The organism is Streptomyces sp. cf386 (assembly GCF_900103585.1).
Classification (GTDB): domain Bacteria; phylum Actinomycetota; class Actinomycetes; order Streptomycetales; family Streptomycetaceae; genus Streptomyces.
In genome coordinates this window covers 414,937-526,220 of sequence record NZ_FNHV01000002.1, presented here as the reverse complement: position 1 = coordinate 526,220, position 111,284 = coordinate 414,937, and the positions used below count along the sequence as shown (strand labels likewise).

The following is a 111,284-nucleotide window of genomic DNA, read 5'->3' as shown; positions in this document are numbered from 1 at the left end:
CCATCATCCGGACCATCCGCAGCCACCTACAACCCCAAGCACCGACCTCCTGGTCGGCGTGCAACTTCGACTTCACCCGCGCCACTTTCGACGGCGGGTACCTACAGGGAAGTCTTTTTCAAGGCACGGTCTCCTTCGGTGGCGCGGAGTTCAGCGGCCGCAGCTTCTACTTCGGCGGCGCGGATTTCAGCGCTGGCAGAGTCTACTTCAGCGGAGGCAGAGTCGACTTCCGCGGCGCGAAGTTCAGTGGAGCCAGCGTCGACTTCACCGGCGCGAAGTTCAGCAGAGGCAGCGTCTACTTCGGCGGCGCGAAGTTCAGCAGAGGCAGCGTCGACTTCACCGGCGCGAAGTTCAGCGGCGGCACGGTTACCTTCATCGACGCGGAGTTCAGCGGAGGCACGGTTACCTTCATTGGCGCGAAGTTCAGCAGAGGCAGCGTCGACTTCACCGGCGCGAAGTTCAGCGGCGGCAGCGTTGCCTTCGTCCGCGCGGAGTTCAGCGGCGGCACGGTTACCTTCATCGACGCGGTGTACAGCGGCGGCACGGTCGACTTCGAGGACGTGACAGGCGCCCCACAGAACTGGGGACCTTTCCCGCCAACTGACTCGGGAGGGTGACGCCAAAAGTGGAAGAAGGCTAGGAAGCCCTCGAAGGCCAGGCATCCACCCGCAGGCTTCACCGCACGTCACCGAAGAGGAAGCCCCCACCGACGCCACCGCGTGTGCCCAGGACTAGGACGGTACAGGGACGCCGGGCCCTGTACCCATTTCCGCAGTCGGCTCACGATGGTCGTGGTGTCACGTCTGGTTCCGCCCCAGCTACCGGCCGGTTAGTTGTCCCATGGTGTCCGAGCTGGGATGCCAGGGCCGAATAAGCCAGCAGGATCGGTGACAGCGTTCTTACGCTGGAGCACGTCCAGCGTCGCCGCCGACGTCGGCCGAACGCCAGAAGGATCGTCGTACGACCTCGCTCGCTCCCGTCCGGCGGGCAACGACTTCCATCCGCGTCCCGCAGGGCGGGCACCGGTGGCCACTGGGGGTTTTCGCCAGCCCCCAGGCCCCCGCTGCGGTCGGCATCCCCCAGCGCGGACCCGTATCGCCGTGGCAAGGCCCGGCACGCGCCGGGGGACACCGCCCTCGTGGGCTCGGCGGGGTCGGGCCAGAATCTCCGCTATGTCAGAGACCTTCTGGACCGCCGTCGGCTCGATCGGCACTGCGCTTGCCCTCGGCTTCGTTGGGTGGCAGGCGTACCTCACACGTGCCGCGCTCAGGGTCAGTCAGCTGATGACCGCCGACGCGATCCGCAGCCGCCTCGACTCCCAGGCCCCGGGCGTCACCCTCAAGCTCAGCGCCCCGCCCTGGGAACCGCTGGCGTGGACCAGCACGGGGATGCCCTGCAACAACTGGCCGCCGTCGCAGACGTGGCACTTCCCAGCAGAGCAGGAGGGCGCCAACCGGCTCGTGCTTCAGCAGGTCCTGGTGCTGGAGAACCTCAGCGACCGGCGGGTGGAAGTCCGGTGCGAGGGCGACCTGGTCGTGGTCGGCGAGGAGAACAGGCCCTCGGCCGCCGGGGTGTTCCTCCTGGAGCCGGGCGACAGGAGCGCGGCCATCTACCTCCAGCGTGACTTCACCATCAAGCAGTTGGCGGGGAACTTCGCCGCGAAACAGGCCGGCGCGGAACTCCCCCACCAGGTGCTCGGCAGCGTCACCGTGGAGGACGACCGGGACAACGGCAGCACCGACCGGTGGGACCTGGTGCTGACCGGCTGCCCGGTCGAGCCGGTCCCCGACCGCGAGGGCCTGTGGAGGGTCGCGCCGTGGCACCTCACCGAAGGCTCGGGACTGCGGACCCTGGACTACAACCTGCTGCCGCCGCGTCAGCGCATCCACTGGGTCTCGCGCGCCAGGGGGGTTCAGCTCCCGGCTCCGGGCGCCTCGTAGCAGTACCGCCTCAAACGGCACCAGGAGACGCGTAGGTGATACCGACGTCCCCGGCGGACGTCGCGGCGAGGGCCACGACCTTCCAGATCGCCCCGGGGACACCAGCCCGGGGGCCGTCCCACGTGTCGTTGAGGAGATCCACGGTCAACGCCACAGCCGTGCCGTCCGGCCCCTTCGCCGAGAACTTGACCTCCTCCGCTGCCCACGGGTCCCCGTGGGCAGAAGCGAACTTCACCAGGGCGTAGTACGCCGCGAAGTCCTCCCCGCCCCGGGTGAGGGTGAGGGTGCCCGGCCGAAGATCGAGGCCGACGTGGACCTTGGTGTCATCCTGTACGACGACGGGTTCGCCTGTGGCGCTCAGCTCCACGCTGCTCTCCAAGGGGTTGAAGGTCGGAGTTCAGCTGCTCAGCATGGCAGCTGACTGCCCATCGACAAGCGCGTCCAAGAACCGATCGGTTCCCGAACGCTGCTCGTACGACTCTCACAGTGCTGCTGGGGGCGTCCAGGAAGGGTGTCCAGCAGCACCAATGAGGTCGGCCGGGGCTCGACGTTCGGCGTCCGGGAGGGTGCGATCAACCTGGCCGCGGATCGCACCTGCCCAATGCGCGGGGTCTCCTACCGAGTGGGCGGGTCCGGCTGAGAGGGCGGCGCCGACGTCGGCAAAAGCGTCGACGGGGCCATCGGCTGCGGCATGGCGGCGGATGGGTCCTTGTCCATGAGGAGCAGGAACACGGTCACCACGGTGAGGCCGACCACTATGGCCGCACCCAGCTTCTGGTCTCGGTAGGCCGCATAGACCGCGGCTCCACCGAGCGCGAGGCCGACGATGAGCGTAAGCATCATCGGGCACCGCCGAAGGAGGGGGTGGCAGAGGGCATCGTGCGGGGGAAGGGACGAAATGGGGTCCCCCTGTGTGACTTCAGGGCGCTCAGACCCTTAGTCTCGGTTCCAGCGCTGATGGCTTCGGTCCAATCTTGATGTCGGCTTCTGGCAGGAGCACGAGTCGGGTGGCGGGCTGTCGGACTACGTGAGCGGCCCCCCGTTGGCGCGGGGGGTCGCTGTTTTTGCCTCCTGGTGTCGAGGGCGGGCATCGGACTACGTGGCGACCTACAACGTCCCGTTGGCGCGGGTGGTGATGCTCGGCAACCGGGGCCGGGGTCGATCTCGGCCCGGATGTCCTTGTTTCACCGTGCTGTTGGTCAGAGCAAAAGAGTACGCAGTGGGGGTAGAGCTGTTGTAACGCCACCGGTACCTACAGGCGTTGTGACAACCCGTCAGGCTTGAGCGGGGGGAACACTTTTCCGGCGTTTGTGTAGCGTGGTTGTTGTGCTCCGTCCCGAGTGCCGCCTGTCGGCATTCGCGCAGCTCAGAGCTGTGTCGGCCGTTCGCTGAGATGACAGCTCGGGCGGTGTCGCACCTTCCAGGGCGTGACGCAAGTCACTACACGATGGGCGTGTGGCCGTGTCGGCCCTGAGGGGAGAACTCCTCTTCTGCGTCGACCACGTTCGCGGCCCTGTTGGCTGACGAACCTTCACCTTTGCAGGTGGGAGGCCATCTCTGGGCCTACTCAAGGGCGCGCCGCTTGGTATCGGCCCCGACGAGCTTGGACACCTTGAGGAAGAACATCATCGACGTCGGTGCGGGTGGCCGTGCCGCTTCGTGATGGCTGGCAACAACTTCGCGAGGAGCTCGTGGAACTTGCTGTTCTCGACGAGGGTGGGCGCACCGAGCTCGCGTGCTACCGCTTCCGCAAGGTCGGCGGTCGGTCGGTGGAGTTAGCGAGCATCCGGCGGATGGTCTCCGGGTGCCAGCGGTCCCCGCGCTTAGGTCGGATGCCCTCGGCGTCCAGAACGGCGGCAATCTCGCGATATGACAGCTCGTCCTCGTCGCGGAGCTGGCGCGCACGCGCTCGGCCGGCCTGCTCCATTTCTTCCGGGGTCAGTTCCTTCTTGTGGGCCTGCCAGCCGTACGGCGGGGCCCCGTACGCGTACTCGCCTTTCTCGCCCTTGATGCGGCGGCCGCGGCGGAGCTTCGCCACTGTCATCCCCCGGTCCAATTGTGCGAAGACGCCCAATCATCTGGCGCATGGCGGTGCGCATCGGGTCCTCAGGGTCGTCCGGGACGATCTCGCCCTGGTCGGCCATGAAGGCGCGGCCACCGTGCTTCCAGGTCTGCGCGAGCGCGGCCTCCTGCACGACGAGTTCGCGCGCGAGCCGATCGAGGTTCGGCGCGACGATCCCGTTCACCTTCTTGTCCTCGATCCAGGAGAGGGCGGTGGCCAGCTCGGGCCGCTCGTCGCCGGCGACCGTGCCGGAGACCGCCTTCTCGACAAACACCTTCACGAGGCGGTGGCCGTGCTCGCGCGTCCAGCGGCGCACGATGCGCTCCTGGTCCTCCAGCCCGAACCCGTCCAGCTGACTGCCCGTCGAAACTCGGATGTAGCCCGCCAACCGCACCGTGATCGCCTCCAACGCGCTGACCTGCACTGTCACAGTAATGGGCATAACTGTGACACCGGACAGACCCTACTGGGCCCTCAGCGGTGACGCTGAGGGCGCGTCAAGCGTTGCGGGAGGTAGTTCCTCGTCGGCGCGGCGCCGGCTCCGAGGGCCGCCGCGGGGTTCGGCCTCGGGGAACAACGGAACCGCGGATCGCGGTAGCCCCGGTTCCGGGTCTTCTCACAAAGGTCAACGGGACGTCGGGTCGCCGTTGAGGTAGGCGCGGGCTGCCACGACGAACGGCGGGATCGTAGCCACTACCTGCTCGTACGACTCGTCCAGCACGCGTCTTTGCTCCTGCCTCTCCTCAGGTGTCGTGTCGCTGTTGTTCACCATGGTCTGGGCGGCCCGCTCAAAGTCCTCGGCGCGCTGCTCGATGGCCTCGGCAAGCGGCACCAGATGCTCGGGGCCCTCCAATGAGACCAGGGCTACCGCATGATGCATCGGTTCAAGGTTCCCCTGGAGCCGGAAGCGCGCGATCTGGGGCTGCTGCTCGGCCAGGCGCCGTTGCTCCGCTTCAGCCAAGTTCGGCATTACCCCAGCAGCCAAGGTCGCCACCACCCCAGAGAGCAGTGGTTCCGCAGAGATCATTGATTCCCTCCACGCATCGTTTCTCCTCGTCGTGCGGAGGTAGGTTCGTGCCTCGGTGAGCAGGGCGGCGTATGCCTCCCGCTGAGCCGTGCGGCGGATGGAGTCCACCGGCGCCCGGAGAGCAGCCCGGGCCTGAGCTCGACCTGCGAAATAGGCCGCGCCGGCGGTGGCGAGAACGGCGGGAGTGGCTACGAGAGCGGCAACGACTTCAGCTTCCATCTTGCGATCGTGACCTCTCCCACATACCCGTGGGGGCTGCCTGCGAGTTATACGCTCTCTGGACTAGTGGAGCAGCAGCGATCGCCGTATTGAGGGTGTCGCCGAGGTGAGCCCAGGGGGTTATCCGGAGTCGAGGACCGGGCGCCGCCGGCAGGCCTCGCTCCCAGCAGGGATGTCGGCGCTGCAGGCAACCGCCGGCTGCGCCGAGATCGTCCTTCGGGTATGCCCCAGCCGAGCCCCGCGCCGCCCCCGGATCCGCCCAGCTGGCTGCTCTGCGGCCATGGGACCACTCCCGAGGACCCGGTCGGCTGCCTCGGTATCCACGTCCCCGGCCACACCGCCTGCCTCGCCCACCTGACCGGCCCCGACCGCGACGCCTACCTGGCCAGCCTGACCCCCGGCACCGACATCGACCACCGCGGCACCCCCTTCACTCCATCCCTCCTTGCCGCCCTGCTCCACGCACTCCATGACCCCGCAACCGGTCACCCCCGCCTCGGCGACGCCGAGTTCGGGTCGGCGACCTTCGAGGGCGACACCGGGTTCAATTCGGCCGCCTTCGAGGGCAACGCCGAGTTCCTGTCAGCGACCTTCAAGGGCTACGCCGACTTCGGGTCGGCGACCTTCAAAGGCGACGCCGAGTTCGGGTCGGCGACCTTCGAGCGCGACACCGGGTTCAATTCGGCCGCCTTCGAGGGCAACGCCAACTTCGTGGAAGCGACCTTCAAGGCCAACGCCGAGCTCCTGTACGCGACCTTCAAGGGCAACGCCAACTTCCAGTCGGCGACCTTCGAGGGCAAAGCCGCGTTCCTGTCGGCCACTTTCGAGGGCTACGAAGCCAGGTTCAACTCGGCCACCTTCAAGGGAAGCGCCTTGTTCAGCCGGGCGGCCTTCGAGCTCTACGCCTGGTTCGAGTCGGCGACCTTCGAGGGCACCGCCGACTTCGGGGCGTCGACCTTCCAGGGCGACGCCTCGTTCCTGTCGGCGGCCTTCAAGGACCTCGCCAGGTTGGGCGCGGCCACTTTCGAGGGCAGGGCCGTGTTCGATTCGGCCACATTCGAGCGTTACGCCGAGTTCGACTGGGCGAGCTTTGAGGGCGACGCCGACTTCGAGTCGGCGACCTTCACGGGCTACGCCACGTTCGAGGCGACCTTCAAGGCGGACGCCGGGTTCGAGTCGGCGACCTTCGAGCGCGACGCCGGGTTCGGGTCAGCGACCTTCGAGCACGATGCCAGGTTTGTGGAGGCGACCTTCAAGCGCAAGGCCGAGTTCGCATCGGCGACCTTCGAGGGTACCGCCGACTTCGTGGCGGCGACCTTCGAGGGCTTGGCCAGGTTCGAGTCGGCGACCTTCAAGGGCGACGCCAGGTTCGGGGCGGCGACCTTCGAGGCTAAGGCCGTGTTCGGGCAGGCGGCCTTCGAATGTGACGCCTGGTTCGTAGAGGCAGCCTTCAGGGGCGACTCCGAGTTCGAGTCGACGGCCTTCAAGAGCTTGGCCAGGTTCGAGTCGGCGACCTTCGAGCGCAGCGCCGGATTCGACTCGGCGACCTTCGAGGGCGACGCCGACTTCGGCGCGGTGACCTTCGAGAGGGCGTTGAGTCTCGGTCCGTTGGTGTGTGCGGAGCGGGTCATGTTGTCCGGGGCGGTGTTCCGCGGCCCGGTAACCCTCTCGTTCGCCGCGCGCCACTTGGAGTGCCGGCGGACTCGCTGGTCGTCGACAGCTGAGGTGCGGCTGCGCTACACCACGGTGGACTTCGCCCACGCGGTCTTCGAATATCCCCTCACGATCGCTGCGGAGCGGGACCCGTTCGTGCTCCCCCGTGGCGGGCCGCTGGCCGAAGAGCCGTTCGTCGACGTGTCCGACACCGGCGTGCGGGTGGCCTCGTTACGCGGGGTGGACGCCGCGCACCTGGTCCTCGCCGACGTCGACCTGTCGGGATGCCTGTTCGCCGGGACGGTGCACCTGGACCAGGTGCGTCTGGAGGGCTCCTGCTCCTTCGACACGGTCCCAATAGGTACGCACTGGCGGGCCGGGCACCCCGTGCGGTTCACCCGTCGTCGCACGCTCGCCGAAGAGCACCACTGGCGGGCCCGACAACCGGCCGCGGTCCCGGGCTGGACTGCGACCGCATCCGGCGCCGGACACGTGGGGCCGACACATTTGGCGCCGGTGTACCGGGCGCTGCGCAAGGCCTTCGAGGACGGCAAGAACGAGCCGGGCGCGGCGGACTTCTACTACGGCGAGATGGAGATGCGCCGGCACGACCGCACCGGCACCGGCCGCGTCGAACGCGGCCTGCTGCACGGGTACTGGATGCTGTCCGGCTACGGCCTGCGCGCCTCCCGGGCGCTAGGCTGGCTTGCCGCGGCCATGCTCGTCACCATCGTGCTGCTGATGGGCTTCGGACTGCCCAACAACGCCCCGAAGCAGGAAGCGACCGGCACCGTACCGCCGGGCGGCGGGAGCGTGACCTTCGAGATAGGCAAGGACGAACCGCACAACCCCGCCGGGCACCGGTTCACCGGCGAGCGCTTCGAGAAGGCACTGAACGTCACGCTCAACTCGGTGGTCTTCCGCTCCGCCGACCAGGACCTGACCACCGCCGGTACCTACATCGAGATGGCCTCCCGTCTGGCCGAACCCGTTCTTCTCGGACTGGCAGTCCTGGCCATCCGTAACCGCGTCAAACGCTGACCAGCCGCCACCCGGCATCGAGGAATAGCGTGAGCCGGCCCGCCCTGTACGCCCAGGGCGAGTCGCTCCTTGTGGTTGATGCGCGGCAGACGACGACGTCCGCCCCACCTCCTCAGGAAGGACCGGACCATGGCCGAGTCCCGGATCGTGACGGCCGAGCAGGCATGGACCTTCTTTGGCAGCGTGGCCGCGGACGGGATGCACACCGAGGCGGAGCGCTTGGCACGAGTCCTGCAGGAGCGGTTCGAGGAGGCAGAGCGGCGACCGAAGTACCACCGGATGCCCGGCGAGGCACCATAGGGTCACGTCACCCGTGAGGAGAGCGGCCCCACTTGCTAGCCGTGTTTCTAGCCGTGAACCACAGACGAAACCTGCACTCACAGACGCTCCAGGTGCCATCATGAAGACGAAAGATGCAGGTAGGAGCCACTGGCTACAGGCTCTGTTGCCCTCCTAAAGCGGGTGTCGCAGGTTCGAATCCTGCCGGGGGCACAGAGAAACACCTGGTCAGAGGCCCTTTCGTCCGTCGGACGGGAGGGCCTTGGGGCTCGTGGCACACATGCGCTGCGCGCGGATGATGGTGATCTGCCGCGGACACCCGGTCCTGAGACACAGGTAGCAGAAGCGCAACGCACCTATCCCGCGGCCATGGGAGCGGAGTGCAGGTCACGTACCAACTGCGGGGTGAGCAGTTCGCCGGCGCGGTCGGCGAGGGAGGCCATTTCATAGCCGGCCAGGCCGACGTCGCACCCCTCGGCGGCAAGGACGCCAAGGCGCCGCACATGCCGCTGGATGACCTCCTCGACGGCGAGTTCGGAGCGCATTCCGCGCAGCGTCGTGTCCACACGCTTGCACGTAGCGGCGAGCGGCGAGCGGCGAGCTGAAGCTTTCCTCACCACCCAACAGGCCGTTCGCCAGGCTGCGTTCGGGTTGCAGCTGGTGTAGCAGCTCCTGGACCCGCAGGCTGAGGCCGACCTCGGCACGGGGCGTCCGGGCGTCTCCGAGGGCCTCGGCGCGGCCGTACACGGCCAGAACGGCTACCGTCAGCGGCAAGCTGATCGGGACCGTGATGACCACCGCCACACGGCCTCTGATGGTGCACCAGCCAGGGAGCGGCCTGGGGCCGGGAGCTATTCCGCCACTGTGGCGGCGCCCTGGGTCAGTGTCATGGCGAGCGTCGTGCAGGCGTTGTCACGTAGAGGCCGTGCCGCTACTTGAGCTCGTCGGCGGTGAAGTAGCCGTCCGTGACAAGGGTGTCGTAATTGGTCTTGTCGACGCTCGTGGGCTGCAGCAGGACTGCGGGCACGGCCTTGACGCCGTTCTTGTAACTCGTGGAGTCGTCTACCCACGGCACCCTGTCGTTGAGTAGGTCGTCGACCATGGTTGTGGCGGCCTCGGCGAGCCGACGGACGTCCTTGTAGACGGTCTGCGACTGCTGACCCGCGACGATCGACTTCACCGACGCCAGTTCGGCGTCCTGACCGGTGATGACCGGGAGGGGCTTGATGTCGGAGCCGTAGCCGCCCGACTTCAGCGCGGACAGGACGCCCCTGGAGATGCCGTCGTACGGCGACAGGACCGCGTCGATCCTCTCACTGCGGTACCACTTGGTGAGGATGCCGCTCATGCGTTTTTGCGCGGTGGGCCCGTCCCAGCGCGGGGTGGTGATCTGCTTGAGCTCGGTCTCGCCGGACGGGACGACCAACTGCTTGCTGTCCAGGAACGGCTGCAGGTGCGTCATCGAACCGTCGAAGAAGTATTTGGTGTTGTTGTCGTCGGGCGAGCCGGCGAACAACTCGATGTTGAACGGGCCTTTGCCGTCCTCCAGGCCGAGCTTTCTGATGATGTAGCTGGCCTGGATCAGACCGACCATCTCGTTGTCGAAGGAAACGTAGTAGTCGACGTTCCTGGTGCCGAGGATGAGCCGGTCGTAGGAGATCACCGGAATGTCCGCGTCGGCGGCCTGTTGCAGCACGCCGTTCAGCGACTTGTTGTCGATGGCCGCGATGATCAGTGCGTCGACGCCCTGCTGGACGAGTTTCTCGATCTGTGAGACCTGGGCTTTCGGGTCGTCGTCGCCGTAGACCAGCTTGGTCTTGTACCCCTGGGCCTTGAGGCCCTCGACGACGCTCTTGCCGTCGGTGAGCCAGCGCTCGGAGGACCGGGTCGGCATGGCGATGCCGACGGTACTGCCCTCGGACCTGTCTTCTGAGCCGCCCTCGCTGCCCTTCCCGCAGGCGGACAGGGTGAGGGCGAGGGAGGCGCCTCCGGCGAGGACGGTTCTTCGATTGAACATGGTGATTGTTCCTTGTTCTTCTCGTCGGTGCGGGGATGACGGCGTATCAGACGTCGAGGGGGAAGCGGGGAGTGGGCCGGCAGTCGGCAGGCAGGTCGAGAAGGAGTGGGACGCGCGGCAGCCACTCCCGGGCGGTGTCGAGGGTCAGGTTTCGCAGATGGGTGCCGCACAGACAGATCCCCGGGCGCCTGGACACACCGAACTTCAGACAGGGCCGTGCCCCGTGGCGGATCAGCTCGGCGCCCTCGTGGATCCGCACATGGCCGCCGAGGTCGTCAGGGTCAGGTCGGCCCGGCACGTTGTTCGAGTCGGTGCCGCGTTCCGACCAAATGCGTGCTGATTCCGGCAATGCACAAGGCACTCGCCTTTCGACGTTCGAAATATAGTCACACGTTCGAAATGCTGGCGCGACGTTAAGGGGAGGCGGGTGAGGCGTCAACAGTGCGAACTGGAACGGTTACAGAAGGTGCGGCTACTGGACCACGTGAGCGAGACGGAGGTCCGTGCGGCAGAACCAACCGCGGCGATCGTGGACCCGGAGTCGTGGGGACAGCGGTGAACATCCCGCGCTCGGCATCCCGTCAAGGCGGCGAGAAGAAGGCAGGCAGCCACAAGCGGCACCTGGTGCGCACCACCTCGGCCTGGCCCTGGCCGCAGCAGTGACCGCCGCGGACGTCCACCACCGCGACGCGGCAGGCGCTCTTGCTGGAACGGCTACGACGGGAACACCGGGCCGTTCATAGCCGCCTGGTCTTCCGCATTTCGACCTACGACGGGGCGCGGTCCTCCGAACGGATGTGGCACACATGAGGCCAGGAAACCCCGTGAACGCGCGAGAACTACGGAGGGGTGTTTTCCCAGGCCGGACGCCATGCGATGGACGTTTCCGCAGGTCACAGCCCTCTCCCGGGAAAACTCCTAAAGCGGGTGTCGCAGGTTCGAATCCTGCCGGGGGCACCAGGCATTGCGCCGCTGACCTGAGGGTTTCCTCTCCAGGGAGGCGCTCTGTTCGGCCTCGGACTCCTCGTCCGGGGCCGTTTGCGTGAGCGGACGGGTCGCCGGGCTCCTATTTTTCTCCCGACGGATCAGCACCGTCCGCCACGGACTCATCCGCCTTGTCGGGCTCGGGCGCCGCTGCGGTGGCCCTGTTCTTGGAGGTGGCGCGGACGCGCGGTACGAGCCGGGCCGCGGCCTCGGCGATCGGTCGCCGGGTCCGCTTCGGGAAGCAGGCTCGTGTACGTGTCTGCCGTGCTGGTGATCGAGGAGTGGCCGAGCATCTCCTGGTGGTCTGTCAGGTCGGGCGCCGCCGCGTGGGCCAGTGTCGCGGCACCGCGACGCAGGTCGTGGAGCCGGACGACGGAGACGCGCCGTTCGCGCGCCTGGCGAAGGACCGCGGCTTCCCCGCCGGCGACCAGTTTCGAGACCCGATCGCTGCCCCGTCCGCCGTCGCCGCGTCGGCTCGGCCGGACGGTCGGCCCGGCACCGTGGCACCACCGAACGGCCGTACGCGCGGCGGCACTTGGGTCCGCCGCCATGGCCGGGCTCTTCAGCGGTCCGGGCGCCGAGTGGAGCGCCACATGGAGCGGGCCGCCAGGTAGAGCAGATCGGCGATGAGGAGTAGTACGCCGACGGACAACAGATAGAGCATGCTGTCGACGGCCGCGCCGATGGCTACCAGAGCGATTCCGGCGATGAGCAGGGTCAGGAAGAGGACCATGACGGGATGCCTCCCGGGAAGGAACCGCGCGGGATCTGCGTGGCCTCTCGAGTACGGCGGGACACGCTGTGACCGTGCTCGGGTGTCGCGCCGGCCGACGAGTGGCACGTGACGGCCCCGGCACACCGGCCGCTACCAGTAGTGGCGGCGTCCGCCGACAGCGTGCCCCACCGATCCCAGGGTCCACAGGATGATGCCAACGACAACCAGGATGATCCCGATGGTCCCCAGGAAGGAGAAGCCGGCGACGAGGACGCTACGAGGCGGTCAGGAATCCAGGACGCCTCACAGCCGGTACCCCCATAAGACTTCGGCCCACGCGATCCTAGGCGGCGCGTTGGGCGCGGTGGCGGACTTCCCGGATTCGGACCTCCGACGGGAGGCGGTCCAGGCCGGCCGAGTTTCGTGCATGTGCGAGCGTTTCCCGGCTCAGTCGCCCCAGGGTCCATGCTGGATCCGCGTGAGGCTCCAGCAACAGCCGTACGCGTGCGGTGGGAGCGGTACTTCGGCCCGTCAGCCGTACATGAGCCCGCGAGACCCCGTCGAGGGCCTGCGCCTCTTCCTCGATCACGTCCTCCAGCGTGCGGCCGTCGAGTCGGGCCGCCGCGCCGTCTTCGCTGTCGACGAGGACCCCGCCCAGGCGGTGTCTGCGCTGTGCAAGGAGCCACCACAACAGCAGGGCCAGCAGCACGGCGAGCACCGCGATGACGGTCGGCCACCACCAGCCTTCATCCCGCCACCGGGTGCGCCCCTCGGTGCCCAGCACCACATCGTTCGGTCCACGGAAGGGCCACCAGCCCGGCATGCCGAATCCCCAGTGGCGTTGCAGATCCAGCCCGCCCAGCAGCACGCCGCCGCCCAGGGCGAACAGTCCGAGGCCGAGAAGCCCCAGCAGCACCCGGTTCACCGTCTTGAGCATCGGGATCACCTCAGCCCTTCGGGCGCCGGACGTGCACGGTCAGCGTGGGTGGCCGGGCGAGACGCAAGGACGTCACGGCTTCGCCCAGCGTGGCGTCCAGGTCCGTGCGGACGTCCTCGAGATCGCGGAAATGTGCCCGTGCCCGGGCTTTGACCTTCCGGCGGCCGACAGCGACCTGTGCCGACTGGACTCCGGGCACCTGCATGGCCCGGTCGCGTAGGACCAGGGCTGCCGCGCGGCGGTCGAGCCCGGCGCGGACCTCCTCTGTCCCGGGGATGTCGGTGGGCTGCCGCATGGTCAGCAGCCTGCGCAGTCCCGGCGTCACCGCCAGCAGGAAAAGCCACAGGCCGAGGGCCATCGCCACTGCGGCCCCGACGATCATCCAGATGTCGTCCAGTGGCCGTGTGGCCAGTTCCTCGGCGAGCCGCCGCCGCCAGCGCATCGCAGACCGGCCGGCCCGCACCGAGACCACGTCGTACAGGAGCAATCCAACGGCCGCGGCGGACAGCAGGGCCACCAAGGCCGCGGGAATCCGCCGGGCAGACCAGAAGCGGCGCGCCGACCGCCCCGGTTCATCCCTCGCCGCCGTCGCGCCCGCGGCCGCCTCCGGGGTGCCATCGGCGGACGGAGCCGCCTGTCCGGACTCGGAGGGAAGGTCGCTGTCACTGGTCGGCTGCCGCCAGGTGTTCGCGCTCATCTCACCCTCTCCCGGTCCGTGTGCCGCGTGTGCACCGAGTGCAGCCTCTCGACCGACACCACGAGGTCGGACACCTCCATGCCGGTCCATGTCCTGAGCCGTTCGGTAACCTCCCGGCGCACGGCGGCGCACTGCGCCCCGATGTCGGACGGATAGCCGAGCTCGACGGTGATGCGCATCCGCGCCTCGAAGAGCAACGCCTGCCGTCCGGCGGCAGATTCGTCGTCTCGTCCTGCGGTATTCCGCTCCGGCGCCCGCTGCACAGATGTGGTCACGCGTGGCGTCCGGCGGCCGGGTGGTACGTGGCCGGCCGACTCGGTGAAGCGGCTCAGCGCGTCGCGCGCCACCTGGGAAGCGATCTTCGCTACGACCCGGTCGGCGACGGTGATCGCGCCGCGCTCCCCGCGGGGGATGCCCGGACGCCGATCTGCCTCACCGGTCACTGCCGCCAGTCTCCCCGAGCCCGTCGCCGGTCATCGCGGATCCGATCCTGTCGGTCTCGGCGGCGGACGAAGTCGCCCGGTTCGAGATCACCTTCCATGATCCGCCCGAGCACGAGACCGACGAAGCCCAGCACCAGCACCAGCAGGAAAGCCCAGAAGTCACCGAAATACGCGGCGAAACCCAGCGCCATTCCGGCCATCAAGCCCACCATGGCCCTGCTCATCACGCGCTCCTTCACTCAAGCGGGCTGCTCCGCCCCGGCTACTGGATCCGCTGCCGCTCTTCCCCTTCGTCCCCTTCGTCCTCCTCGTCGGGCAGCTTCACGTCACTGACCATGATGTTGACTTCCACGACTTCCCGACCTGCCATCCGCTCCACCGCGGAGATCACGTTCTCCCGCACCGCACCGGCGACGTCCGTGATCGAGACGCCGTAGTCGACGACGATCTCCAGATCGATGGCCGCCTGCAGGTCCCCGACCTCGACACTGACGCCGCGTGTGACGGACTTGCCACTACCGGCGCCAGGCATCCGCTCCCGCATGGATCCCATCGAGCGTGCGAATCCGCTGCCCAGGGCATGGACGCCGAGCACGTCCCGTGCCGCCATTCCGGCGATCTTCTCCACCACCACATCGGCGATGGTCGTCCGGCCACGAGAACCGGGCGCACCGCCATGCTTTACACCGGTGTTCTCAGTCATCAGGGCGTTACTCCCTTCGAGAGCCCGTATAGCCCGTATAGCCCGTATTGCACCTTCTATGCTGATTATTTCGCATTAGCACGTTTTATTCTAAATGTCGACGGTCAGGCCGGGTGGTCCAACGAGTGGCCCGAGCACTCCTGCTCGGAGCACTCGCGGACACTCCGGGTGCAGTGCGGCAGGAAGAGAACCGCGGCCATGGAAGAAGGGGGTGAGAGGCCGGTGAAAACCGAAGCATGGACGCAGGCAGTACGGCACCAGCTCGGCCTGGGCCGGCTGCTCCCGCTCGGCGGGCCCGACGACGGGACATGGATCACCGAGCAAGCGGCCGTCCGGGCTCTCGGGCGTGCTGCCGCTGAGATTCCCGGTGTGTGGCTGGACTCTCTGCGCATCGGGCCGGCACCGTTCGAGCCCGTGTCCGAGCCGGCCGTCCGTCCACCGGTCAGCGCGCTACCGCCTGGCCCGCTCAGGATCGAGGCCGCCTTCACGGCATCCCTCGAGCAGCCAGTGCCCGAGACCGCCGACCAGTTGCGGAGCACACTGCTCTACGCGGCCGCCGACCGGCTCGGCCTGGCCGCCGTGACAGCTGACCTACGCGTCACGGATCTCCATGAGGGCCCGGAGACAGGCATGAAGTCGCGGACCGCAGCGAGGGCCATGGGGTCGGAGCCGGAAGCAGCGGCCGCGCGAAGCTCTCCCCCGGTGACCGGAACGGGAACCATGCAGGGGCGCGTCGGGGAGCTCGCGGATGTCGCGACGGGTGTTCCGGGCGTCGCCCGCCTCACCGCGGTGCTGGGAGGCCGCCCGGTCAAGATGGAGGACGATGACGATCCACCGGGCCGACGCATCGAGGTCCACCTCGCGGTCGCCCCCGGACACCATCCGTTGGAAGTCGCCCGCGCCGTCCGGGACGCCGTAGCCGAGGCAGCCATCACTGACGCCGCGGGCCTGGTCACCGTCGCCGTCCTCATCACAGAAACCGCGGCCTAGCCAGCCAGGCATCAACGGCAGGTCGACGCATTCGGCCATCACCGTGCTGAGCGGACCCGCTTCACCGGCCGGGTTCGGTTCTGCCATGAAAGCGCACGGAGCCGAAAGCCCTGTCCTGTAACGGTGTGAGTCCTGTCTGGCAGGGCACCCGCAATGCAGATGCGCTTCCCGCAGCGGAGTAAGCGCATGCCCACGCGCGGCCCGGTCTCAGCGGCTCCCAATGCGGCGCCGAGCCATCTGCCTCCTTCGGAGAGAGTTTCACCATCACATGAGCAGAAAAACTATGATCCGTCCCCCGCCCTCGGAGACATCAGGCAGTGACTTCGCCCGATTGTCGAGAAAGATCGCTGACGCCGGCCTGCTGGGACGCCGTCCCGGCTACTACGCACTGCGGATCACAGTGGTGGCCGGGCTCTACGTCAGTGGGTGGGTCGCCGTCGCGCTCGTCGGCGACAGTTGGTGGACACTGGCGGTCGCCGCCTTCCTGGCGGTTGTCTTCGGCCAGGTCGCCCTCCTCGCCCATGACGCGGCCCACCGTCAGGTGTTCCGGCGACGCCGGGCCAGCGAGGTGTCCGGACGGATCGCCGGTGCCGGCATCGGGATGGGCTACGGGTGGTGGCACGACAAACACACCCGCCACCACGCCAACCCCAACCATGAGGAACTCGACCCCGACCTCGACCCCGACCTGCTGGTCTGGTCCCAGGATCAGGCCCGGGCCGCCAAGGGTCTGCCCCGCCTGATCGGCCGCTGGCAGGCGTTCCTGTTCTTTCCGCTCCTCACGCTGGAGGGCTTCAACCTGCACGTGTCGAGCGTGAAGGCGCTGGCCAATCGCTCACTCAAGCACCGAACGCTCGACGGCGCCCTGCTGTTCGCGCACTTCGCGGCCTACCTGGCCGTCCTGCTCTGGCTGCTGCCGCCCGGCATGGCGATCGCCTTCCTCGCGGTCCACCAGTGCCTGTTCGGCGTCTACCTCGGCTCCCTCTTCGCGCCCAACCACAAGGGCATGCCGATCCTGACAGGCGAAGACCGCCCGGACTTCCTCCGCCGCCAAGTGCTCACCTCACGCAACGTGCGCGGCGGCAGGTTCACCGACATCGCGCTGGGCGGGCTGAACCATCAGATCGAACACCACCTGTTTCCCAGCATGCCCAGCCCCAACCTGCCCAAGGCCCGAACCATCGTGCGGCGCCACTGCCAGGACCTGGGTCTGGACTACGTGGAGACCGGGCTGATCACCTCCTACCGGCTGGCCCTCGCAAGTCTCCACCAGGCCGGAGCACCACTCCGGCATGCCCGCGTCCCTGCCTAGAGACGTGCCGCAGCCATCGGCGGCAGTCATGCGGTCACGGACGGCACACAGCGGTTCAGGAGCGTCCGGCGTTTCCGCAGTCCGCGGCCCCACACTAGGAAGACTCGCGAAGCACCGGACAACAGCGAGGCCGGCCATGATCGTTTCACGGACCGTCAGGAACCAGGCGCAGACGATGAAGGGCAGGATCACGGAAGAGCTCGGCCGGGTCACCCGCAACAGGCGACTGCAGCGCCGGGGCAGGATCGACCGGGCCTCCGGAAGCCTGAAACAGGCTGTCGAGAAGGCCAAGGACGCCTTCAGGCGGGACGGAAGCAGCCCTCGATGATGTACGACCAGACACGTGCCCAGCAGCCCGCGGGCCAGACTCAGGGCCCCGCCGAGCGCCGTACTCCAGGCCCGGAGCCACTGCTCCCGGCGGCCGAAAGGGACAAGATCCTCCTGCGCCTCCGGCACGCACTCAACACCTTCGCCGACACGCCGCGCGAGGCACTGGAAGAGGCCGAGAGCGCCTACGACGAAGCCACCGCCCAGCTCGTGAACGCCCTCGCGGAACAGGGGCGTGTCCTGCGCGCCGACTGGCAGGACCGGGACCCGGGAACGCAGTCCGAGGAACTCCGGCTGGCGATGAGGCAGTACCGGGAGATCATCCAGCGACTGCTCCACATCTAGGCAGCCACTACTCCGCGCCGGGGCGGAACGCGGAGTAGTGTGGACAGTACCGAGAGCATTTCGCACACCGGCTTCCACGCCGGGTCGTCCTCGGCGAAAGATGAAACCCGGGCCGCCGTAGAGGCGGCCCGGAGACGGGTCCGCATCATGTCGGCGACCTTGCACCCCACCATGCCGCACCCCGAGCCCGTCGCAGCCCCGGCCGCGCGTCTCGCCCTGAAGACCGACGGCACCTCCCGTGGACTCCTGGACGGTGCCTGGTGGCCCCGCTCCCGGGATCTGCTGAGCGAACTGCCGGCACTGACCGACGTGTTGGACCCCTTGTGGGGCCGCATCACCCGCATCGCCGTCAACCCGGAGCACTGGCCGGTCATCCCCCGCAAGGTTCCCGTGAACGGCCACATCGTCAAGGTCGGCTGGTTCACCCCGGAAATCGACCCGCACAAGCTGCTGTTGCTCTCCTACGGCACCGGACGCTGGGACCTGCTGATCATCCCGCCCGAGACCGGCGCGGAGTCGGCGGCCCGTCTGATGGCTGCCGCGTCCGACTACGACGGCCCGCCACTGACCGCGAGCGCGCTCATCGCCGCGGACGAGGCCCGGCACGGCGTCTCCGCGACCGACAAGCCACGGGACCCGGACGAGGCGTGGGAGTACGAGGGCGGCGCCTTCGCGGTGTCCGCGGCCGTTCCGGAACAACCCGGTCCGCCCGGTCGGGCCAGCCGCCTGATCATCGGTGCGTGAGGAGCCCGCCATGAACGCCTTCCTGACAGTCATCGCCTTCGTGGTTCTCATCGCAGCGGCGGCATACGTGATCCACCGGCTCAACATCCAGCACGCCGACAGAATCGCCGTGCACCGGTACAGCGCCCCCCGGCCCGGCCGCCGCGGCCACGGCACACCGCAGCCCCCGGTGGGACCCGACCGGTCCGAGTCGCCAACCACCGGAGAACGGCGGGACCACCCCGACGGGGGCCGCGGCCGCTTCTCAACGCGCCGCCGCAGCCGTACGACTCACCCCAGGTGACCAGACGGTTTCCGTCACCGGGCCATCGGCTGTGCGAGGAGCGGCCGAGCCCCATGAACCGAGGTGTCATGACCCTTCCGCAGCTGAACCTCTACCGGCGCGACCGGGGCAGGCGAGCACTGATCACCCTGGCCGGTGAGACCGGCCTCAAGCCCGCGCGCCGTTGGTGCGCGTGTCCGCGATGACAGCCGAACCCGGGCTGGGACAGTCACCCAAGCCGGGGGCCGGCGAGCCCTCAGCCATGACTCCGGCGCGGTTGCATCGGCTGAACCGTTGGCTGGTGGAGGGCCTGCATGAGGATCTGGTGGCTCTGTATGTGGAGTCCCGCGCATCGGCGACGGATGATCCATACCGCCGTCCCGGCCGCCAGAACTTCCTGAACCGCCTCACCGTGGACATGCGCCGACCGGGATTCGCCATGGTGACCGCCGAGACGGACAGCCTGATGGGATGCGCCTTCGGATTCCCGGTGGGCGGCGACGGCTCCTGGTGGCTCGGTTTCGACGGAGCATTGCCGCGCAGCATCGAGCAACTCACCGTGTCCGGCAACGTCTTAGCGTTCGCCGACATTCTGATCCGGCCGCACTCGCAGGACCGGGAACTCGCCCGTCGCGTGCAGGAGCGGCTGCTGACCGACCATCAGGCATCGCTCGGCGCCACCCTGGTAGACCGGGCCGATCGCCGGGCCCTCGTTGCGCTCCGCTCCTGGGGGTGGCTGGACATCGGAGAGCTTCGCAGGCCGGCGGGCGCCACCACGTTCCGCGCACGGGTACTGCCCCTCGGGGAACACACCGCGGCGAGGCTGAAGGGCCTTGTCACGATGCCTGGAGGCGGTGGCCCCAGTGGGGCCTGACAGGCGGTCGACCCGCATTCGGATGCTGGTGGCCGAGCAGGCGGTCCGACGAGGTGCCCGGGTGAGTGTGGTGGACGTGTGCACCGCGGCCGTGGCGGCGCTGCCGGTTGGCGGGGCGGGGCTGTCGGCGATGTCCAAGGCCGCGGCGAGCCATCCGTTGTGCAGCACCGACGACATCAGCGAGCAACTGGAAGAACTCCAGCTCACGCTGGGCGAGGGGCCCTGCGTGGATGCCTTTGCACGCGGCTCGGCCGTCCTGACACCCGATCTGCTCACCACCGGACTTCAGGACCACTGGGCCGTGTTCGCCGATGCGGCCCTGGAAGCCGGAGCCCGCGCGGTGTTCTCGCTCCCTCTGCAGAAGGGAGCGATCAGCCCGGGGGTTCTGGACCTGTACGCCAGCATTCCGACCGTACTGGAAACGGAGGAACTGGCCGACGCACTGGCGTTCGCCGATCTCGCGACGCTGCTCCTGCTCGACACAAGGATCGACGAGACGGGCGCGCCGGCCGGCGGGCCGATGCCGGACCGCGGTTACGAGGACCTGAGCGCATACCGAGCGGAGATCGACCAGGCCAGCGGGATGCTCACGGTTCAGCTCGGAGTCGGCATCGAAGAAGCCTTCGTCCGGCTCCGCGCCCACGCCTATGCGCAGGGACGCCGGCTCGCGGATGTGGCCGCCGACGTGGTGGCCCGACGGCTTCGTTTCTCCCCTCACGCGGAGCCGGACCAGGCCGAGGAGGAATCCTGACGTATGGGTCCCGGCCGAGGAACGTACCGTACTTCCCGCCCCTTCGGGCAGGGTCTAGTCTCAATCGAGGGTGCCCACGATGGATCAACAGCTTCTGGCCAAGACCTTCGTCGAGCTGGCCGACAATCTGGTCGCCGACTTCGACATCATCGATTTCCTGCGCCTACTGACCGACCGCTGCGTCGGCATGCTCGACGCGAGCGCCGCTGGGGTGCTGCTCGCCGACCGGGACGGCAAACTCCGTGTCATGGCCGCCTCCGACGAACGGGTGCGGCTGCTGGAGCTCTTCCAGCTCCAGAACGACGAAGGCCCCTGCCTTGAGTGCTTCCGCACCGGCGTACCGGTGATCGTCCCCGACCTCGGCACGGTGACCACCCGCTGGCCGCGCTTCGCGGCGGCGGCCCAGCGCAGCGGGTTCGGGGCGGTCCAGGCCCTGCCCATGCGGTTGCGGGACGAGATCGTCGGCGCCTTGAACCTCTTCCGCACCGCCCCCGGCCCCTTCGACCCGGCCGGCACACCCGTCGCTCAGGCCCTGGCCGACGTCGCCACCATCAGCCTGCTGCAACAACGCACCGCTGAGCGCAGCACGGTGCTCAACGAACAACTGCAGACGGCGCTGAACAGCCGGGTCCTGATCGAACAGGCCAAGGGGAAACTCGCCGAACGCCAGGGCATCGACATGGAGCAGGCGTTCACCGCGCTGCGCGGTTACGCCCGCGCCCACAACCGGCGCCTGGCCGATGTGGCCCGCGCCCTCATCGACAGCACGGAGCCCCTCGCCGGTCTGGGGTCCTGACCCACGGGGTTGCCGGGGCCTTTACTGCTCTGCACCGTCTGTTCGACTCCTGTACGCGTCGCGGTACGTGCACACCCCAAGGTGGCCACGGAAGTGCCGTTTCGAGGGACTCGCCCACGATGACGGAGGCGCCAGGCGAGCCGCATGGCCGGCGGCGCCCAGAAGGCGCACCACCTCCTGCCGCAGCGCGGTCATCTCCGGTCCGCCGCATGGAGACGCCTCAGCGCTCGGCGCAGCTCCCGCTGTATCGGTTCGGGGAGCGTCCGGTCCCGCGTCGTGGCGACCAGAGCCGCAGCCACGTCACGGAGCTTGACGTTGCAGTGCTGCGACACGTCCACCAGCAGGTCCCAGGCCCTGTCGCTGGGACACCGGGCCAGGGCCATCACCATGCCGCGGGCCTGGTCGATTACCGCATGGCTGGCCAGCGCCCGCCCCAACTGCTCATTTCTGACGCGTAGTTCGACCACCTCGGCCAGCAACGCCGCGTCCTCCGCCGAAGAAGCAGTTCTCAACAACCGCTGTTCTTCACTGAGCGTGGTCACCTGGTGCATGGTCCTCACCTCACAGGGCTGTCATCCAGTCCATAGATCGTCAGCGACGCGCCAGTTGCCGTTCGCCGGCCGCACCAGGCTCGTAGGGCAGTCCGTAGTGCTTGAAGACCGCTTCCTCCTGCTCGGCGGGCAGCACATCGTCGGTGCCGATCGAAGGGGCCTGCTTCACCAGCGTTCTGACATAACCGACCCTGAGATAACCCGGTCCGGCGATCGCGTCCGCAAGCGGGACGAAGACAAGACGATGCCGGGTGGGCAGTCCGGTCCGTACCGTGGCCATGGCCGGCTCATCGGTGGTGGTGTCCACATAGACCGCCTCCAGGACACCGATCTTGCGCGACTCGGTGTCGACGACATCGCGGTTGCGCCACTCTCGGACGTCGGCTGCGTGAATCATGACCTCTCCTCACCTGGATGACGAGCCTGTGCGGTTGTGAGTCGCACCCGTGGTTGTCCGGGTGAGATCGCCGCCTCATCTCTCGACTGTCTCGACGCGTCGGGCCTGGCTGTAGCCGTACCGGAACCCGTGGCTACCCGGCCACTTCATGGGTCACCCGCGGCGTTCGCGGTCCCGACGGTCCTCCCGCCGCCAACGCGCCCGGTTCTGACGGCTGTAGCGACGGTCCCAGCGTTCCTGGCGATTCCGGCGTTCCTGGTAGTCCCGGTAGTCCCCGAGATCGGAACTGCCGCTACGGCTCCGGCCTCCGCCGCGATCGCGGCCGCGGTGGGTGGCGGCGTAGACGAGCACAGCCGCGGCCACCCACCAGATGGGATCGAGGAAACCGAAGCCGAACAGGACCGCGATGAGGATGAGGAGCAGGACGAGCACGGTGGGCCTCCCCGGGAGCGTGATACCGCATCCATACCGGGGACTGGGGCCTCACCCACAGCGTAGCCCTGTCCAGAGGTTGTGGATACCGTGCGACGTGAGCGAGGCCCGCGCGGCACAGATGGCTGCTTGACGCCTGTCGGGGAACCGCTGCGAGGGCTAGCGTGCGACATGCCGCCCCTGCCCCCGGCAGCGTCGCACCGCCAGCGCGCTCCCCAGGGGGGGGCGCACCCTGCGCATCGGTGCCGGAACCCGCCGCGTCACGAGCGAGGCCGTTCCCGTACGCGCTCATCGTCACGCGATCCCGGTCGCGCCCCAATGCGCCCCGAGCGGGCACCGATCTGGTGGCCGCCGCGTCGCACGCATCCCACACCAGGCGGTACACATGTACGCGCTGATCGTTCCCGCTTCGACCCCCTTCGTCCTGCTCGCCACCGTGATGGCCCTGTCCTGGTGGGAGGACCACATCCTGCCGACGCCGCCGACCGAGCCGGCCGAAGCACCCGCCGAGGCTCAGTTCACCCCGGCGGCTCCTGCCCGGCTCCCACAACTCCCCCATGTCGACTCTTCGTTGACAAGGGAGGTTGCCGGGCGTTGACTGGCAGCACGGCGTAGGGCAATGCCACTCCGGATTATTCGGCCGCAGCATTGCACCTTCCCGCTTCGCCCGGACCCCGCGGAATCAAGGAAATCCCCGCGTTCTGGAGGCCCGGCAATGTTCTGGATTCTTCTCCTTCTGGTGACCCTGGTGGTCCTGGCGGTCCTCTGGATCGTCGGCTTCGCCGTACGCGGACACAGCGGTGGCCGGCGCCGGTACAGCCGCAGCCGCAGGTAGTCCATCCACGCCCATCCCCCGCGGACACGACCGCCTGTACGGCGATCACGCGCGGGAGCCCATCCAGCGGACACGCGGAGGACAGTCATGAGCATCGGACAGGCGATCAAGCACAAGACACAGGAATTCAAGGGCCGGATCACCGAACGCATCGGCCGGACCAGCCGCAATCGGCGACTGCAGCGCGAAGGCAGGACCGATCGGGTGTCCGGAAGCCTGAAGCAGGCCGGCGACAAGGCCAAGGACGCTTTCAGGCGCTGACCACGAACGCCCCGGGTGGCGCCCGCGTGGCGCGGACACCACCCGGCCGTCCTCAACGCTCAGGACATGAACGAGTGCAGGGCGGTGGTGGATTGAAGCGGTGCTTCGGGCCGGAGTACGCCCGTGCCGTCGCCCGCCACGAGGGTGATGTCCGGACAGCCGAACAGGAACTCGGTGAGCGCGTTCAAGCAGCACGGTTCCCTCCCGGAGCAGTTCGAGAACCGGATCGCCGCCCTGTCCGTCCACCACGCCGACTACGTCCAGGGCTTTGGAAGCCTGCACGCGGCAGCCCCATGAGGAGGAACCAGAGCTGGGCAGCTTTGACGAACTCACGGCCCAGACGAAATGACCAGTTGCAGGGCCGCATCTCACTTACGCCGTTTCAGAGCGTGCGCCATGCGTGGGAGTTCCTCGTACAGCAGTCGGCCGACCAGTGCACCGCCGAAGACGACGACACCCACGCCGACCAGCCAGGACTGGATGACCAGGACGGTTCCGACGGGGCCGTAGGTGACGGCGTTGGATCCGATCAACGGCGAGAAGACGAGCCGGGAGAAGATCCTCAGGCCGAGCAGCCCGATCGCGGTGGCCACGGCGCCGGGCAGCAGGGCGTGCCAGCGGATCCTCCCGCCGAGCAGCAGGCGCTGGGACCACCACAGGAACAGCACGGCGCTCAGCGAGGCCACGGCCCCACCGGCCAGGGGTTCGCGGCGCAGCGTGGTGGTGCCGAAGACGAAGAGGTATCCGGTGAGGATGCCGAGCCACACCACATGCCGCCATCTGGCCCACCAGCGGGCCGGGGGCAGGTCCCAGACCTTCTCGTAGCCGGTCTGCACCGCCGCCCCGAAGGTCAGACCGAACACGGCAAGGGCGGCGAGACCGAAAGCGGTCGTGGTCCGCAGTGCCTGGCCGGGCGGGATGAACAACTGCTCGACCTGCCGCCTGGATGCCCTCGACACGCCGAGCCCCTCCCCCAGCCACTGCGCGAACCCCCGCCCGTGCTCGGGATCGGCAGAGGAGACAATGATCAGCAGCGGCACCAGCGTGAGAAACCCCAGCGCGGCAAAGCCCAGCGAACGCGACCACAGCTCGATGTCCCTGCTCCGCCGCCATCCGCGCCCGACTGGCGAACGACTGATCACATGGCGCAGTTGCCCGAACCAAGACGAACGGTCCACGGCACCGGAAGGCTTCATCGGCATGCCTGTCGACTACCACGGTCGATACGGTCACCGCGCGAGGGCGCGACGCAGAGATTATCGACGTCACCGTCACCACCGATGGGGATCCCTGCCCCCTGTCACCGGGTGTGGACCTGACGGCGTACCGGATCATTCAGGAAGCCCTCACCAACGCCACCAAACACACAGCCGGCCACGCGGCCCACATCCGGCTCACCTACTTCGGCTCCCGGCTGCTCATCAACGTCACCAACGACGGCAACGCCACCGTGCCGGCGGTCCCGGGCGGCGGCTACGGCCTGATGGGCATGCGCGAACGCGCCCACTCCGTCGGCGGCGAACTGCGGGCCGGCCCCGCCCCCAAGGCGGCTTCGAAGTCACCACCGCACTGCCGCTCCACACCCACGCTCAGGACGAACTCCTGGCACAACCGCAAAAGGCCATGCCGTGACCATCCGCGTCCTGCTCGCCGACGACCAGGCCCTGCTGCGAGGCACGTTCCGGCTCCTGATCGACTCCTGCGCAGACATGCAAGTGGTGGGCGAGGCCACCAACGGCCAGGAAGCGGTGGAACTCGTCCAGACCCACCACCCCGACGTCGTCCTCATGGATATCCGCATGCCCGGCACCGACGGCCTCGCCGCCACTACAACCATCTGCGACGACCCCGACCTGGCCGGCACCCGCATCCTCATCCTCATCATGTTCGAGACCTACGAGTACGTGGCCAAGGCGCTGCGCGCAGGCGCAAGCGGCTTCCTCGGCAAGTACGTCACCACCGATGCCCTCCTGGCCGGCATCCGCACCGTCGCATCCGGCGAGGCACTCCTGTCACCCGGAGCCACCCGCGCCTTCATCACCCGCTTCCTCACCACACCCGGGGCACAAGACACCCTCCTGGCGCCACCGGAACGCCTGCAGGACCTGACGCCCCGCGAACGTGAGGTGACGGCCTTGGCAGCCGAGGGCAAGTCCAACGCCGAGACACTCTTCCTCAGCGTGCTGACCGTCCGCACGCACATCCAGCGAGCCATCACCAAGCTCGGCGCCCGCGACCGCGCCCAACTCGTGGTCATCGCTTACCAGACGGGACTCGTCCAGCCGACCCCTCCCGCGTGATCCCGAGAACAGGGGACGCTTCCTCCCTCTGCCGACGGCGCACGGGCAGAACGGGTTCAGCACACATGAGGCCGGGAAACCCCGTGAACCCACGAGGACTACAGAGGGGTGCTTTCCCAGGCCAGACACACCATGGTCGACATTTCTGCAGGTCACAGCCCCGCCCAGGGAAAACTCCTAAAGCGGGTGTCGCAGGTTCGAATCCTGCCGGGGGCACAACGCGTTACCGTTCTGACCTGGGATTTCTACCCGGGGAGGGCTTCTAATCGGCCTCGGACTCCTCGTCCGGGGCCGTTTGCGTGAGCGGACGGGGAGTTGATCTCCCGAATGTCTCCCAACGGATCAGCACCGTTCGGCACGGACTCCGCGTCGGCCTTCTCCGCGTCGGCGGGCTCTGGCTCCTCTGTGGGAGCGGTGTTCTCTGAGGTGGCGCGGGCGCGCGATACAAGCCTGGCTGCGGCCTCGGCGATGGCGAGGTCGGCCTCGGGGAACAGGCTCGTGTACGTGTCGGCCGCGATGGTGATCGAGGAGTGGCCGAGCATCTCCTGGATGTCCTTCAGGTCGGCCCCGGCCGCGTGGGCGAGGGTCGCCGCGCCGTGGCGGAGGTCGTGGAGCGGGACCGGGTGGGAGGCCGATCTCCTCGTACAGCTCGATGAACCGCCGCGTGACGTTGGCGGGATGGAGCATCTCGCCGTTCTCCTGGGTGAAGACGCGCCCCGTCTCCGCCCAGGCGCTCCCCCGCTCCTCGCGGTCCTTGTCCTGCTGGGCGCGGTGCCGCTTGCTCACGGAGACGATCAGATATGGGGCGTTCTGCAACCAGAAGGCATCGCCGCCCCGTCGAATCCCATACTGCGCAGCCGATCAGACTCAGCGCACCCACCGTCACCAGCGCCGGTTCCGGGACCGCAGGCCCCGACCGGAGGCGACGCCCGTCGTCGGGGCGCGTGCCCGGGATCACGTCATGGGCATGAATTCGGGCAGGGTGAGGGCAGAAGGGCCGGTCGTCCCACCGCTGAGGGCATGGCGCTGAGATTGCGCAGCATGTCGTTGCGCTGCTCCAAGGCTCGGGCCGTGGTGGGGAAGAGTGGGCGTTCGGCGGCTCCGACGACATCGAGGACGGGCTGTGCCTGTGCTCGCTCCACCACAAGCTCTTCGACAAGGGCGTCCTCGGTGTGGGAGACGGTCACCGGATCCTGGTCTCGCAGCGCTTCGTCGGCCACAGCCCCGCGGCCCGCGAGCACGTCATAGCCCTCGCGGGCCGCCCGCTCGTCGGTCCGCAGCCCGGCACACGCCCTGTGGCGTCCGCCCACCGCGACTGGCATGCCCGTCAGGTGTTCCACGGCGAGCCGCGCCCCGCTGCGACTGCTTGAAACCGTCTGCCGGCCAAACCGTCTGCCGGCCCGCCCAAGGCATCAAGGTCGTGCCCCGGCTACGCGGGACGGGAGATGCGTACACACCTTCGATTCGATCACCCGATGGTGAGTTGTTCCTCGCTTCCCGTCGGGGGGACGCGACGCTGTGAGCGGTGGCGTGTGACCGCTCCACCTCAGTTGACCGGTTGGTGTGGGTAGGGGGACGGCGTGACTCAAGGGGCCGGGCGTGGCGGGGATGCGGCCGAGCAGGCGGTGCTGTTGGTGGCGGGCCTTGCCGACCTGGCGGTGAGCGCTCTCGGTTCGGCCACCGGCACCGTGCGGGGGTTGCTGCGTCGCTCGGACGTGGCCGAGCTGGCGGCTGACGCGGAGCGGGATGTGAAGGCTCGCGGGCAGCTTGCGCTGGACCGGTACGCGGCGGTGCCGCCTGCCCATCTGGAGGTCCTCGCCCGGAAGGTCCTGGAGCGGCGGGCTGCCGACTGTGGATGACCGGTATGAGGCGGCCGTGTTCAAGTCCCGCGTCGATGAGGTGCTGAGCCGGTTCGTGGCGCACGAGGCGGATCAACTGCTGGCGATCGACGCTGACTTGGGCCCGGTGGCCGAGCAGGTCGAGGTTGCCGTGGCGCATGGCAAGCGGCTGAGGGCGGCGTTCTGCTACTGGGGCTGGCGGGCCGCCGGTCAGCCTGACAGCGACGCTCTGGTGCGGGCGGCGGCTTCCATGGAACTGGTACACGCCGCCGCGGTCGTGCACGACGACATCATCGACGACAGCCCTTTGCGGCACGGCCGGCCCACCGCACATGTCGCCCTGCGAGCCGCGCTGCGTCGTCGCCCCCGTGCCACGACCGCGGCCAGGTCGCTGGCGATGCTGGTGGGGGATCTGCTGATGTCCCTGGCCGGTCAGCTGTTCGCCACCAGTGGCTTGCCCGCGGCCTACCTGGCCCGAGCCCGTCCCCTGTGGGCGGCCTTGGCCCGGGAGCTGATCGCGGGTGAGTGCCTGGAGCTGCTGCGCACGGGTGCGGAGCCGGACACGGCGGAGTCGCTGAAGGTGATCCGGTACAAGACCGCGAAGTACACCGTCGAGCAGCCCTTACTGATCGGCGGTGCGCTGGCCGGCGCGGGGCAGCGGCTGCGGGAGGGCTACTCCTGCTACGGGCTGCCGCTGGGCGAGGCGTTCCAGCTGCGTGACGATCTGCTCGGTCTGTTCGGGGATCCGGCGCTGACCGGCAAGACCAACATGGACGACCTGCGCGCACACCGGCCCACCACCCTGCTGGCGGAGACCTGGCGATTGGCCGACGAGGCCGAGCGGGAGCAGCTGCGCACGCTGCTGGGCCGGCGCGATCTGGGGGAGGACGGCCTGGAAGCCGTACGCGCGGTGATGAGCCGGCTGAAGGCACCCGACCGGATCGAGCAGATGATCGGTGCACGGGTTGAGGAAGCCACCCGCGCTCTGGACGACATGGATATCCCGGCACATGCCTCACGGGCCCTGACCGGCCTGGCGCTTTCCGCAGCCGTACGCCGGCACTGACTTCGGCGGAGGGCACCCTGCACGGAGCGCGCCGCCCGGTGCGCGCCGCCCGGTGCGCCCCGCCCGGGGCCTGTTCGGCCCGGGGCCTGTTCGGCCCGCATGTTCCGCTCGAGACAAGGAGCTTGTGATGACCTACACCGATGCGTCGATGGACGCGCTGCGGCTGAGCGGTGACGAACTCGCCGACGCGACGGTGGCCACCCTCTTCGAGCGCGGGGAGGTGGGAAAGTTCAACACTCTGATGCGCTACGTGTCGACCGCCGGCGCACCGCTGCCCGACGGTCTTCCCGAGGTGGCGCGGGAATACCTGCAGGCCACCAGCGCGCCACCGGCGTGGGTCGACTGGGGTGAGATGGAGAAGGCCAGGCTGTTCTTCATCGACAACAACGTGCACATCTCGACAGCGCTGTCCTTTGCCTCCATGCCCGCCTGCTACGTGGTCCCGCACGTGGCGAAGCTGCTGTCGGCGACACACTCGCTGAAGTACCCCTCCAAGCGGATGGCGGAGACCGGGCAGTTCACCGTCTACCTCATGCAACCTGGGGCGTTCGAGGCAGGCAGCAGCTTCATTCCCGCCGCCCAGAAAGTCCGCCTGCTGCACGCTTCCATCCGTCACCACCTCAAGCAGGAAAACCGCTGGGACGTCGACAGACTGGGGGTGCCGATCTGTCAGGAGGACATGATCGGCGGTCAGATGTTGTTCTCGATGCTTGTGCTGGACTCCCTGCACCGGCTGAACATCCACATGAGCGTCGACGGGGCGGAGGCTTACTTCTACGCCTGGCGGGTGGTCGGCGCCATGCTCGGCGTCGACCAGAGCCAGGCGCCCAAGGACCTGGAGTCCGCCCGCCAGTTCCTGGATCTGTACATGACCCGGCACATGGGGCCGAGCGAGGAAGGCGCCCATCTCACCCGGCAACTGATCGATCTGTACGAGGAAGTCGTCCCGGGCACCTTGTTCGACCCGATCGTCTCCGCCCTGATCCGCCACCTCATCGGCGACACCTGCGCCGACTGGCTGGACGTCCCGCGCACCGCCTGGGACACCGTCGTCAAGGCCGTCCCGCCCCTGCTCGGCGTCCTGGAGACCATCGAGGACCGCTTCCCCCTCGGTGCCTGGGCCCTGGACCGCCTCGGTCACCTCACCACGATCTTCGAACTGTCCTCGCTCACCCGCGGCCGCGTCATGCACTACGCGATTCCGGAGCAGCTGAAAAGGGACTACGGCGTCTCCTCCACCGTTCCCCGCACCCGCCGCTGGACCCCGCCCGCCCCCACCGTCGGTCCGACCTGACCGCCGGGCGGGCGCGCCCTGCCCCCGACACCGAACCGGTGCTGCACGCCCTGCGCGAGCGTGGACTGCCCCTCGCCGTAGTCAGCGACTTCGCCGGGGAGGGAAATCTGTCGAGCCCGCCCCTGTGGTGGCTCTACCCTTCCCGCATGGCGCATGGAAAGACCTCGTACGTTTGCCTGCCCTGCCGGGCCTCGTACAAGCAGCCCTACCCCGGCTACCACGACCACGACCGGGTCTGTCCACGCTGCGCCGAACCGTTGATCCACGTCGGCTCCGCCTTCGCGGCACCCAAGAGGCGGGACACCGCCGCCTGGCGCACTCTCTCCGTGCTGCTGCACGCTGGTGTGCGCTTCCACAAGAGCTGCTGCGGCGGCCCCGGCTACCGCCCACGCACCCTCAGCGAGGTGCGCGAGCGGATGGCCTACGCCCGGGCCACCGGAGAACCGTTCGCTCAGGCGTTGGTCCGCCGCGACCTGCCCTAGCAGCCCGAAAGCAGGACGAACACCCGGTAAGCGGGCCGGCGTTCGATGTCCTGTCAGACCGAAGGGGAGCGCGCAAGGCGTCTCGAGCGGCCCCCCTGTGCGAGGTTGGTCTGGCTCCTGATCAGCTCGGGTTCACCTCACGGGTGGTACGGCGTGTGGGTGATGGAGGAGATCTTGAGGTAGCGGGCGCCGTCCGCGGTGGCCCAAGTGGAGGCGTCCGGGTTGCCAGGCCAGTCGCCGCCGACCGCGATGTTGGCAATGAAGCGCAGGCCCGTCCCGGCCGGGGCCCTGTACCAGGTGGTGCCCGTGATGGCGCCGTCCACGGCGAAGTCGATGTGGTCCGGGAACCAGCTGAACGAGTACGTGTGGTACGAGTCTGTCCAGCCGGAGGAGTTCGTCTTCGAGAACTGCTGCTGGACGTTGTTGATGTCGTGGGACGTCTGGTAGACGACACCCGGGTTCTGTCCCACGATCTCAGCGGCGTCGAACTCGGGCAGCCACGGATTCAGGTACGCCGCCCATACCGCCGGCAACAGTCCCCGTCCGTGGGGCATGTTCGCGGTGAAGCTGTATGTGCCGTACCCGTACAGCGCCGTCGACTCCACGCGGCCCGAGTGGTAGACCCCGCCCCCGGCGTTGTACGCCTTGATCACCAGAGTGTTGCCCTCGTACCAGACACAGTCCGGCCGGTACGTCTGCAGCTCGTTATTGGCGGTCCACCTTGCGTTGATCTTGTTCCAGGAGTTGACGGTCACTGGGGTACCCCAGGATGCGGCCCGTGCGGTCTGCGCACCCAGCATCAGCGCGGGGGGTACGGCCAGTGCGGCACCGAGTATGCCTCTGCGGCTCGGCCTGCGAGGTGGGGGGGTCATCGCGGCTCCATTGCTTGGATGAACGAGGGGTGGTGGGAGCGATCCCGCGCTCCCACTTGTCGCCGGACTGTAGGAGTCCGTTCAATCTTTGACAAGATCTCGCGCGCGGATCAGTGCATGTCTTTGGCAGTTGAACGAGCGGCGCGTGAGCGGGCAGCACCGAGCACCACCCCGGCCACACTCGAGAAGAGCTCTTCGAAACATTCGAAGAGCTGAACTTGGAAATTTGATCTCGAAATCGCGCGCGGCGACGAACATGCCGATCCGCTCCGTCGATCAGGGCCCTGGCCAGGCTTGACGCCTTCCGAGAAAGCTACCCACTGAATCGAATGTTTCGATATCAATGCCGAAACTATTGACAGTTGGCAGGGCCATATCAAAACTGTCCGCCATTGGCAGAGTTCCACCACGGGTCGACGCGGGCTGGCACGAACCACCCGTCGACACAAGTTGCCCAGCCCCCGTCAGCCTTTTGCGAGGACGAGGAGGAAGCACGCTCATGAACGACGGACCCGCACACCCGACGCGCCGCAGCGTCTGCACCCTGCTGCTGGCCACGGGAGCCACGTTGGCCCTGCCCGGCACCGCCGAGGCGGCCACGGTCATCACCACGAACCAGACCGGAACCAACAACGGGTACTACTACTCGTTCTGGACGGACAGCCAGGGCACGGTCTCCATGACCCTGAACTCCGGCGGCAACTACAGCACCTCGTGGAGGAACACCGGGAACTTCGTCGCCGGCAAGGGCTGGAGCAACGGCTCACGCCGGACCGTGACCTACTCCGGCAGCTTCACCCCGTCCGGCAACGGCTACCTGACCCTCTACGGGTGGACGTCCAACCCGCTCGTCGAGTACTACATCGTCGACAACTGGGGCACCTACCGGCCCACGGGAACGTACAAGGGCACTGTCACCAGTGACGGCGGCACGTACGACATCTACCAGACCACGCGCTACAACGCCCCGTCCGTCGAAGGCATCCGCACGTTCAACCAGTACTGGAGCGTCCGGCAGTCGAGGCGGACCGGCGGCAGCATCACCACCGGCAACCACTTCGACGCCTGGGCCCGCGCCGGAATGCGTCTGGGGAGCTTCAACTACTACATGATCCTCGCCACCGAGGGATACCAGAGCAGCGGGAGCTCCAACATCACGGTGCACTAGAGCAGTTCGGAGAGGGGGCGTCCCGGAGCAGCCGTCGCGCGGCGACCGTGACGACGAACGTGCCGTCCTCCGTGGGGATCTGGTCCCACGCCGGCTCCCTGCCCCCTCTCCGTCCGGAACATCGGCGCCGGTTGTCCCAGTCCCAGGCGCCGACTCCCGAATCCCTGAGACTGGAGGACCGCTCCTCATGAAAGCCACATCGCGTCTCTCGCTACTCGTCGTCGCCGCGCTCGCTGCCGCCGGCACCCTCACCGTCGACACGGCCGCCCCGGCGCAGGCCGCCGCCTGCAACGGGTACGTCGGGCTCACCTTCGACGACGGCCCGTCCAGCAACACCCCGGCCCTGCTCAACGCGCTCACCCAGAACGGGCTGCGGGCCACGATGTTCAACCAGGGCCAGTACGCCGCCACCTACCCGGCCCAGGTCAGGGCGCAGGTCAATGCCGGCATGTGGGTCGGCAACCACAGCTACACCCACCCGCATCTGACCCAGCAGAGCCAGGCGACGATCGACTCGGAGATCTCCCGGACCCAGCAGGCCATCGCGGCCGCGGGCGGCGGTACGCCGAAGTTGTTCCGGCCGCCGTACGGCGAGACCAACTCGACGGTGAAGGCCGTCGCGACCAAGTACGGCCTGACCGAGATCATCTGGAACGTCGACTCGCAGGACTGGAACGGCGCGAGCACCGACGCGATCGTGGCAGCGGCCGGCCGGCTCACCAGCGGCCAGGTCTTCCTCATGCACGACTGGTCCGCCAACTCCCGCGCAGCCATCCCCCGCATCGCGCAGGGGCTGGCAAGCCGCAGCCTGTGCGCCGGCATGATCTCCCCGCAAACCGGCCGCGCCGTGGCTCCGACAACACCATCGGCGGCGGGAGCGGCACGATGAACCCCAGCGTCCGGATACAGACCGCAAGGCCGAACGGCAACGGCAACGGCAACGGCAAGCGGACCTCGCCAACCGTCTCCCGCAGCACACGCTGACCCCCAGCCCCGGAAAAACCGCAAGAACCGCAAGAACCGCGCCAGGCGGCTGCTCAGTCCCGCGCCGTCCCGGCCAGGGACAGGTCCCAGTACGCTGCGTACCGGCCGACGCGCCGCAGCAACTCCTCGTGGCTGCCCTGTTCGACCACCCGCCCGGCGTCCAGGAAGGCGACGCGGTCGGCCCGGCGCACGGTCCCCATGCGGTGCGCCACCATCACCACGGTCCGGCCCGCCAAAAGCTCCTCGATGCCGGCGTGCACGGCCGCCTCGTTCACCGGGTCCAGGGCCGAAGTGACCTCGTCGAGCAGCACGATCGGCGCGTCCTTCAGCAACGCGCGGGCGATCGAGACGCGCTGCCGCTCGCCGCCCGACAGCAGCGCCCCGCCCTCGCCCACGCCCGCCGACCAGCCGCCGGGCATCCGCTCGATCACCTCGTCGAGACGGGACGCGGCGGCCGCGGCCCGTACCTCGGCGTCGGTGGCGTCCGGGCGGCCGAGGCGTACGTTCTCCTCGATCGTGCCGTCGAACAGGTAGACGTCCTGGAAGACGATGGCGATCCGCGACATCAGCGCCGCGGTGTCCATCTCCCGTACGTCCACGCCGCCGATCCGCACCGCGCCCGCGTCGACGTCGTAGAAGCGGGCGAGCAGGTGCAGCAGCGTCGTCTTGCCCGCGCCCGACGGCCCGACGACGGCGAGCCGCCGGCCCTCGGGGACGGACAGCGTCACTTCGTCGGCGACCGCGCGGTCGCCGTGCCGGAAGGTGACCGCGTCGAACACGACGTCGTGACCGGCCGGTTCGCGCGGCGCGCGAGGCTCCGGCAGCGGCTTGGTGTTGAGGACGTCGTCGAGGCGGGTGAGTTCGGCGCGGGCGGCGCGGATGCCACCACTCATTTCGGCGAGGGACAGCAGCGGGTCGGCGCATCGGGCAGCCAGCACCAGGACTGCGAGCACCTCGGCCGTGCCGATGTCCCCGCCGAGGGCGAGGTACGCACCGAGTGCGAGCAGCGCGGTGAACACCGTCTGCACGGTGACCGCAAGGCCCAGCACACCTGGCAGCGCCGAAAGGGTGGAGCGACGCGAGGCGCGGCTCAGTTCCTTCAGGGAGTCGTCCAGCAAACCGAATCGCTCGCCGGTGCGGCCGCCGGCGCGCAGCACCGGCTGGGCCTGGAGGTACTCGATGACGCGGCCGGTGGCCTCGCGCTCGCGTGCCACGCGCTGCGTGTCGGTAGCCGTCGTCGCGCGGGCCGTGCGCAGCTGGACCGCGACTACCAACGGCACAGCGGCCAGGCCGGCAAGCCCCAGCTGCCAGTTGAAGGCAAGCATCACGGCGAGGATCGTCAGCGGCGTCACACAGGCGGAGATGAACGGCGCCAGCAGGTGCGCGATCACGCTCATCGCCTGCACCACGCCCTGGCCGGCGAGGACGGACACCTCGCCGGTGCGGCCGGGCTGATACCAGCCGATGGGCAACCGGGCGAGGTGTTCGCCGAGGCGCTCGTACATGCCGTGCAGCATCGTCGTACCCACACGGAAACCGGAGCGGTCGCTGACGTACCGCAGCCCCGCATAGACCGCGACCGCCGCGCCGAAGGCGGCAAGCCAAGGCCGGGCGCCCTCGGGTGTGCTGCCGAAGAGCGCGCGCAGCACGGGCATCAGCAGGGCGTACGACAGTCCCTCGGCGAGGGCGGTCGCCGTCATCAGGGCAACGGTGCGGCGCACCGGCCCGGTGTACTCGTGGCCGAGCACACGCAGCAGTGTGCTGATCATCGGGCCTCTTTCCCTTCCATGACGCCGGCTTCCATGGCACCGGCGTGGATCTTCCAGAACTCGGCGAACGCGCCGTTCCGCGCGAGGAGTTCCGCGGCCGTGCCCCGCTCCACGATGTCGCCGTCGCGCAGCATCACGACGGTGTCGGCGTCGGCGATCGTCTCCAGGCGGTGGGCGATGACCAGCGTCGTCCGCTTCTCCCGGGTCTGCGCCAGCGCCTCACGCACCGCCCGCTCGGTCTGCGGGTCGGCGAAGGCGGTGGCTTCGTCGAGGACCAGGACGGGGGTCTCCGCGAGCAGGGCACGGGCGATCGAGACGCGCTGCGCCTCGCCGCCGGAGAGGCGGGCGTCCTCGCCGATCACCGAGTCGTAGCCGCGGGGCAGTTCGAGGATGCGGTCGTGGATGCTCGCCCGGCGGGCAGCGCGGACAACGGCGTCGCGGTCGGCGTGCGGGACGGCGAGGGCGATGTTGTCCGCGACCGAGGCGCGCAGCAGCCGGACGTCCTGGAAGACGAAGGACACCCGCCGGTACAGCTCCTGGCTGCCCACCTCACGCAGATCGACGCCGCCGAGGAGCACGGAGCCGTGCGTCGGGTCGTAGAACCGCGGCAGCAGCTGCACCAGCGTGGACTTGCCGCTGCCGGACGGCCCGACCACGGCCGTGATCGTCCCCGGCTCCAGCACCAGGTCGATCCCGTGCAGTACCTCGCGCCCGGCCTCGGCACCCTCGTACCCGAAGCGGACGTCCCGCATCTCCACCCGGTGTCCCTCAGGCGCCACCGGCCGTACGGGCTCGGGCAGCGACGGCTCGGCGAGTACGTCCCGGATGCGGCCGACGGCGCGCCGCGCGGCCTGCAGGTCGTCGAAGCCGTGCCCGAGCGCGGCCACGGGCGCGGTCAGCCCGAGGCCGAGAAGCAGGAAGGGCAGCAGGTCCGCCGGGGCGAGCCCGCCCCCGGTGATCCGGTACGCGCCGCCGACCAGCACCGCCAGCAGCACGAACGGCGGCGACAGCGCCACCTGCATCCCGGCGGCGACCCCGGCAAGACCCCGCACCATCCGGTAGAAGCTCCGGGTGAAGTCGCCCACCGCGGTACGGAACTTGCCGTGCGCCCGCTCCGACCCGCCGAACGCCTTCACCACCGCGATGCCCTGCACGAACTCGACCACCGACGCCGAGATCCGCCCCATCGCGGCGTCGAACTCCTTCTGCTCGCGCAGCCGCGCGGGGGTCATCATCAGCGGCACCAGCGCGACCGCCAGCAGCACGGGGATCAGCGTGACCAGCGTCAGCCGCCAGTCCACGGTGAGGAGGTAGCCGAGCGAGACGAGCGGCACCACGAAGGCGGAGACCAGCTCGCCCGGCGTGTGCGCGATGAGCGGGTGCACGGCGCTGACGTCCTCACCCACCAGCTTCGCCAGCTCCCCGGTGCGCCGCCGCGCCAGCCGGCCGATCGGCACCCGCCCGAGCCGCGCGGCGAGTTGCCGGCGCAGCGACAGTTGCACCCGGGTGTCGAGGAGGTGTCCGACGCCGGACGAGGCGGCCGTGAACAGCAGCCGTACGAGCAGTCCTGCCACGCCCGCGAGCACGACGTTGCGCACGTGCCCGTCGTCGGCCGGCCCCGGCGCCAGCAGCGTACGGCCGAGCTCGACGACCGCGAGGAGCGGCGCCAGTCCGGCGACAGCGCCGATGAGCTGCAGCACGACGACGACGGCTAAGCCGCCCGCGTACGGGCGCAACAGACGGTCCACCCCCGGTGGTGGAGGCGCGGTGGTTCCGGTGGAAGTCATGCGCTCACCTTCGCCGCGTCCGCGGCCCGCTGGATTGAAGAAATGTTCCGTCGGGGCGGGCCCGTAGCATGGACGCATGTCAACTGCCGTGCGCCAGCGCGTCGTTGCCCCCGTGTGGCAGGTCACGCGCCCGGCCCGGCCCGGCCGCGTACCCGGCGTCGTCCTGGCGGGGATGCGCGACCGCGGCCCGGCTCCGGTCGACCACCGGCTCGATCCGCACCCCGTGCTGACGCTGGCGCTGGCCTGCGGTGAGGGGGCGCTCGGCATCGACGAGTCGACGGGGCGGCGGCACCGCGGCAGCCTTGTCACCGGGCTCGGGTTCGGCGTCGGCGGTGCGGCGCGGGTGCGGGCCGCGAACGTCGAGTGGATGCAGGTGCGCGTGTCCCCCGCCATCGCGCGCGCCGTGCTGAGCGTGGGCCCTGCTGAGCTGGAGAGCTCCGTGGTGACCCTGGACGACCTGTGGGGAGAGCGGCGGGCGGCCCGGCTGCGCGAGCAGCTGGCGGCGACCGCCTCGTGGGAGGAACGCTTCGCGCTCGTCGAAGCCGTCCTCGCCCGGCTGAGCGCCGCGGGGCCCGCCATCGAGCCGGAGCTGGCCTGGGCCTGGGACCGTATCGTCGCCGAGCACGGCCAGGTGCGGGTCGAGGAACTGGCCGACGAGCTGGGCTGGAGCCGCAAGCGCCTGTGGTCCCGCTTCCACGCGCGGCTCGGCCTGCCGCCCAAGCGCGCCGTGAAGCTCGTCCGCTTCGACTGGGCCGCCACCCGCCTGGCCGGGGGCCAGGAGGCGGCCAGGGTGGCGGCCGACTGCGGCTACGCCGACCAGTCGCATCTGCACCGGGACGTCATGGCGTTCACCGGTGTGACCCCCGCAACCGTGGCCGGCCAGTCGCTCATCGCGACGGCCGACATGGCGTGGGTGGACCACGTGCCGCGCCTCTCGGCACGATGGGGCAATGCCCCAGCCTCCCGTTTCGACGGGCCGCACCGGCCACCGCCGCCAACCGGCGGAGGCACCCGAGGCGAACGAGTTCCCGGGCAGAGTACGGATGTACGGTCCCGTCACCGGCGCCGGCAGCCCGCTCGCGCCGCCGATGCGGGCGACTCCGGCTGACGGCGGCTTCGTGGGACGGTGCGATCCGGGCATCGCGCACGAGCGACCACCCGGCTACGGCCACGGCGGCGTCAGCGTCAGCGTCAGCGTCAGCGTCAGCGTCAGCGCCATGCTCCTCGACGAACTTGCCGTCCCTCAATCACACAAGGGGAGACACCGCCCCTACGTGGAAACAGCGCGCCCTTCTCTCCACGCGTGAGCGACGCGTGAGCGGACGGTGGAGCACGAGCCTCCAGAAGCGGGACCAGCGATCACACCGGGTGGTGCTGACCTGCAAGGACAGCACCACCCGGCATGACCCCACACCTTTGATCATGAATTGCGTCCCACTCCTAAAGCGGGTGTCGCAGGTTCGAATCCTGCCGGGGGCACAGTCTCTGACCAGCGCGTTTACCTCTCTCGGGTAGGCGCGCTGTTCGTCGTGGCCGTGGCATTGGTGCGGGTGTATGCCGGGCGTGACCTCTCACGAAGAAGGTTCTGTATCAACCGAGGCCTGCGCCGGCGCCACGTGACGGTGGAAGCGGCCCCGCCGCGCGAACTCGCTCCCTGGGACGTGATCGCGAAGGATCTCGCGGACGCCGTCAAGGACGGCACAACGCTGCCCGGCGAGGGCGTCCCCACCGTCGGCGCCATCGCCCCGGCTCAAGAACGACGGTCTCATCGCCGCCCTGGCAGTCGGGGCACGGTGGCTCGACGCAAACCCCCCGCCGGCGGGCTCGGTGCCGGCAGGCGGGGGGGCTGGCCGTGGATCGCTCCTCAGTGGTCGACGCGGCGGGCAATGGGCTCAGCGTGCGAACGGGCCGCCCAGCCGCGCATACGGCAGCTTCAGGGTCGTCACGGAGTACGTCTTGGAGCCCGTCGTCGTGATGCCAGACGTGGAGCCCTTGAGCTGGTGGACGAGGCCCCAGCGGTCCTCGTACCCCAGCTGCTCGTTGGTGTCGATCATCAGGTCGGCGCGGCCGTCGCGGGTGTAGTCGGTGAGCTTGAGGTAGGCGCCGAACTGGTCCTCGGTCTCGGGGGTGCCCGCGATGCCGGAGGTGTCCTGGGTGTAGGACTTGGCGCCGGTGCCGGTCAGGCCGCCCGCGCGGCCGAGCAGGACGGTGACCGAGCCGGCGTTGCGCTTGGTGCCGAGGTCCTCGCCGCGGGCGCCGATGGCGAGGTCCGCGTAGCCGTCGCCGTTGACGTCGCCGGCGGCGATGGCGGAGCCGAAGTAGTCCTCGTTCTCCGCGGAGCCGGGCACTCCGGTGGTGTTCTGACTGAACTTCACCGGCTTGCGGGCCGTGTTGGGGCCGCCGGAGCCGCCGTACTGGACGGTGACGTAGCCGCGCTCGCCGTCGCCCGTCTCGTAGCCGCGGCCGATGGCGAGGTCACCGTAGCCGTCCTTGTCGAAGTCGCCGATGGCGAGGATGTCGCCGCCCTGGTGGCCGCCGTCGTCCGGCACCAGCACCTCGCCCGCACGCTGGGTGAAGGTGCTGCCGCCGCGGTGGAAGTAGGCCCGCAGGTTGATGTCGTTGTCTCCCTGGAGATCCGACCCGAGTATGTACAGATCGGTCGCGGCGTCGGCGGTGACCCGGCCGGCGACCAGGTTGGGGGCGTGCAGATAGCCGTAGCCACCGCCCAGGGAATCCCAGCCGCTCTTTCCGCCGGTGCGTGTGAAGGGGCCCTTCAGGAGGACCACGCCCGCCCGGCTGTTGCTGGTCACGGCGAGGTCCGGGTCGCCGTCGCCGTCGAAGTCGCCGGAGACGACGTCCTCGCCGAAGTGGTCGCCCTGGTTCTCGTACTCCTGCGGGACCGGCGAGTTGAAGCCCGTGCCCGAGCCGAGGCCGCCCGCGCCGCCCCAGACGACGGTCAGCCCGCCCCGGGACTGGATGGTGCCGGCGTTCTCGCCGGGCGAGGAAACGACCAGGTCGGCGTAGCCGTCGCGGTCGAGGTCGGCGGTGGTGGCGGCGGCGCCCCACCAGTCGCCCTCCTCCACCGCGCCGGGGATGCCGGGCGAGTCCTGGTGGATGGTCTGGACGCGGGTGCCGGGGCCGGTCGACGTGCCGTAGACGACGGTGACCCGGCCGTCCTTGCCGTGCGAGCCGCCGAGCATGACGAAGTCGCGGTAGCCGTCACCGTTGAAGTCGTCGGACAGCTTGGCGGGGGCCGCCGACGCCGCGGGGGCCGTCAGGAGCGGTGTGCAGACCGCTGCCGCGAGGGCCACGGCAGCGGCGAGGGCGGTACGTCTGGCGCGCATGGGTCTCCGTTGTCGAGATCGCGCTGTGAGCGACCTGTTGATCTGATCGACTGCGCTCTACGACGTACCCGGCGGTCGAATGGTTGTACGTACGCTCACCCGCGGTTTCAGCCCCAGATGTCGTACTGCTGGAAACCGGTGCCGACCGAGACCCGGGGGGCAAAGATCTCGGTGGTCGCCTTCCCGGTGCCCTTGTAGAGGTAGAGCGTGCCGCCGGGGGTGCGGGCCAGGAAGTCGGCCTTGCCGTCGCCGCTGATGTCGCCGACCGCGTCGAAGGCGTTGTAGCCGGTCCAGGCGCTGCGCACCTTGATCCGGGAGGAGAAGGCCTCGGAGCCTGCCTTGCCGGTGCCCTTGTACAGGTACAGGTCGCCGGTGCCGGACTGGCGGGCGAGCAGGTCGGCCTTGCCGTCACCGGTGAGGTCGCCGTGGCCGCGCACGGAGTTGTACTGGTTCCAGCCGGTGCGGACCGAGTAGCGGGAGCCGAAGGTGCCGTTGCCCTTGCCCGGGTAGATCCACAGTATCCCGCCGGAGTCCACCGACAGGATGTCGGGCAGGTAGTCGCCGGTGACGTCGCCCGGCGCGATGATCCGGGTGCGGGTCTTCCAGCCGGTGGAGATCCTCGTGTCGGTCCAGGAGCCGTCCGTACGGGCGCTGTTGAGCACGAAGTGCGCCCAGTACACGTCGCCGGTGGAGCTGACCCGGTAGATCAGGTCCTGGTAGCCGTCCCGGTTGAGGTCCGTCTGGAGGACCAGGTTGGCGCCGCTCCAGTTGCCCCAGGAGGTGCGGGCGCCGAAGGAGCTGCCGTCTGAGTCCTTCTCGTAGCCGGTCTTCGTGGAGGAGTTCCGGACGAAGATGTCGGCCTTGCCGTCGGCCTTGCTGTTGAAGGTGCTCAGGTTCGTGTCGTCGATCTGGGGATAGGCGGAACCGACGTACGCACTCACCTTGGTGAAGACGCTGTAGTAGTCCTTCGCCACGCAGTCGTTGTAGTAGCCCCAGGAGGCCACGCCGACGATCCTGCCGCCCGCCACGAGCGGGCCGCCGAAGTCGCCGTCGCACATCGCGCTGGTACCGGTGTCGCTCCCGCTCTGCGTGCCCGCGCAGACCATGCGCCCCGCGACGAAGGCCGAGTCGTAGACGCCGGAGCAGGTGCTGTCGGACTGCAGGGTCAGCGTGGCCGTCCGCAGCGTCTGGGAGATGTCCTGGCCGGTGGAGCTGGTACGGCCCCAGCCGTAGACCTTGGCCTGGGTGCCGGCGGCGTACGAGCCGGTGTCGCCGGAGGTGACCATGCGGATCGGCGTGGCCTTGACCGGGACGGACAGGGTGAGCATGCCGAGGTCGTTCTCGTTCTTCCCCGCCTCCTTGTCCACCGGGTCGTACCCCGGTTGCCACCACTGGCGCAGCACGGCCGTGGCCTGCCCGCCGTGCAGTTCCGTGGTGCCGGTGGAGTCAGTGGTGGGCAGTTGGTCGGTACCCGTGACGACGGCGCCGTGGGCCTGCCAGTTGTAGTCCCTGTTGTCGTTCCTGAGGCAGCGGGCGGCGGTCAGGATCTTCGTCGGCGCCACGACCGCGCCGCCGCAGAGGAAGTCCACGTCGTCGCCGGTGTCGGTGGTGTTCTTGTCGTCGTGGTACCAGAGCTGGGCCATCCACGGGGCCGTGCTGATCGCGGTCTCGCCGCCACCGATGATCATCGGTTCGACGCTCGACGTGTTCGTGCCGGAGTTCAGCGAAGACTTGTTGGTCGTCCGACCCGCGGTGTCGTCGCCGGCGAGGGCGCCCGCGATGCGCTTCTCCAGGGTGGCGAGCGAGGGCGAGCCGATGGCCGGCTTGACCGTCGGGGTCGGCACGGCGGTGGCCGCACCGGCGGAGGAGGTCATCAACGCGGCGGCGACGGCCGCGGCGACACCGGCGGCGACGACGGGCAGGGCGATGCGTCTCCGACGTCTGTGACGGCCGCCGGACGGTGTCGTGGTCAAGGGAGTCCCCCAGAAGAAATATGAGACAGGAGGGACGCGTGGTGCGTCCCTCCCTCTCAGCGCCGGAAAGCCGACCTCCGTCACCGATCGCCACGGTCCGCCTCGGCGAGGTACACGCCTTGGCCGTGACCAGGCCCGTGTCCTTCAACCGGGCCGGCGCGGTATCGAACAGGACATCGGCACGGCCGGCCTCGGCCGGCCGCTCGCGGAAGTCGGGCAGCCGAACGGCCCTGAACTGTCGCAGTACGCCCGGCGCTTGTGGTCGGGGGACAGTCAGGTGTACCCGACCTGCATGCACCAGTAGGACAACCACAGGAGCTGATTCCGCGTGCGCGTTCGAGTGATGACGAAGCGAATGGCCGTCGTGGCGACAGCGGCCGCAGCTCTCGCCGCCGACTCACTGGCCACGGCCCCCACCGCCTCCGCCGATGACCACAACAACACCCGCGACGACGACCGGGTCCACCCCCGCCCGGCGGCCCAACTGGAGGCGGTGCCGATGCCAATCCCGGTCGGATGAACGTTTCTCCCAGGCGAGACGGCCTGCAGCCAACTCTTCCGCAGGTCACAGCCCGCCCAGAGAGAACTCGTCGTGAGACGAACTCGGCGACGCTGCACGGGAGTTTCGCCGGCGCCATGCGTCAGCGGCGAAGAGCCTGGGCCGCCTCGCGCTCATGGCGCGGCCACACGGGTGGTTCTGCGCGGAGCGCCTACGCCCGCCTTCGGCTTCGTGACGCCTTGGCCGTACAGGGGACTTGGGCCGGCAGGGGGCCGACTCCCTTGTTCGTTGGTCAGACGATCCGGCGTGCCGTCAAGCAGATTTCAGACATTTGCGCATTAACCTCTCGTCACCTTATGACGTGGCGGATTCGCGTACGCGTCCGCTTCAACGCTCGGAGAAGACATGCGCAAGTCTCGCAAGACCGCTGTCGTGGCCGTCCTCATCAGCGCCATCGGCTTCCTCGGCACCGGCACCGGCACCGCCTACGCCGACGGGCATGGGCGCGATCACGGACAGAAGCACTCACAGAAGCACTCGCAGAAGCACGGGCACAAGCACAAGAAGGGAGAGAAGGAGCAGAGCAAGGAGAGCCAGACGCTCCTGATCAACCAGAGCACCAGTTGCTCGACGACCGAAGAGAACGTCGACGTGATGGGCCAGTCCGGGGTCGAGAACGGCCGGGAGGGCAACCGGGACAACGGCGAAGGCTCGCCGGGCTCGCAGACCACCAACCTCGGGTCGAGCCAGGGCTGCAACAACACCGTCGTCCTCGGCAAGTAGCTCCAGCGCCGTCCGGCCTGCAAGGGCGAAGGCCACCTACCGATCTCGGTAGGTGGCCTTTGCCGTCCAGGTGGCCGTCCTGGACGACGTGGGTGGTGAAGGTTTGCCGGTGAGGGGCGGGTTCCGCGTTCGGGGCGTGATCGACTGGGTAACGAAGCCGCGAGAAGCACCCGCCTTGTCCCCGGTCAGGAAGTGAAGCCATGCACCGCAGAACCACCTTGACCGCTCTCGCCCTCGCGCTCGCCACCGCCATCGGCGGAACGGCCTACGCCACCCAGGCAGGCACCGAGGCCGGCCCGTCCGGTCGGCACCACTCCAGCAGCCTCCTGGACAAGGTGCCCGAGCGCGGGGTGCTGCGCGTGTGCACCACCGGTGACTACCGGCCGTTCAGCCATCTGGACCCCGCCACGAAGTCGTACACCGGCATCGACATCGACATGGCGAAGAATCTGGCGACCGGCCTGGGGGTGAAGCCCCGGTTCGTGGCCACCACTTGGGCCGAGCTCATGGACGACCTGACCGAGGGCAAGTGCGACATCGGCATGGGAGGCGTCTCCGTGACGCTGGCCAGAGCGCGCAAGGCGTACTTCAGCACGCCCTACCTCGTCGACGGCAAGGCCCCGATCGCCCGCTGCGAGGACAAGAGCAAGTACCAGTCCCTGAAAGAGATCGACCGGCCGGGTGTCCGGGTGATCGTCAACCCCGGTGGCACCAACGAGGCGTTCACCAAGGCCAACATCCGCCAGGCCACGGTCATCACCCACACCGACAACACCACGATCTTCGACGAGATCATCGCGGGCCGCGCCGATGTGATGATCACCGATGGCAGCGAGACCGAGTACCAGTCCAGGCTTCACCCGGAACTCTGCGCGATCAACCCCGACAAGCCGTTCACCTTCGGCGAGAAGGCATACGTCCTGCCACGTGGCGACGAGGAGTTCAAGGAGTACGTCGACCAGTGGGTCCACCTGGCCACCCACGACGGTACCTACGACGGTTACGCCGCGGACTGGCTCGGCTGACCCGGCACGAGTCCACGTTCGGGTGGGTGGGCGCTACTGGTAGCGGATGCGGCGCGGGACCGTGAAGTACTGGCCGTATTCGTCGGCGTAGTCGTCGAGGAGTCCACGCAGTTTCCGGGCCTCCGCCGGGAGCGCCGCCGAGAAGGCGGCCCACCCGGTGAAGGTCAGCTCGCGCGGCAGTTCGACGAGGCCGGTGATCGCGTCCCAGAAGGCGCTCCAGTTCCGGCCGTAGAAGTCGGGGAACATCAGCTCCCGCTGAAGGAGCCGTTGGAGTTCCTCGGCGTCCCGTACCCCGGTCAGGTCGATGACCACCGAGTCGGGGACCGTGGGCTCCGCTTCGTTCGTTTCGTCCGTCATCACGGTCAGGGGTCCTTCCCGTCAGGCCAGGCCGAACCGCTCGGCGTGCACCTGTCGCGCCGGGACCCGCAGGTCCCGCAGGGCGGACAGCACCGCCGTGGTCATGGCGGGCGGGCCGCAGACGTACACGTCGCGTTCGGTGACGTCGGGGACCAGTCGGTGCAGGCTGTCCGGGGCGAACGGCGGGGTGCCGCCCTCGGCTGTCCTGCCGGTGAGCAGGTGCAGCCGCCCGCCGCGGAGCGCGACCAGGTGGCGCACCTCGTTCAGGAGGACGGCGTCGGCCTCACTGCGGACCCGGTACAGCACGACGACGTCACCGGAGCCCTGTTCCTCCAGCATCGCCCGCACGGGCGTGATGCCCACGCCGCCGGCGATCAGCAGGGCGCCGGGCCGGGTCCGGTGCAGCGAGGTGAAAGCCCCGTACGGTCCCTCGACGAAGGCGCGGCTGCCGACGGGGACGTCACGCAGGCCGGCGCTGGCGCTGCCGACCGCCTTCGCCGTGAGGCGCAGCCCCCGTCCGTCGGGCGCCGCCGACAGGGAGAAGGGGTTGGCCGGCCACCAGTGGTTGTGCCCGGGGAACCGCCAGATGCAGAACTGGCCCGCGCGGGCGGGGAGTTTGTCGAGGTGGCGGCCGGTGACGTACACGGAGACCACCTGGTCCGACTCCGGCACCACGGCCGTCACGCGGAACTGGTGGTAGGCGTTGCGCCACAGCGGCACGGCGAGACGCCCGGTCAGCAGGGCGCCGAAGGCGAACAGCCACAGGATCCACCAGTAGGCCGTGGCGAACGCGGAGGACGTGAAGGTCGTGGTCTCCTGCAACTGGTGGACGAACGCCAGGCCCAGGGCCACGTAGAGCAGCAGGTGCAGACCGTGCCAGACCTCGTACTGGAGCCGCCGCCGCAGGGCACGGGTGGAGATCACGGCGATCACGACGATGACGGCCGCGGCCAGCATGCCCAGCAGGGAGGCCGGCACCCCGCTCAGGGCGACGAACGTCTTCGCCATGGACGTGTCGTCGAGCGTCGCGTAGCCGAGCACCACCAGCGTGGCGTGGGTGAGGACGGTCCACAGCAGGGTGAAGCCGACCCAGCGGTGCCACACCGTGAGCCGGTCCATTCCGATACGGCGGTCCAGCCATGGCAGCCGGGCCACCAGCAGCAGTTGGAACAGCATCAGCAGGGCCGCGTGCAGTCCGAAGAACTTCGCGACCGTGAGCACGCTGTTCTTGCCCGAACCGGCGCTGAGGAACAGCGCCTCGATGATCACCACGTTGACGAGGACGAAGGTCCACATCGCCCAGCGCGCCGCGTCCACCGGAAGCACGGTGCCGCCGCGCAGCGTGTTGCTCGTAGCCGCCATGGTTGCTGCCTCTCATCCCCCGTGGCCGCAGTGCGAACGGCCGTATGCGCAAACCCCATGAAGACCGAGGCAATCGGCCGAATGCGCACCTCGATCGGGTAAGAATACGGCGGACGGGCCCGATCCGTTCATGCCGGAACCATGGAATCTGACCGCCTTTGGTGCGTTGTAAGTCAGCACGACGGAAGGGGCGGCCCCGGAGTCCTCCGGGGCCGCCCCTTCCGGCTGTCTGCCTACCTGGTCAGGAGCCGGACATCAGGAGCCCGACATGACGTCCCCGAACATGGGGTCGTCCCCCGACTTCCCGATGCCCACGGACCCCGCACCGAAGCTCACCGCGCCGGTGGTCGTGATGCCTCCGGTGGAGCCGCGCAGGACCCATACGGCGCCGTCGTCGCTGTTCTCGCCGCCCGCGCCCACCGACAGATCGGCGCGGCCGTCCTTGTTGTGGTCGGCGAGGTGGATGGCGTCGCCGAACATGTCCGATGGCTCGTTGGCGCCCGGGACACCCGAGGTGCCCTGGTTGAAGGACTGGGCACCGGTGGCCTTCAGGCCGGAGGCGCTGCCGCGCAGCACCCAGACGCTTCCTGTGTGGCTCGCGGAGCCAACGGTCTCGAAGACCGCGCCGACGGCGAGGTCCGGGTAGCGGTCACCGTTGACGTCGCCCGCGGCGAGTGTGCTACCGAACAAGTCCCAGGATTCGTCCGCGCCCGGCACACCCGCGGTGTCCTGGGTGAAGACGGTGCTGCGCGTGGTGTCGACGCCCGCCGCGCCGCCGTGGAACACGGTGACGTAACCGCCCTCCGCCGTCTGGTCCAGGACCTCGGGGGAATCGGTGCCGACGACCAGATCGTCGTGCCCGTCGCGGTCGAAGTCGGCCGCGGTGAGCGCGCTCGCGTACCCAGGGCCCACCTCGGTCTGCAGCGCGGGCCCGGTCGAGGCGCCCAGGTAGACGAAGTTGCCCGCGGAGGACCCGACCACCACGTCGTCCGCCCCGTCGTTGTCGAAGTCGCCGGCGGCCAGCTGGACGGCGCCGTTGGGGTACGAGCCGGACTCGATCTGCGCGTCGAAGCGCAGCTTCCCGGCCGCGCCGGCGGACTTGGTGAAGCCGCCCTTGAAGATCCACACGTCCTTGCCGGTGGAACCGACCGCCAGATCGACCTTCCCGTCACCGGTGAAGTCACCGACCGCGAGCGACTGGCCGAACCGGTCGTGGCCCGACGCGTTCGGGTCGCTGATCGACGTGCCGCCCGACAGACCGGACGAGCCGCCCCACAGGATCGTGACCGAACCGCCGTCGGCATCGCTGCCGACGTCCTCCAGCGGTGTGCCCACGACGAGATCGCCGTAGCCGTCTCTGTTGAGGTCACCGTGCGCGAGTTCGGTGCCGAAGCGGTCGGAGGCCTCCGAGTCGCCCGGCACACCGGAGGAAGTCTGCGATGTGGTCTTGTGCCGCGCGGCGCTGATCCCGCTCGACGAGCCGTAGTTGACGACCACGGCGCCCGCCTTCGCCTTCCCGCCCGCGACGGCCCCCGGGGCGCCGGTCGCCAGATCGCGGTAGCCGTCACCGTTGAAGTCGTCGGCGAGACCCGACGCGGCGGCACTCGCGCCGCCGGGCAGGGTGATGAGCAGGCCACCGGCCAGGGCGGCCGCGACGGCGGTGGCGCCCAGGACGAGGGGACGCCGGGAGCGCTTGTGGTGGGGCCGGGACATGGATTCCTCTCCAGGACATACGTACGGGCTCAGAGATGACCTCTGGTGAGCCTGAAGGGTTGTACGGGAAAGGAGTGTCAGCCGTGGGGAGTCACAGGTCAGCCGTAGGGGATCACCACCACCGACCGGTCCGTGCCGGTCTGGAGCCGGGACGTGCCGTTGCCGATGGCGCTCCACACCTCCAGTCGTACGGTTCCGCCACTCAGGTTGCCGAGGGTGCCGGTGGTCGCCTTGAGGCCGCGGGACTGGGTGTACTCCTCCCAGCCGGTGACCGGGTCGGTGGCGAAGTACTGGTACGTCTCGGTTCGGTCGAACGTGCCGTCGCCCGTGAGGTCGTAGCTGATCCTGGCCTGCTGGCCGAGGCCGACCGTGGTGTCCGCGTCCACCTGGAGGCGGAAGGTCGTGGCGGCGCCGGGGGTGAGGGTGCCGTTGACGCCCTTGATCTCGTACACGAGCGGTTGGTGCGGGGTGCCGTCGTGGTTGGCGCCGCCGGCCGAGGGGAGGGTGTCGCCGGCCGCCGTGCCGCCGGTCGCGGTGGTGAGCGTGCCGCCGGAGCGGAGCTGGTAGGTGTTTCCGGTCGGGGGTTCGGGGTCCGGGTCCGGGTCGCCGCTCCCGGTACCGGTGGTCGTCGCCGTCGAACGCGCGGGCACGGAGAGGGTCTTGCCGTCGGAGAAGGTGACCGTGCGTGCCGTGGCGCCGTGGTTGTGGGCGACGTACGTCCGGACGGTGCCCTTGGTGAAGGTGGCCGAGGTGGGGAGGTCGCCGGTCACCGTCGCGTCGGGGGCGCCGTACTCGTTCAGGGCGCTCAGCCAGTGGTACGTGTGGGCCTTGGACTCGCCCTCCTCCGGGGTGTAGGCGGCGTTGCCGGCGTCCCACTTGGCCTTCGCCGCCGCGGGGTCGGCGAGCGACTGGAACTCCCAGAGGATGTCGCGCCATTCGACGGCCGGGCCGCCGTTCTCCCGCTCCAGCTCCGCGAGGTTGCGTCGGATCGCGGCCTTCTCGCCGCCGAGGTGGAGGCTGGAACCGCTGGTCACGGGGAGGACGTTGATGCCGTGGATCTCCTCGGGGTTGGCGGTCCACCAGGTGGCGTAGGCGGCGCCGCTGCCCCAGACCATGCCGGCGGTGTCATGGCCGAAGGAGGACGGGAAGACCTGCTCGTCGGCGTCGAACCAGTACTGGGCGATCGCCTCCGACTCCGTGGTCAGCAGATAGCTGCCGAGGTCACGCAGGGCGGTGTCTCCGGTGGCCGAGCCCCACAGGACGAGGGCGGCGCTGAGGTTGGTGGACTCGGACGACGACTCCTGGTTGTTGCCGGCGGCGAAGCCCTGGTGCCCGGAGGCCCAGCTGTGTCCGGCGTAGACGTCGAAACCGCGCAGGAAGGGGAAGGCGCTGTCGGTGCGGCTGGGGTTGGCCGTGTCGCGCACCAGGGTCTCGACCATGCCGCCCCAGGCCGAGTCGGCGGCCCAGGCCTGGTCGTACTGGGCCACGATCGCGGCCGCGTAGACGTAGTAGCCGTAGTGGAAGTGGTGGTCGTTGAGCTCGGTGTCGCTGCCGTAGGAGGCGGGGTAGCCGGTGAGGGTCTTCCAGGCGCTGTCGTAGGAGAACTCGTTCGCGCCGCCCGCGGTGAACCAGTCCTGGAGGCGGCCCTTGATCAGGCCGAGGAGCTTGTCGCGGATCGCGCCCTCGCCGATCTGGTCGGCCAGCGGCACCAGTTGGGCGAGTTTGCCGAGCGCTTTGCCGGTCCAGTAGGTGTCGGTGGCGCCGGAGAAGGGGTCGGCGGCGTTCGCGACCTCGTTCAGATAGCCCTTGAGCCGGGCCGCGTCGACGTCACTCGGCTTCGGCAGCGTGGGCAGCACGGCGGAGGCCGGCCGGCCGGTGGTGAAGGAGGCCGACTCGCGGACCTTCATGGTGCCGCGCGGGGAGACGTAGGTGTACGCGGTGAGGGCGTCGGTGGTGTTCAGCCACTGGTGGCGGTAGAGGGCCTGCAGCGTGCCGCGCTCGGTGCCCTCCTTGGCCTCGGTGGTGAGCGTGTAGGTGGCCTTCACGGTGCCGCCGGTGGAGCTCCAGTTCACGGTCGAGCCGGTGACGAAGCTGTACGCGTACTTCCGGTAGGTGGCGAGGGCGTCCGTGGTGGGGAGGACAGCCACGGAGAAGTAGTCCTTCGCACCGAGGCCGGCGCTGATCGTGGAGCCGGAGACGTTCCAGTCGCTGCCGGTCGGCGCGAACAGCGCGTAGTGGTGGCCGGCGACCGTGATGCCGAGGACGCTGCCCTGGTCTGCGAAGACGGTGGGCGCCTCCGCGGTGGTGATCCGGGCGTCACCGCCGGAGCCCTTGGCGTAGACGAAGGGCATGCCGTGGCCGATCGTCGTCCGCAGGGTGCGGGTGCCGTCGGACCAGTACGGGGTGACCGTCCAGTCGGACCAGTCGTCCGCCTTGGTGTCGGGGGAGTTGAGCCCGGCGAGGCCGATGGTGAGGTCGCGCTTGTGGGCGTACTCGTACTGGCGGCCGTCGCCCACGATCGCGGGGCTCGTCGGGTAGCCGACGTCGAGTCCGCCGGAGCCGGCCTGGTAGGTGAGGGGATGGCCGTACATCGGGGTGGAGTACGGGTTGTCGCCGTAGCGCTGGAAGGCGAGGGAGGACCACCAGTCGTTGGTGGGCACCGGCCGGTCCTTGGCGGCGGCGGTGACCTTGGGGAGGACCGGAGTACCGGTGTTGGTGGTGGGGCCCGACGTACCGGCGGGGCGGCTGTCGGAGTAACTGCCGGAGCCTACGGGGACGGTGGCGGCCACCGCCGGGACGGCCGCAGGACCGAGTCCTACGGCGGCCAGGGCGGTGGCCAGGAGCAGCACCGCGGCGGATCTGGTGTGGGGGGCTGGCATGGACTGCACCTCATGTCATCGCGACGGAAGGGGATGACTCATCACGGACCGGACGAAACTTGAGAGCGCTCTCAGATTTGCCGCGAATTTACGTCCGTTGAACATGGGCGTCAATAGGTGTCACGGCAACGGGACTTGGGGCTCCGCGTACAGCGCACCCAGTCTGTGCCGAGCGATAGCATCCCGCATGCCCATTCCTTGGGAGTCCAGCGCCGACGCGTTCGCACAGGTTTTCAGGCAGCGTGGGATCGATCCCGACGCCGTACGTGATGTCGAGGCCGCGTGGGAGGCGTTCGGTGAGTTCCTCCAGATCGAGATCGCGGGGATCGAGGGGCCCGAGAACGATGGCGACGGCTTCATCGTCTCATGGGGCAGGTGGGGCTGGAACGACGACCAACCTGCTCTGTCCTTCGGCCGGCAGCTGGCCGTCACCGAGGCCGGTACGCGCGACGATCCCCATACGCAGCCGGAGTACTGGCAGGTGGAACTTCTGCTCACCTTCGCCGAGGACCCGGCCTGGGCCGACCTCGACAGCCTCGGCCCTCAGGACACCGGGTTCGACTTCGACGAGATCGGCGCACCCAGAAACGCCGCGCTCGGCCGGATCCGCCGCTTCCTCCAGTCCTGCCCCCAGCCGGCGGCTCTCTGGCGAGCGGAGCCCGCTCGCAGTGGCCTGACCCTTGAGCGGGTGGACTAGTGGACCAGTAGTGGGCCGGCGGCCTCAGTCGCCGGGAGTGGCGGTCAGCGCGTCGATCAACTGTCGGGCGCGGGTCTGCTCGCTCAGGAGGGTCTCGACCAGGGGGCCGGTGCCCGGGTCGGGGGTCGGGTTGCCGCCGGAGTCGGTCGGAGTCGCCGTGTTCGGGCCGGCCGCCTCGTCGATGTACTGCTCGACGGGCCGGGCGTCGGCCGTCAGTCGGATGCGATCGCTTTTCACCGCGCTGTGCACCGAGGCGTAGTCGATGCCCAGGCGGGCCAGCCACTCACCGCCCGTGTAGCGGGTGTCGGGAGCCGGAGCCCTCTCCCCCGCCAGATGCGGGTACCGGCGCGCGACCTCGTGGGTGGCCAGGATCGCCAGCAGGACATGCTCGGTGCCCACGGTGCCGTTGCCGAGGCGACGTGCCTGCTCGTAGGTCTCCATGCCGACCCACCAGGCAGGCCTCGACGCCAAGTTGGTCCCGCCGCTCTTGACCAGCCACCGCTTCCAGAAGGGCAGGTGACGATACTGCTTACGGCCGAGAAGGACGTCGCGCGTGGCGTGCAGCAGGGGGGTGAGGTCGTCCTCCCGGCCCCCGGTGCCGCCGTCGAGGCGGGCGCGTACGGCTTGCGGTGAGACACCGCAGACGCCCAGCATCTCCGCCGCGCGGTTGTCCTCCTCCAGCAGTGCCCGCAGCAGATGAGCGCCGCCGAACTTCGCCGCGCCATCCCGTCGCGCCTGCTCCATCGCTGCGGTCAGCGCCCTGGCCGCGGCGCCCGTGAAGCGGATGCGCCGATCACCGTCTTCGCCCAGCACGTCCCGCGCGGCAACGCTTCCCTCGACGTCGTCGGCACCGCTCCACGCGGCGTCCCGGTCATTCCTGTCCCGCAACACCGCCAGCAGTGCGGTCTTGGTCGCCCCTTCGTCCGCGAGTGCTTCGCGAGCGGCCCCCTTGGCCGTGGTGATGCCGGCAAGCAGGTGCTCGGTACCGATGGCTTCCTCGCCGGTCGCCCGCACGCCCCGGGCGGCCCCCAGGATTCCCACGGTGTTCCAGTCGGGCGCCTTGATCGCTTCCATGCTGCCTTTCCTCTGCTTGCCGGTCCTGTTCTGGCCGATCCTGACGTGCAGACTCCCCGACCGGGGGCGGAGACCACATCGCCCCGCAGGCGGATCTCCCTCTGCCCCTCCAGGTGGACCTGGCCCAACTGAGCCCCTCCCCCTCCGGGAGACACCGCCCCCGGACCCCCAGGACCAAGCCCCCCAATCGCCTCCATCCGGGCCCGCGCCGAACAGCGGACGTGAACGACCGTAGGGAGCCGGTTGCCGACAGGCGCATACTGGGGGCAATGACAAAGCCTGCTGCACCTAAGCGCCATCTGCCCACCAGCCCCTTCAAGGCCCCGGTCACGCCGGCTCCCAAGCACTTTGCCGTGGGCGACCAGGTCACACACGACATGTACGGCCTCGGCCGGGTCATCGGCATCGAGGACGGAATCGCGGTACTCGTGGATTTCGGCTCGACGCAAGAACGGATCTTGAGCCCGTACGCCAAGATGACCAAGCTGTAAGACCGCGCTGTACCCAGTCACGGCCTGCCGGCCCCTCGGGGACCGGCACGAATGGAGACCTCTCATCGATCCGACCTCGCTGTTCTCCGCTCCGGAAGGGGCAACCCACAGTCCTGTCACAGCACTGCCGCCTCCGACGACAGACCCCTTCCAGGCCCCGGATTTCGGGGAAGACGAGACCCTCGCGTTCGAGGCTGAGGGGCACAGTGCCTGAACAGGCAGAACGCGGAAGACAACACCCCTCGGAGTGATCTCCGTGGGGTGTTCTCATGTGGCCTTCCGGTGCCCGGTCACACCACCCCGAGATCCAGCATCGGGTCGGCGACCGCCACGACTCCCTGGACCGGCAGAGTCCGCCGCCGCGTGCTCGTCGAGTTCGTTCCGGATTGGGCAGGGCAACGCGACCGAGCACGGTACGCCCCAGACGGAGCCTGGGCCCCTCCATGCCGGGCCCGGGTCCTGGTCCGCGCGTACTCCTTGATCCGGGCGCGGCGGACCTCCTTGATGTCCTAGAGCAGTTCTCCGTCGATGCCAGACACGACGACCCGATCTCGACATCGGAGCGGCCCTTGGGGTCGAGGTCGGCGCCGCCCTTGTGCGTCACGTGCCGCCTGGTGGAACCCGGACTGTTACGACGATCGCGCGGCCGGCGCTCAGCGCACCGTCAGGCCGCCGCTGACGACCAGCGTCTCGCCGGTCACATAGGTGCCGTGGCACAGCTTCCAGACCCAGTCGGCGATCTCCTCGGGCTGAGCCGCCCGGCCCAGCGGGACGGCCTGCACGGCCTGTGCCATACGGCCCCCCGCGCGCGTGCCCGGGGTGTCGACCCAGCCGGGGGCGACGGCGTTGACCACGATGCCGTCGGGGCCGAGTTCGTCGGCGAGGGAACGGGTCAGACAGACGACGGCGGCCTTCGAGGCGCTGTAGATCAGCTGGCCGGGGGAGACGGCGAAGGCGTCGATCGAGGCAAAGTTGACGACCGTACCGCCGCCCGCCGCGCGCAGCGCGGGGACCGCTTCGGCGGTCACGTTGAGGGTGCCGAGGACGTTCACGTCGAAGACGCGCCGGTACGTCGTCTCGTCGAAATCGGCGAGGAGGGTGGGCGGGTAGATACCCGCCGCGTTGACCACGGCGCGCAGGCCCTGCGGGGTACCCAGTGCCCGGGCGACGGCACAGCGGCTGGCGAGCCTCGCGGATCAGGTGCAGGAGTGGGCGGTGGAGGCACTGTGGTCGGAGGGTGTGGCGGCGGTCTGGCCGCACTGTCCGGACCATCCGGACACGCATCCGCTTCAGGCCCGGGTCGTCGACGGTACGGCGGTGGGGGCGTGCCCGAAGGGCGGGGCGGTGTTCGCGCGGGTGGGCGGACTGGAGGGGGACGCCCGGGCGCGATGACGTGCGGGACAAGGAAGGGCAGGCGCGCCGGGCGCACACTGGAAGCAGAAGGTCATGCTTCGTGAGCCGGACGTGGAGGTGGGCCATGAGCACCCTCGAAGAACACGTGGATGTCGGCGTTCCGATCGACAGGGCCTGGGACGATCTGCACCGGGTCGAGAACTATCCCCAGTTTCTGGCAGGTGTGCGCGGGGCCCGTACGGAGTCGGGCGGACGGGCGCGGCTGGATGTCGAGGCCGGGGGGCGGGCCCGGGAGGTCCAGGCCGAGGTGTCGGACCGGGCGGGGGAACGCGTGCTGGAGTGGCGTACCACGGGCGATCCCCGGCTGGCGGGTTCCTTCTCGCTGCTGCCCATCGACCAGGGGAACACCCGGGTCCAGGCGCGAGTCGAGTACGACCCCGGCACGGTCCGGGAGACCTTCGGCGGGCCCAAGGGGTTCGCTCAGGCGAACGCGATCGAGCGGCTCGTCCGGGGTGATCTGGAGCAGTTCAAGGAGTACGTCGAACAAGGGCGGTGAGTGAACGCCGCCCCTGCCGGGCCGGCCGGTGAGCGCGCCACACGGCTCAGGGCTTGCGGCCCACCCCGCAGTACGCGTCGACCGCGGCCGTCGCGGGGTCCGCCGGGCCGAGGGCGTCGGGGCGCCACTCGGGTACCTGGACGATGCCCGGGTCCACCAGGTCGAGCCCGTCGAAGAAGGCGGCGATCTCGCCGATGCTGCGGACGTGGTACGGCACGGCGCCGCTCGCGTTGTACGCCTCCGACGCGGCGATCATGCCCTCGCTCGTGGCCGTGCTGTCGCTGATCACCAGATGACTGCCCGAGGGGAGGCCGGCCAGCAGGCGGCGTACCAGGTCGAGGGCCTGGTCGTGGTCGGCGACATGGCCGAGCGTGTTGAGGATCATCAGGGCGACCGGGCGGGAGAGGTCGAGCGTGCCCGCGGCGGCCTCGAGGACGCGCTCGGGGTCGTACAGGTCGGCGTCCAGGAACGTCGTGATGCCCTCGGGGGTGCTGGTGAGCAGGGCGCTCGCGTGGGCCAGCACGACGGGGTCGTTGTCGACGTACACGATCCGCGCGTCCGGCGCCACGCGCTGGGCCACCTGGTGGGTGTTGTCGGCGGTCGGCAGTCCGGTGCCGATGTCCAGGAACTGCCGTAAGCCCGCCTCACCGGCAAGGTGGCGTACGGCGCGGCCCAGGAACCGGCGACTGGTGACGGCCACGTCGACGAGGCCGGGGAAGATCTCCTTGATCTCGTCGCCGATCTGCCGGTCGACCTCGTAGTGGTCCTTGCCGCCGACGAAGTAGTTCCAGAAGCGGGCGGAGTGCGGCTTGGAGGTGTCGGGGTCGGGCACGGCGGGGCCTCCTGGGGCTCGGCGGGGATCAGTGGGCTTGGGGTGGGGATCGGTTCCGGTGGTCAAATCCGCAACCAACCTAGGCCAACTCCCCCTGAACATGCTGGAGTTGACGATGAATCACCTCACGCACGGTGATGTTTTGGCCATCCATCGTGGCGCCGGTGCCCGTCACTGATCCAGATACGCCAGCACCGCCAACACCCGCCGGTTGTCCGCATCCGCCTGCAGCAGGCCCAGCTTGGCGAAGATGTTGCCGATGTGCTTGGCGACGGCCTTCTCCGAGATGAACAGGCCCTGTGCGATCCCCGCGTTGGAGCGCCCCTGCGCCACCCACTGAAGGACCTCGCGCTCGCGTTCCGAGAGGCTGCCCACGGCCGCGTCGCGCTCCTTGCGGACCATGAGTTTCGCGACCACCTCGGGGTCCATCGCGGTGCCGCCCTCGGCGACCCGGCGGATGGAGTCCAGGAACTGGGTGCCGTTGGTGACGCGGTCCTTCAGCAGATAGCCGACGCCCCGGCCGCCACCGGCCAGCAACTCGCGGGCGTAGAGCGGCTCCACGTACTGGGAGAGGAGCAGCACCGGCAGATCCGGCAGCCGCTCGCGGGCCGCCAGCACCGCGCGCAGGCCCTCGTCCGTGAACGTCGGCGGCAGCCGGACGTCGACGACCGCGACGTCCGGCCGCTCCCTGACGAGCGTGTCCAGCAGCTCCGTACCGTTGTCCACGGCGGCGACGACCTCGTGGCCGTACGCGCCGAGCAGCCGGACGAGTCCCTCCCTCAGGAGGAAGTGGTCTTCGGCGAGGGCAATGCGCACGGAAGCTCCATCGTCACCAGGGTCGGTCCGTTCACGGGGCTGCTCACGGCCAGCACCCCGTCGAAGGTGGCGAGCCGGCGCTCGATGCCCCGCAGCCCGCTGCCGCGCGAGGCGTCCGCGCCGCCCTGGCCGTCGTCGGTGACGGTGATGCGCAGCGCGCCGTGATCGTAGTGGATGTCGATCGACGCCCGGTCGGCGCCGGAGTGCTTGGCGACGTTGGCCAGCAGCTCGGAGACCGCGAAGTACGCGGCCGACTCGACCGGCATCTCCGGGCGGCCCGGCAGATCGACCTGCACCTCGGTGCGGACCGGGCTGACCATCGCCAACGCCCTTACCGCGTCGGCGAGTCCACGGTCGGCGAGGACCGGCGGATGGATGCCGCGGACCAGGTCGCGCAGTTCCTCAAGGGCCTTGGCGGACGACTCGCGCGCCTCGATGAGGAGGGCCCGGACGGCCTCGGGGTTGGTCTCCAGCAGATGCTCGGCGGCGTCCAGGGTCATGCCCATCGCCACCAGGCGGGCCTGGGCGCCGTCGTGCAGGTCGCGTTCGATACGGCGGATCTCGGCCATCTGCGTGTCGACGGCGTCGGAGCGGGTGGCGGTGAGGTGCTGGATGCGCCCGGCCATCAGCTCGGCCTCGCTCGGGGCGAGCATCGCGTGGGTGTACAGGGCGTGCCGGTGCACGACGCGCGGCGCCGACCACAGGGCGAGCGGAAGCTGCAGCACGCCGAGGACACCGGCGAGTACGGCGGTCGCCTGCCCCTCGATCGGGATGAACTGGTACCACAAGCCGTCCCACTCGACGGACAGCGGAACACCGAAGAAGGCCAGGAAGACGCCCCACACCCCGCTGAGGACCAGCGCGACCGGGAGGAAGACGAGGAACGCCCCGGCCAGCGGGTCGACCAGCACCCAGACGTACTCCCGCCGGGTCTGCGGGTCACTCATGATCCACCGTTGCCGGGCGACCGCCCCGGAGGCACCCACGGGCACGGGCGGCAGCGGGCCGGGCGGGCCGGGTATCTCCACCCCCGCCCAGCGCAGCGCCAGTTCACGCCGCCGGGCGGCCAGTGCGCGCACGCCCTCCATCGCCCGCGGCACCATGCCGAGGCCTGGCCCCACCAGCAGGATCGCCCCCGAGACCGCCAGGGACCGGCCGAGGGCCGCCAGGGACATCCACCACAGGGAGGTCGCCCGTCGTAGCCCCAGCAGTCCTGCCGCGATCGAGAACCCCCTGATCCCGTCCGGCGTGCGGTCCATACGACGTGCTCCTCTCCGTTGCCTGCGCGGCAGGTGGGCCCAAGCGCCCGTGCCCTCATTCTTACGAGGGTCGGCCCGAGAAGTCGGTGGGAATAACTCCCCTCTTGGCCGACCGGGACGGGCGCTGGGCGCTCGCCAGGGCCAGCGTCACCGCGATCGAGGCCGCCGCCATCACCGTCATCCCGGTTGCCGGGGACGTCAGTTGGGCCACCGTGCCCGCGAGAGCCGCGCTCACGCCCTGCATGGTGAGCATCCCGGCGGAGTGCAACCCCAGTGCATGGCCGCTCAGTTCGTCCGGCGTCACCGCCATCAGCCGCTCCTGCTGCACGAGGCTCGCCCCGAAGCCGACCGAGGCCACGGCCGCGGCGACTCCGGCGAGCGGGACCGAGGGACGCAGGAAGAAGAGGAGATACGGCGTGGCCAGCAGCAACAGCAGCGGTACGGCCAGCCGGGGGCGCAGCTCCGGCGGCACGAAGCGGCCGACGGTGACGTCGCCGACGAGCATGCCCAGCGCCCCGCAGGCGAACAGCACACCGGCGGCGTGCGGGGCGTAGGAGACGTAGAGGGACTCGCAGCCGACGACGAGGCCGTTGGGGATCCACAGGCCGAGGTAGGTGAGGCGGCGCGGGCGCGAGGACCACAGGAGCGCGTTGGTGCGCCAGGTCACCGCGACGGAGGGGCGGCCCGAGGAGCGCGGCGGGCGGGCGGTCAGGCCCAGGCGCACGCCGAGCGCCCCCGTGGCGTACAGCGCCGCCGCGATGAGCAGGCAGGTGTGCGGGGACAGGACCGTGAGCAGGACGCCGCCGGTCGCGAACCCGGTGATCTGCATGAGCCCGGACAGCATGTTGAAGACCGAACGCCCCAGCAGATAGCCGTCCTTGGGGAGGATCTCGGTCAGCAGACCCCAGCGCACTCCCCCGCCCAGTGAGGCGATCAGGCCCTGCACGAGGACGACGGCGAAGACCGCCCCGATCGGCAGACCGGGCAGCGCCAGCACCGCCGTACCGGCCGCGAAGGCGAGGCCGATGCCGGTGAGGGTCGATCTCGGGGGCAGCCGGTCGGCGCCCGACAGCAGGAACGTGGCCCCGAGCACCTGCGCCAGCTGCGGCCCGAACATGCTCACCGCCGACAGCAGCGGCGAGTCGGTCGCCCGGTAGACGAGCGTGCCGAGCGCCAGACCGGCGATCGTCTGGGCCGCGGTGTGGGCGGCGGAGGCGACGAAGAACGAGGTGAACTCCGGGGTGCGGAAGAGGTGTTGGTAGCTGCGCATGCGCGGAGTCTCCGCAGGTCGGCCGACGGCCCGATACTGTTTCGCGGAGACGCGAAAGGTGGCGGAGGCGCCCATGGGCTGGTGGCAGATCAACGCCGACACCCTTGCCGCGAGCCGGTTCGTGCTCTCGCCCCTCGCCGAGACCTTCGCCGCGCTGAAGCTGCTGCACTCCGGTGCCGCCGCCCACCCCGGCGAACGCGCCTGGCTGGACGCCCGGCTGCCCGGCTACCGGGCCCGGCTGGCCGCCGACCCGGTCACCGCACGGCTGGTGCGGGCCGGGCTCGGGCGGGACTGGATCGCCGACTTCCTCACCCCGGCCCCGAGGGACGGGGAGACCTTCGAGGAAGGCGTCGCACGGGTACGCGCGGCCGACCCCGGCGCGGCCCGCGCCCACCTGACCGTCTCCCTCGCCGGGCCCCTCCCCGCCGTACTGGACCGGGACGACCTGCCCGAACGCGCCGCCGCGCTCCTCGAACACATCTGGACCGAGGCCGTACGACCGGACTGGGACCGGCGTCGGCGCGTCCTGGAGGCCGATGTGGTCGCACGGATCGCGCAGGTGAGCCGGGGCGGCTGGGCGGCCGTGCTGGACTCGCTGCGGCCGGGGCGCACCCGCTGGCTCGGCGACAACCGGCTCCAGGTCAACCTGCATGAGTACCCGCCCCGCGAGATCGCCGGGGCCGAGCTCCTGTTCGTGCCGGTCACGCCGAAGGGCGGCTGGGTGTCCTGGGAGGAGCCCGGCCGGTACGCCCTCGTCTACCCCTGCGCGGGCGCCCTCGCCGACCCCGGAGCGCGGACGGTCCCCGCGGGCCTCGGCGCCCTCCTCGGGCCCGCCCGCGCCGCCGTGCTCGTCCTGCTCGACTCCCCCCTCAGCACGACGCAGCTGGTCGCCGTGACCGGCCAGGGGCTCGGCTCGGTCGGCCGCCATCTGAAGGTCCTGCTGGACGCGGGGCTGGTGGAGCGGCGGCGGGCGGGGCGGTCGGTGCTGTACGAGCGGACGGCGGCCGGGACCGTACTCGTCGAGGCCTCACGTCGGACCGACACCTACCGGAGTTAGCATCCGCTTATGACTGCTGACACCAACGCATCCCCCCTCGACGTCGAGATCGGTGCCCTCCAGGGCGGCCCCGCGGACCTCTCCCAGTACTCCGGCAAGGCCGTGCTCGTCGTGAACGTGGCCTCCAAGTGCGGTCTGACCCCGCAGTACACCGGCCTGGAGAAGCTCCAGGAGCAGTACGCGGAGCGCGGCTTCACCGTGCTCGGCGTGCCCTGCAACCAGTTCCTCGGGCAGGAGCCCGGCAGCGCCGAGGAGATCGCCGAGTTCTGCTCGGCGACGTACGGCGTGAGCTTCCCGCTGACCGAGAAGGTCGAGGTGAACGGCGAGGGCCGGCACGCGCTGTACGAGCGCCTGGTCGGGTTCGCCGACGGCGAGGGGCACAGCGGTGACATCCGCTGGAACTTCGAGAAGTTCCTGATCGGCCGGGACGGCGAGGTCGTCGCCCGCTTCTCGCCGCAGACCGAGCCGGAGTCGGCGGAGGTCGTCTCGGCGCTGGAAGGCGCCCTCGTCTGAGAGGCGTTGACCTTGCCCCAGGGGCAGGGTCGAACCTCCTTCGCACCGGGCGGAAGAGCCGCCCGGTGACGGAGGATGAGGCCGTGGACGACGAACTGCTCACCATCGGCGCGTTCGCCGCGCGGGCCAGGCTGTCGGCCAAGGCACTGCGGCTCTACGACCGCCTCGGGCTGCTGGCCCCGGCGCATGTCGACGAGCTCAGCGGCTACCGCTACTACCGCTCCGACCAGATCGAACGCGCCCGCCTCGTGGCACTCCTGCGCCAGCTGGACATGCCGCTCGCCCGGATCGCCGAGATCGTCGAGGCACCGGACGGGGCCACGGCCGCCGATCGGCTCGCCGCGTACTGGGCGGACGTCGAGGCGCGGGTGGCGGGGCAGCGGACGCTCGCCGAGTACCTCCGTGGACGACTGTCGGGGAGGAGCTCCGAGATGTACGGAAAGTTCGTGGTCGAGACGGTGGACGTGCCCGAGCAGGTGCTGATCACCGAGATACGGCATGTGCTGGCGGGTGAGCTGCCCGCGTGGATCGGCGCGTCGCTGGGCCGCCTGGAGGAGGCGGCGAAGGCGTGCGGCGGCATCACGGCGCCGCCGTTCGTCGTGTACCACTCCGATGTGTCGATGGAGAGCGACGGACCGGCCGAGTCGTGTGTGCCGGTGGCCGACGAGGCGGCGGCCCGGGCCTGGGTCGAGCGGCAGGGCCGCACCCGGGAGACGAAGGTGCGCGTCGAGCCCGCCCAGCGGCTCGCGTACACCCGGATCACCAAGGCACAGGTGGCCCATCCGCAGATCCTGGCCGCCTTCGAAGCGGTGGAGGAGTGGATCCCCCACCAGGGGCTGTGGCAGGCCGGGCCGTGCCGCGAGGTCTACTTCGCGGACTGGGACGCGGCGGGCGCCGAGGACCCGGTCTGCGACGTGGCGTTCCCGGTGCGGTGACCGGGGCGACAACGGGGACCGGGACGGGCTGCGCCGGGGCTCACTCCGGGCGCAGCTCCTCCGGGCAGGGCGTCCCCCGCACCACGGCGTACGGCGCCGCCAGCCGGTAGGTGCCGGCCTTCGGGGCCAGCAGCATCGTCCACTGGTCCCCGAAGGCGTCCTCCTCCGTCTCCATCAGGCAGCCGTTGACGTTGTCGTACGTCTTCGTCTCGCCCTCGGGCCGGTTCTTGGACGCCTCGGTCTCCTGCGGCGGGTCGAGCTTCTTGCCCTCGGCGTCGACGATGCTCAGCCAGGGCGAGTAGGGGATGCGGATGAGGATCCGGCCGGGCTTGCTCACCCGCATCGTCATCTCGCCCTGCTCGGCCCGCTCGACGACCGCGTTCGGCTCGGCGAGCGGCGCCGGGTCGATCATCTTGAACAGCTGCCAGTTGGCGTCGCCCCACACCTGCTTCAGGTACGGCATACCGCGCTGCACCAGCTGGCGCTCACGCATGGCCCCCGTGGGGTCCGGCTCGTCCTTCGGCAGGACCACGTAGTGCACGGCCCAGCGCTTCAGCCACTCGTGGTAGTTCGCGGAGTTGAGGGTGTCGTCGTAGAAGAGCGGGTTGCGCTCCATGTCGGCCTGGCGGTTCCAGCCGCGGGCCAGGTTGACGTACGGCGCGAGGGCGGCGGCCTCGCGGTGCGAGCGGGCGGGCACGACCTCCACCCGGCCCTTCTCGGCGCCGACCTCCTGGAGCTCGTTGACCAGCGGCGCCAGCTCGCGCGCCCAGGCGGCCTCCGGGGCGGCGTGGATGATGTCGTCGATCGTCTTGTAGCCGATCCACCCGGCGAAGGTGACCAGCGCCAGCACACCCGCGTACCACTGGCGCGAGCGCGGCACCGTGAACGGCAGCACCGCCACCAGCGCCACCCCGCCGAACAGCATCGCGAGCCGGGTGATGTTCGACCCGATCTGCGAGCTGACCACCCAGACGAGGATGACCGCGAGGCCGTAGACCGCCGACACCAGCCGGACCGTCTTCCACTCCTTGGGAGCGATCACGAAGGTCACGACCGAGAGCAGCAACGGCAGGAGCACCGAGCCGATCACCATCGGCTGGGTGCCGGAGAAGGGGAACAGCCACGCGGACACGGCCACCACGGCGGTCGGCGCCAGGCCCAGCGCCCACGCTCCCGGCCGCCGCTTCTGCAGGAACAGCGCGACCGCGACGAAGCCCACGAACAGCCCCGCCACCGGCGACGACATGGTGGCGAGCGCGGCCAGCGGGGCCGCGCACAGGGCCTTCGCCCACCGTTTGTAGCGCCAGCGGTACGGCCAGCAGAACACGACGGCGACCGCGCCCAGCGCGAACATCGTGCCCAGACCGAAGGTCACCCGCCCGGATATCGCGTTGGCGACCAGCCCGAAGACCCCGGCGAGCGCGGCCCAGAGCGGGTTGCGTACCGATCGGCTGCGGAGCAGGACCAATGTCAGCAGGCCCGCGGAGAGGGTGCCGGCGATCATCATCGTCGTACGGACACCCAGGACCGACATCAGATACGGCGAGACGACGCTGTACGACACCGGGTGCATCCCGCCGTACCAGGCCAGGTTGTACGCAGAGTCCGGGTGCCGGCCGACGAACTCGGCCCAGGCGTCCTGGGCCGCGAGGTCGCCGCCGCTGTTCGCGAACGTGAAGAACCAGATGATGTGGAGGAGTCCGGCCAGGGCCGTGATCGACAGCACCGGACGCCTCAGCAGGCGCTCGCGCAGGGTGCGGACGGCGGCGGTCAGACGTGACGGAGGTCTGTCCTCCGGAGGGGTCGGGCGTTCTCCCCGACGCGGTGCGGGCACGCGTATTCGCGGACCGGCTCCCCGTCCCGGATCGGCGTCGTCTGCGCGTGTCGGCTCCGCAGTGGCCACCTTTGAGGCACTCCCCGTACTGTCCCGTCTTCTGTTCTGGCCGCGTCCCGTTTCCCGTGTGTTGACGGCCCTGTCTCCAAGGGTTTCGCGGCCATGCCTTGTGAGCGAAGACCTGCCCGATTCGTGACGCTAGCACGCAGCCCGCCGACGAGTTCCGTCGGCGGGTGCGGGCCAGGTGCCGGACGGATCAGCCGATGCGGGTCAGCTTGTCCGTGAAGCCCGGTTCGGCGAGGTCGCTCTGGAGGGCCACCGGAACCTTGACTGCGCCGTCCGTTCCGTCACCGACGGTGAGCGTGCCCACCTTGGTGCCGGCCTTCGCGGTGTGCGGTACGTCGTCGGCGTCGAAGGAGAGCTTCACCTTGAAGCCCGCCCAGCCGACGGCGGTGACGTCCTTGGTGAGGACGACCGGGGTACTCCCGCCGAGTCCGTCGTCGACGTAGCCGACGACGTCGCCCTTCTTGAGGATCTTCGCCGAGTTCAGCTCGTCCTGGGCGGCCAGCATCGCGACCTTGCTGACGTCGTTGACGGTCTGGATGATCGGCGCCTTGTGCTGGCCGAGGATGGCGCCGACGAGCGTCACGGTCTCGCCGCCGACCTCCTTGCGGGCGGCGAAGAGGAGATTGCCGCCGGCCGCGGTGGTCGTGCCGGTCTTGATGCCGATGGCGCCGTTGTAGGGCACCAAATAGTTGTAGTTGTACCACTTCTGCCCGGACGGATCGATCCACTGGCCCATGGACGTGATCTCCATCAGCGCCGGGATCCTGACGAGCTCGTTGCCCAGCTTCACCTGGTCCTCGGCGGTGGAGACGGTGGACTCCTTCAGACCCGAGGCGTCGGTGTACGTGGTGTTGGTCATGCCGAGTTCCTTGGCGGCGGCGTTCATCTTCTCGATGAAGGCCTTCTCGGAACCGGCGTCCCAACGGGCCAGCAGGCGGGCGATGTTGTTCGCGGACGGGATCATGATGGCCGCGATCGCGTCCCGCAGGGTGATGGTGTCGCCCTGCTTGACCGTGTTGAGGGTGGACTCGCCGTCCTGGTCGTAGCCGCCCTCCTTCTCCGCCAGGGCGTCGACCTCGATCTTCTCGCCGTCCTCGCCCGTCTTCAGCGCGTGGTCCTTGAGGACGACGTACGCGGTCATGGCCTTGGCGACGGAGCCGATGGCGACGGGGGTCTGCTTGCCGAAGTCCCCCATCGTGCCGATGCCATTGACGTCCATCCAGCCCTGGCCCTCGCCGGGCCACGGGAGGGACACCTTGCTGCCGTCGAAGGTGTACGACTCCTCGGCGGTGAGGGCGAGGGTGGGGGTGGGCAGGGGGCGGACGGCCTGCGCGATCGCAAAGATGATCGCGAGGAGCAGGACCAGGGGGGTCCAGATCTTGACCCGCCGGAGGGCCGTGCGGACGGGGGTGTCCGGGGGTGGGGGCGTGTTCGTCAGCTCGGCGAGCAGGTCGAGCGGGGGCCTGGGCGGCAGCGGCTGCTGGGCGGTGCGCTCGGGGCCGACCTGGGGGATGGCGGCGGTGACGTCCGGGGTGGGGGCCTTGGGTACCGCGGGCGCCTTGGGCGCCTCAGGCGCCTTGGGGGTGTCATACCGGATGTCCGGCTTGAGCGCGACGAACTTGCTGGTGCGCTCGGCGGGGGTCTCGGCTGCGGGCTTGGGGGCCTTGAGCGTGGTGGTGGGGTGGTCGACCGGGGGCTTGGTGGGAGTGGGGCGTACGGCCCTGAAGACGGCGGTCGCCTGATCGACGGCCTCGGCTCCGCCTTCGGCCTTGGTGTTCCCACCCGCACCACCTGTACCGCTTTCGTCGTCGGGTGCGGGTGGCCCCGGAGGGGCGGCCTCGCCGTCGGCGGGGGTGTCGCCCTTGGGGGTGCCGTCAGCGGCGGGGGTTTCGGCCGCGCCGACGCCCTTGGCGGCTTCGCCGGCCTCGGCGGTGTCTTCGGCCGTGTCAGCACCCTCGGCGGCGGGAGGCTTGGGGGCCGCGTCGGCGCCGTCGGCGTCGCCGGAAGCAGCGGAGGTCTTGTCGGAATCGCCGGAGGCCTCGGCGGGCTCGTCGGCGTCGCTGGACGCCGCAGAGGTCTCGCCGCCATCACTGGAAGCCTCGGCGGGCTCGGCGTCGGTGGCCGTGCCGGATGCCTCGGCCTCGCCCTCGGCCGAGCTGTCGGCCTTCGACGCCGTCCCGGCATCCGCGTCGCCCCGTGCATCGGCACCGGAAGCCACCGCAGCGTCGTCGGCCTCGTCGGCCTCGTCGGACGCCTCGGCACCCTCGTCTGCGCCCGGCACCGGCTTGTCGCCCTTCGCGTCCGTGGAGGCCACCCAAGCCGCCACAGCGGCCCTCAGCCGATCGTCACCCGCGGCAGTGCCCTGGTCACCCTGCGCCTCGGCATCCTGCGAGCCCTCAGCCGAGTCGACACTGTCGGCCCCGGCATCGGCGCTCGCATCCTCGGAGTCCCCGGCAACGGCGTCGGCGCTGTCAGCCTTCACATCCCCGGCACTGCCAGCCGCGCTGGCGCCCTCGGAGCCCCCGGCCACCGCATCGCCGCTGTCGCCGCTCTCGGCCCCAGTCTCCGCGCTCGCGCCCCGGACGCCCCCGACAACCACGTCCTCGCCCTCGGCACCCCGGGACCCCGCCCCAGCACCCGCGGCACCCCCGGCCTCAGCCCCGGCACTCTCGGCCTCAGCGCTGGCGCCCTCGGCACCCTCGGCCTCCGCCAGCCTCGCCCGCACAACCTCCAGCTCGCGGCGCGTCAGCATCCTCGTTGCCGTGTCCACGCCGCCCTGGGGTGCGGTCGGGGCGGGGGTCTCGCGGGTCATGGCCAGCCGAGGGTCGGGCCTCTCGGTGGGGGTGGGGGTGGGGGTGGACTCGGGAACCGGTCCCGTGCTCCCCGACGTCGGTTCTGCCGACGACTCGCGTTGCTTCGACCTGTCGGGGGACTCGCCCGCCACCGATGCCTCCTCCATGTGCCGCACACGCGCCGCGTGCGCCTGTCGAACCGTGAGCCGTCACCCGGACACGGCGCCCGTACGGCCCCCGTGCCGCTGTCCGAACCATGTACCAGTGTCCTGTGCGCAGCCCTCTGCTCCACCGGTAGACGAGAACGACATACCTACCGGTTCCCTCACAAACAGGTCACGCACCCTCGACAGACCAATGTGAGAGGGGTCACCCTGTCTTTCATCCACGCGGGGAGGCATGGATGGGCAGGAGCCGCAGAACAATTCCGGAGGAGCTTCTGCTGCTGGCGTTGGACCCGACCACGGGCACCACCGCACAGCCGCAGTCGCTCGACCTCGGTCTGGCCGGAGCGCAGCTAGTGGAGCTGGCGCTGGCCGGACGGATAGCCCCAGACGGGGATCGTATCGCCGTGGTAGCCCCACGGCCGACTGGAGATCCAACATTGGACTGTGCGTTGGAGTTGCTGCGAAGGCGTGGCGCTCCCGTGCGGGCAGTGAACTGGATTGGCGGACCCCGGCTGGGGCTGCGCCAGACCTATCTCTCGCATCTGGAGCGGTGCGGCATGGTGCATGCCGTGGCCGGTCAGATGTGCGGGGTGTTGCCGACGACTCGCTATCAGGCGACCGACAACGAGATCAGCCGGGAGATCAGGGCCCGGCTGGATTCGGCGATCCGCACCGGCGTACCGCCGGACCCGCGGACCGCGGCGCTCGCCGCACTGGCACACGCGGTCGGCCTCGGCAAGCATCTTTATCCGGGAAACGAGGGGCGATCCTCTCGTTCTCGGTTGCGGGATCTGATCAGGCATGACCCCATGGGCGGTCTCGTCGCTCACGCGGTGATGGACGTCCAGAACGGCGTGGCCGCACAGCCGCGCCGCAGCCCGGCCCCGGCCGGCCGTCAGGCCGCCCCCGGAGGCAGGGCCGCAGCGGAACCCGCCCGTGGCGTTCCGGTGCAGCCGCGCCGCGGATCCATGGCGCGCGTCGTGGCCCACTGAGCCGCAGTTCCACGACCGCACCACCGCAGCCGTTCACCGTTTGCCCTTTGCTCGACCAGGCACCACAGGCGCAACAGGCACCACAGGCACGACAAGCTCCATCTCGCACACCTGCGCCGCACCGCAGTCCCCAAAGACCCGGTTCGGGAGCCGCTGGTCCGCGCGGGGTGGCGGGACCGTACGTCCATGCATCCGGACGGTGCATGGACGTTGTCACCGGTCCCGCCGCCCCGCGCGGCCGCATGTGCCGGGGGCGTTCGCGAACTGGCGGGTATCCAGCGCATATCCACCGTTTCCCAGCGGTAGTAAGCACCTTGGTGGCAGTCTGCTCAACAGCAGATACGCAAAGTGGTAATCGCAGGCACGCAGCCGGAGGTGCACGTCCCGTGGCGTCCAATGTCAATCCCACCGTCAGGCGACGCCGGCTGGGCCAGGAGTTGCGCCGGCTCCGCGAGCTCAAGGGCATGACGGCCGAAGAGGTGGCCGAACGGCTGCTGGTGTCGCAGTCGAAGATCAGCCGGTTGGAGAACGGACGGCGCAGCATCAGCCAGCGCGACGTCCGCGATCTGTGCGGGGTCTACGAGGTGGAGGACCACCGGATCGTGGATTCGCTGATGCAGATGGCCAAGGACTCGCGCCAGCAGGGCTGGTGGCACTCCTTCGGCGACATTCCGTACAGCGTCTACATCGGGTTGGAGACCGATGCCGCGAGCCTGCGCGTGTACGACCCTCAGGTCGTCCCGGGGCTCCTGCAGACCAAGCAGTACGCGGAGGCCCTGATCGCCGGGGCGTTGCCCGAGACGGCGTCCGCCGAGGTCGAGAAGCGGGTCCAGGTGCGGATGCGGCGACAGGAACGAATCTCCACCGAGGAGAACCCGCTGCGCCTGTGGACCGTCCTGGACGAGGCCGCCCTGCGCCGGGTCGTCGGCAACCGCTCCCTCATGCGCGACCAGTTGGAGCAACTCGTCGAGCAGTCCCAGCTGCCGCACGTCACCGTGCAGGTGATCCCCTTCGACATGGGCGCCCACCCGGGCCTCAACGGCCAGTACGCGATCCTGGAGTTCCCGGACGCGGCCGACTCCAGCGTCGTCTACATCGAGGGCGTCACGAGCGACCTCTACCTGGAGAAGGCGAACGACGTCCAGAAGTACAGCGTGATGTACGAGCACCTGCGGGCGCAGGCCCTGAACGTGGAGCAGTCACGCCAGTTCATCGCGGACATCGCGAAGGAGTACGCGCGCTGAACAGCCCGTCTCGGCCGGAGAAATGCCGCACGGTACACGTCCCCCGGCCGGGACGGAAGACTCCACTGGAATATGCCACCCAGCCGAGTGAATAGTCGCTTCGTCAGCCGATGTTGGCGAGTAGCGTCGATCACGCCACCGAGCAACAACGTTGGCGTGAATCGCCCTGCGGGTCCCGGTCCGGACGCGTGAGGCGATGACAGCAACTCAACATCTGCAATTCGGAGCAAACATGGCAATTCGTCAGGGTTCCACGGACACGTGGACCAAGTCCTCGTACTCCACAGGAAACGGCGCGTGCGTCGAGGTCAAGTCACCGGTCACGGCGGCCATGGCGGTGCGGGACTCCAAGGTTCCCGAGGGCCCGATCCTGGCGTTCCCCGCAAACGCGTGGAACACCTTTGTGGCGTCGGTGAAGGTGTAAGGGGCGGATCCGTCTGACCCTCATCCTCAACCGACTTCACGCACGACAACTGCACAAGCACCACAGGTAGAGCCCTCTCGACCAGCCCGCCGTCCTTGCCGAGGGGGCTCTGCCATGCCCGCGCGCACTCAGCGCAGCTCGGCGACGTACCGGTCCGTCCCCGGCACCGTCGGGACGAACGGCGCCATCAACTCCACCCGCCCCAGCTTCGATTCGCCGACGGCCGCCTCCAGGTCGCCGAAGTGCCCCTCCCAGCACTCCCTCGGGCCGGCCTCCAGGAACCACAGGAGCGTGAGGCGGGTGTCCGTGCCCTCGACCTGCTTCACGTACGACATACGGTCCAGGGGGAGAGGTGTGGGGCGGAAGATCGTCACCATGGCGGCCGGGGAGCCCGCCAGACGCCTCGGGAGATGGCGGGTGCGCAGCCACTCCAGCAACTCGGCCCGCTGTTCCGGGGAGTCGGCGTCGATGACCTCGACCACCAGGCCCGCGTAGGGGTGGTCCAGCGCGTGGAAGTCGCGGGGGCCCGCCGCGCCGTCGCGGTACACCGTCGTCTCGTGGTCCTGGAAGGCCGTGAAGACGTGGGTGCGGTCCTGGTAGACGCGGGCATCGCGGTTGAGGCGCTTGTTGATGGCGACCGTCCAGCGCATGTGGTCGTCGTAGCGGCCGGCGGTGATCCAGTAGGTCGAGAGATAGCAGCCCGCCGTGACCGGCTGGGCTATCGCCGACTTCTCGGGGTAGCGCAGGAGTTGGAGATCCCGCGTCGCCACCCAGCGTCGGCCCGAGTACATCCAGGGCATCGCCATCGCGCCGGCGTAGTAGTGGTCGTCCTCGTACCAGCGGTTGTAGGCGTACTCATGGCCCGGGTGCGGTTCGACCATGGTGATCAGGGCGTGGCCGGGGCGGACTCCGTACGGGCCGACGGCGGCCAGTTCGGCGTACGTCTCGCTGCGGGTGTCCTCGCTCATGCGGTTCCCCTTTCCTGCGGTCCCCCATACTCTGACGGCCCGTCAGATATTGCGTCCAGAGTCGGGAGGCAGCGGAATGGCACTGCTCGCGGGCAAGACCGTCGTCGTGTCGGGGGTGGGCGCGGGGCTAGGTCACCAGGTCGCCGCCACGGTGGTGCGCGACGGCGGGAACGCGGTCCTCGGGGCGCGCACGGAGGCCAACCTCGCCAAGAGCGCGGCCGAGATCGATCCGGACGGGGCGCACACGGCGTACCGGGCGACCGACATCACCGACGAGACGCAGTGCGAGGCGCTGGCGGCGCTCGCGCGGGAGCGGTTCGGGCGGATCGACGCGGTCGTCCATGTGGCCGCCTGGGACAGCTACTTCGGCGGGCTTCAGGACGCCGACTTCACCACCTGGCAGTCGGTGATCGACGTGAACCTGCTGGGGTCGCTGCGGATGACACGGGCCTGTCTGCCGGCTCTCAAGGAGCGCGGGGGCTCGGTCATCTTCATCGGGACGCAGTCCTCGGTCGCCGCCCCTTCGCAGGTGCGGCAGGCGGCGTACGCGGCGTCGAAGGGGGCGCTGACGAGCGCGATGTACTCGCTGGCCCGGGAGTTGGGCCCGCACCGGATCCGGGTGAACACCGTCCTGCCGGGCTGGATGTGGGGGCCGCCGGTGCAGGCGTACGTCCAGTTCACGGCGCAGACGGAGGGCGTGCCCGAGGCCGACGTACTCAAACGGCTGACCGAACGGATGGCGCTGCCCGATCTCGCCACGGACGGGGATGTGGCCGACGCGGCGGTGTTCCTGACGTCGGACAGGGCACGCTCCGTGACGGGGCAGTCGTTGCTGGTCAACGCGGGGGAGCTGATGCGATGAGTTCACATAGATGAACTCGGACCCTCATGCCGAACACTTTTACCTTCCCTTGACCTTACGCTCACTTGTCGTGTTCACGCGACAGCGCCCAGGATGAGCGCCGGGCTGACCCCTGGGAGGGCGCATATGAACGGTCTCGACTGGGCCGTGCTCATCGGCTATTTCGGCGTGATGGTGGCTATCGGCGTCTGGTCGCACAAGCGGGTGGACAACGTCAGTGACTTCTTCACCGCGGGCGGCAAGATGCCGTGGTGGCTGTCCGGGATCTCGCATCACATGTCCGGATACAGCGCGGTGATGTTCACCGGATACGCGGGCATCGCCTACACCTACGGCGTCACGTCCTTCGTCACCTGGTCCTTCCCCATCGCGCTCGGCATCGCCATCGGGTCGAAGCTGTTCGCGCCGCGCATCAACCGGCTGCGCTCACGGCTGCATGTGGCCTCCCCGCTGGAGTACCTGAAGAACCGTTACGACCTGAAGACCCAGCAGGCGCTGGCCTGGTCCGGCATGCTGCTGAAGATCGTGGACGTGGGCGCGAAGTGGGCCGCGATCGCCACCCTGCTGTCGGTGTTCACGGGTGTGTCCCTCAACCAGGGCATCCTCATCACCGGCACCATCACGGCCGTCTACTGCACCATCGGCGGCCTGTGGGCGGACGCGCTGACCGAACTCGGCCAGTTCGTCATCCAGTTGCTGGCCGGCGTCGCGATGTTCATCGCGGTCATCATGGAACTCAACGACAAGGGCATCGGCTTCCTCGACGCCTGGGACCGGCCGGAGCTCCAGGGCCACGGTGAGCCGCTCGTCGGCCCGTACGGGACGGTCTTCCTCCTCGCCTTCCTCTTCATCAAGCTCTTCGAGTACAACGGCGGCATGCTCAACCAGGCCCAGCGGTACATGGCCACGGCCACTCCGTACGAGGCCGAGCGCTCGGCGCGGCTGTCGGCGATCCTGTGGCTGGTCTGGCCCGTGGTCCTCTTCTTCCCCATGTGGATGTCGCCGCTGCTGGTCGAGTCGCAGAAGGCGGACGGCTCGGACTCGTACGGCCTGATGACCGAACAGCTGCTGCCGCACGGGCTGTTGGGCCTCGTCATCGTCGGCTTCTTCTCGCACACCATGGCCATGTGCTCCTCCGACGCCAACGCCATCGCCGCGGTGTTCACCCGGGACGTCGCGCCGGTGATCTGGCGCCGGGCGCGGGCCTGGAGCGAGGGGCAGGGGCTGCGGGTCGCCCGGATCACGACCGTCGTCTTCCTCGGGCTGTCCATGGCGGCGGCGACACAGGTCAACTCCCCCACCTTCAAGGACATCATCACCGTCGTCATCAAATGGGTCGCCGGTCTGATGGGCCCGATGGCGATCCCGATGATGCTGGGCCTGCTACGGCCGTTCCGCCGCTCCGGCCCCACGGCCGCGCTCACCAGCTGGTCGATGGGCCTGCTCGCCTTCTGGCTGGTCAACTACCCGATCAGCTGGAACATCGAGGGCGGGGTGCCGCTCCAGTACCAGGTCTCCATCCCGCTGGCGGTCTCGCTGATCCTGTACATCCTCATCGGCTTCATCAAGCCGGAGGACACCCCGGAGCGGCTCGCGATCGTCGAGCGCATCAACACGGACGGGGACGGGGCCGCGGCGGCCGCGGTGCCGGATTCCGCGCCGACGGACGGCGTGGAGGACGCGGTGGGCACGCGCGCGAAGGACTGACCCTGCCGTGCCTGTGTGACCTTTGATGCTGGTGTGGGCGTCGGCCAGGGACGACGCCCACACCGGCGAACGGGTTCAGGGCTGGGCCACGAGCGGCTCGGACGGTGCGTCGTCGTCCAGGTCGCCGCGCAGGGCGGCGATGACGAAAGCCACCATGCACGCCAGGAGGAGCAGCGCGAGCGGCCCCCAGAGCGCCGGGATCGCCCACATCGGCCAGTCGTTGGCCGACTGCGCCCAGAGCGCCACGATGGCTGCCGCCCCGATCCCGACGCCGTGCCACCGCACCACGGTCGCCGCCTTCGCGCGCCGCCGGTTGCCGCGTGCGAAGAACCGCCACACCGATCCGGCCAGGGCGATCAGGCCGAACGAGATACAGGCGAGCGCGCCGCCGAGGCGGTCCTCGGGCCACCCCACGGGCCCGGACGAGGTCTGCTGCCGCCGCCCGTCGGCGTCCCGGACCTCGATGACCCGCCCGTGCCAGATCAGACCGACGACCTTCTCGCCCGGCGCCATCTCCGACACCACCGGATCCGTGTCCCGGAACGTCACTCCCCACGGTTTGCCGGTCGGCAGCAGCAGCTCCGCCTCCGGCCCCCCGTTCCTCCTACCGCGGTTCAGATCGGCCTTCCGCACGGTGAAGTCCTGCTCCCACAGACACCCCGACGCCTTCACCGGGACGGAGGCGCACGTCGGCGCGGCGCGGAACTCCCGCTCCCGCTCCAGCGCTCCGCGGATCTCGAAGGCCATCGCCACTCCCAAGCCGAGAGCCACGACAGACAGCACGATCCATATGCCGGCCCGTACGATCTTGTTCCCCATCGCCCCCACCGTCCCCCTAAGCCCGCGGATATCTGGCCAGCCACCCCGGAGACGAACCCCCCGGCCCGTGCAGAGCGGGCCCCTGGGTCATCTCCATGGCGAAGTCGTCGGCGAGTTCGAGGATCGTGGGGCGGCCCTCCAGTTCGGCCAGCCAGGCCGGGGGCAGGGCCGTCTCGCCGTGCAGCGCGCCGAGCAGGCCGCCGGTGAGGGCGCCCGCGGCGGCGGAGGGGCCGTCGTGGTTCACGGCGAGGCACAGGCCGTGGCGGACGTCCTCGCCGACCAGGGCGCAGTACACGGCGGCCGCGAGCAGCCCGTCCGCCGAGCCGTCGGCCGCGAGCTCCTCCACCCGCGCCGGGGTGGGCATGCCCTGCCGTACGGCGCCCAGCGCGTGCTGCAGCGCGTCCGACACGGGCTCGTGCCCGGGCCGCAGGGCGAGCAGGGCGCGCGCCCGCTGCACGGCCCCGTCGAGGCTCTCCCCGCAGGCCAGACCGTGCACGATCACGGCGTACGCGCCCGCCGACAGGTAGGCGACGGGGTGGCCGTGGGTCTGGGTCGCGCACTCCACGGCGAGCTGGACGACGAGCTGCGGTTCCCAGCCGACGAGCAGCCCGAAGGGCGCGGACCGGGCGACGGCCTCGGGCCCGAGCTCGGCGGGGTTCTTGGGCGATTCCAGCGTGCCCATGGTCTCGTCACCGAGGCCGATCAGCAGGCCGCGCGTCGGGTCGCGGCGGGCGTACAGCCACTCCTCGCGCGCCAGCCATCCGTCGTCCTTACGGCGCTCGTCGGGTCCCCAGTCGCGCTGGGTGGCGGCCCAGCGCAGATACGCCCGGTGCACGTCGGTCGGCGGATGCCAGGCGCCGGTGTCCCGTCTGACCTGGGCTCTTATCAACCCGTCCACGGAGAAGAGCGTGAGCTGCGTGAGGTGACTCACGGCACCGCGCCGCCCGTACCCGAACCCGAGATCGACCAGGCCCTCGGCGCCGTACTGCTCCTGGATCTCCTCCAGCGCAAGCCCGTCCACCGGCGCACCGAGGGCATCCCCGACGGCCACCCCGAGCAGCGTTCCACGCACCCGGCTACGGAAGTCCTGCTGCTCGGTGCGGCCCCAGACGGCGCCGACTGTCGCACTCACCAAGACCTCCCCGTGACCAGCGTCCGCCCGCATGACAGCCCGTACGACCGTTCGTCACTGTAATCGACCGGGGACGATCGGTTCAGGGGGTGAATCGGTATGCGAGGTGTGACCGAAGTAGGCAGGAGTGGTCAGTTATCGTCTAGTCCCACGCCCACTCCGTCACAGCCCCGCCTCTGCCTCAGCGGACTCTCGGATTGCGCGGATCTCGGCGATGGCCTCCGCCGGGTCCTGCTCCCCCGCGTCCACGATCCGCTCCAGCTCACACAGTCGCGCGGCGTTCCGGATGCCGTTCGACCGCCACGACCACGGCCCAGGAGTGCACGAAGGCCCGCAGCGGGGCGAGGCTCTGCGTCTGCTGGGCGTTCGTCGTGGCCTCGAAGAGGTGTTGCGTGAGGGCGGGGATCCGGCTCGGCGCGATGCGCGCGACGGCGGCCCGCAACGCGTTCGGGGTCAGCTCGGGCATGGGGATCAGCGGTCCGTCCGGGCCGTCGGTCTGGGCGCTCACGGTGACCTCCGGTGCGGGTGGCTCGGTTCTCGTACGGTACCGGCGGAGTCCGTGGCGCGGTGCGTGCGCGGCGCTTGTCACAGGGGCTCGCTCCCGGTTCTCTACGCCGCGCTGCGGGACGTACGGCAGTCGCGGCATCGGCCCGGTCCCGGCGCGCGGAATGCGCGTTCGCAGCCGTCGCAGGTCTGAAGGGGCTCCGGGCGGGTGAGTGTCGGAGGGCGGGCCGGGGACGGGAGGGGTGGTGGGAGCAGCGCTTCCAGGCGGTGGGTGAGGAACGCCGCCGGGTTCTGGATCGGATCCTTGGGCAGGCCGTTCGTCAGGGTCCGCTGCACGGCCGTGGGCGGAACGCCCCTCTCCAACCAGGCGGAGACGGCCGGCGCCAGGCGGTGTACGTCCCGTTCGGCCAGCAGCAGGCGGGAGTCGTAGGCGCGCAGACCGACGAGGAGGTCGATGGCGGCGCGGGGCGCGGCCGGCGCCTCCGGGCGGGACGGCGGTGCCGGGCACGGCGCGGAGGGCTTCGCGGCCGCTCGGACGACCGCGCGCCCCGGCTTGTTGTACGAGATCGTCCGGGTCATGACTCGGCCCGATTGAAGACGCTCCTTGCGGCGTGCGAGATACCCGTGCGCCTCCAGCTCCCGCAGGGCGGCGGCGATCCGGATCTCCCCTTCGGGGAACTTCGCCGTCAGCGTCTTGATCCCGATCGGGGTCTTCGCGGGCAACGACTGGATGTGGACCGCCAGGCCGATCGCCGTCAGGGACAGGTCGGGGTGCTGGGCGAGGTGGTTTCCGACCACGACGAAGTTGTCGTGGTGGGGTTCGTTGACGTGCTCGACGCCTCCGGCGGGATGGCCGGACTTCGCGCGCTCGGGCGCGCTAGGGTGCTGTTCAGTCATCGGGAAGGTGCTTTCTTCCTGGTGTTAGGCCCTCGCATTGGGATGCCAGTCCCGGCGGGGGCCGATTCATGTGTGCGGTTTTCGTCCAGGCTGACGCTGCACCATCGACTCCCCTCCACGCCAGCCGAGTTGGCGATGTTCACTCCTGCGGGTGATCGACAGGGGGCGGTGAGGGTGGGTTGGTTCTTTTCCCGGTTCTTTGGTTCTTGCGTCGGGAGCCGCCGGGTCACGACGCCCCGCGACCCGGTCCGAGTTCGGCCCACACCGTCTTGCAGCTCGCCGGGGCCTCATCGACGCCCCAGCGGTGCGCATACGCCGCCACGATCAGCAGACCTCGCCCGGACTCCGCGTCACCGCCCACCGCGTCCCGGACCTGCGGGATCCGGTCACCTCGGGCGTCGGTGACCTCGATGCGGAGGACGCCGTCGGAGTGCAGCATCAGCCTCAACCGGAAGTCCCGTCCCGGGACTCGGCCGTGGAGAACCGCGTTCGACGCCAGCTCGGCCACGACCTGTTCCGCCCCCTCGAAGTGCTCGCCCCAGTCCGCCAGTTGGCGTTCGGTGAGCAGGCGAGCGAGTCGAGCACCTCTTCGAGTTGCGGACAACTGAACCGTGAAGAGGTGCGTGGAGAGGGTGACTTGGGAGACGGATTTCTGGCTCATGTCACCCAGCGTGGCCAGTCGTTCCTACGCTGAACAGCAACGACCCCGGTACGGAGCGTGGCTGTCCGGATGCGCCTCGGGGGCGTACGGCTCGCACATCGGGAGGGACAGCGGTGGAGGACGAGGAAGCCACGGCCATGCTCAAGTCGGTCGGCAGGCAGATCAAGCTGTGGCGCGAGGCCGCCGGGATGAAGCAGCCGGAACTCGGGGCGGCGATCGGGTACAGCGGGGAGATGGTCTCGTCGGTGGAGCGGGGCCGTAGGGCACCGAAGCCCGACTTCCTGGACAACTCCGATGACGTGCTCGGGGCGGGCGGGAAGATCTCCGCGTTCAAGGAGGATGTGGAGGAGGCCGGGTATCCGAAGAAGGTGCGGGATCTGAAGAAGCTGGAGAACGAGGCGGTAGAGCTCGGGGCCTACGCCGCCCTCCATGTCCATGGCCTTCTGCAGACGCCGGAGTACACACAGGCGTTGTACGAGATGCGGCGGCCTGCCTATTCGGAGGAGGAGATCGACCGCCTCGTGGCCGCTCGCGTGGCGAGGAAGGTCGTATTCGAGCGGGAGCCTCGGCCGGAGATCACGTTCGTCCAGGAAGAGGCGACGCTACGGCGTCCGATCGGGGGCAGAATGGTGCAGCGACAACAGCTCGAACACTTGCTGGAGATGAGCAAGTTGCGGCATGTCTCGATCCAGGTGATGCCGATGGACCGCGAGGATCACGCGGGCATGATGGGCTCGATCCAGGTGCTGAAACTCCGGAACGGCAAGACACTGGGGCACACGGAGGGCCAGTTGTACAGCCGAGTGATCAGCGACCCCCGGGAAGTGCAGATCCTGGAAATGCGCTATGGAATGATCCGGTCGCAGGCCCTCCCACCACGGGAGTCTGTGTCCTTCATCGAGAAAATCCTGGGAGAGGAAACATGACGTCCACGCTGGTGTGGTTCAAGAGCAGCTACAGCGGCAATGACGGCCCCGAGTGCGTCGAGGTCGCCATATCCCCGGCTCACCCCACCGTCCACGTCCGCGACTCCAAGGACAAGGACGGCGCACGGCTCGCCTTCACGGACGATTCCTGGACAGCGTTCGTCAAGGGCTGCTCCCTGCCCCGCTGACGCCGGCCGCCCGCGCCTCGTCCTGCGCGGCCCCGTCGTCGTCGCCGAGGTGCCGGCGCACCTCGGCCCGTCGCAGCAATGCCCAGGCATACGTCGGCCGCTGCTCCAGGACCCGGTCCAGCTCGGCGAGAGCCTCCTCGTAGCGGCCGAGGCTGGCCAGCGAGGCCCCCCGGCTCGCTCGGGCGGAGCCGTATCCGGGCTCCAGGGCGAGCGCGTGGTCGTAGTCGGCGAGGGCCTCCTCGTCGCGCCCGGCGACGCGGAGGGCGTCGCCGCGCACGCAGCGGACCCAGGCCCAGTCGGGGTCCAGGGCCACGGCCCGGTCGAGGTCGGCGAGCTGCCGTACGGCGTCGCCGAGGGTGCGGTGAACACGGGCCCGGCGGACCAGCGCCCAGGGGTAGTCCGGCTTGAGCGCCACCGCCCGGTCCAGGTCCGTGAGCGCGTCGTCGAGCTCGTGGCGGCTGAGCCGGGTGGCGCCCCGGGAGGCCGCGGCGAAGGCGTCGGCGGGGTTCAGCGCGAGCGCCCGGTCCAGGTCGCGGAGCGCCTTGTCGTGGGCCTCCAGTACGCGGTGGTACTCGCCGCGCAGGGCGAGGCTGTGGGGGTCGTCGGGGGTCAGTGCCAGGGCTTGGTTCAGAGCGGCGACGGCCGCGCGCTGGTCGCCGGCGAGGTCGTGGGCGATGGCCCGACCGCGGTGGGCGCGTGCGAGCACGGCGCGGCCGAGCCGGACGTCCCAGCCGGACGCGAACGCCACTTCGTCCCACGGAGCCCCGGGCCACGCGCCGACGCGAGGCTGCTCCGGGAGCCCCGGACGGGGCTGTGCCTGAGGGGGCTGAGCGCCGGGCGGTGCGCCCTGCACGTAGGCCGCCGAGTCGCTGGTCGGCATGGCGCGGTCGAGGACCGACACGGTGTCAGCCATCAACGGCTCCTCTGAACCACTCTCGATCCCCGCTTCCAGCAGCAACAGGTCGAGGACAGCCGCCGTCCCGCCGCCCCCGAGCGCCTCCCCCAGCCGCCGCCCCCACTCGGCCAGCACCCGCGTCTCGGCGTCCCACCCCGCCTCCACCAGGACCCACACCCACCGCTCGGCGACGGACTCGCCCTGCTCGCAGGCGACGACGGCATCCCCCAGCACGCTCGCCAGCGCCGACCGCTCCCCCGCGCACAGCAGGTGGTACAGCTCCGCCAGCCGTAGCTCCCGCCAGCCTTCGTCCGCCCACAGCTCCTCGGCGCCGCGCCCGGCTTCGGCCTCGGTCCGCCACTCCCGGAACACCAAGGCGAGCGCCCGCTGCCGGGCCACCCAGGTCCTGGGCGCCTGCTGCCGCTGCAACCGCAGCATCGGCGACCGTACGACGTCGTGGTACCGGATCCGGCCGCCGCGTTCGCTGACGAACGGCAGGCCTCGCAACCACGCGTACAGTCCGTCCAGTTCGGCGTCCGGGGGCGCGACGACCGCCCGGAACACATCCGCGTCCAACCGCCTCGGCAGCGCGCACTCCAACGCGACCGACCGCCGTACCGGATCCGCCTCCCACCTCAGGAACCGCTCCACGGCCGTGGCACTGGGATCCCCCACGTCGGCCGGGTCGGCGGGGCGGCTCTCCGCGAGCGTCGACACGAGCACCGGCAGCCCGCCGGTGAGGCGCAGCACCTCCGAGACGACCGGTTCGGCGAGCACCCCCTTGCCCGCGAGCAGGTCCCGCGCCTCCGGCTCGGTGAACGGCTGCAGCGGCAGGTCGGTCATGAAGTCGCCGAAGCCGCCCCAGCGGGCGGAGTCGAAGGGGAGCTGACCGGACGTCACCACGACGAGCGTGGCGGGCACCGCGCCGTACCGCTCCGTGGTCATCACGGTGTGCAGCCAGCCGTCGAGGAAGCGGCCGGTCCGCTCGTACGTGTCGAAGAACAGGACGATCCACGGTGCGGCGGACGCGGCCTGGGAGAGCTCGTCCAGCAGCACCGGAGTGAGCACGCTCTCGGGGGCGAGCACGAGCTGTGCGTCCTCGTGGCTACGGAAGCGCGCCCCGATTCCTGACCTCAACCGGTCAGCGCCCTGGGCGAGTTGAGCCGGATCCAGAGCGCCGGCAACGGCCCCGATCCCCGGCACCATCCCCAGCCCCGCCAGTCCGGCCCGCGCCACCGCCATACTGCCCGCCGACGGGGCCGGCGCCTCCGTCGAGGGCGCGGCGGCAGCGGCCAGTTCCGCCTCGTGCCAGCGCTCCCGGTACGCGGTCAGCAGCCGTTCCAGGTCCTTGAACCGTCGGCCCTGCAGGGCGAACTGACGGGAGATAACTTCCAGGACCTCCGGCACGCTCCCCGCGTGGTCATCGACATACGCGGTCAACGCACCGTGTTCCCGGGCGACTTGCTCAAGCTCCCGTAGCAGGAAGGTCTTGCCCACGCCCGCGTTGCCGTGCACATGGAAGAGGAACCGGTGCCTCTCGTCCTCCAGCGGTATGTCGAAGTTGGCGCGGAACGCGGCCCGTTCAGCACCTCGGCCCACGAATCCGGCACGGCGACGCCTGCCGATCAGCTGCTGCATCGACGGCCGCGTCTGCGCCACGTCCGGGTCCTCCCGCTCGGCTCTCCCACACCACCGCTCATTCTGGCTCAATGGCTATGAGAGGGAGCCGTCCGCCGGGAAAGATGACCACCATGCCTACGACACCCCCACGCACCGCCCTCCACCTCGCGGCCACCCTCCTCACCGCGACCGTCGCCCTCTACATCACCCTCGTCGCCTTCGGGAACATCACCGACTTCGGGACGAACCAGCAGTTCGTGCAGCATGTCCTGGCGATGGACACCACGTTCAAGGACGACGACCTGATGTGGAGAGCCATCACCAGCAAGGGACTTCAGAACACGGCGTACGTCGCGATCATCGTCTGGGAGACCGTCGCCGCCCTCGTGCTCATATACGGCACCTGGCTCTGGTTCCGCCGCGACGACGCCCGCGCCCGCCGCTTCTCCACCTACGGCCTGCTGATGCTGATGCTGCTCTTCGGCGGCGGGTTCATCGCGATCGGCGGGGAGTGGTTCTCGATGTGGCAGTCCGGGGACTGGAACGGGCTCGACGCGGCGACCAGGGTGTTCCTGTTCAGCGGGATCGTGCTGATCGTCAACCACCTGCCCTTCGGGCAGGGACGGCAGCAGGCCGACGCCTGACGCGGATCAGTGACGCAGGGCCCATTTCTGGACCGACTCCAGGGGCCCTGCCGAGAACCTCCGCAGCCACAGCGTGGAGCCCACCATGAGCACCGCGCAGACCGTGACCCACAGTCCCACCACCCACCACGGCCACCACGGGCCCGTGTCGCCGAGCCGCTCCGCGAGGCCCAGCCCGATGCCGTACGAGATCAGCACGCACAGCACGTTCTGCAGGACGTAGCCGGACAGGGCGGTCCGGCCGACGGAGGTCAGGCCCGTCATCAGCGGGCCCGGCCGCCGGACGCGGTCCACCACGGCGCCGATCAGCCCGATGTACCCGAGGGCCAGCAGCGGGGCGGTGCCGTACCGGGCCAGCAGGACCAGGTCGGGGCCGCCCAGTACCGCCGCGACGTTGAGCGGGAGCCCGAGGCCGAGTCCCCACACCAGCAGGCGGGAGCGCAGCCGGCGGCCCGTCTCGTCCGCGCCGAACGCCCCGGCCCGGAACAACCGTACGCCCAGCAGGAAGAGGAAGAGCAGGAGGAAGAAGGTCAGCACCGGTTCCATGCGCAGGGCGATCGCGTTCTCCAGACGGAAGGCGATCTGGTCCGGGTAGCTGCCGTGTGCGTACAGGTCGGCGACCTCCTTGGAGACGGTTCCCTCGCCGCCGTTGTCGGCCAGGGTCAGCGCCGCCGTCAGCAGGCCGATCACCGTCAGATGCACTCCGGCCGCCCACCACATCACCCTCCGCTGCGCCCGCTCGGAGCGGGTCAGCAGCCAGGCGACGAGCAGTGCGGTGACCGCGTACCCCATCAGTACGTCCCAGGCGAAGACCAGCACGAAGTGCACCGTGCCCTCGCCGAACAGGAACAGCGCCCGCCACCGGTAGCGTCCGGGCCACGGCTGCCCGCGCCGCTCCGCCGAGCGGTACTGGATGGCCAGCCCGACCCCGAACAGGATCGTCAGCAGCGACAGGAACTTCCCGTTCGCCAGCACGCTGAAGACGCCCTCGACGGCTCCGTCGAGCGACCCGGACTGCAAGGCTCCCCACTCCGCGCCCGGCCCGGTGAAGATCCATACGTTCGTCATGAGCGTGCCCAGAATGGCCGCCCCGCGCAGTATGTCGAGGAGGGGGAGTCGTCGTCCGGTGGGCGCCGCGGACTCCGATGCTTGCGGGATCGTCGCGTCCGTCGTATCCGTGTGCGTCATGCATTCATCGTCTCGGCGGCATCGGCCCGAAACGTCATGAGCACAGCCGAACCCGCCCTACATCGAAGGATGCAGCGGACTCCTACGACTCCTACTTGACCACGACGACCGTCGTACCCGTCTCCCCGAACGTCCACAACGCCGCGCCGTCGGCCGCGCGCATCCGCACCCCGCCGGTCTGCTTGCCCTCGGCGGGCGGCGGCGAGGAGCCGTCCACGGCGTTGGAGAAGGCGATGGAGAGGCCGGACTTCGCGGCGAAGTAGATGATGTTCTCGATCTCCACACCGTCCGAGCCGGTGGTGGCCTCGTTGCGGGACGACACCGTGTAGCTGCCGGGGTCCGGGCTCACCGTGCCGGGCCAGACGGCGAACGTACGGCGGGCCGCGTCGCTCGCGTCGACCAGCCAGACCCGCTTCTGGCCGAGGGAGTAGACGATCCGCCGTCCTGTGCCCGAGTCGTCCGGCACGACGGCGGGGCCTGCGGACTTCGTCGGGGCGGGGCTCGGGCCCGCCGACGCCGACGCGCTCGGCCGGGCCGCCGCGGCCGTCGGATGCGGCCCCTTCTCGGCCTGTACGGCGAGGACGCCGACGGCGGCTATCGCGCCCACCGTCAGACCGGTCACCCAGACCTTGGAAGCAGGCACGGGCACGCATCTCCTCGGCTACGGAAAGCAATGGAACGCTCTGGAACGTTCTGGAACGCTACGGAACCCCTCCAGCGGGGTCGGATCATCGTACCGACCTCCGCCGGAGGGTCTTCCTCAGTCCAGCACCGGCAACAACTCGGGCAGATGCCCGTCCGAGGCCGTCGCCGCCCGCTGCCGTTCCTGCGACACCTCGCCGTACAGCGTCGTGCGGGGCCTGGCCGGGCGGCCGGCGGCCTCGGCGACGGCCACCAGGTCGCGTACCGACTTGTAGGAGCCGTACGACGAACCCGCCATCCGCGAGATCGTCTCCTCCATCAGCGTGCCGCCCAGGTCGTTGGCGCCGGAGCGGAGCATCTCGGCCGCGCCCTCCGAGCCCAGCTTCACCCAGCTGGTCTGGATGTTGGGGATGTGGGGGTGCAGGAGGAGGCGGGCCATGGCCGTCACGGCACGGTTGTCGCGGGTCGTCGGGCCGGGGCGGGCGATGCCCGCCAGGTAGACCGGCGCGTTGGTGTGGATGAACGGCAGGGTCACGAACTCCGTGAAGCCGCCCGTGCGTTGCTGGATGCCGGCCAGGGTGCGCAGATGGCCGAGCCAGTGGCGGGGCTGGTCGACGTGGCCGTACATCATCGTCGACGACGAGCGGAGGCCGACCTCGTGCGCCGTGGTGATCACCTCGATCCACGTCGCCGTCGGCAGCTTGCCCTTGGTCAGGACCCAGCGGACCTCGTCGTCGAGGATCTCGGCGGCGGTCCCGGGGATCGAGTCCAGGCCCGCTTCCTTCGCCGCTGTCAGCCACTCGCGGATGGACAGACCGGTGCGGGTCGCGCCGTTCACGACCTCCATGGGTGAGAAGGCGTGGACGTGCATGCCGGGGACGCGGTCCTTCACCGCCTTCGCGATGTCGAAGTACGCCGTCCCGGGCAGGTCGGGGTGGATGCCGCCCTGCATGCAGACCTCGACAGCGCCCACGTCCCAGGCCTGCTGGGCGCGGTCGGCGACCTGGTCCAGGGAGAGGGTGTAGGCGTCCGCGTCCGTCCTGCGCTGCGCGAAGGCGCAGAAACGGCAGCCCGTGTAGCAGACGTTGGTGAAGTTGATGTTCCGGGTGACGATGTACGTGACGTCGTCGCCGACCGCCGACTTGCGGACGTCGTCCGCCACCGCGCACAGCGCGTCCAGCGCCGGCCCGTCCGCGTGCAGCAGCGCCAGCGCCTCGTCGTCGGTCAGACGGGTCGGGTCGTCGGCGGCGACGCGCAGTGCCTGGCGGACGTCGGTGTCGATGCGCTGCGGCACCATGCCGGGCGCTGCGGCCTCGCGCAGGGCGCCCCAGTCGCCGTACACCTCGTCGAAGTCGTCGCGGCGGTCGGACGTACGGCCCTCGGTGTCGATGGTGCGGTGCAGGTCGGTACGGCCGGACGCCTCGAAGGCCTCCTCCGGCTCCTGCCACGGGTGGCCCTCGACGGTCGCGTCCGCCAGGGCCAGGCCCGTCTGCGGGTCGGCGAGCGCGCGGACGTGCGGTCGCAGCCGCGGGTCCAGCCAGGGCTCGCCGCGCTGGACGAACTCCGGGTACACGCAGAGACGTTCCCGCAGCTCGAAGCCGACGGCGGCCGACCGTTCGGCCAGCTCCTCGATCTGCGGCCACGGCCGCTCGGGGTTGACGTGGTCGATGGTGAGCGGCGACACCCCGCCCCAGTCGTCGATACCGGCGCGGATGAGCCGCTCGTACTCGGAGTCGACCAGGTTCGGCGGGGCCTGGAGGCAGGCGGACGGGCCCATGATGAGCCTGGCCACCGCCACCGTGGCGACCAGTTCGTCGAGTTCCGCGTCCGGCATGCCGCGCATCGCGGTGTCCGGCTTGGCGCGGAAGTTCTGGATGATCAGTTCCTGGATGCCGTGGTAGGACCGGGAGACGCGGCGCAGCGCGAAGAGGGACTCCGCCCGCTCCTCGTACGTCTCGCCGATGCCGATCAGGATCCCGGACGTGAAGGGGACCGAGGAACGGCCGGCGTCCTCCAGGACGCGCAGGCGGACGGCGGGTTCCTTGTCCGGGGAGCCGTAGTGCGGGCCGCCGGGCTCGGACCACAGACGGGTGGCCGTCGTCTCCAGCATCATGCCCATCGACGGGGCGACGGGCTTCAGTCGCTGGAAGTCGGTCCAGGACATGACGCCCGGGTTGAGGTGCGGGAGAAGCCCCGTCTCCTCCAGGATGCGGATGGAGATGGCGCGGACGTAGGCGATGGTGTCGTCGTAGCCGTGCGCGTCGAGCCACTCGCGCGCCTGAGGCCAGCGGTCCTCGGGCTTGTCGCCGAGGGTGATGAGGGCTTCCTTGCAGCCGAGGGCGGCGCCCTTGCGGGCGATGTCGAGGACCTCGTCCGGCGACATGAACATCCCGTGCCCGGCACGGCGCAGCTTGCCGGGCACGGTGACGAAGGTGCAGTAGTGGCACTTGTCCCGGCACAGCCGGGTGAGGGGGATGAAGACGCTCTTCGAGTACGTGATGACGCCGGGCCGGCCGGCGGCTTCGAGGCCCGCGTCACGCACCCGGCCGGCGGACGCGGCGAGGTCGTCGAGTGCCTCGCCGCGGGCCTGGAGCAGCACGGCGGCCTCGGAGACGTCGAGTGTGACGCCGGCCCGGGCGCGTTTGAGGGCGCGACGCATGGAGTTCTCGGTCGGGCCGGTGCCGCCGGGGCGGTCGGTGGGGCCGGTTCCGGAAGTCGCGGAGGTCGTCATCCTTCGAGCATACGGTCGGGCTCCGCCGGTTCAGCGGGGCCGGGGGTGGCCCTGGGAGGTGGCGGTGCGTTGCCGGGTGCGGGCTCGTTGTGGCTGGTCGCGCCCACGCGGCGGAGCCGCATATCGGCACAGCCCCGCGCCCCTAGGGGGTTGCCGCTCGGTTACAAGTGCTCGGCGTACTCGTCCAACACCCGTAGAACCTCCGCCTCTCCCGCCGGGGGCAACTGGACCACGACCTCCTCGATCCCCAACTCCGCGTAGTGCGCGAGCTTGCCGGGGTTCGGGTACACGGCGTACGGCACCACCTGGAGGGCGTTCGGGTCGCGACCGGCGTCGGACCAGACGGTGCGCAGGCGGGGGAGGGTTTCGGACAATCCTCGGCCGCCGATGGGGAGCCATCCGTCGGCGTACTCGCTGATGTGCTGGAAGAGCTTCGGGCCGGCGGCTCCGCCGATGAGCGTGCGGGGGCCGTTGACCTTGGGCGTGCGCGGCTTCTGTACCGGTTTGGGATAGGCGAAACTGGCGCGTACGGCACCGAACTCGCCCTCGTGCGCGGTGGGTTCGTCCGCCCACAGGGCCCGCATCAGGGCCATCCGGTCCCGGACGAGTTCGCGGCGGGTGGCCCAGTCGACGCCGTGGTCGGCGGCCTCCTCGACGTTCCAGCCGAAGCCGAGGCCGAGGGTGAACCGCCCGCCGGACAGGTGGTCCAGGGTCGCGATCTGCTTGGCCAGGTCGATCGGGTCGTGCTGGGCGACCAGCGTGATGCCGGTGCCCAGCCCGAGCCGCTCGGTCACGGCCGCCGCCTGGCCGAGGGCGACGAAGGGGTCGAGGGTGCGGCCGTACTCGGGCGGCAGGTCGCCGCCGGCCGGGTACGGGGTGGTCCGCTCGACGGGGATGTGGGTGTGCTCGGGCAGGTACAGCCCGGCGAACCCGCGCTGCTCCAGCTCACGGGCGAGCCGGATCGGGGTGATGGTCTCGTCGGTGAGGAAGATCGTGACGGAGATGCGCATGTCCCATCTGTACCGGCCCGGAGGTCGGAAGTCGATACCGACCGGTCGGCACAGACCCGGGCCCGAACCCGTTCAGGCGCTGCGCTCCGTCCCGACCCTCGGCACCGATCCCCAGCCGTGCCGGACACCCGCCGGTTCGGGGCCGTCGGGGCGGGCGACCTCGGGGGTGTCGAAGCTGCGGGTGAGCAGCAGGCTCCACAGGGTGCCCCAGACGAACAGGACGGTGGCGACGGCGGCACCGGCCATGGCCAGGAACTCCCCGCCGCCCAGCCCGTCACCGCCGCGGACCACTTCGACGAGGCCCCAGCCGCTCAGGACGGCCAGCAGGGCCGACACCTTCCACAACGGCCGGTACGGACGCCGCCTGCGCTCCACGTCGGCCGCGGACCGGAGCGTCACCCGCAGCCGCGCCGCGCAGTGGTCGCAGCTCACGGCCTCCTCGCTCGGCCGGTCGGCGAGCCGGTCCAGGCCGCTCGGCTCCGAGTTGGCCGAGGTCTTCGTCAGTGTGCGCCCGTCGCCGGTGTGCCGTATGACGACGGTGTGCGTGAGCACGTACCGGAATCTGTCCGAAACCCCACTCGCCACAGTGCCTCCCCCTTGCTCGATGCTCTCTGATTTCCTTCCCTTCCTTACGAGTTCACACCCACGGGGAACGCTCACGGGCATGTGTGATGACGACGCAAGACTCGGAAGACGGGCCCTGTTCGTGACGGGCGCCGCGGCCGCGCTTACGTTGGGAAGCGTGAGCTTCGCGAGAGGGGCGGACGACATGCACGACGCCGAGACCCGCACGGTGCGCGGGACTCTGCCGCCCGGCTCGCCCGACTTCGTGTACGTCCCCCTCGAAGTCCCCGACGGCGTCCGGGAGATCAAGGTCTCCTACACCTACGACCGCCCGTCCGTCCCCGCCGGCACCCAGGGCAACGGCCTCGACATCGGCATCTTCGACCAGCGCGGCACCGAGCTCGGCGGCAAGGGCTTCCGGGGCTGGTCGGGCGGTGCGCGCACGGAGTTCTTCATCCGCGCCGACGACGCCACGCCGGGCTACATCCCCGGCCCGGTCGAGGAGGGCACCTGGCAGATCGCCCTCGGCCCCTACACGGTGGCCCCGCAGGGCCTCACCTACGAGATCACGATCACGCTGACCTACGGCGAGCAGGGCGAGTTCGTCGAGCCGACGTATCCGCCGGAGCGGGCCAAGGGGCGGGGCCGCGCCTGGTACCGGGGCGACTGCCACCTGCACTCCTGGTACTCGGACGGCCGCCGCACCCCGGCGGAGATCGCGGCCCTCGCGCGCGAGGCCGGCCTGGACTTCATCAACAGCTCCGAGCACAACACGCACTCCGCGCACGCGCACTGGGCCGACGTGGCGGGCGACGACCTGCTCGTGATGCTGGGCGAGGAGATCACGACCCGCAACGGCCACGTGGTGGCGCTGGGCGTCGAGCCGGGCACGTTCATCGACTGGCGCTACCGGGCGCGGGACAACCGCTTCGGCAGGTTCGCCCGGCAGGTCCGCAGGGCGGGCGGCCTGGTCGTCCCGGCCCACCCGCACGCCACCTGCGTCGGCTGCAACTGGAAGTTCGGCTTCGGCGAGGCGGACGCGATCGAGGTCTGGAACGGGCCGTACACGCCGGACGACGAGGTGTCGCTGGCCGACTGGGACAGCATGCTGGTGGCGTCGGTGCGCGAGAACGGCCGCGACTGGATCCCGGCGATGGGCAACAGCGACGCCCACCGCAGCCCCGACCCGGTCGGCTCCCCCCAGACCGTCGTCCTCGCCGACGACCTCACGCGTGAGGCGATCCAGGAGGGCATCCGGGCGGGCCGCTCGTACATCGCCGAGTCCAAGAACGTCTCCCTCACCTTCACGGCCTCGGGCGGCCGGGGCCGACAGGCGGGCATCGGCGGGCGGTTGGAGGCCGACCGGGACACCCCGGTGACGGTCCGCCTGGAGGTCACCGGCGCACCCCGCTGCACGGTCCGCTTCGTCACCGACCAAGGCGTGCTGTTCACCAGCGCACCGCTGCCGGTGGCGGGCTCGGGGGTCGTGGAGTGGCGTACGACGCCCTCGTACGCGGCGTATGTACGGGCCGAGTTGCGGCACGAGGCGGCGGTGGGGCCGTTGCCCGGGGCGCTGGCGGCGTTCACGAACCCGATCTTCCTGGGGCGTTCGTAGCGACGGAAGAGCCGGTCCGTGCCGCAGACGTCACGGGGTGAGGCGCAGCGGCAGGGAGCCCAGTCGACCGGCGGGTGAGGGGCGGGGCCGCGCGGGACGGGTCGCGCGGCGATCACCCGTACGTTCGCCTCCTCCCCCGCGTCGAGCAGGGCCCCGCCTGGTCGGCCGGCCGCCCGGCCGTCAAGGCGTCGGCCCGTCCCCCAGGTCGGCGACCACCGCGGCGTGGTCGGAGGGCCAGACGCCGTCGACCGGCCCGTCCCCCGCCCGCCGTACGTCCCGCACATGCCCCAGTCCGCCCGTCCCGGGCGGCCCCACGTGGATGTAGTCGATCCGTACGCCCGGTTCCAGGCCGGCCGCGACATACGGGTTCGCACGGTCCCAGGTGACCGAGGGGGCGTCCGGCTCGGCGTACTGCCAGGCGTCGAAGAAGACCTGCCCGGGGACGACCGGCGCGGTGCGGTAGCCGCCGAAGAGGCGGATCTCGTCTGAGTCCGGCCAGGCGTTGAAGTCGCCGGTGACGACGGTCGGGAAGGGCGTGTCGACCCGGTTCTCGCCGACGAACTCGGCGAGCGCGGTGACCTGGCGGCAGCGTACGGCCGAGCCGTGCAGGGCGGAGGTGAGGTGGGTGGTGAAGAAAGGGATGTCGTAGGAGGGGGTGGCCAGCCGGGTGAAGAGGGCGAGGCGGCCGTCGTCGACGTCGGAGGGGGCGGGCAGGCGCAGGGTGCGCCGGTCGGTGACCGGCCAGCGGCTCAGTACGGCGAGGCCGATGTCGACCGTGGGGTCGCCGATCCGCCGGCGCCAGCGTTCGGGGGCGGGTGAGGGGGCCCAGGCCCAGTGCATGCCGAGTTCGGCGGCCAGCCACTCGGCCTGGTTCTCGCCGTCGGCGGCCCACACCTCCTGCAGGCCCACGATGTCGGGGCGCAGATCGCGCAGCTCGGCGAGGATGGCCTTCTGCCGGGCCTCCCAGGGCCCGAAGCGCCACCAAAGGTTCCACGTCACGACCCGCATCCGCAGCCACCCGCTCTCGTCATGCCCGCGTCGGGGACCATTGAAGCAACAGTTCGACCCCGGTGCCCTGACACCCAGCACAAGACAGGAGACTCACCGGCATGTCCCGCCTCACCGAGCTCAGGTTCCGCGCCGCCACCGGTTTCCAGCGCCACGTCGGCAATCCGATCCTCCGCCGCCTCCCCCTCCAGACCGTCCTGGAGACCACGGGCCGCACCTCCGGCCTGCCCCGGCAGACACCCGTGGGCGGCCGCCGGGTCGGTGACGCGTTCTGGCTGGTCTCGGAGTTCGGCGAGAAGTCGCAGTACGTCCGCAACATCAAGGCCGATCCGCGGGTGCGGGTGCGGATCAGGGGGCGGTGGCACACCGGCACGGCACAACTGCTGCCGGACGACGACCCGGTGGCGCGGCTGCGCTCCCTGCCCCGGTTCAACAGCGTCGCGGTCAGGGCGCTGGGGACCCATCTGCTGACGGTACGGGTCGATCTGGACGGCTGATCGTCAGGCCACCTGCGTGTACACCTCCGACACCAGCTCCTGTACGGTCCCCGGCGCCCGCAAGGTGGGGAAGTGGTCGCAGTCCGGCAGTCGTACCAGGCGGCAGCCGGGGATCGCGGCGGCCATCGCCTCGTTGCAGCTGACGGTCCGCGGGTAGTCCTTCTCGCCGAGGAGCAGGCTGCAGGGCAGGGACAGCTCACCGAGGCGCGGGAAGGCGGGCGGATCCTCGGCCTGGTGGCCGTACGTCGTGAACCAGGCCGGGATCGCGCCCCGCAGCAGCGTCTCGGCCTCGGTGTCCGGGGGCGTACCCGCCGCACCCCAGGTACGCAGGGAGAGCTCGACGAGCCCGTCCATGTCCCCGGCCTGCGCCAACTCGCCGATCTGCGCGGTAAGTTCCGGTGACTCCAGATCCGGATACCCGGTCACCCCCGGCACGAGCAGCACGAGCCCGGCGACGCGGCCGGGCTCGTTCAGCGCGCCGTTGACCGCCGTCGCCCCGCCCATGCTCGTCCCGACCAGCACCGCACGCCGCACGTCGAAGTGGTCGAGGACGGCACGCAGGTCCTCAGCCTGCGTGTAGGAGGCCGTGGGGTTCGGGGACCGCCCGAACCCCCGGGCGTCGTACCGAATCACCCGATGGAGCTCCACTAGGTCCGGGACAACCGGATCCCACACCCGCGCGTCCCCGACCCCGGGATGCAACAACACCACCGGCAGCCCGTCACCCCCCGAGTCGTCCGCCCAGATCTCGCCACCCTTGACCTGCACCATGTGTCCCATACGGGACACTCTGCCCTCCTCCTCCCCGCGCCAACAGCCACCGGCCGGTCAATCCCCTCGTCTCACCCTGGCCACACGATCGCCTGCACCTCGCTGTACGCGTGCAGCGCGTACGACCCGACGTCCCGCCCGACGCCGCTCTTCTTGAACCCCCCGAACGGCGCCTCCATGTTCCGTCCGACGGTGTTGATCCCGACCCCGCCGGCCCGCAGCCGCCGCGCGACCCGGAAGGCGCGGGCGACATCGCCGGACCAGACGTAGTCGATCAGCCCGTAGTCGGTGTCGTTGGCGAGGGCGATCCCTTCCTCCTCCTCGTCGAAGGGGATGACGGACACGACCGGCCCGAAGATCTCCTCCCGGGCGACCCGCATGTCGCCCGAGCAGTCCGCGAGAAGCGTCGGCGCGACGTAGAAACCCCGCTCGTACGGCGGCCGTTCGCCTCCCGCCACCACCACCGCGCCCTCTTTCCGCCCCGTCTCCACGTACGACTCCACCCGGTCCCGGTGCTCCGCCGAGATCACCGGCCCGACGACGGTGGACGCCTCACGCGGATCCCCGACCCTCAACCGGCCCGCATACGCCGCGAGTTGCTCGACCAGCCGGTCGTACACGCCCCGCTGGGCCAGCACCCGCGTGGGCGCCGTGCAGATCTGCCCGCTGTAGAAGGAGAACGTCGTCCCGATCCCGGCCACCGCCGATCCGAGGTCGGCGTCGTCGAAGACGAGGGCCACGCCCTTCCCTCCGAGCTCCATCAGCTGGCGTTTCATGTCCCGCCCGCATGCCTCGGCGATGCGCTGCCCGACGGCCGTGGACCCGGTGAAGCTCACCATGTCGACGTCCGGGGAGCCGACGGCAGCCTCACCCACCTCCACCGCCCGCCCGGACACCACATTCACCACACCCGCCGGAACACCCGCCGCCTCCAGCGCCTCCGCCATCCGGTAGACGGACAGCGGATCCTGCGGGGCGGGCTTCACGACCACGGTGTTGCCCATGGCCAGCGCGGGGGCGATCTTGCCCGCCGGATTGGCCCAGGGGTTGTTGTACGAGGTGATACAGGTGACGACCCCGACGGGCTGCCGCACGGCCAGCGCTCCCATGACCCCCGCCCGCCCCATCGGCCCGGCGTCGTTGATCTGCGGCGGGATCGCCCACTCGGCGGGCTCCACACGCGCGTACCGCCGGAACCGCGCCGCCCCGACGCCCACCTGCATGCCCCGGGCCGTCCCCATGGTCGCGCCGGTCTCGGCCTGGGCCAGTTCGGCGTACGGCACGAGGTGGCCGTGGATGATGTCCGCCGCCCGCGCCAGCACGGCCGCCCGCTCCTCCGGCGCCGTACGCGACCACGGCCCGAAGGCCTCGCGGGCCGCGGCACAGGCCGCGTGCACCTGATCCCGCGAGGCCTCCGGGGCCCACCCGACGGTCTCCTCGGAGGCCGGATCGACGACGGCGTAGTAGCCCCCGTCCGGCTCCTCCCACGCACCGTCGACGAACAACCGCTGCCGACCAGGGTCGTTGACACTCACCTGGTGGCCACCGTCCTGGTGTCCCGCCCCGAACGCAGCACACGCCCCGGCACGGCCCCGGTCACCACGTCGTCGCGGATCGCCTCGACCCCGTTGACCCACACGGCCCGCACCCCGATCGCCTTGGAGTCCAGCCGCGGGCTGTCACCCGGCAGGTCGTGCACCAGGGTGGCCGTACCGGCGTCGATCCGCTCCGGGTCGAAGAGCACGAGGTCGGCATGGAAGCCCTCCGCCACCCGCCCCCGCTCCCGTAGCCCGAAGAGCCGGGCGGGGTCGTCCGTCAGCATCTTGACGGCCTGCTCCAGGCTGGTGAGCCGGCGCCCGCGCAGACAGTCCCCGAGGAACCGGGTGGTGTACGGCGCCCCGCACATCCGGTCCAGATGCGCCCCCGCGTCCGAGCCGCCCAGCATGACGTCCTCGCGCTGCCAGGCCTCGGCGCGCAGGGCCCAGGACGCGGGGTCGTTGTCGGTGGGCATGGGCCAAAGGACCGTACCCAGTTCGTCGGCGGCGCAGATCTCCACCATGCACTGGAAGGGTTCCTGCCCGCGCTCCGCGGCGATGTCCTCCACGACCCGCCCGCTCAGCCCGCGGTTGGCCTCGCTGTAGGTGTCGCCGATGACGTACCGCCCGAAGTTGGTCAGCCGCCGGAAGACGCCCGCTTCCTTCGAACCGGCGTGCCGGAGCAGCTCCGCCCGCACGTCCGGATCCCGCAGCCGGGCGATCCGCTCGGGCACGGGCAGCCCCAGGACCGGCCCCCACCCGGGAATCAGGTTGAGCGCGCAGAAGGTGCCCAGCGACATGTTCATCGGCGTGAGGATCGGCATGGTCAACGCCACGACCCGACCACCCGCCTTGCGCGCCCGCTCACTCGCCAGCAGCTGCCGGGGCACCCGCTCCGGCACCGCCGAGTCGATGGTCAGCACGTTCCAGTTGAGCGGCCGTCCGGCAGCGGCGCTCATCTCCACGAACAACTCGATCTCGGCATCACTGAACTGATCCAGACACCCCGCGACGATCGCCTCGATCTGCGTCCCCTCGTGCTCCCCGACGGCCTTGGAGAGCGCGAGCAGCTCGGCGGGCCCGGCATGCCGCGAAGCCACGGGCTTCCCGTCCCCGTCGGAGTGGGTGGACGACTGAGTGGTGGAGAAGCCCCAGGCACCGGCGTCCATGGCGTCATGGAGGAGACGGAGCATGGCGGAGAGCTGCTCGCCGGTGGGCTGCCCGCCGATCGCGTCGGGGCCCATGACATACCGCCGAAGCGCACAATGCCCCACCATGAACCCCGCGTTGACCGCGATCCGCCCTTCGAGAGCATCCAGATACTCCCCGAACGAACTCCAACTCCAGGGCGCCCCCTCTTCGAGCGAGACCAAGGACATCCCCTCGACCTTGGACATCATGCGCCGTGTGTAGTCGGCGTCCTCGGGACGGTCCGGGTTCAACGGGGCGAGCGTGAAACCGCAGTTGCCGCCGGCGACCGTGGTCACCCCGTGATTGAGGGACGGGGTGGCGTACGGGTCCCAGAAGAGCTGGGCGTCGTAGTGGGTGTGGGGGTCGACGAATCCGGGGGCGAGGACGAGTCCGGTCGCGTCCTCGCTGGTCCGGGTTTCCTCGGTGACGGTGCCGATGACGGCGATACGGCCGTCGCGTGTCCCCACGTCGGCGGTGTAGGCGGGCGCGCCCGTGCCGTCGACGACGGTCGCGCCTTTGATGACGTGATCGAGCATGACGGTTCCTCCTCAGATTTCCGGTGCGGGCAGCGCCCTTCAGGGGCGCGGGGAACTGCGCGACCAGCCACAACGAGCCCGCAGCCGCCCGACAGGCAACAGCCCTACGGCGATCAGGCGGACTGCCGGAACCGGGACGTCCGATGAACGGGATCCGTATCGATCTTGGGAATGACGTGCTCCCCGATCATCCGAATCGTCTGCAACGTCTCCTCCTTCGGCACCCCCACCGGCAACCCGAAACTCAACTGATCGGCCCCGGCCTGCTCCCACCGCTTGCACTGCCGCAGCACCTCGTCCGGATCCCCACAGATCACGAGCTCCTCCTCGATGAGCAGCTCGACGAACTCCTCCGTGTACTCCGGCAGCGTCTCCGGCCACACCGGAAAGCCCTCGGGCCGCGGGAAGGTGTCGTGATACCGGAACACGAGCGACGGCAGATAGTGCAGCCCCCCGCTCGCGGCGATCCGCACGGCCTCCTCATGCGTAGGCGCGCAAATGGCGGTCGTCGTCACCATCACGTTGTCGTTGACGAAGTCCCCCACCGGCTCCGCGTCCACGATCGCCGTCTTGTACTGCTCCAGCACCCACTCCATGTCGGCGACCTTCTGCACGCTGAACCCGAGCACCCCGAGTCCCTTCTTCGCCGCCATGGCGTACGACGGCGGTGAGCCGGCCGCGTACCACATCGCCGGATGCGACTTCCCGTACGGCTTCGGCAGGACCTTCCGCGGCGGCAGCTGCCAGTGCTTGCCCTGGAAGCCGACGTACTCGTCCTGGAGCCACATCTTGGGGAACTCGGCGATGGTCTCTTCCCAGATCTCCTTGGTGTAGTTCATGTCGGTGATGCCGGGCAGGAACCCGAGGATCTCGTGCGAGCCGGCGCCGCGCCCGCTGCCGAACTCGAAGCGGTTCCCGGTGAGATGGTCGAGCATGGCCACCTTCTCGGCGACCTTCACGGGGTGGTTGACCTGGGCGAGGGGGTTGAAGATGCCGGACCCCAGATGGATCCGCTCCGTCGCATGCGCCAGGTACCCCAGGTAGACGTCGTTCGCCGAGAGGTGCGAGTACTCCTCCAGGAAGTGGTGCTCGGAGGCCCACGCGTACTTGAAGCCGGACTTGTCCGCCTGGATGACGTACTCGGTCTCCTCCATCAGCGCCTTGTGCTCGGCGAGCGGATCGGTCTCGGCACGCTTGCCCACGTATCCCTGTACAAAGAGCCCGAATTCCAAGGCGGTTCACCGTCCCAGTTCGTTGCTGACGCTCGTTCCGGACCACCGATTCTGACGTACCGTCAGATTCACTTGCCGCCGACTGTGGCACCGCTCACGTGCACCGTCAATAGCTGACTACACGTCAGATAACGCTCACCCCGGCCAGCCAGCCGCCGTCGACCACGAACGGCTGCCCGGTGATGTACGAGGAGTCGTCCGAGGTCAGGAACAGCGCGAGCCGCGCCACCTCCTCGGGCCGCCCGATCCGGCCCAGCGGCACGAGCTTGCGGTACAGCTCGTCCAGGGCCCGGCTCATCCCCTCCAGGTCCGCGTTCGGGTCCAGCTGCGCCGGGTTGGACATCGCGGTGTCGATCGCGCCGGGGCACATGGCGTTGACCCGGATGTTCCGGGGCGCGAGCTCCAGAGCGGCGACGCGGGTGAGGCCGAGGATGGCGTGCTTGGTGGCGGCGTAGGTGCCCACGGCCGCCATGCCCGTCACGGCCGTGTAGGAGGCGGTGTTGACGATCGTGCCGCCGTCCTCCATCTCGGGCGCCACGGTCTTGATGCCGAGGAAGCAGCCGACCTGGTTGACCCGCACGACCTGCATGAACTCGTCGAGGGGCGTGTCGACGAGGGAGTTGAAGCGCAGGATGCCGGCGTTGTTGACGAGGCCGTCCATGCGGCCGTACTCCTGCTTGACGGCCGCCACGGCGGACCGCCAGTCCGCCTCCTCGCCCACATCGAGGTGCACATAGAGCGCACCCAACTCCTCGGCGAGGGCCCGCCCTTGATCGTCGAGCACGTCCGCGACGACGACCTCGGCACCCTCCGCCCCGAACAGCCGCGCCTCCTGCTCCCCCTGACCGCGCGCGGCACCGGTCACGAGGACAACGCGCCCGTCGAGCCTGCCCATGGGAACCCCCTTCGCACGGGCCCGCCGGGCGAGCCCTTCGGAATGAGTAGAGGTTCGGCATCGTATCGCCAGATCTGACGATGTGTCAGATAGCGGACGGGAACAGCTTTGTCAGCGGGAGGTGAGCGGGGTCTCGGACTCGACGCGGGTGAGCTTTTCGGGGTTGCGGACGTAGTAGAGGCCGCTGACGCGGGCGTTCTCCACGCGGAAGGCCAGCACGCCGTCGATCACGCCGTCCATGCGCAGGATCAGTCCGGGGTTGCCGTTGACCGTCGTGGGCTCGCTGGTGAAGGCGCCGCCGGCCTTGGTGAGACTGCCGGCCATGTAACGGAGCACCTTGTCGGCGCCGGCGACCGGATGCAGGGCCGCCAGCTTGAGGCCGCCGCCGTCGCTGACGAAGACGACGTCCGGGGCGAGTACGTCGAGCAGCCCCTGCAGGTCCCCGGTCGCGAGCGCGGTCTGGAACGAATCCAGCGCTGCCCGGGCTTCCTGCGGGGAAGCCGGTGTGCGCGGCCGGCGGGCGTCGACGTGTTGGCGGGCGCGGTGGGCGATCTGGCGTGCGGCGGCGGGGCTCCTGTCGATCGCGGCCGCGATGTCGTCGTAGCCGAAGTCGAAGACCTCGCGCAGCACGAAGACGGCTCGTTCGGTCGGCGAGAGGGTTTCGAGGATGAACATGAGTGCCAGCGACAGGTTCTCGGACAGTTCCACGTCCTCGGCCACGTCCGGCGCGGTGAGCAGGGGCTCGGGCAGCCAGGGGCCGACGTAGGCCTCCTTGCGCCGTTTGAGGGTGCGTACCCGGTTGAGTGCCTGCCGGGTCGTGATCCGGACCAGGTAGGCGCGCTGGTCCCGCACCTGCGCCAGGTCGACCTTGACCCACCGCAGCCAGGCCTCCTGGAGGACGTCCTCGGCGTCCGCCGCCGAGCCGAGCATCTCGTAGGCGACGGTGAACAGCAGGTCGCGGTGGGCGACGAAGGCCTCCGTCGCGGGGTCGGTGACGTGGTCGTCGTTCATGTCGTGCGCTTCGTTCTCTCGCGGGATCAGGCCGGCTGATCAGCTGGCCTGAGGGGTTTCCAGGCGGTCGTCGGTGCCGCCCTGCGATGCGCGGGAACTGGCCTTGCGCGCGCCGGACAGCAATTTGTTGAGGGTGAACTTGCAGGCGATCTCCTTGACGCCGGCACCGGTCCGCCCGCTGATGCTGAGCGCGTTCACCTTGTCGTTCGGGTAGGAGAACTGGGTGACGCCCGCGTCCCGGCCGAGGCTGAGGCACTGCCCGGCGAAGAACATCCGGACGGGAGCGGCCTTCTTCCCGGCGATCCGGCGCAGGATCGTGGCGGCGGCGGCCGGGCCCAGCTGGACGGCGGCCTGACAGCTCATCCGGAACGGGTGGTCCGGCATCACCCCCGCGTCCCCGGCGGCGACGATGCGCTCGTCGTCCACGCTGGTCAGGGTCGTGTCGGTGACCAGACGGCCTTCGGCGTCGGTGCGCAGCCCGCTGTGGGCGGCCAGGTCCGGGACACGGAATCCCGCGGTCCAGATCGTCACCGCGCTGGGCAGCTCACGGCCGTCCTCAAGCCGTACGGCATCGCCTGTCACTTCCGTCACCCGCGCACGGGGACCTTCGAGGACGGTGACACCCAGCTTGGCGAACCGGCGGGCGACCGGGCGGCGGACTCGGGCATGCAGGGAGGGGCCGAGCACGTTGCCGCAGACCAGGGTGACCTTGCGGCCCGCTTCCGCCAGCTCGGCGGCGGTCTCCAGGCCGGTCGGGCCGGCCCCGACCACGGTCACCGGGGCCGACGCGGGCGACGCGGCCAGCGCCGACCGCAGTCGTTCCGCCCCCTCGATGTCCGAGACCCAGTGAGCGAACTCCGCCGCTCCGGGCACACCGGGATCGGAGGCGCCGCTGCCCACCGCGTAGACGAGGTAGTCGTAGGAGACCGTGCCACCGCCCGCCAGCGACACCCGGCACTCGGCGGCGTCGATCCGGGTCGCGGTGTCGACCACCAGCCGGACGTTCCCACCCAGAACCTCACCGAAGCCCACGACCGCGTCATCGGAGCCGGTCAGGAGCTGGTGGAGGCGGATCCGCTCGACGAAGTCGGGACGCGGATTGACCACGGTCACCGACACGCCATCGCGCCGAGCCAGGCTGTTGGCCGCCGTCACGCCTCCGTACCCGCCGCCGACGACGACTACCTCGATGTTCGCGTTCATCATGTCTCCCTAGTGCTGTGGACTCGGCATGGAGACACCGGGCGCGCGTCTGGTGTGACAGCTTGCGGATGAGACGTAGCGCACATCGGGCGAGGGCGGAGACGCCGCGCCTTCCGCCGCGAGCGGGACGGCGGCGCATCGCAGCGGCACACCTGACAACGCGTCACACACAAGCCCGAGGATTGCTGTGGCGAATCTCACCTGACTCACCAGTAGGGATGTTTGACCCTGTCGGCGTGCGTCAAGGGAATCCAAAATCTTCGCCATGTCCAAGCGGAGACTCAAGAACAGGAAGATCAGGATCGTGGCGGTCGGATCGGCCGTCGTGACCGGCGGAGCCCTGGCCGCCGTACTCCTGCCATCGGCGAACGCCGCCGAGGAGAAGACACCCGACCAGGTCATGGATCTGTGCATGCGGGCCGAGGTGCTCAACGGAAAACAGCAGTCCATTTCCGATTTCGGCGGGCACCCGATCGCCGGGCCGAGTTTCGGGTCCGACAACTGCGATTTCGTGGAGACCAAGTTCGAGACCTTCGACGGACCGACCGAGAAGGCGTCGATCGACTTCCCGAACTGCGAACCGAACGCGACCGAGCCGGCGAAGGTGTCGATCACCTGGTCGGCCACCGCGGCCCAGGGCCAGGGCAAGTACACCGTGACCCAACAGGGCGGTGGCGGAGGGCTGTTCGGCGCCCTGAGCGGGTCGTGGGTCAAGCACAAGGGCACCCTCGACATGACCCTCAAGTCGGCGACCGCCGGGGACACGGAACAGCGGGACGTCCCGGTCGGCAAGGTGCTGCACATGGAGTTCACGCCGAAGATGCAGCGCATGACCGGCGAATGGCGGGTGCGGATCGACGCCGACCCGGGCGGCTTCGCCACGAACCCCTCCCCCGAGCAGAACTTCGTGGCACCGGAGGTCGTCGAGGGCCCCGTCATCCTGCCGGGTGCGGCGGGTGCCCCCGGTGTCGTGGACGGCACCTCCAAGGCCGTCCTGAGCGACTGCTGAACCCCGATCCCACCGCCCCCACCTCCACCTCCACCCCTCACAGGAGAACCCCATGACACGCCCCGGCCGCGGAAACCACCGGAGCAAGAAGAAGCGCATCACCCTCGCCGTGGCCCCCGTGGCGGCCGTCGCGGTGGCCACCGCGCTGATGAACTCGGCGGGCGCCGCCACCGCCTCCGAAGTGACCGCCGACTGCTCGTCGGACTCCGACAAGCTGGAGAACTGCGAGTTCGTCGACGTCCAGTTCAAGCGGAACAGCCTAGGACCCAACCAACGGGTCTCCACGGTGACCGACAACTGCGGATCGTCCGCCACCGCCTCCAAGGCGTTCAACGTGAGCGCCTCCGTCACGCGGACCATCCAGCTGGAGGACGGATTCACCGCGGGCGCCGACACGAAGCTCGGCAACTCCTTCTTCGAGATCGGCGCGAAGTTCAGCACCTCGGAGATCAACATCACGCGTGACGACAAGACGACCACCCTGGCGTTCACCAGGACGGACACCGTCCAGGGGGACAGCCTCGCGTTCTTCATGTGGTCCGCCAAACGCACCGATGTGAGCGGATTCCTGCGAGCCACGTACAAGGAAGCACAGGACGGACAGAAGGTGTTCTTCTCGCCGAGCGAGGGCTCCACGGGCATCCACGTCTTCTATCCGCAGATCCTGAAGAACGGAACTCCCGACGGCCGCCTCTGGCTGCGCAATGTGACGTGCGGAACTCCTGAAGCGTCCGGCATTCAGAATTCGACGCGCGCTCTGAGGGCAGAACCGGGATTCGGTGAGGGCGGCGAGAACGTGACCGACGTCGAAATCCCCCTGGCGGAGGTTCCGGCGCCGTAATGCGGAGTTTGCGGTTCTCAGGCGCGAAGCACGGGTGCGGCTCCCAGCCACCGCAGGACCGCGTCCGTGCTTCCGCGTGCGTCGAGCTTGGCATAGATGTTGCTGAGGTTGTTGCGGACGGTCTTCTCGCTCAGCCGTAATCGCAGCCCGATCTCCTGCGCGCCCAGGCCGGTCGACAGCAGCTCCATGATCTGCCGCTCGCGCGGCGTGAGCAGCTCTCGCAGCCGCAGCAACGCCTCCCCGCCGGTGGGCAGCCGCCGGGCCCCCTCCCGCAGGGCCGCGCAGGCCGCCGGGGAGAGGTAGGTGTGCCCGACGGTGGCGCCCACGACGGCCGAGGAGAGCATGCAGGTGCAGTAGTCGCCCTCGACCAGATAGCCCGCCCCGTGCCGGAACACCTCGACGATGGCCTCGGTGTCCCGGCACGGGCTGATCACGATCGCGGGGACATCGGTGGCGGGCAGTTCCCGTACGGCCACGAAGGGGTCCTCACGATGGAGGATCACGACGTCCATCACCTCGCCCGTCCCCACCGACGCGGTCAGGGGTACCACCCGTCCGACGTACGGGTCGTCCGGGGCCGGCCAGCCGGGGTGCGGCCAGGTGCCCGCGGGGGCGGCGAGGGCGACTGTGAGCTTTCGGAGAGTGCGCACGTCATTGTGTCCTTCCGCCGATGCCGTACGGGCGTACGTCTACGTCAGTACGTCCGTACATACGTCGGTGGACGTGGACATGTTCAAGCTTTCAAGGAGCACTGTGTGGTGGGCCCACTACAGCAGTGAACAGCGCAGCGGCTGTCAGTGGCGCTCACTCCGTCCGCCCGTACCTGATGCCAGGTACTCCTTCACCGGACCCGCCAACTCCTTGTAGAACGGCGTGCGGTCGGCGGCCTGGAGCGGGGTGTGGAGTGAGTAGACATAGAGCTGTGCGGCGTCGAAGCCGACCGGGGCCCGGCCCCAGCCTTCCCAGTCGAGGATGGTGAGGTCGGGACCGCCCAGGTTCGACCAGTGGAAATCGCCATGGGCGGTGGACCACTCGACCTCACCGACATCACAGCCCGTGTACGCGGGGACGGCTCGGCGGATGTACTCCTCGCGTACGGCGATGCGTTCAGTGGGCACTTCGGCAAGGGAGTCGAGTCCGGCCCGCAGTTGCGCCCACCATGGCCAGCGCCCACGAGCGGCCCTACAGCAGCGGCCCAATCTCTGCCCCGAACGCCCCTATCTGGTCGGTGAGTTCACTGCAGCCACGGCTCCGGAACCGCACCTGGACCTGGTCCACCCCCATCGCCCGGTACGCCCGCAGGGACTCGGCGAGGGCGTCCGGCGCCCCGGCGATCGTCCGGCGCCCGACGTCCCAGGTGGGCGTCCCGACGTACAGGGGCTCGACGATGGCGCCCATGACGAACGGCCCCTCGACGCCCGCCTCCTCCCTCAACCGCCGTACCCGGGCGATCTGCGCGGGGAGCCGCTCGCGCGGGTCACCCTGCGGCAGCCAGCCGTCCCCCTTCAGCGCGGCCCTGCGCACGGCGGCCGGGGACGATCCGCCGACCCAGAGCGGGACGCGGTCCTGGGCGGGGCGCGGCAGCTGGCCGAGGCCCTCGAAGTCGTAGAGCTTGCCGTGGTGTTCGGGGAACTCGTCGGGGCCGAGGGCGACGCGCAGGGCGTCGATCGACTCGTCCAGTACGGAACCGCGGCGCTCGAAGTCGACCCCCAGCGCCTCGAACTCCTCCCTTACGTGCCCGGCCCCGACCCCGAGGATCAGCCGGCCGCCGCTGAGCTGATCGAGGGTGGCGTACTGCTTGGCGGTGAGAAGGGGGTGCCGCAGGCCGACGACCGCTACGTGACTGAGCAGCCGTACGCGCTCGGTCACGCCCGCCAGGAAGGCCAGCGTGGCGACGGGGTCGTACCAGACCGTGCTCATCGCGGAGGCCAGGCGGCGTGGGATGGCGACGTGGTCGCAGCTCGCGACGTAGGCGAAGCCGGCGCGGTCGGCGGCGCGGGCCACGGCCGCCAGGTCGTCCGGGCCGGCGGCGGCCTCCCAGGGTTCGGCGTAGATCGTGCTCTGCGACTGGACGGGGAGCTGGATGCCGTACAGCGTCCGCCCGTCCGGCGGGACTTGGATGGACACACGCACTCCTCTTCGATCTGACGCTCCGTCATATGTGTGGTCGGGCGCCATCGTCCGGCTTGGCGGCGCAAGAGACAAGGGGCACAGGCCGATCCAGGAGACGGCGGCGCCCTCCATGCCGAACGTGCATGGAATATCGCGATCTTCGTGCGATTGGCCGCAGCCCGTCGCGTTCGTGTCTCAGGGGTGTCACCGGGTGAGGACGGCCCGAGGGGGGCTCGTACTGGGTGGTGGCGGCTCGGGAGGTCCGGGCGCCGAGACACGGGGAGACCGACATGATCCGCAACCGCATCGCCGCGATCGCCGCCACCACAGCCGCCGCGGCCCTGCTGCTGACCGCCTGCAACGGAACGGGCGGGGACTCCTCCGCCGCCGGATCCGCCGTGGGGTCCGGCGCGGGATCGGCCCTGGGGAACCTGAGCTTCAACAGCGGTACGGCCAAGCAGAACAACGCCGCCCCCGGCACCGGCGACTGGGCCACCAGCCCGGGCAAGCCCGCGAGCAAGCCGGTCGCCAAGAAGTGGGTGCAGCTGAGCGCGGCCTCCGCCGGCGACCTGAACCCCGTCGTCGTCAACGGCTCCGGCTTCACCCTCTACCGCTTCGACAAGGACACCGCCGACCCGTCCAAGTCGAACTGCGCGGGCGAGTGCGCCACCACCTGGCCGCCGGTCCTCGTCGCCCCGGGCGGCAAGATCTTCGTCGACGGCGTGAACAAGTCCGACGTCGGCGTCGTCGAGCGTGCCGACGGCAACCTCCAGGTGACCATCGACGGCTGGCCGGTCTACCGCTTCAGCAAGGATCTCAAGCCCGGCGACACCAACGGGCAGGGTGTGGGCGGCACGTGGTTCGGCGTGACGCCGGACGGGCAGAAGGCGGGCGCCCCTGCCGAAGAGCAGGAGCAGGGACAGGAGCAGGGCGACACCGGTACGGCCGCCCCCGCCACCAGCGTCACCCTCTCCGACGAGCCCAACTTCGGCGACCCCTCCGAGGGCCTGGCCGGGTCCGGGTGCCAGAACGTCGGCCGTGACGACTCCGCCTCCTCCCTCCAGGCGTCCGGCACCCTGAAGATCTGGTCCGAGAAGGACTGCAAGGGCGAGTCCAAGGTGGTTCAGGGCAACATCGCCGACCTGGCCGCGATCGACTTCGACGACACGATCTCTTCGGTGTTCCTCGGCTGACGGCCGTAGATGTGCGCCGCGGTCCCCTCCGGGGGCCGCGGCTCTCTCATGCGCTCCCCGGCCACAGCCCGTCGTCCGTCAGCCCCAGCAGCTCGATCGCGTTGCGCCGTACGATCCGGTCGACCACGTCCGCGTCCAGGTGCCCCATCTGCGCCTCGCCGACCTCGCGGGACTTCGGCCAGGTCGAGTCGGAGTGGGGGTAGTCGGTCTCGTACAGGACGTTCCCGACCCCTATCGCGTCCAGGTTGCGGAGCCCGAAGGCGTCGTCGAAGAAGCAGCCGTATACGTGGTCGGCGAACAGCTCGGACGGCGGGCGGTGGACCTTGTCGGCGACGCCGCCCCAGCCGCGGTTCTCCTCCCAGACGACGTCGGCGCGCTCCAGGATGTACGGAATCCAGCCGATCTGGCCCTCCGCGTACATGACCTTGAGGTTCGGAAAGCGCTCGAACTTGCCGCTCATCAGCCAGTCGACCATCGAGAAGCAGCAGTTGGCGAAGGTGATGGTGGAGCCGACGGCGGGCGGCGCGTCCGCGGAGGTCGAAGGCATACGGCTGCTGGAGCCGATGTGCATCGCGACCACCGTGCCGGTCTCGTCGCAGGCGGCGAGGAAGGGGTCCCAGGCGTCGGTGTGGACGGAGGGGAGCCCGAGGTGCGGGGGTATCTCGGAGAAGGCGACGGCGCGCACGCCGCGGGCGGCGTTGCGGCGGACCTCGGCGGCGGCCAGTTCGGCGTCCCAGAGGGGGATGAGGGTGAGCGGGATGAGCCGGCCTCGGGCGTCCGGGCCGCACCACTGCTCCACCATCCAGTCGTTGTAGGCCTGGACGCACAGCAGGCCCAGCTCGTGGTCCTGCGCCTCGGTGAAGGTCTGGCCGCAGAAGCGCGGGAAGGTCGGGAAGCAGAGGGCGGACTGGACGTGGTTGACGTCCATGTCGGCGAGGCGGGCGGGGACGTCGTACGAACCCGGGCGCATCTGCTCGTAGGTGATGACCTCCAGCTTGATCTCGTCCCGGTCGTAGCCGACGGCCGTGTCGAGGCGGGTGAGGGGGCGGTGCAGGTCCTCGTAGACCCACCAGTCGCCGATGGGGCCGTCGTCGCCCGGCCGGCCCATGACGGGCTTGAACCGGCCGCCCAGGAAGGTCATTTCCTTCAGTGGCGCGCGGACTATGCGCGGCCCGACGTCCTGGTGCTTCTTCGGCAGCCGGTCCTGCCAGACGGTCGGCGGCTCCACCGTGTGGTCGTCGACGGAGATGATCAGGGGAAACGTCGTCTCGGTGTCCATGGCGCTCACGGTAGCGCCGATCTGACGACCCGTCAGCTATGCCGTAGCCATGCCGTCGACTGCGCGGGAGGGGCCATCACCGGCCACCACTGTGCGGAGAGCACGTGAGGGCCTTGTGATATCCCGCGCGTCTACCTGTGATCAGCCACTCCACAGCTGACGCATCTGCCGGAACAAGGCAAACTGGCGGAGATGTAAACGGGTCCTAGGGGGACTGCGATGGACGGGGTACCGCGAGTGCCGGAGCAGAGGCGTCCCGGCTCCTCGACAGATGCGACGGAGCCCGCGGCGGCGCTGCGATTCAGCGTGCTCGGTCCCGTACGCGCCTGGCGCGGCGAGGACCAGCTCCCCACCGGCTCTCCCCAGCAACGCGCCCTGCTCGCGGCCCTGCTGCTGCGCGAGGGCCGTACGGCGACCGCGGCGGAGCTGATCGACGCCCTGTGGGGCGAGGAGCCGCCCTCGCAGGCGCTGGCGGCGGTCCGGACGTACGCCTCCCGGCTGCGGAAGGTGCTGGACCCCGGGGTCTTGGTGAGCGAGTCGGGCGGCTACGCGGTGCGGGGCCTGGCCGAGGGCGCGCTCGACCTGGCGGCGGCGCAGGAGCTGGCGGCGGAGGCGGAGAAGGCGCGTAACGCCGGGGATCTGTGCCATGCCCGGGAGGTGCTCGGACGGGCGCTGGCGCTGTGGGACGGCGAGGTGCTGGCGGGGGTCCCGGGGCCGTACGCGGAGGCCCAGCGGGTCCGGCTGGGGGAATGGCGGCTTCAACTCCTCGAATCCCGCCTCGACATGGACCTGGAGCAGGGCTGCCACGCCGAGGCGGTCTCCGAGCTGACGGCGCTGACGGCGGAGCACCCGCTGCGCGAGCGGCTGCGGGAGCTGCTGATGCTGGCGCTGTACCGCAGCGGGCGGCAGGCGGAGGCGCTGGCGGTGTACGCGGACACGCGGCGCCTGCTGGCGGACGAGCTGGGCGTGGATCCGCGTCCCGGCCTGAAGGAGCTCCAGCAGCGGATCCTGCAGGCGGACCCCGGCCTCGCGGAACCGTCGGCGCCGGCGGCGGAGCCGGGGGTGGTTCAGGTGCGCCCCGCGCAACTGCCCGCGAGTGTCCCCGACTTCACGGGGCGGTCGACCTTCGTGCGTGAGCTGAGCGAGGTGCTGGCGTCGGCCTCGGGGACCGAGGGCCGGGTGATGGCGGTGTCGGCGCTGGCCGGCATCGGCGGCGTGGGCAAGACGACGCTGGCCGTGCACGTGGCGCACCAGTCGCGGTCGGCCTTCCCCGACGGACAGCTCTACGTCGACCTCCAGGGCGCGGGCCCGCGCGCGGCCGAACCGGAGACCGTACTGGGCTCCTTCCTGCGGGCCCTGGGCACCGCGGACTCGGCGATCCCGGACTCGCTGGAGGAGCGGGCCGCGCTGTACCGCTCGCTGCTGGACGGCCGCCGGATCCTGGTCCTGCTGGACAACGCCCGCGACGCCGCCCAGGTACGCCCGCTGCTGCCGGGCATGGAGGGCTGCGCGGCGCTGGTGACGTCCCGGGTGCGGATGGTGGACCTCGCCGGGGCGCATCTAGTCGACTTGGACGTGATGTCCCCGGACGAGGCGCTGTCCCTCTTCACGAAGATCGTCGGCGAGGAGCGGGTCGCGTCCGAGCGGGAGGCGGCGCTGGACGTCGTCGCCGCGTGCGGATTCCTGCCGCTGGCCATCCGCATCGCCGCCTCCAGGCTGGCGGCCCGCCGCACCTGGACGGTGTCCGTGCTCGCCGCCAAGCTCGCCGACGGACGGCGCCGGCTCGACGAGCTCCAGGCCGGCGACCTCGCGGTGAAGGCGACCTTCGAGCTGGGCTACGGCGCCCTGGACGCCGCCCAGGCGCGCGCGTTCCGGCTGCTGGGGATGGCCGACGGACCGGACATCTCGCTCGCTGCGGCCGCGGCCGTACTGGATCTGGCGCCGGAGGACACGGAGGAGCTGCTGGAGTCCCTCGTCGACACCTCTTTACTGGAGTCGGCGGCGCCCGGGCGCTATCGGTACCACGATCTGGTCCGGCTCTACGCGCGTGCGTGCGCGGAGCGGGACGAGCAGCCGAGCGAACGGGACGAGGCGTTGTCGCGGTTGCTGGACTTCTATCTGGCGACGACCGCGCAGGTGTACGCGATCGAGCACGGCGAGGACCGGCTGACCGACCACCTGGAGCCCACGCGCTATCCGGGGCTGCACTTCACCGAGGCCGCTGCGGCCCTCGACTGGCTGTACACGGAGGCCGGGCAACTGCTGGCCTGCGTACGGCAGGCGGCGGGGACGGAGCGGCTGCGGCGGGCCGTCGATCTGCTCTGGGCGGCGAAGGACCTGACCGAGTCGGGGGCCAACTCGCATCAGTACGAGATGACGGCGAAGGCCACCTGCGAGGCCACCCGCGTCGCGGGCCACGAACGGGCGGAGGGCAGGGCCCGTACGGTGCTCAGCGATGTGCTGCTGGTCTCCGGACGTATTCAGCAGGCGGAGCAGGAGGCGCGCGTCGCCATGGAGCTGGCGGCGAGCGCGCACGACTCCATCGCCGTCAGCTGGGTCGCCAACAACCGGGGGCTCATCTGCCTGCACCAGAACCGGTTCGCCGACGGCAAGGTCTTCTTCGACCAGGCCCTCGAAGGTCTGCGGGCGGCGGGGAACCGCCTCTTCGAGGCGACCGTCCTCGGCAATCTGTCCCGTGCCCACCTCGGCATGGGCAACATCACGAAGGCCGTGGAGATCGCCCGGAGCGGGCTCGCCGTGCACACCGAGGTCGGCCGGACCGTGCGCCTGGCCAACGGCCACTTCCAGCTGGGCGTCGCGCTGACCCGGGCGGGCCATTACACGGAGGCGCTGAGCCAGTTCTCCGACGCGCTCGGCCTCTTCAACGACCATCGGCAGCGGCTGTGGGAGGGCGTCACCCACTTCCGCATCGCCGAGGTGCACGCGGCCGATCACCGCCCCGCGCAGGCCGCCCAGCACGCCGAGCAGGCGCTCGCGCTGGGCTGCATCGGCGGTGACCGCATTCAGGGCAACGTCCTGACACTCCTGGGGCGTTCGCTCGCGGCACTCGGACAGGCGGACCGGGCGCGCGCGTGCTGGCGTGAGGCGCTCAACCTCTATGAGCAGAGCAGCGCGGTGGAGGCCGAGGAGGTGCGCGCGTTGCTCACGTCGGCCGCGGCGCTGTAGCGGGTGGGCTGCTGACCTGGGGATTTCGGGCGTTCAGCGTTCGTTTATCTCCACCCGACAAACTCATATTCAGTCGGACCGTCGCCACGGGGGGCAGGCAGTCCGACATGGAGCCCGGCCGGTTAGTCTGCGGCTCCGAGCGCCCGTCCGGCAATCCTCGGGGGAGTTACCGGGCGGGCGTTCCTGTCTCATCACCGAAAAAGAGGAACACGATCCCATGAGCGACAAGAAGAAGGACGAGACCCTCTCTCCGGACAACAACTCCATGCCCAGCGAGCCCGTCGCGGACGAGACGATCACCACGCTGAACAACTCCATGCCGAGCGAGCCGGCCAAGGCGGAGACGACGATCACGACGCTCAACAACTCCATGCCTGCCGGACCCGCCGTCCTGGACCTGGACGACAAGTAGGCCTCATCCCACGGGGATCGGCCGCAGCGACTCGGAGGGGAAGCCGCTGCGGCCGAGGCGTGTTCGGGGTGAGTCAGGGGCGAGTTCGGGGTGTTTCAGGGTCCGGGGACGCACCACGGCGTCCCCGGACCCTGACGCGTCATCGCCTCCCCCGCAACTCCCCCTTGACCACCTTCCCGCTCGCGTTCCGCGGCAACTCCCCCAGGAACTCCACCACCCGCGGCACCTTGTAGTTCGCCATCTCCCGCCGCGCCCACGCGATCAGGTCGTCCCCGGTCAGCACCGCCCCGGGCCGGCGCACCACATACGCCTTCCCGGCCTCGCCCAGCCGCGCGTCCGGTACACCGATCACCGCGACGTCGGCCACGTCGGGGTGCAGTCCCAGGATCTGTTCTATCTCCGCCGGGTACGCGTTGAAGCCGCCCACGATGAACATGTCCTTGATGCGATCGGTGATCCGCAGATTCCCCGCCGCGTCCAGCACTCCCACGTCCCCCGTCCGCAGCCAGCCGTCCGGCGTCACGACCTCCGCCGTGGCCACCGCGTCCTCGTAGTAGCCGCACATCACGTTGAAGCCGCGGACCAGGACCTCGCCGGGCTCGCCGAGCGGGGCCTCGACGCGTACCTCCGTGCCGGGGATCGCGCGGCCCGAGGTCGAGGCGATCACCGACGGTTCGTCGCCGCGGCGGCACATCGTGACGATGCCGCTGGCCTCCGAGAGGCCGTATGCGGTGAGGACGGTGCCGACGCCCAGTTCCCCGCGCAGCCGCTCCACCAGCCGCAGCGGTACCACCGCCGCGCCGGTCACGACGAGGCGCAGCGCGGAGAGGTCGTACGCGTCCCGTGCCGGATGGTCCAGCAGGGACTGGTGCAGCGTCGGCGGGCCCGGCAGCACCGACACCCGTTCCGCCGCGATGTTCGCGAGGGCCGTGTTCACGTTGAACACCGGCTGGGGGATCATCGTCGCGCCCCGCATGAGACAGGCGATGACCCCGGCCTTGTAGCCGAAGGTGTGGAAGAAGGGGTTCACGATGAGGTAGCGGTCGCCCTGCCGCAGGCCTGCCAGGTCGCTCCACACCTCGTAGGCGCGGAGCGTCTGCGCGTGGGTGATGACCGCGCCCTTCGGGCGGCCCGTCGTCCCGGACGTGAAGACGATGTCCGACGGCCAGGAGCCGTCCACGGCCTCGGCGCGCGCCCGCACCTCCGCCTCGTGCACCCCGTCGCCGCTCGCCAGGAAGTCCTTCCAGGTCCGGAAGTCCGCCGGGGCGTCGTCCGACAGCACCACCACCTGCTCCAGTTCCGGCAGTGCCCGCCCCTCCGCGACGGCCCGACGCAGCGACGCCACATACGACGTCCCCAGAAACGTGCCCGTCACGAACAGCAGCCGTGCCCCGCTGCGCCGCAGCACATCCGCCGCCTCCCCGCCCTTGAAGCGGGTGTTGAGAGGAACCAGCACCGCACCCGCCGACACCGCGCCCAGCGCCGCCACGATCCAGTCCAGGGTGTTCGGCGCCCAGATGCCGACCCGGTCGCCCGGCGCGACCCCGTTCGCGATGCAGGCCGCCGCCGAGCGCTCGATGCGGGCGCCCAGTTCGGCGTACGTGATCCTGGTGCGGCCCTCCACCACCGCCTCGGCGTCCGCGTACCGCTCGGCCGCGGTTCGGACGAGTTCCGGAATGCTGCCCCATTCCAAGTCACCGCGCACAACAGCCTCCCGACGGAACCCAGTAGCCCAGCACCCAGTAGCTGACTACCCGTCAGATTAGCTGTAGCCTGACGCACTGTCAGCAGAGGGAACGTGCTTGCGGAGGTGCCCCGTGACCGGACTCAAGGACGCCACCGCCATCGTCGGCATAGGCCAGACACCCTTCGCCAAGAACCTCCCCGAGGACGAGAGAACCCTCGCCTGCCGTGCCGTGCTCGCCGCGCTCGACGACGCCGGCATCGCCCCGGGAGAGGTCGACGCCCTCGCCTCCTTCACCATGGAGGAGACCGACGAGGTGGAGCTCGCGAAGGCGGTCGGCCTCGGTGACCTCACCTTCTTCAGCAAGGTCGGGTACGGGGGCGGCGGTTCGTGTGCCACGGTGGCGCATCTCGCCGCGGCCATCGCCACCGGACAGGCGTCCGTCGGCGTCGCCTGGCGGTCGCGGAAGCGGGGGTCCGGCCCCCGGCCCTGGCGCAACACCACGGCCCAACTGCCCACACCGGCCCAGTGGACCCGGCCGTACGGTCTCCTGCGCCCCGTCGACGAGATCGCCATGCTCACCCGCCGCTACATGCACGAGTACGGCGCCACCCGCGACCACCTCTTCAACGTCGCCCTCGCCTGCCGCAACCGG

Annotated in this window: 114 protein-coding genes and 4 pseudogenes (2 of these 118 only partly in view); 53 read left to right on the top strand and 65 right to left on the bottom strand. The window is 70.0% G+C overall.

The genetic code is table 11. From position 1 onward, the window contains the following. Together BLU79_RS06655 and BLU79_RS06650 are read left to right on the top strand one after the other, a co-directional pair. A protein-coding gene (locus BLU79_RS06655; RefSeq protein WP_256333178.1) for a pentapeptide repeat-containing protein crosses the window boundary here: on the top strand, positions 1–617 show its 3' portion. 487 nt of this gene lie to the left of the window's left edge; 617 of the gene's 1,104 nt are visible here — the last part of the coding sequence; its start codon lies off the left edge, out of view; its stop codon occupies positions 615–617. Positions 618–1,172: 555 nt separating this feature from the next. Continuing rightward, complete coding sequence (locus BLU79_RS06650) at positions 1,173–1,940, top strand: hypothetical protein (RefSeq protein ID WP_093904653.1); 768 nt, start codon at positions 1,173–1,175, stop codon at positions 1,938–1,940. Between the two features lie 10 nt (positions 1,941–1,950). On the opposite strand, the gene BLU79_RS06645 is transcribed toward BLU79_RS06650, so the two are convergent. From BLU79_RS06645 to BLU79_RS47810, 5 genes are all read right to left on the bottom strand, one after another. After that, positions 1,951–2,319, bottom strand: a complete 369-nt coding sequence (locus BLU79_RS06645; protein WP_256333177.1) for a hypothetical protein — start codon at positions 2,317–2,319, stop codon at positions 1,951–1,953. 236 nt (positions 2,320–2,555) lie between these two features. Next, positions 2,556–2,783 (bottom strand): hypothetical protein, encoded by a 228-nt coding sequence (locus BLU79_RS06640; RefSeq protein WP_093904651.1) that lies wholly within the window; start codon positions 2,781–2,783, stop codon positions 2,556–2,558. Positions 2,784–3,678: 895 nt separating this feature from the next. Beyond that, positions 3,679–3,774, bottom strand: a complete 96-nt coding sequence (locus BLU79_RS49885) for a hypothetical protein (RefSeq protein WP_371131831.1) — start codon at positions 3,772–3,774, stop codon at positions 3,679–3,681. Next, entirely contained in the window at positions 3,764–4,432 is a 669-nt protein-coding gene (locus BLU79_RS06635; RefSeq protein WP_177000897.1) for a recombinase family protein, read from the bottom strand. The genes BLU79_RS49885 and BLU79_RS06635 overlap by 11 nt, the downstream gene beginning before the upstream one ends. 195 nt (positions 4,433–4,627) lie before the next feature. After that, positions 4,628–5,248, bottom strand: a complete 621-nt coding sequence (locus BLU79_RS47810; RefSeq protein WP_143052461.1) for a hypothetical protein — start codon at positions 5,246–5,248, stop codon at positions 4,628–4,630. 222 nt (positions 5,249–5,470) lie between these two features. Here BLU79_RS47810 and BLU79_RS06625 point away from each other — a divergent pair, with 222 nt between their 5' ends. Continuing rightward, positions 5,471–7,942, top strand: a complete 2,472-nt coding sequence (locus tag BLU79_RS06625) for a pentapeptide repeat-containing protein (RefSeq protein WP_256333176.1) — start codon at positions 5,471–5,473, stop codon at positions 7,940–7,942. Between the two features lie 129 nt (positions 7,943–8,071). Next, the gene (locus tag BLU79_RS48120) at positions 8,072–8,242 is read left to right on the top strand and encodes a hypothetical protein (RefSeq protein ID WP_177000896.1); all 171 of its coding nucleotides are present in this window, start codon (positions 8,072–8,074) and stop codon (positions 8,240–8,242) included. Positions 8,243–8,577: 335 nt separating this feature from the next. Here BLU79_RS48120 and BLU79_RS48115 read toward each other — a convergent pair whose 3' ends face one another. The 11 genes and pseudogenes from BLU79_RS48115 to BLU79_RS06580 form a co-directional block, all read right to left on the bottom strand. Next, on the bottom strand, positions 8,578–8,766 hold the full coding sequence (locus tag BLU79_RS48115; protein ID WP_371131821.1) for a roadblock/LC7 domain-containing protein: 189 nt from the start codon (positions 8,764–8,766) through the stop codon (positions 8,578–8,580). Between the two features lie 386 nt (positions 8,767–9,152). Continuing rightward, positions 9,153–10,238, bottom strand: coding sequence for a multiple monosaccharide ABC transporter substrate-binding protein (gene chvE, locus BLU79_RS06615; protein ID WP_093904648.1), 1,086 nt, complete (start codon positions 10,236–10,238; stop codon positions 9,153–9,155). Positions 10,239–10,284: 46 nt separating this feature from the next. Next, positions 10,285–10,536 (bottom strand): hypothetical protein, encoded by a 252-nt coding sequence (locus tag BLU79_RS06610; protein WP_143052460.1) that lies wholly within the window; start codon positions 10,534–10,536, stop codon positions 10,285–10,287. A gap of 808 nt (positions 10,537–11,344) precedes the next feature. Beyond that, positions 11,345–11,773, bottom strand: a complete 429-nt coding sequence (locus tag BLU79_RS48110; protein WP_177000895.1) for a hypothetical protein — start codon at positions 11,771–11,773, stop codon at positions 11,345–11,347. Between the two features lie 11 nt (positions 11,774–11,784). Then, a complete protein-coding gene (locus BLU79_RS48105; RefSeq protein WP_177000894.1) occupies positions 11,785–11,955 on the bottom strand; it encodes a hypothetical protein in 171 nt (56 codons plus the stop codon). A 132-nt stretch (positions 11,956–12,087) separates the two neighbouring features. Continuing rightward, a pseudogene (locus tag BLU79_RS48870) lies at positions 12,088–12,204 on the bottom strand (DUF6131 family protein); the annotation flags it as partial. Positions 12,205–12,280: 76 nt separating this feature from the next. Then, a complete protein-coding gene (gene amaP, locus BLU79_RS06600; protein ID WP_093904913.1) occupies positions 12,281–12,874 on the bottom strand; it encodes an alkaline shock response membrane anchor protein AmaP in 594 nt (197 codons plus the stop codon). Between the two features lie 10 nt (positions 12,875–12,884). Then, positions 12,885–13,571, bottom strand: coding sequence for a DUF6286 domain-containing protein (locus tag BLU79_RS06595; protein WP_093904646.1), 687 nt, complete (start codon positions 13,569–13,571; stop codon positions 12,885–12,887). Beyond that, positions 13,568–14,014 carry an Asp23/Gls24 family envelope stress response protein gene (locus BLU79_RS06590; RefSeq protein WP_093904645.1) on the bottom strand — a complete coding sequence of 149 codons (447 nt, stop codon included), beginning with the start codon at positions 14,012–14,014 and terminating at the stop codon, positions 13,568–13,570. Before BLU79_RS06590 ends, BLU79_RS06595 begins: the two co-directional genes overlap by 4 nt. Further along, positions 14,011–14,238 (bottom strand): hypothetical protein, encoded by a 228-nt coding sequence (locus BLU79_RS06585; protein ID WP_093904644.1) that lies wholly within the window; start codon positions 14,236–14,238, stop codon positions 14,011–14,013. The genes BLU79_RS06590 and BLU79_RS06585 overlap by 4 nt, the downstream gene beginning before the upstream one ends. A 38-nt stretch (positions 14,239–14,276) precedes the next feature. Continuing rightward, the gene (locus BLU79_RS06580; protein WP_093904643.1) at positions 14,277–14,717 is read right to left on the bottom strand and encodes an Asp23/Gls24 family envelope stress response protein; all 441 of its coding nucleotides are present in this window, start codon (positions 14,715–14,717) and stop codon (positions 14,277–14,279) included. A 222-nt stretch (positions 14,718–14,939) separates the two neighbouring features. On the opposite strand from BLU79_RS06580, the gene BLU79_RS06575 reads away from it, so the two are divergent. From BLU79_RS06575 to BLU79_RS06535, 9 genes are all read left to right on the top strand, one after another. Beyond that, positions 14,940–15,707 (top strand): Asp23/Gls24 family envelope stress response protein, encoded by a 768-nt coding sequence (locus tag BLU79_RS06575; RefSeq protein ID WP_371131820.1) that lies wholly within the window; start codon positions 14,940–14,942, stop codon positions 15,705–15,707. Between the two features lie 268 nt (positions 15,708–15,975). Next, complete coding sequence (locus BLU79_RS06570; protein ID WP_177000893.1) at positions 15,976–17,019, top strand: fatty acid desaturase family protein; 1,044 nt, start codon at positions 15,976–15,978, stop codon at positions 17,017–17,019. A 136-nt stretch (positions 17,020–17,155) separates the two neighbouring features. Next, entirely contained in the window at positions 17,156–17,347 is a 192-nt protein-coding gene (locus tag BLU79_RS06565; protein WP_093904640.1) for a CsbD family protein, read from the top strand. After that, a complete protein-coding gene (locus tag BLU79_RS06560) occupies positions 17,344–17,691 on the top strand; it encodes a hypothetical protein (protein ID WP_093904639.1) in 348 nt (115 codons plus the stop codon). The genes BLU79_RS06565 and BLU79_RS06560 overlap by 4 nt, the downstream gene beginning before the upstream one ends. A gap of 39 nt (positions 17,692–17,730) precedes the next feature. Further along, on the top strand, positions 17,731–18,435 hold the full coding sequence (locus tag BLU79_RS06555) for a DUF5994 family protein (RefSeq protein WP_093904638.1): 705 nt from the start codon (positions 17,731–17,733) through the stop codon (positions 18,433–18,435). 10 nt (positions 18,436–18,445) lie between these two features. Further along, on the top strand, positions 18,446–18,718 hold the full coding sequence (locus BLU79_RS06550; protein WP_093904637.1) for a hypothetical protein: 273 nt from the start codon (positions 18,446–18,448) through the stop codon (positions 18,716–18,718). Between the two features lie 280 nt (positions 18,719–18,998). After that, positions 18,999–19,571, top strand: coding sequence for a hypothetical protein (locus BLU79_RS06545; RefSeq protein ID WP_256333175.1), 573 nt, complete (start codon positions 18,999–19,001; stop codon positions 19,569–19,571). Between the two features lie 61 nt (positions 19,572–19,632). Continuing rightward, positions 19,633–20,322 carry an ANTAR domain-containing protein gene (locus BLU79_RS06540; RefSeq protein ID WP_256333174.1) on the top strand — a complete coding sequence of 230 codons (690 nt, stop codon included), beginning with the start codon at positions 19,633–19,635 and terminating at the stop codon, positions 20,320–20,322. A gap of 79 nt (positions 20,323–20,401) precedes the next feature. Beyond that, a complete protein-coding gene (locus BLU79_RS06535) occupies positions 20,402–21,118 on the top strand; it encodes a GAF and ANTAR domain-containing protein (RefSeq protein ID WP_093904634.1) in 717 nt (238 codons plus the stop codon). A 191-nt stretch (positions 21,119–21,309) separates the two neighbouring features. On the opposite strand, the gene BLU79_RS06530 is transcribed toward BLU79_RS06535, so the two are convergent. The 3 genes from BLU79_RS06530 to BLU79_RS06520 form a co-directional block, all read right to left on the bottom strand. Continuing rightward, entirely contained in the window at positions 21,310–21,669 is a 360-nt protein-coding gene (locus BLU79_RS06530) for an ANTAR domain-containing protein (protein ID WP_093904912.1), read from the bottom strand. Between the two features lie 40 nt (positions 21,670–21,709). Next, positions 21,710–22,066 carry a PRC-barrel domain-containing protein gene (locus tag BLU79_RS06525; protein WP_093904633.1) on the bottom strand — a complete coding sequence of 119 codons (357 nt, stop codon included), beginning with the start codon at positions 22,064–22,066 and terminating at the stop codon, positions 21,710–21,712. 153 nt (positions 22,067–22,219) lie between these two features. After that, the gene (locus tag BLU79_RS06520; RefSeq protein WP_093904632.1) at positions 22,220–22,498 is read right to left on the bottom strand and encodes a hypothetical protein; all 279 of its coding nucleotides are present in this window, start codon (positions 22,496–22,498) and stop codon (positions 22,220–22,222) included. A 385-nt stretch (positions 22,499–22,883) separates the two neighbouring features. Here BLU79_RS06520 and BLU79_RS06515 point away from each other — a divergent pair, with 385 nt between their 5' ends. The 3 genes from BLU79_RS06515 to BLU79_RS06510 all read left to right on the top strand — a co-directional run bounded on the left by BLU79_RS06515 (position 22,884) and on the right by BLU79_RS06510 (position 23,594). After that, the gene (locus tag BLU79_RS06515) at positions 22,884–23,096 is read left to right on the top strand and encodes a hypothetical protein (protein WP_093904631.1); all 213 of its coding nucleotides are present in this window, start codon (positions 22,884–22,886) and stop codon (positions 23,094–23,096) included. Positions 23,097–23,213: 117 nt separating this feature from the next. Beyond that, positions 23,214–23,333 carry a hydrophobic protein gene (locus BLU79_RS47320; RefSeq protein ID WP_107489275.1) on the top strand — a complete coding sequence of 40 codons (120 nt, stop codon included), beginning with the start codon at positions 23,214–23,216 and terminating at the stop codon, positions 23,331–23,333. An 87-nt stretch (positions 23,334–23,420) separates the two neighbouring features. Continuing rightward, positions 23,421–23,594 carry a CsbD family protein gene (locus tag BLU79_RS06510; RefSeq protein WP_093904630.1) on the top strand — a complete coding sequence of 58 codons (174 nt, stop codon included), beginning with the start codon at positions 23,421–23,423 and terminating at the stop codon, positions 23,592–23,594. Positions 23,595–23,653: 59 nt separating this feature from the next. Here the strand turns inward: BLU79_RS06510 and BLU79_RS49880 are convergent, their stop codons facing one another. Then, complete coding sequence (locus BLU79_RS49880; protein WP_371131819.1) at positions 23,654–23,782, bottom strand: hypothetical protein; 129 nt, start codon at positions 23,780–23,782, stop codon at positions 23,654–23,656. Here BLU79_RS49880 and BLU79_RS49875 point away from each other — a divergent pair. Next, complete coding sequence (locus BLU79_RS49875; RefSeq protein ID WP_371131818.1) at positions 23,769–23,891, top strand: hypothetical protein; 123 nt, start codon at positions 23,769–23,771, stop codon at positions 23,889–23,891. The two genes, BLU79_RS49880 and BLU79_RS49875, sit on opposite strands and share 14 nt — an antisense overlap. A gap of 71 nt (positions 23,892–23,962) precedes the next feature. Here the strand turns inward: BLU79_RS49875 and BLU79_RS06505 are convergent, their stop codons facing one another. Beyond that, on the bottom strand, positions 23,963–24,796 hold the full coding sequence (locus BLU79_RS06505) for a YihY/virulence factor BrkB family protein (RefSeq protein WP_093904629.1): 834 nt from the start codon (positions 24,794–24,796) through the stop codon (positions 23,963–23,965). A 56-nt stretch (positions 24,797–24,852) separates the two neighbouring features. Between BLU79_RS06505 and BLU79_RS48860 the strand changes: the two are divergent. Both BLU79_RS48860 and BLU79_RS06495 read left to right on the top strand, forming a co-directional pair. Beyond that, positions 24,853–25,226 (top strand): annotated as a pseudogene (locus BLU79_RS48860) (sensor histidine kinase); the annotation flags it as partial. Next, positions 25,223–25,894 (top strand): response regulator transcription factor, encoded by a 672-nt coding sequence (locus tag BLU79_RS06495; RefSeq protein ID WP_093904628.1) that lies wholly within the window; start codon positions 25,223–25,225, stop codon positions 25,892–25,894. The pseudogene BLU79_RS48860 and the gene BLU79_RS06495, both read left to right, overlap by 4 nt. Before the next feature lie 245 nt (positions 25,895–26,139). Here BLU79_RS06495 and BLU79_RS06490 read toward each other — a convergent pair whose 3' ends face one another. Further along, a complete protein-coding gene (locus BLU79_RS06490; RefSeq protein WP_256333173.1) occupies positions 26,140–26,436 on the bottom strand; it encodes a hypothetical protein in 297 nt (98 codons plus the stop codon). Positions 26,437–26,445: 9 nt separating this feature from the next. Then, positions 26,446–26,574: pseudogene (locus tag BLU79_RS48855) on the bottom strand (hypothetical protein); the annotation flags it as partial. Positions 26,575–26,979: 405 nt separating this feature from the next. On the opposite strand from BLU79_RS48855, the pseudogene BLU79_RS06485 reads away from it, so the two are divergent. The 5 genes and pseudogenes from BLU79_RS06485 to BLU79_RS06465 form a co-directional block, all read left to right on the top strand. Then, a pseudogene (locus tag BLU79_RS06485) lies at positions 26,980–27,264 on the top strand (HNH endonuclease); the annotation flags it as partial. Positions 27,265–27,474: 210 nt separating this feature from the next. Then, on the top strand, positions 27,475–27,753 hold the full coding sequence (locus BLU79_RS06480) for a polyprenyl synthetase (RefSeq protein ID WP_093904627.1): 279 nt from the start codon (positions 27,475–27,477) through the stop codon (positions 27,751–27,753). A gap of 16 nt (positions 27,754–27,769) precedes the next feature. Continuing rightward, positions 27,770–28,798, top strand: coding sequence for a polyprenyl synthetase family protein (locus BLU79_RS06475; RefSeq protein ID WP_371131817.1), 1,029 nt, complete (start codon positions 27,770–27,772; stop codon positions 28,796–28,798). Between the two features lie 127 nt (positions 28,799–28,925). After that, positions 28,926–30,092: an oxygenase MpaB family protein gene (locus BLU79_RS06470; protein ID WP_093904625.1), complete on the top strand. Its 1,167-nt coding sequence runs from the start codon at positions 28,926–28,928 to the stop codon at positions 30,090–30,092. 146 nt (positions 30,093–30,238) lie between these two features. Beyond that, positions 30,239–30,574, top strand: a complete 336-nt coding sequence (locus BLU79_RS06465; RefSeq protein WP_086602836.1) for a deoxyxylulose-5-phosphate synthase — start codon at positions 30,239–30,241, stop codon at positions 30,572–30,574. 137 nt (positions 30,575–30,711) lie between these two features. On the opposite strand, the gene BLU79_RS06460 is transcribed toward BLU79_RS06465, so the two are convergent. After that, positions 30,712–31,446 carry a glycoside hydrolase family 16 protein gene (locus BLU79_RS06460; protein WP_177000892.1) on the bottom strand — a complete coding sequence of 245 codons (735 nt, stop codon included), beginning with the start codon at positions 31,444–31,446 and terminating at the stop codon, positions 30,712–30,714. A 499-nt stretch (positions 31,447–31,945) separates the two neighbouring features. Between BLU79_RS06460 and BLU79_RS06455 the strand changes: the two genes are divergently transcribed. Together BLU79_RS06455 and BLU79_RS06450 are read left to right on the top strand one after the other, a co-directional pair. Further along, a complete protein-coding gene (locus BLU79_RS06455) occupies positions 31,946–32,614 on the top strand; it encodes a glycoside hydrolase family 11 protein (RefSeq protein ID WP_093904623.1) in 669 nt (222 codons plus the stop codon). A gap of 187 nt (positions 32,615–32,801) precedes the next feature. Further along, on the top strand, positions 32,802–33,503 hold the full coding sequence (locus tag BLU79_RS06450; protein WP_093904622.1) for a polysaccharide deacetylase family protein: 702 nt from the start codon (positions 32,802–32,804) through the stop codon (positions 33,501–33,503). Positions 33,504–33,651: 148 nt separating this feature from the next. Here BLU79_RS06450 and BLU79_RS06445 read toward each other — a convergent pair whose 3' ends face one another. Continuing rightward, positions 33,652–35,367, bottom strand: a complete 1,716-nt coding sequence (locus tag BLU79_RS06445) for an ABC transporter ATP-binding protein (RefSeq protein ID WP_093904621.1) — start codon at positions 35,365–35,367, stop codon at positions 33,652–33,654. Then, a complete protein-coding gene (locus BLU79_RS06440) occupies positions 35,364–37,154 on the bottom strand; it encodes an ABC transporter ATP-binding protein (protein ID WP_093904620.1) in 1,791 nt (596 codons plus the stop codon). The genes BLU79_RS06445 and BLU79_RS06440 overlap by 4 nt, the downstream gene beginning before the upstream one ends. A 76-nt stretch (positions 37,155–37,230) precedes the next feature. Here BLU79_RS06440 and BLU79_RS06435 point away from each other — a divergent pair, with 76 nt between their 5' ends. Further along, on the top strand, positions 37,231–38,262 hold the full coding sequence (locus tag BLU79_RS06435; protein WP_371131816.1) for a helix-turn-helix domain-containing protein: 1,032 nt from the start codon (positions 37,231–37,233) through the stop codon (positions 38,260–38,262). 784 nt (positions 38,263–39,046) lie between these two features. On the opposite strand, the gene BLU79_RS06425 is transcribed toward BLU79_RS06435, so the two are convergent. Together BLU79_RS06425 and BLU79_RS06420 are read right to left on the bottom strand one after the other, a co-directional pair. Further along, positions 39,047–40,498, bottom strand: a complete 1,452-nt coding sequence (locus tag BLU79_RS06425; protein ID WP_093904619.1) for an FG-GAP and VCBS repeat-containing protein — start codon at positions 40,496–40,498, stop codon at positions 39,047–39,049. Positions 40,499–40,605: 107 nt separating this feature from the next. Next, positions 40,606–42,372, bottom strand: a complete 1,767-nt coding sequence (locus tag BLU79_RS06420; RefSeq protein WP_093904911.1) for a trypsin-like serine protease — start codon at positions 42,370–42,372, stop codon at positions 40,606–40,608. 442 nt (positions 42,373–42,814) lie between these two features. On the opposite strand from BLU79_RS06420, the gene BLU79_RS48100 reads away from it, so the two are divergent. The 3 genes from BLU79_RS48100 (at position 42,815) to BLU79_RS06410 (ending at position 44,778) form a co-directional block, all read left to right on the top strand. Next, a complete protein-coding gene (locus BLU79_RS48100; RefSeq protein ID WP_177000891.1) occupies positions 42,815–42,991 on the top strand; it encodes a hypothetical protein in 177 nt (58 codons plus the stop codon). Between the two features lie 384 nt (positions 42,992–43,375). Continuing rightward, positions 43,376–43,753, top strand: coding sequence for a hypothetical protein (locus BLU79_RS06415; protein ID WP_093904618.1), 378 nt, complete (start codon positions 43,376–43,378; stop codon positions 43,751–43,753). A 200-nt stretch (positions 43,754–43,953) separates the two neighbouring features. Then, the gene (locus tag BLU79_RS06410) at positions 43,954–44,778 is read left to right on the top strand and encodes a transporter substrate-binding domain-containing protein (RefSeq protein WP_093904617.1); all 825 of its coding nucleotides are present in this window, start codon (positions 43,954–43,956) and stop codon (positions 44,776–44,778) included. Between the two features lie 33 nt (positions 44,779–44,811). Here the strand turns inward: BLU79_RS06410 and BLU79_RS06405 are convergent, their stop codons facing one another. The 4 genes from BLU79_RS06405 to BLU79_RS06390 all read right to left on the bottom strand — a co-directional run bounded on the left by BLU79_RS06405 (position 44,812) and on the right by BLU79_RS06390 (position 51,089). Beyond that, the gene (locus BLU79_RS06405; protein ID WP_093904616.1) at positions 44,812–45,135 is read right to left on the bottom strand and encodes a barstar family protein; all 324 of its coding nucleotides are present in this window, start codon (positions 45,133–45,135) and stop codon (positions 44,812–44,814) included. A gap of 21 nt (positions 45,136–45,156) precedes the next feature. Then, on the bottom strand, positions 45,157–46,497 hold the full coding sequence (locus tag BLU79_RS06400) for a ferredoxin reductase family protein (RefSeq protein ID WP_177000890.1): 1,341 nt from the start codon (positions 46,495–46,497) through the stop codon (positions 45,157–45,159). 255 nt (positions 46,498–46,752) lie between these two features. Continuing rightward, complete coding sequence (locus BLU79_RS06395; protein WP_093904615.1) at positions 46,753–48,210, bottom strand: FG-GAP-like repeat-containing protein; 1,458 nt, start codon at positions 48,208–48,210, stop codon at positions 46,753–46,755. Positions 48,211–48,308: 98 nt separating this feature from the next. Beyond that, positions 48,309–51,089: a glycosyl hydrolase gene (locus tag BLU79_RS06390; RefSeq protein ID WP_093904614.1), complete on the bottom strand. Its 2,781-nt coding sequence runs from the start codon at positions 51,087–51,089 to the stop codon at positions 48,309–48,311. Positions 51,090–51,276: 187 nt separating this feature from the next. Between BLU79_RS06390 and BLU79_RS06385 the strand changes: the two genes are divergently transcribed. Beyond that, entirely contained in the window at positions 51,277–51,786 is a 510-nt protein-coding gene (locus tag BLU79_RS06385; RefSeq protein WP_093904613.1) for a hypothetical protein, read from the top strand. Between the two features lie 24 nt (positions 51,787–51,810). Here the strand turns inward: BLU79_RS06385 and BLU79_RS06380 are convergent, their stop codons facing one another. Further along, positions 51,811–52,860 carry a Clp protease N-terminal domain-containing protein gene (locus BLU79_RS06380; RefSeq protein ID WP_093904612.1) on the bottom strand — a complete coding sequence of 350 codons (1,050 nt, stop codon included), beginning with the start codon at positions 52,858–52,860 and terminating at the stop codon, positions 51,811–51,813. A 269-nt stretch (positions 52,861–53,129) separates the two neighbouring features. On the opposite strand from BLU79_RS06380, the gene BLU79_RS06375 reads away from it, so the two are divergent. Then, a complete protein-coding gene (locus BLU79_RS06375; protein ID WP_093904611.1) occupies positions 53,130–53,351 on the top strand; it encodes a hypothetical protein in 222 nt (73 codons plus the stop codon). Between the two features lie 653 nt (positions 53,352–54,004). On the opposite strand, the gene BLU79_RS06370 is transcribed toward BLU79_RS06375, so the two are convergent. Continuing rightward, positions 54,005–54,481 carry an SDR family NAD(P)-dependent oxidoreductase gene (locus BLU79_RS06370; protein ID WP_256333172.1) on the bottom strand — a complete coding sequence of 159 codons (477 nt, stop codon included), beginning with the start codon at positions 54,479–54,481 and terminating at the stop codon, positions 54,005–54,007. A gap of 85 nt (positions 54,482–54,566) precedes the next feature. Between BLU79_RS06370 and BLU79_RS48095 the strand changes: the two genes are divergently transcribed. Together BLU79_RS48095 and BLU79_RS06365 are read left to right on the top strand one after the other, a co-directional pair. Next, positions 54,567–54,743, top strand: a complete 177-nt coding sequence (locus tag BLU79_RS48095; protein WP_177000889.1) for a hypothetical protein — start codon at positions 54,567–54,569, stop codon at positions 54,741–54,743. Positions 54,744–54,828: 85 nt separating this feature from the next. Further along, positions 54,829–55,260 (top strand): SRPBCC family protein, encoded by a 432-nt coding sequence (locus tag BLU79_RS06365; RefSeq protein ID WP_093904609.1) that lies wholly within the window; start codon positions 54,829–54,831, stop codon positions 55,258–55,260. 46 nt (positions 55,261–55,306) lie between these two features. Here the strand turns inward: BLU79_RS06365 and BLU79_RS06360 are convergent, their stop codons facing one another. From BLU79_RS06360 to BLU79_RS06345, 4 genes are all read right to left on the bottom strand, one after another. Then, positions 55,307–56,092, bottom strand: a complete 786-nt coding sequence (locus BLU79_RS06360) for an SAM-dependent methyltransferase (RefSeq protein WP_093904608.1) — start codon at positions 56,090–56,092, stop codon at positions 55,307–55,309. A gap of 171 nt (positions 56,093–56,263) precedes the next feature. Further along, positions 56,264–56,908 (bottom strand): response regulator transcription factor, encoded by a 645-nt coding sequence (locus BLU79_RS06355; protein WP_093904607.1) that lies wholly within the window; start codon positions 56,906–56,908, stop codon positions 56,264–56,266. Then, positions 56,872–58,167, bottom strand: coding sequence for a sensor histidine kinase (locus tag BLU79_RS06350; protein WP_093904606.1), 1,296 nt, complete (start codon positions 58,165–58,167; stop codon positions 56,872–56,874). Before BLU79_RS06350 ends, BLU79_RS06355 begins: the two co-directional genes overlap by 37 nt. Before the next feature lie 61 nt (positions 58,168–58,228). Then, entirely contained in the window at positions 58,229–59,437 is a 1,209-nt protein-coding gene (locus tag BLU79_RS06345) for an MFS transporter (RefSeq protein ID WP_093904605.1), read from the bottom strand. 73 nt (positions 59,438–59,510) lie between these two features. Here BLU79_RS06345 and BLU79_RS06340 point away from each other — a divergent pair, with 73 nt between their 5' ends. The 3 genes from BLU79_RS06340 to BLU79_RS06330 all read left to right on the top strand — a co-directional run bounded on the left by BLU79_RS06340 (position 59,511) and on the right by BLU79_RS06330 (position 61,942). Beyond that, positions 59,511–60,494: an ArsR/SmtB family transcription factor gene (locus BLU79_RS06340; RefSeq protein WP_093904604.1), complete on the top strand. Its 984-nt coding sequence runs from the start codon at positions 59,511–59,513 to the stop codon at positions 60,492–60,494. Positions 60,495–60,503: 9 nt separating this feature from the next. Continuing rightward, on the top strand, positions 60,504–61,007 hold the full coding sequence (locus tag BLU79_RS06335) for a glutathione peroxidase (RefSeq protein WP_093904603.1): 504 nt from the start codon (positions 60,504–60,506) through the stop codon (positions 61,005–61,007). 65 nt (positions 61,008–61,072) lie between these two features. Next, entirely contained in the window at positions 61,073–61,942 is an 870-nt protein-coding gene (locus BLU79_RS06330) for a MerR family transcriptional regulator (RefSeq protein WP_093904602.1), read from the top strand. A gap of 40 nt (positions 61,943–61,982) precedes the next feature. On the opposite strand, the gene BLU79_RS06325 is transcribed toward BLU79_RS06330, so the two are convergent. Both BLU79_RS06325 and BLU79_RS06320 read right to left on the bottom strand, forming a co-directional pair. Continuing rightward, positions 61,983–63,845, bottom strand: a complete 1,863-nt coding sequence (locus BLU79_RS06325) for a hypothetical protein (RefSeq protein WP_093904601.1) — start codon at positions 63,843–63,845, stop codon at positions 61,983–61,985. 187 nt (positions 63,846–64,032) lie between these two features. Further along, positions 64,033–66,654, bottom strand: coding sequence for a serine hydrolase (locus tag BLU79_RS06320; protein WP_371131815.1), 2,622 nt, complete (start codon positions 66,652–66,654; stop codon positions 64,033–64,035). 383 nt (positions 66,655–67,037) lie between these two features. On the opposite strand from BLU79_RS06320, the gene BLU79_RS06315 reads away from it, so the two are divergent. The 3 genes from BLU79_RS06315 (at position 67,038) to BLU79_RS06305 (ending at position 69,461) form a co-directional block, all read left to right on the top strand. Further along, positions 67,038–67,793, top strand: a complete 756-nt coding sequence (locus tag BLU79_RS06315) for a GOLPH3/VPS74 family protein (RefSeq protein ID WP_093904599.1) — start codon at positions 67,038–67,040, stop codon at positions 67,791–67,793. 386 nt (positions 67,794–68,179) lie between these two features. Then, positions 68,180–69,037, top strand: coding sequence for a helix-turn-helix domain-containing protein (locus tag BLU79_RS06310; RefSeq protein ID WP_093904598.1), 858 nt, complete (start codon positions 68,180–68,182; stop codon positions 69,035–69,037). Between the two features lie 232 nt (positions 69,038–69,269). After that, positions 69,270–69,461, top strand: coding sequence for a DUF397 domain-containing protein (locus tag BLU79_RS06305; RefSeq protein WP_093904597.1), 192 nt, complete (start codon positions 69,270–69,272; stop codon positions 69,459–69,461). Positions 69,462–69,589: 128 nt separating this feature from the next. On the opposite strand, the gene BLU79_RS06300 is transcribed toward BLU79_RS06305, so the two are convergent. Beyond that, on the bottom strand, positions 69,590–70,429 hold the full coding sequence (locus BLU79_RS06300; protein WP_093904596.1) for a hypothetical protein: 840 nt from the start codon (positions 70,427–70,429) through the stop codon (positions 69,590–69,592). Between the two features lie 76 nt (positions 70,430–70,505). Between BLU79_RS06300 and BLU79_RS06295 the strand changes: the two genes are divergently transcribed. Together BLU79_RS06295 and BLU79_RS06290 are read left to right on the top strand one after the other, a co-directional pair. Continuing rightward, the gene (locus BLU79_RS06295; protein WP_093904595.1) at positions 70,506–71,291 is read left to right on the top strand and encodes an SDR family oxidoreductase; all 786 of its coding nucleotides are present in this window, start codon (positions 70,506–70,508) and stop codon (positions 71,289–71,291) included. Between the two features lie 126 nt (positions 71,292–71,417). Continuing rightward, positions 71,418–72,998 carry a sodium:solute symporter family protein gene (locus BLU79_RS06290; RefSeq protein ID WP_093904594.1) on the top strand — a complete coding sequence of 527 codons (1,581 nt, stop codon included), beginning with the start codon at positions 71,418–71,420 and terminating at the stop codon, positions 72,996–72,998. A gap of 75 nt (positions 72,999–73,073) precedes the next feature. On the opposite strand, the gene BLU79_RS06285 is transcribed toward BLU79_RS06290, so the two are convergent. The 5 genes from BLU79_RS06285 to BLU79_RS06265 form a co-directional block, all read right to left on the bottom strand. Further along, positions 73,074–73,817 (bottom strand): hypothetical protein, encoded by a 744-nt coding sequence (locus BLU79_RS06285; RefSeq protein ID WP_093904593.1) that lies wholly within the window; start codon positions 73,815–73,817, stop codon positions 73,074–73,076. Between the two features lie 16 nt (positions 73,818–73,833). Continuing rightward, positions 73,834–74,949: an ADP-ribosylglycohydrolase family protein gene (locus BLU79_RS06280; protein ID WP_093904592.1), complete on the bottom strand. Its 1,116-nt coding sequence runs from the start codon at positions 74,947–74,949 to the stop codon at positions 73,834–73,836. 262 nt (positions 74,950–75,211) lie between these two features. Then, positions 75,212–75,457, bottom strand: a complete 246-nt coding sequence (locus BLU79_RS06275; protein ID WP_256333171.1) for a hypothetical protein — start codon at positions 75,455–75,457, stop codon at positions 75,212–75,214. Between the two features lie 101 nt (positions 75,458–75,558). Then, complete coding sequence (locus BLU79_RS06270) at positions 75,559–76,350, bottom strand: helix-turn-helix domain-containing protein (RefSeq protein WP_177000888.1); 792 nt, start codon at positions 76,348–76,350, stop codon at positions 75,559–75,561. 226 nt (positions 76,351–76,576) lie between these two features. Continuing rightward, positions 76,577–77,011: an ATP-binding protein gene (locus BLU79_RS06265; RefSeq protein WP_093904591.1), complete on the bottom strand. Its 435-nt coding sequence runs from the start codon at positions 77,009–77,011 to the stop codon at positions 76,577–76,579. A 113-nt stretch (positions 77,012–77,124) separates the two neighbouring features. Here BLU79_RS06265 and BLU79_RS06260 point away from each other — a divergent pair, with 113 nt between their 5' ends. Then, the gene (locus tag BLU79_RS06260; protein ID WP_093904590.1) at positions 77,125–77,937 is read left to right on the top strand and encodes a helix-turn-helix domain-containing protein; all 813 of its coding nucleotides are present in this window, start codon (positions 77,125–77,127) and stop codon (positions 77,935–77,937) included. Beyond that, a complete protein-coding gene (locus tag BLU79_RS06255) occupies positions 77,934–78,125 on the top strand; it encodes a DUF397 domain-containing protein (RefSeq protein WP_093904589.1) in 192 nt (63 codons plus the stop codon). The genes BLU79_RS06260 and BLU79_RS06255 overlap by 4 nt, the downstream gene beginning before the upstream one ends. On the opposite strand, the gene BLU79_RS06250 is transcribed toward BLU79_RS06255, so the two are convergent. Beyond that, positions 78,100–80,679, bottom strand: a complete 2,580-nt coding sequence (locus tag BLU79_RS06250) for a tetratricopeptide repeat protein (protein WP_371131814.1) — start codon at positions 80,677–80,679, stop codon at positions 78,100–78,102. The two genes, BLU79_RS06255 and BLU79_RS06250, sit on opposite strands and share 26 nt — an antisense overlap. Positions 80,680–80,771: 92 nt before the next feature. On the opposite strand from BLU79_RS06250, the gene BLU79_RS06245 reads away from it, so the two are divergent. Next, on the top strand, positions 80,772–81,284 hold the full coding sequence (locus BLU79_RS06245; RefSeq protein WP_093904907.1) for a DUF2165 domain-containing protein: 513 nt from the start codon (positions 80,772–80,774) through the stop codon (positions 81,282–81,284). A gap of 6 nt (positions 81,285–81,290) precedes the next feature. Here BLU79_RS06245 and BLU79_RS06240 read toward each other — a convergent pair whose 3' ends face one another. The 5 genes from BLU79_RS06240 to BLU79_RS06220 all read right to left on the bottom strand — a co-directional run bounded on the left by BLU79_RS06240 (position 81,291) and on the right by BLU79_RS06220 (position 87,407). After that, entirely contained in the window at positions 81,291–82,472 is a 1,182-nt protein-coding gene (locus tag BLU79_RS06240) for a DUF418 domain-containing protein (RefSeq protein ID WP_093904588.1), read from the bottom strand. Positions 82,473–82,563: 91 nt separating this feature from the next. After that, entirely contained in the window at positions 82,564–83,115 is a 552-nt protein-coding gene (locus BLU79_RS06235; RefSeq protein ID WP_093904587.1) for a hypothetical protein, read from the bottom strand. Positions 83,116–83,232: 117 nt separating this feature from the next. Next, on the bottom strand, positions 83,233–85,845 hold the full coding sequence (locus tag BLU79_RS06230) for a bifunctional FO biosynthesis protein CofGH (RefSeq protein ID WP_093904586.1): 2,613 nt from the start codon (positions 85,843–85,845) through the stop codon (positions 83,233–83,235). Positions 85,846–86,006: 161 nt separating this feature from the next. Continuing rightward, positions 86,007–86,855, bottom strand: coding sequence for an LLM class F420-dependent oxidoreductase (locus tag BLU79_RS06225; protein ID WP_093904585.1), 849 nt, complete (start codon positions 86,853–86,855; stop codon positions 86,007–86,009). A 72-nt stretch (positions 86,856–86,927) separates the two neighbouring features. Beyond that, entirely contained in the window at positions 86,928–87,407 is a 480-nt protein-coding gene (locus BLU79_RS06220) for a hypothetical protein (RefSeq protein ID WP_143052459.1), read from the bottom strand. Positions 87,408–87,519: 112 nt separating this feature from the next. Between BLU79_RS06220 and BLU79_RS06215 the strand changes: the two genes are divergently transcribed. Continuing rightward, a complete protein-coding gene (locus BLU79_RS06215) occupies positions 87,520–89,034 on the top strand; it encodes a CehA/McbA family metallohydrolase (protein ID WP_093904583.1) in 1,515 nt (504 codons plus the stop codon). Between the two features lie 180 nt (positions 89,035–89,214). On the opposite strand, the gene BLU79_RS06210 is transcribed toward BLU79_RS06215, so the two are convergent. Beyond that, positions 89,215–90,042 carry an endonuclease/exonuclease/phosphatase family protein gene (locus BLU79_RS06210; RefSeq protein ID WP_093904582.1) on the bottom strand — a complete coding sequence of 276 codons (828 nt, stop codon included), beginning with the start codon at positions 90,040–90,042 and terminating at the stop codon, positions 89,215–89,217. Between the two features lie 101 nt (positions 90,043–90,143). On the opposite strand from BLU79_RS06210, the gene BLU79_RS06205 reads away from it, so the two are divergent. Further along, positions 90,144–90,539, top strand: coding sequence for a nitroreductase/quinone reductase family protein (locus BLU79_RS06205; protein WP_093904581.1), 396 nt, complete (start codon positions 90,144–90,146; stop codon positions 90,537–90,539). A 3-nt stretch (positions 90,540–90,542) separates the two neighbouring features. Here BLU79_RS06205 and BLU79_RS06200 read toward each other — a convergent pair whose 3' ends face one another. The 7 genes from BLU79_RS06200 to BLU79_RS06170 form a co-directional block, all read right to left on the bottom strand. After that, positions 90,543–91,319: an alpha/beta fold hydrolase gene (locus tag BLU79_RS06200; RefSeq protein WP_093904580.1), complete on the bottom strand. Its 777-nt coding sequence runs from the start codon at positions 91,317–91,319 to the stop codon at positions 90,543–90,545. 62 nt (positions 91,320–91,381) lie between these two features. Then, complete coding sequence (locus BLU79_RS06195) at positions 91,382–92,845, bottom strand: aldehyde dehydrogenase family protein (protein WP_256333170.1); 1,464 nt, start codon at positions 92,843–92,845, stop codon at positions 91,382–91,384. Further along, positions 92,842–94,572, bottom strand: a complete 1,731-nt coding sequence (locus BLU79_RS06190; RefSeq protein ID WP_093904578.1) for an N-acyl-D-amino-acid deacylase family protein — start codon at positions 94,570–94,572, stop codon at positions 92,842–92,844. The genes BLU79_RS06195 and BLU79_RS06190 overlap by 4 nt, the downstream gene beginning before the upstream one ends. Before the next feature lie 113 nt (positions 94,573–94,685). Next, the gene (locus tag BLU79_RS06185) at positions 94,686–95,804 is read right to left on the bottom strand and encodes an LLM class flavin-dependent oxidoreductase (RefSeq protein WP_093904577.1); all 1,119 of its coding nucleotides are present in this window, start codon (positions 95,802–95,804) and stop codon (positions 94,686–94,688) included. A 124-nt stretch (positions 95,805–95,928) separates the two neighbouring features. Beyond that, entirely contained in the window at positions 95,929–96,699 is a 771-nt protein-coding gene (locus BLU79_RS06180) for an SDR family NAD(P)-dependent oxidoreductase (protein WP_093904576.1), read from the bottom strand. 111 nt (positions 96,700–96,810) lie between these two features. Beyond that, positions 96,811–97,710, bottom strand: coding sequence for an RNA polymerase sigma-70 factor (locus BLU79_RS06175; RefSeq protein WP_093904575.1), 900 nt, complete (start codon positions 97,708–97,710; stop codon positions 96,811–96,813). 39 nt (positions 97,711–97,749) lie between these two features. Then, on the bottom strand, positions 97,750–98,913 hold the full coding sequence (locus tag BLU79_RS06170; protein WP_256333196.1) for an NAD(P)/FAD-dependent oxidoreductase: 1,164 nt from the start codon (positions 98,911–98,913) through the stop codon (positions 97,750–97,752). A gap of 265 nt (positions 98,914–99,178) precedes the next feature. Between BLU79_RS06170 and BLU79_RS06165 the strand changes: the two genes are divergently transcribed. Together BLU79_RS06165 and BLU79_RS06160 are read left to right on the top strand one after the other, a co-directional pair. Beyond that, positions 99,179–99,922, top strand: coding sequence for a hypothetical protein (locus BLU79_RS06165; RefSeq protein ID WP_177000887.1), 744 nt, complete (start codon positions 99,179–99,181; stop codon positions 99,920–99,922). 52 nt (positions 99,923–99,974) lie between these two features. Next, the gene (locus BLU79_RS06160; RefSeq protein WP_093904573.1) at positions 99,975–100,763 is read left to right on the top strand and encodes a hypothetical protein; all 789 of its coding nucleotides are present in this window, start codon (positions 99,975–99,977) and stop codon (positions 100,761–100,763) included. A 17-nt stretch (positions 100,764–100,780) separates the two neighbouring features. Here BLU79_RS06160 and BLU79_RS06155 read toward each other — a convergent pair whose 3' ends face one another. The 3 genes from BLU79_RS06155 to BLU79_RS06145 all read right to left on the bottom strand — a co-directional run bounded on the left by BLU79_RS06155 (position 100,781) and on the right by BLU79_RS06145 (position 102,884). Continuing rightward, complete coding sequence (locus tag BLU79_RS06155; RefSeq protein WP_093904572.1) at positions 100,781–101,413, bottom strand: LuxR C-terminal-related transcriptional regulator; 633 nt, start codon at positions 101,411–101,413, stop codon at positions 100,781–100,783. A gap of 144 nt (positions 101,414–101,557) precedes the next feature. Continuing rightward, entirely contained in the window at positions 101,558–101,881 is a 324-nt protein-coding gene (locus BLU79_RS06150) for a hypothetical protein (RefSeq protein WP_177000886.1), read from the bottom strand. Positions 101,882–101,945: 64 nt separating this feature from the next. Next, complete coding sequence (locus tag BLU79_RS06145; protein WP_256333195.1) at positions 101,946–102,884, bottom strand: LLM class F420-dependent oxidoreductase; 939 nt, start codon at positions 102,882–102,884, stop codon at positions 101,946–101,948. 281 nt (positions 102,885–103,165) lie between these two features. Here BLU79_RS06145 and BLU79_RS49760 point away from each other — a divergent pair, with 281 nt between their 5' ends. Continuing rightward, a complete protein-coding gene (locus BLU79_RS49760; RefSeq protein ID WP_093904570.1) occupies positions 103,166–104,068 on the top strand; it encodes a hypothetical protein in 903 nt (300 codons plus the stop codon). A gap of 46 nt (positions 104,069–104,114) precedes the next feature. Here the strand turns inward: BLU79_RS49760 and BLU79_RS06135 are convergent, their stop codons facing one another. Continuing rightward, a complete protein-coding gene (locus BLU79_RS06135) occupies positions 104,115–105,347 on the bottom strand; it encodes an amidohydrolase family protein (protein WP_177000885.1) in 1,233 nt (410 codons plus the stop codon). A gap of 219 nt (positions 105,348–105,566) precedes the next feature. Between BLU79_RS06135 and BLU79_RS06130 the strand changes: the two genes are divergently transcribed. Together BLU79_RS06130 and BLU79_RS06125 are read left to right on the top strand one after the other, a co-directional pair. Next, positions 105,567–108,533, top strand: coding sequence for an SARP-family global regulator AfsR (locus tag BLU79_RS06130; protein WP_093904568.1), 2,967 nt, complete (start codon positions 105,567–105,569; stop codon positions 108,531–108,533). 217 nt (positions 108,534–108,750) lie between these two features. Beyond that, positions 108,751–108,945, top strand: a complete 195-nt coding sequence (locus BLU79_RS06125) for a regulatory protein AfsS (RefSeq protein ID WP_093904567.1) — start codon at positions 108,751–108,753, stop codon at positions 108,943–108,945. A 139-nt stretch (positions 108,946–109,084) separates the two neighbouring features. Here BLU79_RS06125 and BLU79_RS06120 read toward each other — a convergent pair whose 3' ends face one another. Then, the gene (locus BLU79_RS06120; protein ID WP_093904566.1) at positions 109,085–110,650 is read right to left on the bottom strand and encodes a FadD3 family acyl-CoA ligase; all 1,566 of its coding nucleotides are present in this window, start codon (positions 110,648–110,650) and stop codon (positions 109,085–109,087) included. Between the two features lie 112 nt (positions 110,651–110,762). Here BLU79_RS06120 and BLU79_RS06115 point away from each other — a divergent pair, with 112 nt between their 5' ends. Further along, positions 110,763–111,284, top strand: partial view of a lipid-transfer protein gene (locus tag BLU79_RS06115; RefSeq protein ID WP_093904565.1) — the start only. It continues 627 nt past the right edge of the window; only the first 522 of its 1,149 coding nucleotides appear in the window; its start codon is at positions 110,763–110,765; its stop codon lies off the right edge, out of view.

Bases quoted from the DNA above. Each gene is read 5' to 3' on its own strand.
- BLU79_RS06290 (WP_093904594.1), top strand. From the start codon at position 71,418: ATGAACGGTCTCGACTGGGCCGTGCTCATCGGCTATTTCGGCGTGATG.
- BLU79_RS48120 (WP_177000896.1), top strand. From the start codon at position 8,072: ATGGCCGAGTCCCGGATCGTGACGGCCGAGCAGGCATGGACCTTCTTT.
- BLU79_RS06650 (WP_093904653.1), top strand. From the start codon at position 1,173: ATGTCAGAGACCTTCTGGACCGCCGTCGGCTCGATCGGCACTGCGCTT.
- BLU79_RS06415 (WP_093904618.1), top strand. From the start codon at position 43,376: ATGCGCAAGTCTCGCAAGACCGCTGTCGTGGCCGTCCTCATCAGCGCC.
- BLU79_RS06400 (WP_177000890.1), bottom strand. From the start codon at position 46,497: ATGGCGGCTACGAGCAACACGCTGCGCGGCGGCACCGTGCTTCCGGTG.
- BLU79_RS06315 (WP_093904599.1), top strand. From the start codon at position 67,038: ATGGGCAGGAGCCGCAGAACAATTCCGGAGGAGCTTCTGCTGCTGGCG.
- BLU79_RS06410 (WP_093904617.1), top strand. From the start codon at position 43,954: ATGCACCGCAGAACCACCTTGACCGCTCTCGCCCTCGCGCTCGCCACC.
- BLU79_RS06365 (WP_093904609.1), top strand. From the start codon at position 54,829: ATGAGCACCCTCGAAGAACACGTGGATGTCGGCGTTCCGATCGACAGG.
- BLU79_RS06445 (WP_093904621.1), bottom strand. From the start codon at position 35,367: ATGATCAGCACACTGCTGCGTGTGCTCGGCCACGAGTACACCGGGCCG.
- BLU79_RS06385 (WP_093904613.1), top strand. From the start codon at position 51,277: ATGCCCATTCCTTGGGAGTCCAGCGCCGACGCGTTCGCACAGGTTTTC.
- BLU79_RS06420 (WP_093904911.1), bottom strand. From the start codon at position 42,372: ATGACCTCCTCCGCCGGTGCGGCCACCGCCGTGCCGACCCCGACGGTC.
- BLU79_RS06335 (WP_093904603.1), top strand. From the start codon at position 60,504: ATGACTGCTGACACCAACGCATCCCCCCTCGACGTCGAGATCGGTGCC.
- BLU79_RS06450 (WP_093904622.1), top strand. From the start codon at position 32,802: ATGAAAGCCACATCGCGTCTCTCGCTACTCGTCGTCGCCGCGCTCGCT.
- amaP (WP_093904913.1), bottom strand. From the start codon at position 12,874: ATGCTCAAGACGGTGAACCGGGTGCTGCTGGGGCTTCTCGGCCTCGGA.
- BLU79_RS06405 (WP_093904616.1), bottom strand. From the start codon at position 45,135: ATGACGGACGAAACGAACGAAGCGGAGCCCACGGTCCCCGACTCGGTG.
- BLU79_RS06305 (WP_093904597.1), top strand. From the start codon at position 69,270: ATGGCAATTCGTCAGGGTTCCACGGACACGTGGACCAAGTCCTCGTAC.
- BLU79_RS06265 (WP_093904591.1), bottom strand. From the start codon at position 77,011: ATGAGCCAGAAATCCGTCTCCCAAGTCACCCTCTCCACGCACCTCTTC.
- BLU79_RS06345 (WP_093904605.1), bottom strand. From the start codon at position 59,437: ATGCGCAGCTACCAACACCTCTTCCGCACCCCGGAGTTCACCTCGTTC.
- BLU79_RS06295 (WP_093904595.1), top strand. From the start codon at position 70,506: ATGGCACTGCTCGCGGGCAAGACCGTCGTCGTGTCGGGGGTGGGCGCG.
- BLU79_RS06425 (WP_093904619.1), bottom strand. From the start codon at position 40,498: ATGCGCGCCAGACGTACCGCCCTCGCCGCTGCCGTGGCCCTCGCGGCA.
- BLU79_RS06435 (WP_371131816.1), top strand. From the start codon at position 37,231: ATGTCAACTGCCGTGCGCCAGCGCGTCGTTGCCCCCGTGTGGCAGGTC.
- BLU79_RS06130 (WP_093904568.1), top strand. From the start codon at position 105,567: ATGGACGGGGTACCGCGAGTGCCGGAGCAGAGGCGTCCCGGCTCCTCG.
- BLU79_RS06205 (WP_093904581.1), top strand. From the start codon at position 90,144: ATGTCCCGCCTCACCGAGCTCAGGTTCCGCGCCGCCACCGGTTTCCAG.
- BLU79_RS06465 (WP_086602836.1), top strand. From the start codon at position 30,239: ATGGCGCATGGAAAGACCTCGTACGTTTGCCTGCCCTGCCGGGCCTCG.
- chvE (WP_093904648.1), bottom strand. From the start codon at position 10,238: ATGTTCAATCGAAGAACCGTCCTCGCCGGAGGCGCCTCCCTCGCCCTC.
- BLU79_RS06215 (WP_093904583.1), top strand. From the start codon at position 87,520: ATGTGTGATGACGACGCAAGACTCGGAAGACGGGCCCTGTTCGTGACG.
- BLU79_RS06440 (WP_093904620.1), bottom strand. From the start codon at position 37,154: ATGACTTCCACCGGAACCACCGCGCCTCCACCACCGGGGGTGGACCGT.
- BLU79_RS06460 (WP_177000892.1), bottom strand. From the start codon at position 31,446: ATGACCCCCCCACCTCGCAGGCCGAGCCGCAGAGGCATACTCGGTGCC.
- BLU79_RS06160 (WP_093904573.1), top strand. From the start codon at position 99,975: ATGACACGCCCCGGCCGCGGAAACCACCGGAGCAAGAAGAAGCGCATC.
- BLU79_RS06225 (WP_093904585.1), bottom strand. From the start codon at position 86,855: ATGCGCATCTCCGTCACGATCTTCCTCACCGACGAGACCATCACCCCG.
- BLU79_RS06585 (WP_093904644.1), bottom strand. From the start codon at position 14,238: ATGAGCAGGGCCATGGTGGGCTTGATGGCCGGAATGGCGCTGGGTTTC.
- BLU79_RS06340 (WP_093904604.1), top strand. From the start codon at position 59,511: ATGGGCTGGTGGCAGATCAACGCCGACACCCTTGCCGCGAGCCGGTTC.
- BLU79_RS06170 (WP_256333196.1), bottom strand. From the start codon at position 98,913: ATGAACGCGAACATCGAGGTAGTCGTCGTCGGCGGCGGGTACGGAGGC.
- BLU79_RS06180 (WP_093904576.1), bottom strand. From the start codon at position 96,699: ATGGGCAGGCTCGACGGGCGCGTTGTCCTCGTGACCGGTGCCGCGCGC.
- BLU79_RS06510 (WP_093904630.1), top strand. From the start codon at position 23,421: ATGAGCATCGGACAGGCGATCAAGCACAAGACACAGGAATTCAAGGGC.
- BLU79_RS06390 (WP_093904614.1), bottom strand. From the start codon at position 51,089: ATGCCAGCCCCCCACACCAGATCCGCCGCGGTGCTGCTCCTGGCCACC.
- BLU79_RS06625 (WP_256333176.1), top strand. From the start codon at position 5,471: ATGCCCCAGCCGAGCCCCGCGCCGCCCCCGGATCCGCCCAGCTGGCTG.
- BLU79_RS06570 (WP_177000893.1), top strand. From the start codon at position 15,976: ATGAGCAGAAAAACTATGATCCGTCCCCCGCCCTCGGAGACATCAGGC.
- BLU79_RS06550 (WP_093904637.1), top strand. From the start codon at position 18,446: ATGAACGCCTTCCTGACAGTCATCGCCTTCGTGGTTCTCATCGCAGCG.
- BLU79_RS06580 (WP_093904643.1), bottom strand. From the start codon at position 14,717: ATGACTGAGAACACCGGTGTAAAGCATGGCGGTGCGCCCGGTTCTCGT.
- BLU79_RS06285 (WP_093904593.1), bottom strand. From the start codon at position 73,817: ATGGGGAACAAGATCGTACGGGCCGGCATATGGATCGTGCTGTCTGTC.
- BLU79_RS06230 (WP_093904586.1), bottom strand. From the start codon at position 85,845: ATGACGACCTCCGCGACTTCCGGAACCGGCCCCACCGACCGCCCCGGC.
- BLU79_RS06515 (WP_093904631.1), top strand. From the start codon at position 22,884: ATGTACGCGCTGATCGTTCCCGCTTCGACCCCCTTCGTCCTGCTCGCC.
- BLU79_RS06165 (WP_177000887.1), top strand. From the start codon at position 99,179: ATGTCCAAGCGGAGACTCAAGAACAGGAAGATCAGGATCGTGGCGGTC.
- BLU79_RS06135 (WP_177000885.1), bottom strand. From the start codon at position 105,347: ATGGACACCGAGACGACGTTTCCCCTGATCATCTCCGTCGACGACCAC.
- BLU79_RS06595 (WP_093904646.1), bottom strand. From the start codon at position 13,571: ATGAGCGCGAACACCTGGCGGCAGCCGACCAGTGACAGCGACCTTCCC.
- BLU79_RS06380 (WP_093904612.1), bottom strand. From the start codon at position 52,860: ATGGAAGCGATCAAGGCGCCCGACTGGAACACCGTGGGAATCCTGGGG.
- BLU79_RS47320 (WP_107489275.1), top strand. From the start codon at position 23,214: ATGTTCTGGATTCTTCTCCTTCTGGTGACCCTGGTGGTCCTGGCGGTC.
- BLU79_RS06565 (WP_093904640.1), top strand. From the start codon at position 17,156: ATGATCGTTTCACGGACCGTCAGGAACCAGGCGCAGACGATGAAGGGC.
- BLU79_RS06320 (WP_371131815.1), bottom strand. From the start codon at position 66,654: ATGACCCGCGAGACCCCCGCCCCGACCGCACCCCAGGGCGGCGTGGAC.
- BLU79_RS06240 (WP_093904588.1), bottom strand. From the start codon at position 82,472: ATGACGCACACGGATACGACGGACGCGACGATCCCGCAAGCATCGGAG.
- BLU79_RS48110 (WP_177000895.1), bottom strand. From the start codon at position 11,773: ATGGCGGCGGACCCAAGTGCCGCCGCGCGTACGGCCGTTCGGTGGTGC.
- BLU79_RS06535 (WP_093904634.1), top strand. From the start codon at position 20,402: ATGGATCAACAGCTTCTGGCCAAGACCTTCGTCGAGCTGGCCGACAAT.
- BLU79_RS06255 (WP_093904589.1), top strand. From the start codon at position 77,934: ATGACGTCCACGCTGGTGTGGTTCAAGAGCAGCTACAGCGGCAATGAC.
- BLU79_RS47810 (WP_143052461.1), bottom strand. From the start codon at position 5,248: ATGGAAGCTGAAGTCGTTGCCGCTCTCGTAGCCACTCCCGCCGTTCTC.
- BLU79_RS06525 (WP_093904633.1), bottom strand. From the start codon at position 22,066: ATGATTCACGCAGCCGACGTCCGAGAGTGGCGCAACCGCGATGTCGTC.
- BLU79_RS06270 (WP_177000888.1), bottom strand. From the start codon at position 76,350: ATGACTGAACAGCACCCTAGCGCGCCCGAGCGCGCGAAGTCCGGCCAT.
- BLU79_RS06175 (WP_093904575.1), bottom strand. From the start codon at position 97,710: ATGAACGACGACCACGTCACCGACCCCGCGACGGAGGCCTTCGTCGCC.
- BLU79_RS06455 (WP_093904623.1), top strand. From the start codon at position 31,946: ATGAACGACGGACCCGCACACCCGACGCGCCGCAGCGTCTGCACCCTG.
- BLU79_RS06490 (WP_256333173.1), bottom strand. From the start codon at position 26,436: ATGCTCGGCCACTCCTCGATCACCATCGCGGCCGACACGTACACGAGC.
- BLU79_RS06245 (WP_093904907.1), top strand. From the start codon at position 80,772: ATGCCTACGACACCCCCACGCACCGCCCTCCACCTCGCGGCCACCCTC.
- BLU79_RS06210 (WP_093904582.1), bottom strand. From the start codon at position 90,042: ATGCGGGTCGTGACGTGGAACCTTTGGTGGCGCTTCGGGCCCTGGGAG.
- BLU79_RS48100 (WP_177000891.1), top strand. From the start codon at position 42,815: ATGACGAAGCGAATGGCCGTCGTGGCGACAGCGGCCGCAGCTCTCGCC.
- BLU79_RS06560 (WP_093904639.1), top strand. From the start codon at position 17,344: ATGATGTACGACCAGACACGTGCCCAGCAGCCCGCGGGCCAGACTCAG.
- BLU79_RS48115 (WP_371131821.1), bottom strand. From the start codon at position 8,766: ATGCGCTCCGAACTCGCCGTCGAGGAGGTCATCCAGCGGCATGTGCGG.
- BLU79_RS49760 (WP_093904570.1), top strand. From the start codon at position 103,166: ATGATCCGCAACCGCATCGCCGCGATCGCCGCCACCACAGCCGCCGCG.
- BLU79_RS06505 (WP_093904629.1), bottom strand. From the start codon at position 24,796: ATGCCGATGAAGCCTTCCGGTGCCGTGGACCGTTCGTCTTGGTTCGGG.
- BLU79_RS06200 (WP_093904580.1), bottom strand. From the start codon at position 91,319: ATGGGACACATGGTGCAGGTCAAGGGTGGCGAGATCTGGGCGGACGAC.
- BLU79_RS06350 (WP_093904606.1), bottom strand. From the start codon at position 58,167: ATGGACCGCACGCCGGACGGGATCAGGGGGTTCTCGATCGCGGCAGGA.
- BLU79_RS06190 (WP_093904578.1), bottom strand. From the start codon at position 94,572: ATGCTCGATCACGTCATCAAAGGCGCGACCGTCGTCGACGGCACGGGC.
- BLU79_RS06470 (WP_093904625.1), top strand. From the start codon at position 28,926: ATGACCTACACCGATGCGTCGATGGACGCGCTGCGGCTGAGCGGTGAC.
- BLU79_RS06125 (WP_093904567.1), top strand. From the start codon at position 108,751: ATGAGCGACAAGAAGAAGGACGAGACCCTCTCTCCGGACAACAACTCC.
- BLU79_RS06640 (WP_093904651.1), bottom strand. From the start codon at position 2,783: ATGATGCTTACGCTCATCGTCGGCCTCGCGCTCGGTGGAGCCGCGGTC.
- BLU79_RS06530 (WP_093904912.1), bottom strand. From the start codon at position 21,669: ATGCACCAGGTGACCACGCTCAGTGAAGAACAGCGGTTGTTGAGAACT.
- BLU79_RS06375 (WP_093904611.1), top strand. From the start codon at position 53,130: ATGACAAAGCCTGCTGCACCTAAGCGCCATCTGCCCACCAGCCCCTTC.
- BLU79_RS06395 (WP_093904615.1), bottom strand. From the start codon at position 48,210: ATGTCCCGGCCCCACCACAAGCGCTCCCGGCGTCCCCTCGTCCTGGGC.
- BLU79_RS48105 (WP_177000894.1), bottom strand. From the start codon at position 11,955: ATGGTCCTCTTCCTGACCCTGCTCATCGCCGGAATCGCTCTGGTAGCC.
- BLU79_RS06300 (WP_093904596.1), bottom strand. From the start codon at position 70,429: ATGAGCGAGGACACCCGCAGCGAGACGTACGCCGAACTGGCCGCCGTC.